A 114,018-nucleotide genomic window follows, 5' to 3' on the forward strand; every position below is an offset into this window, starting at 1 on the left:
GAAAGCTCCGGGTGCGTGATCCGTGAGCTGCTCAGCCCCAGTCTCCTCGGCTTCTGTGGAATAACCCGCTTCTGTGATCGCTTCTTTAATATCAGACATGCTCACTTGAGCAGGATCATATGAGAATTTGGCACTCTCATCCGACAAGGATACCTCGACTTTGTCCATTGTCGGGAACTGCTCCAAAGCCTTAGTCACACGCCGAACACAGTGCTCGCAGGTCATACCGTATACTTTAATCTCAGCCTGTTCCATACCAGGCACCTCCCTGAACTGCTACTCCTACCCCAAACTGTGTCTATCACCTTAACATTTTGAAGATAGTATTTAAGACTTCATCCACAACCTGTTCGTCCCCGGACTGAAGCTGATCTTTAACACATGATTTCATGTGCTTTTCCAACAGCAGCTTGGATACTCCGTAAAGAGCTGATTGAGCTGAAGCTATTTGGTTCAACACATCGTCACAATAAGCGTGCCTCTCGATCATCCCTTTAATTCCGCGGACTTGCCCTTCAATTCGGTTCATCCGGTTAACCAGTTCCCGAATAGTCTTTTCACTATGATGGCTTTGGCGCTCGCCCTCTGCCTCAAGCGTTTCGCAGACCGTGCATGAAATTGTTTTGTCTTCTGCCAACTTTACCACCAACTTTCCTGGTAATAGTATACCCCCCTATGCTATAAATTGCAAACTTTTTATTACTCTTTCCGCTGCAACCGTTCTTATTCCTGGGCTTCAACTATCCTGATTGACGTTCCTTTCTCTCTTTGTTACAATGACAGCGTGAACTGCATAAATACTTCCGAGCCCGGAAACCTAAAGTACGAACTGTGCTATGGTTTCCCGGCCAGTTGCCTGTAGCGGGCAGCTCAGGGTAAGGCTGGAAACGGTTTTGCCTCCACGTTTTTTGGGAAAGGAAGATGCCTGGAATTAAGAATTTTGTAAGGCACCCTTTTAAAGGGTGCCTTTTTCGCTCACACTTATGCGTGTTGAGCTCCCACTTATGCATGTTGAGCCCATTTTATGTAGGCGTTTACCTCTAATTCGTGTTTTAAGCGAAAGGAAAATTACAATGAAAATTTTAAACCGCCGCAAAATAATGTCATTCTTCCTTGTCCCCATCTTATTGCTGCTAAGCTCCGGCTGCACTCCTACAGATGTCAAAGCTACCCGTTTAACTGTGGCCGCCGCTATTAGCCTCTCTGACGCTTTAGCCGAGCTCAAACAAGAGTTTATTAAAACTAACCCTGAGCTAGATGTTCAGTTCAACTACGGCGCATCCGGAGTCCTTGAGCAGCAGATCGAACACGGATCCCCGGTTGATCTCTTTATCTCGGCCGGAGAACAGCAGATGACGCAAAGTTTAGTCTTCGAAGATTCAGTTAAACCTTTAGTCGGCAATAGCGTAGTTCTGATAACCCCGGCTAACGCCGCCACGACCGTGCACGGGTTTGAAGATTTGCTCCCAAAAGCCAAAAAAATTGCCCTTGGCAATCCTAAGACAGTTCCCGCAGGACAATATGGCAAACAAGTACTTGAATATTATCATATTTATGATAAACTCCAGGGCAAGCTGGTACTTGCTGAAGATGTACGCCAAGCCCTGACCATGGTCGCCACCGGCAATGCCGAAGCAGGTCTTGTGTATCAGACTGACGCCCTCAGCAATAAAGGGGTTAAAATAATCGCTGTCGCCCCGCCTGCGAGCCACGCCCCGGTAGTTTATCCGATAGCAGTCGTTAAGAGAAGCGCTCATGCGGACGCTGCCCGTAAATTTGAGGACTTTGCTCTCTCCACGCTGGGGCAGAAGATTTTAGCTAACTACGGTTTTACTACACCTTAAGTACTTCCGCCAGCACCTTACTCAATTCACCTGCTTTGAAAGGCTTGGCAATAACCCCCTTAAAGCCGTAAGCCTGATAATTAACCATCACCGGATCATTGGAATAGCCGCTGGAAGCTATAGCTTTAGCATTTGAGTCATATTGCACAAGCCGTCGTAAAGCCTCTTTGCCCCCAACCCCGCCGGGAATTGTTAAATCCAGGATCAACGCCGCAAAAGGCGTTCCTTCCCTCCTGGCCTTGAGATAGAGCTCTATCATCTCTTCCCCGTCTTTGACAAAATCCGCTTCATACCCAAATTGCCTGAGCATGGTTCCGATAACCTTGCAAATTCCGGCATCATCATCCATAACGAGAATCCTGCCCTGTCCGGTTATCGGCACTTCTTCCACCTGCTGAGCTTCGCGATATTTGTGCGTAGATACCGGCAAGTAAATAGTAAACTTCGTACCGATTCCTACTTTAGAATCAACCTTAATCCAGCCTTTATGTTTTTTTACAATCGAATAAGCGGTTGCAAGCCCGAGACCGCTTCCTTCAGCTTTGGTCGTAAAATAGGGATCGAAAATTTTCTCTAAGTTCTTGGCCGGGATTCCATACCCTTGATCGCCAATGGCAATCTCTATATATTTAACCGGCCGTAAAGGAAGAGCGGGCTCACCGCGGCTCTCAACACACCTCGTTTCCAGGCTGATTTTACCGCCGTCCGGCATTGCCTGCACAGCGTTAATCATGATATTATTCAAGACTTGGCTGATTTGCCCTTCATCAATTTCCACCGGGGGCAAATCTTCCGCTATCTTTAATTCGCAGATGATATTCGAGCCCCGCAGGGCAAAACCCACTGAGTCTTCAATAAGTCCTGCGATGGACGCAGCTTTAAGAATAGGTGCTCCTCCTTTGGCAAAAGTGAGAAGCTGCCTGGTCAGATCTTTAGCCTGGAGGGATGCCTTTTCTGCTTCCACAAGCTTATCATACAACTTATCCTCTGGCTTAAGATGCGTTTTGGCTAAGGAGATATTGCCTAAGATAACAGTGAGAATGTTATTAAAATCGTGAGCAATTCCACCCGCCAATACCCCGAGCGAATCAAGCTTGCGCCTGTTTAAGAGCTCTTCTTCCATCTTTTTGCGTTCAGTAATATTTTCTACTATCCCTGCACAAAAATGATTATCCGAGTTGGAACCGGCCACAAAGGAAGCGGTAAGCTTTACCCACACCATACTTTGATCTTTACGCACGTATCTCTTCTCGATCTGATAGTACTTTCGTTTCTCCGTAATAAGTTCATGAAACAGCGGCAGTTCTTCAATGAGGTCATCTTCATGCGTTAATCTTTGGAAGGTAAAACCTCTTAGTTCTTCCCCGGAATAACCCAGCATTTCCTGCAACGCAATATTGCTGTCCATGACCTTGCCTTGCAAATCAACGCGCACCATTCCCACAGCTACTGACTCAAAAATGGTGCGGAACCTTTTTTCACTCTCTCTGAGTTCCTCTTCCATTTGTTTACGCCGGGAGATATTTTTGATCATCTCAATCATATACTGAGGCTCGCCTTCCTGGTTCCTGCCAAGCGAAACTGTCAGGCGCGCCCATAGAAGGCTCCCGTCCTTGTGGTAATAACGCTTCTCCATCTGAAAATGTTCTATTTTACCCGCAGCCAGCGCTTGGAGCGGAGCTAATTCAATTTCTGCATCTTCCGGGTGCGTGACGTCGAGAATACTCTTTCCCCGAAGTTCTTCTTCCGAATACCCGAGCATCTCCTGTAATGCCCGGTTGGTCTCCAAATACCTTCCTTCTAAATCTACAAGCACAATCCCAATCGCGGCCGATTCGAAAATCGTGCGCAAGTGATGCTCACTGTGGTACTTTCCGACGTCAGTACTGCCTTCAATGATGTGCACGTTGCTTCACCCCTTGCCGGTTAACTGGCACTTCGCGGTGATTTTAGTTTCTTAATAGCTGGTAGTTAATGCAGAAGATTCTAACATAGATTTTTTTCGACTTTTATCTCAATAATTCCTGCTTTGGGCTAGAAAATAATTGCTAATTGCTAAAAAATAGGCTGACTCAAATACTACGCCAAACCACCTAATTATCTGCAAGATGACGCATTAAAGCCTGACCTTCCTTAAGCTGTTGGGCAAGAACTGCCTGAGCTAACTTAAAAATTTCTAGAACCTCGGGGTGTTTAATACGGTAAAGCACTTTAAGTCCAACTTTATTTGAAGTAATTATATTTTGCTTGCGCAGAATGGCTAAATGTTGAGAAACATTTGATTGTTCAAGACCTAAGTCAGTAATTATATCGCACACACAGACCTCCTCACCTTGTGCGAGCAGTTCTAGTATCCGCACTCTGGTTGGATGGGCCAAGGCCTTAAAAAAATCACTCTTCATGACTAGAATTTGGTTCTGCATTTTTCAGTCCCCTCGATCCCTTTTAGATTTTGAGACATTCTCTGACACCGCTAAGACGCACTGAATCTAGATAAATCTGATCTATTTACTATTATAAGTGCTTAGAGGGGTTTTAGACAATGTCACAAAAGCTATTATGTCACGAATATTATCTCTTGAACAATACCACTCCGGGGTATATACTATGGGCGAGGGGCATATTACGTTTAGATAATATGATAATACAGTAATATTTAGAGGGGGTAAAATCATGGCACAGGGTAACCTTATAAAGCACTTTTCCCCGGCCTGGTTCGCGGCTATCATGGGAACAGGGGGCTTCGCCAACGTCTTGTACATGTTAGGAAACCATTGGTCTTTTGGACACATTCTGGGCATCGCTGTTGCTTGGCTTAACGCACTTATGTTTTTCCTCTTTTTAGTTCCATGGGTGGCCCGCTGGTTCCTGCACTTCGAAATCCTAAAGCAGGATCTGCAGCACCCGGTGATGAGCAACTTTTTTGTCACCATGCCGGTAGGTGCGATGATTGTTGGCACCAACGCCTCCCTCATGGGAACTAAATTTCTGGGGCAATCCCTTGTCTATTCCGTTTCTCTTGTATCCTGGCTGATTGGTATTACCGGAGCCCTTATTCTCGGCGTGTATGCAGGGTATAACATGATGCGCACAGAACAGACTCCCCCGCAAATGATGAATTTCGCCTGGCTGATTTCACCCGTAGCCAGCATCGCCGTTCCCTTGATCGGAAATCCCTTAGTTCAAATGCTGAAAGCAAACAATATCGCTGCAGCTAAAACGGTTCTGCTCATTAGTTTAAGTTTCTTCGGGGTTGGCTTCTTTCTCTTCCTCTTTATCGGCGGGATTATCTTCAACCGTTTAGCCGTTCACCCCCTGCCCCCAGCGGCGATGACCCCTACCTTTTGGATCACTTTGGGTCCTGTCGGAGTCGGCGCAATCACCCTGATGGGTTTGGCCGATTCCGCCAAAGCCGTGGGACTCATGTCTTCCATTGATACAGCCTATCTCCTGGCAGCAATTCTCTGGGGCATGGGCATCTGGACGCTGGGAATAGCCCTGGTGATTACCTGGAACAACCTTAAACATGGGGAAATCCCTTTTTCCCTCTCATGGTGGGCTTTTATCTTCCCCCTGTCCGCTTACACCATGGCCAGCCTTAAGCTTTCCGCTTATTTCGGTTCTGGCATAGCTTACGGTTACTCTATCTTTCTTGCTTTTCTGCTGGCTTTCCTTTGGATCATCACCTTTGCCCGTACCGCAGCCGGTGCCTTCAGCGGTAAAATCTTTGCCCCCAATCCGCAGCCTGGCAAGCCCGGTCCCCAGCCCGTAAAGTGAAGCAAACAAAAGGTCTATAGTACTTTCACTCTTGTATTCACGCACAAAATAGGATAAAATTTCTCCAATACTTAAATACTACTAAAAAGGGAACTCATAGTAGTGCCAAAGGAGGATTTCCGTGACTACAGGAGAAACACCGAACCAAGAGGCTAGCGCCAATAAAAATCCGTTCGTGACCATTGAGATGGAAAACGGGGATATGATCAAAGTTGAACTTTATCCGCAGATTGCTCCGAATACGGTCAATAACTTTATTTCTTTGGTCAAAAAAGGTTTTTATGATGGGGTTATTTTCCACCGGGTTATTCCGGGTTTTATGATTCAGGGAGGAGACCCGCAGGGCAGCGGTATGGGCGGCCCTGGGTACTCTATCAAAGGGGAATTTCGAAGCAACGGCTTCCCTAATGATTTAAAACATGACCGTGGGGTTCTTTCCATGGCCCGCACCCGCGACCCTAACTCTGCCGGTTCTCAATTCTTTCTTATGACAGCCACGTCTCCTCATCTGGACAGGGAATATGCTGCTTTTGGCAAAGTGATCGAGGGCATCGAAGGTGTGGACAAGATTGTCAGCGCCAAGCGCAACCATATGGATAAGCCGCTCGAAGACCAGAAGATGAAAAAAGTTACGGTCGAAACATTTGGCGTTGAGTATCCTGAGCCTGAAAAACATTAAAGCAGCCTTTTTCATCCCCCGCCTGTAGAATACGTAAAATCTGAAGGACTGAGGAATATATGTTTCTCAGTCCTATTCTTTATTTTCTTTCAAACTTTGATCCCTCCCCTTTACATATCTCAATTGCTAATACCTATATCCAAAACTCGATGTCATGACTTTGGCCGGCAACGGGGCCAGCATGAGCCTGCTCTCTGAACCCGGAATCAGGAACGCCGATTTACTGGTAGCTGCCACTGATAGTGACGAAGTTAACATGATCGCCTGCATGGCTGCCAAGCAAGCCGGAATTCGCCGCACCATTGCGCGCGTACGCAATCAGGATTATGCCGGGGAAGCCCAGTCCCAGCTCAATACTTCCTTACGGATTGACCTCATGATTAATCCGGAAATGGTTACAGCCATTGAAATCAGCCGCATTCTCCTGACACCGGCTGCTCTTGATGTGGAAGATTTTGCTGAAGGCAAAGTGCGTATGTTAGAAGTGAAAATTCATGCGGAATCCTCGCTCATCAATATTCCTCTGGTTCACCTGCAGCTTCCGCCGCAAATTCTGATTGCAGGCATTCTCCGGCAGGGTACACGCATCGGTCGTCATTTAGCGGTTCTCCTGGAAAACGCCGGGATCGCGGTCAAAGTCATTGATAAAGACCATCATCGTTGCCAAGGGGAAAATATCGTCTCTGCTCTACGGGCAGCTCTATTTCAGGTGTCTTCGATCACGACCATAACCGGATTTGCCTCGGCTGATTTTGACAAATGGCCTTCCTTATCGAAGCTGATTTTATTCCTGCTCATGTTCATCGGGGGCAGTGCCGGTTCCACGGCAGGAGGCATGAAAGTTTCGCGCATCATCATTCTCTTTCAAGTGGGCTGGGCTGAACTAAAAAAGGCGATTCATCCCAAGCTTGTTGTCAATATTAAGTATAGCCACAAAGCAATCGAACCGACTGTCCTGCACTCTGTGCTCATTTTCTTCTTCCTGTTCATCCTGATTTTTGCCGTGGCCACACTAATTCTGGCAGCCACAGGCTTAGAACCCTTCGAAGCCATGAGTGCAGTCGCTGCGACCCTGGGCAATGTCGGTCCGGGCTTAGAAATCACTCTTCATCCCTAGAATTTGATTGTGCACATTAAATCCCCTCCATAATTAATATAATCTCTTTTGCGGATCAAATACAGCCACTGCAACCTAACTATAACAATCGTTGCACACGGGATTCTTATCAAACCGGCCTATCCAGCTAAAACGGGATTCCCATTCGCTTGCTCGAACAAGAACCCCACCACAACTTCTAGTTAGACCCTCATGCCTCCTGCGGCAGCATCAATGAATAAAAATCATAATCAGGTTAAAGATGTTTTTTCTTCTTCCAGGAATGCCCGCAGCAAGCGGGCCAGGCCACGATAGAAGGGCGTCTCCGCCTTCCTCTCCAGATTATTCAAGAGCTCAAATACCGCACTACCTTAATCGAGGTGGTAAAAGATTCAAACCTAGGCTTTTTCCACTTTCACTTTGGAATCATAGAAAGAGCAACTGCCGCCGATTTTATCTTCCAAGCAGACATTGCCAATGGAGTCATCGACCCGCATGGCATAGTTAATATTAACCCCTTTGCCACGCGTTTTATCCCCAGGTATTGCTTTCCCGTCAATGACGGTGTCAGCTGAGCCGTAATGCCAGTGCCCATAGCCGACGCTGGCGGTGACCACACCGGGTCTGATCCCAGGGCGCAGGCGTAGACGCCCGGTCACGCCATTTTTATTTGTTGCACCAGTCAGCTTGACCATATCGCCGTCCTTAAGGCCGAGTTTAACTCCGTCCTCATTATTCATCTCCACGAAATTCTCGGGTTGAATTTCTGTAAGCCAAGGACACCCGATCGTGCGGCTGTGAGTCTGGAAGGCCTGCTTATAAGTCGTAGCGACAAACGGATAGGCATCATCTTTAATGACTTCGTCTTTGGCATTCATGACTGGTTTATACAAGGGAATCCCATCAAAATTCTTACCGGTCATGGCATCTTTGGTCGTCGCAACTTTTTCGGCATAGATCGTGCACAGATTCCCCACTTTGTTCTTCATCAAATTGCCATCATAGGCACCGGAGGCTGAGAAAACTCCACCGCGATCCAAAATATATTTGACTTGTTCCTGTTCTGTTGTTCCCGGAATCTTACCGTATTGGCTAGCGTAATTGGCGACCAGTTTCAAATACCAATCTTCTTCCTTATTTAATGGCATCCCGGCACCAAAACCATTGTCACCAAACCCTGGCAAATCCATCTTCTTGGCCAGATCAATGAACATGTTTTCGACAGACTTGGCCTGGGGTAAGACATGGGTCATCGGCTGACGCACATCCGCAATCAAACCCAGAATGGTGGGAGGTGCACCTAAGGCATTCCATTGCTCCATATAGGTAACATCCGGGAGAATATAATCGGCATACATGGACGTATCCCCAATGACAATATCGGTCGAGATAAAGAGCGGAACCTTCTTCGTATCCTTCAGGCCTTCGATGACTTTATCTTTCACTCCGGGGATGGCGTAAGCGGGAGTCCCCATGTGCAGCCACAGGATTTTCGCCGGATAGGGATAGCCATCCAAGACGCCGGCCACCACTTCCTGATAGACATCGCCGGTAAGCGGGAACCACGGGCGTTTAGCCGGATAACCGTTTTTCTTAAATTCTGTGCTGTCTTCATATTTGGCCTTTTCGCGGGAGATACGAACCCCCTTGGGATCGACTTTGCCGGGAAACAGCTTGGCAACCTGGTATTTGCCATTTTTGTCACCCATATAGCTTAAAGAACTGTTGCCACTTTGATAACCGCCCATATGATCGACATTTCCCACCAGGAGGTTGAGGATGCAAATGGCCCTCCCCGCTTGGAAGCCATTAGTATGCTGGACCGGACCACGATAGAAATCCGCCACCGCCCGCTTACCATATGAACTAAACTGATCAGCGACCCGAATGATTTGCTCTTTTGGGATAGCACAGATCTTGGCATACTCATCCAAGGTTTTTTCCTTGGCGCGCTCGGCATAAAGCTGCAACACGGTCTTACAGGCTGTGCCATTAACCGTGGCTTCTCCGAAAAGATCGGCGGCATCCGCTTTGGCGGCGAGTGTCGCTGCCCCCCCGACCAAGACCACAAAGTCATCCTTCGTTCCACCTAAACCGGCTTCATCCCCGCGCAGATATTTAAGAGCGGCATCCGTACCAGGCAAGATCGGCACCCATTCGTCAGACATGGAAGCACTGACAGAAAAGCGTGGATCCACCGTGGCCATACGTCCGCCTGCCACCCTAAAGTTACCCAGTTTACGGCTTAAACCGTTCATCGGGAAATTGGCTTCCCCATAGTTGGCCCCAAAGTTCAAAATATATTTGGTGTTGGCAAAATCAGGCTTCATATGCCCTTTGCCGGCAAAGGTCTGAGCGGTCGCAATATGGTGGCTTTGTTCACACACTGTCGTATGCTCAAACCAGTTGATGGAGCCAAAGGAATTATTGACAAAACGCTTCACCAGTTCGGAACGGCTGTTTTCAATCCGGCCGGCCAGGAAGACAAACTGGTTAGCTTTGGGTCCTAATTCAGGCGCTTCGGGATCGATCGGAGTACTGATATCCCGTACCGCTTTTAACCCTTCCACCTTACCTTCTCCAAATAAATTGCCGCCTTCGATGATTTCTTTATAAGCCTGCTCCCAGCTAATCGCCTGCCATTTGTTCTCTCCGCGCTTACCCGCACGCTTCAAGGGCTGTTGAACCCGCAGCGGATCATAAAGTATCTGCAGCCCTGCCTGTCCGCGCGGACACAGCTTGCCGGCGAATTTCCGGGCTTCTTTCGGATCCGTTTCGTACGGAATCGGCTTATCCAAAGTCATCGGGCTATAAGGATTGCCATCTAATTTAATCACAACCCCATCCTTAACCTTGCCGCGCAAACTGCAGTCACTACGGCAACCCAGGCAAGTCGAGTAGACAAAGCTGACACTCGGATCTATATCTAAAGTATCTTCCGCAGGAGAACCCTGCTTCCAACTGGGAATACCGGTCGACGTTTTCTCAGCAAAAGCAAGAGGCGCTACGGCCACGGTCGCTCCCAAAGCCGCTGCCCCGATAAGAAACTTTCTGCGTGTTGTTTTCATATTATTGCGCAACCCCCTTTGACACTGGAATAGATTCTTGCTCGGAAACACCCGGACGATTCATCGGCAATACCGAATAGAGGAAAGCAAGAACAACAACGGCAGCTGCTGCGATACCTAAAATGATGGTGATATCACGCCCGGAAGCCGTATACTCAATAATTTTGCTCCCAGTTAACGGAAGCTTCTGCCCGCCAACGACGAGGTTAATCCGCATGGCTAAAACCCCAATAATCGTCAGGATGGAAGCAAAAACGACTGCAGGAATACTTTGCCTAGCCTTCTTGGATAAGAGACATGCCGGTTCCTCGCCAGAGCGCGAATTTTTTCAAGCCGACCTAGCCTCCCTCTGTCGTCCATTCCCCTGCGCCGCCACAAACCAATTAGAGAGGACGGACCCCACCATCCCGCCGCACTCGCCAGAAATGCCCTATCTGCAGGAACAACGCAAAACCCGCCAGCAGAAAAACATGCCAAACATAAAGCGCCAGGCTACTTCCCTGCCATAACTCCGTGCCCAAGAACATCCGCGCAAGTACATCCCCTCCCGGGAAATTCTCCAGCAACCCCCGGGCCACCGTTGCCGCCGCCGTACTCTCCTGGCTGCCTCGCAACAGATAGCCTGAAAAGTCCAAGATCAGGGTCAAACAGAAAAGTGCCACCCCGATAACCCAGTTTTTTTCCCGCGGTGGGCGATAAGCTTGATGCCAAACCACCCTTGCCATATGCAGCAACACGGTGATGACCATGATCTGGGCAGCCCAAAAGTGCAAACCACGAATTAAGTTGCCATAAGGTGTGAGATTAGCGATAACACCCAACGAGGCAAAAGCCTTCTCCCCTGGCTCATAATAAAATAGCAGCAGGGTGCCGGTCACCGCCTCCATCATAAAAGCAAAGAAGGAAAGCCCACTAAACACAAGGTTGAGCTAAAAAGTGTTGCACCGCCTCAAACACAAAAAGACCGGAGAGCATCTTCTGCGCACAAGTCCCCTCCGATCTTAGAACAAATTTAATAAAGTTACAATCCGGGAAAACCCTGACAAGAGAAAAGCATATTTTTGAGAGCATGGTAAAAATTAACCATACTCCTTGTTTTTACTCACATTGACGTACCGAAAAGCGTACGATATACTAGAACCAAAGGAGGCAAGGCATATGAAAACAATTTCGGTAAGCAACGTCAGGAAAAATCTTTATAAGTTGCTTGATGAAACACTTGATACTAATGAACCACTGCAAATAACAACCAGGCGAGGAGACCTTGTCTTAATTTCATCAGATGACTGGGAGGCCCTCCAGGAGACATTATATTTAGTTTCTGTACCAGGAATGAAGGAAAAACTGATCGGGGGCAGAAATACCCCGATTGAAGAATGTAAAACTCCGGAGGAACTCGGATGGGATTTAGATTAGTTTTCACTAAACAAGCAGTGAAAGACAAACAAAAGTTAGAGCAAGCTGGACTTTGGAATAAAACAAAAGCGCTACTGAAAACGATAAGAGAAAATCCCAGAGAAAAGCCAGTCAACAAATTAGTGGGTGACTATCAAGGGCTTTTTTCCAAACGACTTAACATCAAGCACAGAATAGTCTATGAGATTCATAAAGAAGAGAACATTATAAAAGTCGTAAGTATGTGGAACCATTATGATGATAATTAAAAAACGCCTTATATTGTACTATTTTGCCATGGATTCATTTGCTCGTAGGGATCGGCTCGTTCCCGCTTGTTCACTCGGTATTGCATGCCTCCTTACCCGTGTGGCATTAAGAATTGCAAGCAAGGCCACCCCAACATCCGCAAATACAGCCTCCCACATATTCGCCACGCCAAACATTCCTAAGATGATAAAGCCCAATTTAATCACTAACGCGAAAGTAATATTTTGCCAGATAATCTTCTTCGTATAACGGGCAATGTCGATTGCACCGAGAAGCTTGCCTGGTTGATCTTCCATGAGCACAACATCTGCCGCTTCAATCGCGGCATCTGAACCGAGTCCCCCCATGGCCACGCCGATGTCGGCCCGGGTCAAAACCGGGGCATCATTAATCCCATCCCCGACAAAGACAACCTTGCCTTGCCTCTGGGACTTTTCCATATATTTTTCGAGCCAGGTCACTTTATCTGCGGGCAATAAATCTGCATGGTACTGTTTAAAACTGAGCTGTTCTGATACAGCTTTGGCAACAGTATCATGATCACCGGTCAACATAACAGTGGTAATACCGGCTTCATTTAAGCGAGTTACAGTTTCTTTGGCTCCCGCTTTCATCCGGTCAGAAATCAGAAGGTATCCGGCATATTGTCCGGCTACTGCAACATAAACTCGAGTGCCAATTTCCGTATTCGTTTCAAGTTCAAGAACCTCAACCGCGTTTTCAGTCAACAAATCTTTTTTCCCGGCTAAAACAGTTTGACCGTTAAGGAGCGCCCGAATTCCACGGCCACTTATTTCCTCATAGTTTTCAATCGTTGCCCTATCTATTGCTTGATCCCACTTTTCCCGGATGGACTTGGCTATCGGATGACTGGAATGGGCTTCCGCACCGGCGGCAATCCGGAGCAAGTCTTCATCAGAGTATCCTGCTGCCGTTTCAATTTTAACTACTTCAAAGACGCCTTGGGTGAGTGTCCCTGTTTTGTCGAAAATCACCGTCCGGACATCTGTTAAAGCTTCCAGGAAATTGGCCCCTTTCACAAGAATTCCGTGACGGGATGCTCCGCCGATTCCCCCAAAATAGCCCAACGGAACGGAGATAACCAAAGCGCACGGGCACGAAATAACTAAGATCGTCATGGCCCGGTAAAGCCAGTCTCGAAAATCCCCGGCCAAAAACAGAGGAGGAATGAGTGCAATTCCCAGGGCGGCCACAACCACTGCCGGAGTGTAATAGCGGGCGAAGGTTGTGATAAATTTTTCCGTTTTAGCTTTACGGGTACTGGCGTTTTCGACTAAGTCCAGAATCTTTTGCACAGAAGAATCGGCAAACTCCCGGGTCACTCTTACCGTTAGAACTCCGGAGCTATTAATCATGCCGGCGAGCACCGTATCCCCCACTGCCACCTTGCGCGGCACAGACTCACCGGTTAAAGCCGATGTATCCACAAAGGATTTGCCACTCACAACTTCCCCGTCCAGCGGGATCTTCTCGCCGGGGCGGACTAAAATCTGCTGCCCGACCTGAACTTCTTCCGGATCAACCTTGATTACGTCTAATTGCTGGACGAGATTGGCATAATCCGGCCTAATATTGAGCAACGCCTGAATTGAACGGCGCGAACTGTTGACTGCGCGGTCTTCAAAATACTCTCCGACCGAGTAGAAAAGCATAACTCCCACGGCTTCCGGCAATTCATGGATTGCAATCGCCCCAATCGTTGCCAACGCCATGAGGAAGTTCTCATCAAAGACCGCTCCACGGATAATGTTGCGCACGGCCTTTTCCAGAACCTCACGTCCGACCAAAGCATAGGCCATAAGGTACACAAGGTACTCCAAAGCTTCTAACGACGTGTTATGCCAACGCGCGTCAAATACTAAGCCAATGGCAAATAGCACGCCTGCCAGGAAAATGATGATCAACCTTTGGCGAGTCTCTTTCCTTTGGGCTTCCTGATTGTCCCCAGCCTCTTGTGCTTTTCTACTTTCTATAGAAACAAGTTTTACTCCCGGCTCAATGTTCTCGATAATCTCCTGAGCCTGATTGAGCATCGAAGGGGGTAGAAACACGGTTTTAGTCGCATAATTAATCGCTGTTTCTCCTATTCCTGCCGTGGCACTAAGAGCCCGTTCCATCTTAGCAGAACAATTAGCACAGAATTCTCCTTTGATGATGTATTTCACACGTTCTTCTGCTTGCACACTGCCTCTCTCTGTCATCTTTTTCTCCTCTCAGGGCTTTTCCAGTCTCTATTTTTCGTTAATGTGTTCTAACCCTTGGCTGTACAAGCCTAAGACATGATCATCATCCAAAGAGTAATACACCATTTTGCCCTCGCGCCGGTATTTCACAAGCTTACTGTTGCGCAGAACCCGGAGTTGATGGGAAGTTGCTGACTGAGTTAACCCCAATATCTCTGCTAAATCACACACGCAAAACTCTGACTTAGACAGGGCATCCATGATCCGAATGCGCGTGGGATCACCCAGAGTTTTAAAAAGTTCAGCAAGATCATTCGCCTTGCCCTTACGAATTAATTTATCCGCATACGCCTCGATGAGATCATGATGAACACACAGAATCTCACACACTGAATTATCGCTCTCATGGCCCTGCTGTAACTGATTTGCGGGCTTAATTTCTAATGACATTTAATCACCTCTCTCAGAAACATATGAAAGGAACGTATGAATATATGTTCATACGTATTGTATCATGCTATACTCTTTGGTACAACAATTAAAATTAGTTTTGGTGCATCAAAAAAAGAAGGCTGGAAGCCCTCTTCTTTTGATGCCTTTATTAGCAATGCTAGTGTACTACTTGTCAACTTTTAACTTTTAACTTTTAACTTTTAACTTTTAACTTTTAACTTTTAACTTTTAGCTTTTAGCTTTTAGCTTTTAGCTGATCTTCTAACGCTTTAATCCTGTTTTGCAGATCCTTGACTGTGCTATTTTGCGCTCTGAAGTTAGCATAGTGCTCGTTTTCAACCGGCTTATCCAACTGAGCACCCCAGACAATGAACCCGTCCTCATAAACCCGCACATCTTTATAACCTAGACTGCGTAAGGCCAGGAAACTGAACCCTGTGCGGCAGCCGCGATGACAATAGAGGATGACCGTTTTGTCCTTCGGTAAATCTTTATAAAGTTCTGTTAGTTTTTCCGGGCTCAGGAAATACCCGTCAGCATCCTGGTTCACTTCAGGCGGGAAATTAATCGCTCCCGGAATGCGCCCGCCGCGGACCCCATCGACAACCTCACCAGTGTATTCCCCCGTACTGCGGTTGTCGAGGAGGACAACTTTAGGATCTTTGGCTTTAACAATGGCAGCCAATTGTTCTGTGGAAACATAGAGGCTCTGGTTCTTAATATTAGGAGTAAAGGTAGCGGGTGTAGGCTTCACCGGTGCTGTCTCCACTTTCTTTCCGGCCTTAACCCAAGCTTCATACCCTCCGCTGAGATAGTCCCATTCCGGTAGGCCTAAGTAGATCGGATACATTTCTACAGTGACATGGTAATCTTTCTGCGTGCCGTAAATTATAACCTTCTTATCGTTTGAAATTCCGACACTTCCCAAAAGCTTGGCAGCCTGTTCCGGCGGAACAACCCTGCCGTCAATGGGATGTTTAAGCGTGGTCACGATCGTTTTGCCAAAGTTCACTGCTCCCGGGATATGGCCTTTTTCGTACGCGGCCTTGTCCCGTCCATCAATAATTACCCAATTCGGATCTCCTATTTTCGATTCCACAAAATTAGCGTCAACGATATTCGTAACTCCTAGTTCATCTAAATTGAAAGATGCCGCAATCGCTTCAGTACCGGTAGCAATAGTACTGGCACTTGGCGGATGCAAGACTGTACCTGCATCAGAAGCCGAAATCAGGACATACACAACTTTACGCCAGTTTGCACTGCCACACGCTTTTTTCCAGCGTTCGGGATCAAAGACTGACTTGGGCAGATGCTTTCTGGCTGTCAGGAAGATTTTCTCTTCCTCATCACTGGCATCAGGTACCGGCTTGCCATCGGTTGCGACATTGGCAACCTGTTTCAAATAGAGGTGATCCGGGTGAGTCAACGGAACCCCTAGTTCGAACCCGTCCGGTCCAAAACCGGGCAGCTTCATTTTCTCCGCCAACCCTAGAATGAAGGCCTCGAAGCTGAGCGGTACTTCCTCGCCAAAGACCTTGACGTTTTCCGTCAGGGGCGGGGCTGCCGGCTGGCGGATCGGCTGGGTTTTGTACGGAATGTTGGGATGGCCGCCTTGAAACTCCCATCTTTCCAAATAAGTGAGGTCAGGAATAATATAGTCCGCAAACACCGATGTCTCCCCAATTGTAATGTCAAAGGTAACAAAGAGCGGAATTTTCTTGACATCCGTCAGAATGTCAATCAGGGGACCGCCTGCGGGTAGTGTATACACCGGAGACCCCATATAGAGAAACAAGGCTTTGCCTGGGTAAGGATAGGCATCTCCAAGTGAAGGCATAACCTCCTGGTAAACATCACTGGCAAGGGGGAACCACGGGCGTTTAGCCGGATAGCCGCTAAATATGGTGGAGTCTTCATACTTGACATTATGCCGGATGCAGGACACGCCAAACTCCGTCAGCTTACCGGACTGATTTCCGACTTTATATACTTGTCCCTCTTTGGTGTCGGCAGGGCTGTAATCCGACTTTTTAATGAATCCACCTTTATAGTCCAAGTTTCCGTTTAAGACGTTAAGGGTAAACCAGGCATAGTTATATTTGGCATCATATTTTTGGTTCTCAATGATCCAGCGGATCATTCCCATCGCGATCGCCGCATCTTCTCCTGCTTTGGTCGGCAACCATTTCCATGCTTTCGATGCCAACTTGGAAAAGCGAGGATCAATGCAGGCATATTTCAACCTGCCGGAGGACAAACCATCCGTGATGCGGGAAGTTCCGGATTAGCTAAGGGATAGTCCTCATCTGCCGCATACACACGTCCCGCCATATCCAGGAACAAAGGGCTGCCCCCGACAAAGGCGGCTCCGGCAGCGGCGGCTGCTGTTCCGGCAATAAAGCCCCGGCGGCTAATTTTCCCGTTCAGCCAACCCTGGTTCTCAGTCTTATTGTTTTCGTTCATGCTCAAACCTCCTTTGCTTTAGGCCTTCACTGCAGAATCTTTGTTTGAAGTTGTGATTTGCTCAGAAGTGAGCTTGGGAATAACCAGCGTAATTACAAGGAAAATCAGGGACAGCAAGCCCACCACCGCCGCCAGCCACTCAACCGCCGAAGGGACATAACTTAAACTTAAGCGGGTATGCTGAAAGGAATCAGGCAATCCTTTCATGGCCGGCTCCATAAAAGCGGCAGAAACAAGACTGTATTTGTAGTACACAATCCCTACCAGAACCAGGACACTGCCCCAAACAGCCTGGGTCGGCTTCCTCAGCAGATATAAAGAAACTAAACTGCCGATTACTACGAAAATCAGCCAGAATTTCCAGTCGCTCAGCTGGGCTTTAGCTTCAGGCGCTTGCAACTCGAGCATTTGCATGGTTACTAAAATATCCTCTTGAGCCATGATCGTCCTCCTCTCCTTTACCTATTAGTCCTTGTGCTCTTTTTCATTATCCCATTTTTGTTTGTCCTTTAAAATCAGCAAAAACCCGGAATTTTAAATCAGGGTTTTTGCGCACTGGGTTCCGCTTAACTTTTTCCGACAGCTAATTGTCACTAAGACTTCCACCTCTTAAGTGAGAGATAACCCGTTAAATATACCCTTCTTCCTTGGCATAACGAACCAAAGCCGAGCGGCGTTCACATCCGGTCTTTTCCATGATCCTGGCCTTGTGAGTCTCAACCGTTTTAATGCTTACACCGAGTTCTTCACCAATTTCTTTATTCGTCAGCCCCAAAGCCACCAGCTTGAGGACTTCCTTTTCCCGTTCAGTTAAATTACCGATTCCCTTACGGCAGGTGTCTGTGTTCTCCTCTTGCTGCATCGCTTTAATCAGAGCTTGCGTCATATTCGGATGCAGAAATACTCCATTCGTAGCCACCGCCCTAATCGCTTCCAGCAATTCAGCATCCGCAGCCTTTTTCAAAACATAGCCATTGGCCCCTTCCCGCAGGGCTTGTTGTAAATACTCTTCCCCTTCATGCATCGTCAGCATGATAACCCGCACCTGCGGATCAATTTTCTTAATCTCAGCCACGGCTTCGATCCCGCCCATGCCGGGCATAGAAATGTCCAACAGAATAATATCCGGCTGCAAAGATTTAACCTTCCATTAATATTGAAAGCAAAAAGCCCTGAACGAAAATCTCCGCCCTGGGCTTAGTTTGTAACCATACTTTGGGATCCAATTAAGCTTTGCTAAAATAACCTGTCTTGCCTTGGAGCCCATAGCCGCACCAATCAATTATTGCCCTACTTCAGCCTGAAGAATCTCGATTACTTTGGCCCTGTTAGGCACCTTGCCGACCAGTTTAACCTGTTCGTTAACCACCAAGGCCGGCGTGCTCATTACGCCGTAAGCCATGATCCCAGGGATATCCTGTACTTTCTCAATCTCAGCCACAATACCCAGTTCGGCCACAGCATCCCTGGTTACTTGCTCCAGTTTGGCACAGTTGGAGCACCCTGAGCCCAAAATTTTAATGTTCATACCATCCATCTCCTTCTAAGTTGATAAATGCTTGCGCAAAGCTTCGCTTTCCTGAAACTGGCGGGTAAGAATATCCTCAATCTTCTTCAAAACCTCGAGCACTTCGGGATGCTTAATACTGTAAAGAACTTGCAGACCAACCTTGCGTGCCGTAATAATGTTCTGCTTGCGCAGCACAGCCAAATGCTGAGAGACATTGGATTGTTCCAAGCCCAAATCAGGCACCAGGTCGCATACACAGACTTCCGCCCCGGCCAAACGTTCAAGGATGCGAATCCGTGTCGGATGGGCCAAAGCCTTAAAGAACTCACTTTTCATGAATGAAATTTGCTCTTGCACTTTAATCCCTCTATCCAATTAAAATTCTTTCTCATTCCCCTCTCTGTTTACTATATTATAATATTATTACCAAGTTGTGCAACCCTAGCCAGTCATTCTAATTCGCTGATTCAGGCCATGATCGCATTACAGATACCACGATGATGATTATACCCCTATAAATAAAATAATCCCTGGCGAAAAATAATAAAAAGATTGCTAAATAAACTCTTGACTCCGTACCTAACTACAGGTTTCAGCGAATTAGGTTCATAAAACGCTCTCAGGATTTGGGGTTCACACTTGCGGAAATAAACAAACTAGTCACTTTGACCGCTAACGAAGATTTAAGTTGTGGGGAAGTTCGGCAATTCGCCTCCCAAAAGCTGAAGGAGATCGAGTTAAAAATACGTGACCTGCAAAACATCAAAAGTGTTCTTGAAGATTTATTGAGCAAATGCAACGAAGGGCAAATTAATATTTGTCCAATCATAGAAAGGTTATCGGAATAAATCATTTTTATGTAATGAAAGGAAGCATTTACCTAATATGAATGAACTGTCGTCCACATCGAAAGCAATTCCGGTTTGCCCTGTTTGTAACCGAGTGGGACAAAAAGTACGTAAAGTAACGGTCGAACATCAAGTACAACCCGGTGTTGAAATTGAAGGAGAACAATTTTTCTTGTGTAGAACTCCCACTTGTGAAGTTGCTTATTACACCCTAGACAGTAAGCTAACTATTTATCAAGCGCAGTTGGTTAACAAGATTTGGTTTAAGAACGTCCTTCCCCCTATTCCCATTTGTTATTGTGCCAATGTTACGGAGGAGGAAATTCTTCATCATGTTGCTGTGGCACAATGTTGCTCTACCCTTGAAGATATTAAGGAACATACGGGGGCTAACACTGGGTGTAAATGTCTGACAAAAAATCCTGCCGGTGGCTGATGTTCATCTGTAGTGCAATCGGTGATTGCCAAAGGTCTTGCTATTAGAAAAACAAACGCATAGTTTCCGACCATCTTTTTGGTCATGTTTGAAGCTGTATTAAAATAACCTATCTTGCCTTGGAGCCCATAGCATAACTGAAACACCTACAATGCAGATAATAACGCCTATCCAATCATATACATCCGGTGTTTTTTTATCGATTCCCCAGCCCCATAGAACTGCTAAGATAATAAAAACACCCCCGTAGGCAGCATAGACCCTTCCAAAACTCGGAAACTTCTGCAGGGTGGGAATGATTCCATATAACACGAGAACAATTCCTCCAACCACTCCGTACCATACTGGTTTAGCCTCACGCAACCATAGCCACACCAAGTAGCCTCCACCAATTTCTGCTAGTCCAGCAAGAATAAATAGTATGATCGCTTGTAGCATTGCTTCAACTCCTCAGCAGTAGTTGAGTTACCTTTCAATCTCCGCCGCAATACCCAGTTCTGCCACAGCATCCCAGGTACTTGCTCTAGTTTGGCACAGTAGGAACACCCTGAGCCCAGAATTTTAATGTTCATACCATCCATCTCCCTTAAGTTAAACAAAGCTCGTTCCCGCAGTTAGCCATCGGATAAAGGCAGCTTACTTCAGGTGTAGTTTTAACTCTTATCTAAAGTTTGTTGATCAAGAACATCAGGCCATGATCGCATTAAACAGATAACCTACGATGATGATTGTGACAGCCATAATCCCCACAAAAATCGCAATGAGCTTGGGTTTTAACACCTTGCGCAAGATAATCATTTCCGGCAGGCTCAAAGCTGTGACCGCCATCATAAAGGCCAAAACTGTGCCCAAAGCCATGCCTTTTTCCATCAGAGCATTGACGATGGGAATCGTGCCCGCCGCGTTTGAATAAAGCGGAACTCCGATTAAGACCGCCAATGGCACTGCCAGCAAGTTGTCCCGTCCCGCATATCTGACCAAGAAGTCTTCCGGAGCATAGCCATGAATAAAACCGCCAATGGCAATCCCGATTACGACGTAGAACCAGACCTTTTTCAAAATATCTATGACATAACTCCAAGCGTACTCAACGCGGTCGCGCCAGCTTAACTCGGCCAGTTCCGCGTCCGTCATTTTGATGTTGTAGACATATTCCTCCACTAAATGCTCCAATTTAAGCTTGCCAATCACGATCCCGGCCACAATAGCTACACTCACTCCGGTGGCAATGTAAATGGCAGCAATCTTCCACCCGAACAGCCCCCACAGCATGACTAGGGCTACCTCGTTAACCATCGGGGAAGAAATGAGGAAGGAAAAGGTTACACCCAGGGGCACCCCTGATTCCACAAACCCGATAAAGACCGGCACTGCCGAGCACGAACAGAAAGGCGTGACAATGCCAAGCAAAGCAGCTGAGATATTGCCCACAAATTCGCGCTTGCGGCTAAGGATTTTTTTCGTTTTCTCCGGCGGAAAAAAGCTTCTGATTAACGATACCGCAAAGATAATTAGCGCCAGCATCAAAAAAATCTTGATTGTATCATAGATAAAGAAATCGACCGCTCCGCCCAGCCGGCTTTGCGGAGTTAGGTTAAAAACATCGTAAGCGACAAAATCCGCAAATCTTTGTAACATACCCTATTCCCCCAAACATTGTTAAACTTTTTCCTCATCGTCCTGCCGAACGATAGCATAATACACAAACTTCCCCACCCGCCTGGAACTGATTAACCCCGCATTCTCAAGGATCTTCAAATGGTGGGAAACCGTAGACTGTCCTACGCGAAATATATCCATGAGTTCACAGACACATCGTTCCCCCTGCTCCAATACCCGCACCATTTTCAGGCGCGTCTCATCCCCCAGCGCTTTATACCGCTTCACTTCCCTGCGAATTTCATTGTTATCGAAGGCAGGCCCATGGCGGGCCATTCTGACCTCTTCAGTCATCCTCGTCCCCTCCCATCTCCAGAGCATTAAAAGTGTTTCCAAGCACTTTGATTTTATACCTACATATCTACATATGTCAATATGTCTTTATGATAATGTTATAATATATCTTACACGTTGGCTATTGCAAATCAGCAAAAATAGACCCTCTCATCCAGTCAAGATGAAAGGGTCTATTTATTCGTAGCTTACTAAGGCCTTGCCCCGTTCAGGATGTTATAGTCTGTGCGTACAAAATGCCCAGCCAACTTAGCCAGTATGCGATAAAAATCCGTGCCTGCATCTGACTCCAGCTGCCGGTTTAATGCTCCAAACCATTGGGCCAGATGGTTTTCAAGGAACTGTCTCTGCCATTGCGTGTAACAGTGAACAAGGGACATATGCCCGCTCTGTCTAGCCTGTATTTCCTTCGATACCAATCCTTTCATGAAAGCCAGCTCCACACCGGCATGATCTGCCTTCTCCGGATACATACTCTTCATGTCCAGTCCCGCATGGCGGTAGAAAAACTGCACCTCTTGCTCAGCTCGCTGTTCTGCCAGTTTCTTGGAACGAAACCTGTACTGTGCGTGGTAATGTGATTCGTAAGGGCGCAGGTAAACTGGGCCATCCGGCTGAAAGAGACGGAGATAGTCGCTAATCACTAAGCCGTACAACTTAGCATTTTGGAGCGACTTCTCCAGCTCCTCTAAAAAGCGTCCTGTTGGTATGTCAAGCGATCGAATGCCCTCACTCAGTTTACCCTGACGGTTTAAAAGGCCTGTGGTCTTGAACTGAGGTCTCGGTTTTCCCAAGAAACAGTCTGCTAAGAGTCCATATAAGGCCACCCGGATCTCCAACCAGTCAATCAGCGCTTGGGGATCTTCAGTCCTAACCATCGGATCCCTCCATCCCTTCTTATCGTTGCAACCATTTTAAGATAAATGAGGCGTCACTGCTATCGGGTAAAACCCTAGATATATCTAAGATTTTCCTGATACGGCTGTCGCGTTTAACCTGGCAGCCTTTAATTCATGCCAAATTTTTAAGTTCGGCATACACCTAGGTTGCCCAGTTGCATCTAACCTTTTCTCACTCTTCCCGGTAATTGAATGACACGACATCCTTCCATAGGTTTCGCACGACGCTCAATTCCGCCGTCCCAGGGTACGCCAACAGGGTTTTCTCCAGATAAACCTGCACACCCGTTTCTTCAAGCAGCGCATAGTTGTCCAGAGGTCTAAGGCTGGTAAAATTTATGTCCAATGGGATTAAAAAGAGCAGGGAAAATGCCCAATATCATTATGACATCGGGAATGATTTTTACCGTTTATGGCTTGATGAAACCATGACCTATTCCTGCGTTTACTTCAAATCCCCGGAAGATACTTTGGTTCAGGCGCAAAAGAATTGGGGGTGGAACACTGACCTCCGCCTATTTACACTCTCATCGTCTTCTCAGCTTGAGTACGAAGCCAGGTCTTGACTTCATTTGTAACGAGATTTACATCCAACCTCCACTGCCAATTTCCTGCGCTCGTTCCTGGAACATTCATTCTCGTTTCCTCACCTAAACCCAAAATATCTTGCATGGGCAGGATGACCCACACCGCCGGGCTCAAATATAGTTCTTCGAGCAAACCACGACAGGCCTGTTTACTCATCTCAGTGGGATTCATGCTGCTGACCGGGTTTCCCTCTTCGCCCCCTTCATGCTTCATATACCAGCCTAACAAAGTGTTATTATCGTGCGTTCCCGAATAATAAACAACATTTGTTTCGGAATTCGTTGGCATCATTTTTATGGGTGTAAACTGAACTACTTTCATTCCCGGAAAACCAAAAATCTGTTTCAAAACATTGACTTCCGGAGTTATGACTCCTAAATCCTCAACAATAAAAGGACAAGCCCCAAACATTGCAACCATGCTTTCAAAGAATCTTTTCCCTGGCCCTTTGATCCATCTCCCCTTTTCTGCCGTCGCTTCTCCAGCATCAACCTCCCAATACGCTTCAAAACCCCGGAAATGGTCCAACCGAATGAAATCAAACTGGTTTATGCTAAACTTGATTCGTTTTTTCCACCAATCATACTGCGTGACAGCCAAAGCTTCCCAATTATAGACGGGATTCCCCCATAACTGGCCTGTCCTGCTAAAATAGTCAGGAGGCACGCCGGCAATTTTAGACGGTCTTCCCCGCTCATCCAGGACAAACAAGCTACGGTTGACCCAAACATCACAGCTGTCAGCCGCTACAAAATGGGGCAAATCCCCCACCAGTTGAACCCCTTTAGCGTTCGCATACATTTTAAGGTCATGCCATTCATAGAAAAAGGTATATTGTAAGAATTGAATAAAGCCTATCTCCTCCCGGAGTAGGAAAGCATATTCTGATAATGTTTCCGTCTCACGTGCAGCAAGCCCAGGTTCCCAGTCACACCACGGAATATCCCCGAAATGTACCTTTAAAGCCCGGAAGAGTGCATAATCATCCAGCCATATTTTATTATCGTCTTGAAATTTTGAAAAGTTTGCACTGAAAAGATAGGGTGATTTCCCTGAAGGAAACGAACCCAAAGGGGAATATTCCAACTGCGTCAGAAATTCTTGATAGGCTTCGTAGAGCAAATCACGTTTCAACACTTTCAACGATTGAGACATAACGCTTGGTTCAAGACCCAAACGCCATATTTGTTTGTATTTTTCCTGCGTCTTCTCTAAACTCAGAAGTCCCTCACGGATTAAATGATCAAGACTGATAAACAGCGGGTCGCCGGCAAAAACTGATTCACTGAGATAGGGAGAATCCCCCAACCCAGCGGGATTCAAGGGTAATACCTGCCACAAAGATTGTCCGGAGTCCGCCAAAAAATCGGCAAAATCATACGCTCCCTTTCCGAAATCCCCCAGGCCCCAAGAAGAAGGCAAAGAGCTGATATGTAATAATACTCCGCTGGAACGGCGAAGGGGCACAAGCTGAGGCAGTGTTTTTTTCCTGAGCAGGACTCTGGGGCTCAAAGCATTTATGGGCATGGCACTTAATCTTTCCGGATCAAGCCGTTCTCCGGTTATTAAGTCAACCACCCAGGGGAAGAGCTCTAACTTTGTATAAAGATTCACTGTTTTAGCTTCTCCCACATGGCGGTTGATCAGGATGAGTATTTCCTCCTCGGTTCCGGACCGCATGAACCCATAAACGTCCGGTGCGAAGAAAAACGACCGGAAATCCCCTTCCTGTAAGACCTCGTATTCAGTATGCAGACTCAGGAGCCGTTGGTACCACTGCTTGATTTCCAGGTCTTCCTTACCCCAGGGATAGGTTCCCCTGTTATAAGGGTCAGAGTACCCTTCCACCCCTGCTTCATCCCCATAATAGATACAGGGCACTCCGGGAAACGTCATTTGAACCAAACTTAATAGTTTCAGCCTTTGCACCGCCAACTGCCGGGCAAGCGGGAGAAGCTCATAGTTCCTGCGCTCCGTCTCTGTCAATTCCTGTTCTGGCGGAGCTTCTCCCAAAAGGGTTAAAATCCGGGCTGTATCATGACTCCCGATCAAATTCATGGCCGCATAAAAATTTTCCCGTGGATAATTTTCATACAAACTCATCACCGCTCGATGAACGAAGCGGGAATCGCTTTGTCCCAGTAAAAATCCCAGAAAAATCGTGCGGAAAGGATAGTTCATCGTTGCATCCAGTTCATTCCCTAAAAAATATTCACGTTGTTTACCATAGCTTATTTTGTTTGAAGCGTCTTCCCATACTTCCCCGATGAGCACGGCATCCGGGCGAAGGTGCTTCATGGCATGACGCAATTCCTGAATAAATTCATCCGGCAGCTCGTCGGCTACATCCAGACGCCACCCTGCAACTCCCATACTCAACCACTTATGAAGCACACTCTCTTCAGTCCCATAGATAAACCGGCGATAGGAAGGGTCCATCTCATTCACTTCCGGAAGGGAATCACCCCCCCACCAGCACTTGTACTCCTCACGGTTGCCCTTAAACTGATACCAGGCATAATAGGGAGAGTCAACCGACTGGTAAGCACCCACCCCCGGATAATTGCCGTATTTGTTGAAATAAATGCTGTCACTTCCGGTATGGCTGAAGACCCCGTCCAGGATAATGGAAATCCCGTATTCCCTGGCTTGAGCGATCAGTTGCTGAAAAACCGCCTCATCTCCATACATCGGATCGATCTTGTGATAATCGGCCGTATCATATTTATGATTGCTGGGAGCATCAAAAATCGGATTAAAATAAAGGATGCTTATGCCTAATTCTTTGAAATAGGGTAATTTTTCGATAACCCCTTGCAAATTTCCGCCAAAAAAGTCCCAATCCGTCACTCTGCCCGAGACATCTTTGATGTAGACCGGTCGATCTGACCAATGAGCATGTACCAAGGCGTTTTTACGCGGATAGAAGGTCACTCCGCTGTCAAAAGCCTGATAAAAACGATCGACAAAAACTTGATACATGACCCCACGCTTATACCACTCAGGAACATGCATCTGCTGATATACCGTGATTTGATAGGAGGGAGGTTCCCCCTCGGCAAGCCTGCCCTCCCCACCCAGTTTTTCTTCGTTATTTCCATAATAATAAGTTTGAGTTCCTACCCGCATCATGAAATAATACCAGATGAGCCCCGGACTGCCAGGTACTTCATATTCTCCCTCGAATAGGGTTTCATCGGCAACCAGGTTGTCACGAGGCTCAAGCTTTTGGTGCATAGAAATCATTATTTCCCGCCCGGTTTCCCAAAGGCGCAGCACACATCTTTCAACCGGAATATCCGAAAATGTGCGTAAACGCAAGGTGATTCTCTGGCTGCATAGGACTGCGCCAAACGGTTCACGGTAGAACAAATCCTGTGAATTGTGATAGGCCTTAAACACCATATCCTTCACCTGTGCCCTTTATTGTTAATGTTACTGGAGCAAGGATTCATAAATTCCGATGTATTCCTGTGCGGATCTTTCCCAACTAAAATCAGACGTTAAGGCATTCTGACGTATGTGCTCCCAAGCCTGCTTGTCTTCCTGGAATATTTTCAGCGCACGCTGCACCGCATACAGTAATTCATGGGCATTGTAATTGGCAAAACTAAATCCATTACCTGTACCGGTCGTTTCATTATAGGGCATAATCGTATCCTTTAAGCCGCCTGTTTCGCGTACGACCGGAATCGTCCCGTAGCGCATGGCTATCATCTGCGCTATCCCGCAGGGTTCAAACCGCGAAGGCATTAAGAACATGTCTGCCCCGGCATATATCATGTGCGCCAGTTTATCTGAAAAAGATAAATTAATCGCTAGTTTGACGGGATACTTAGAAGCGTAATAACGGAACATAGCTTCATATCGTTCTTCTCCGGTGCCGTGGATAACCATCTGAACATCGAGTTTAAGTATATCTTCTATAACGTGGGCCACGAGATCCATGCCTTTTTGGTCTACCAGCCGTGAAACCATTCCCAGTACAGCTTTATCTCCCTGAACTGGAAGTCCCATACTGCTTTGCAGGTGCTTTTTATTTTGCTTTTTGGCAAGAGTAACGTCCTGAGACGGCAAGACAACATAGGGATCCTTAGTAGGATCATAGATCTTATAATCAATGCCGTTAAGAATACCCGTAAGACTTTCCCTTCTTTTCCTCAAAAGTCCATCCAATTTTTCTCCAAAATACGGATTTTGGATCTCCTGAGCATACGTTGGACTCACCGTTGTCAATTGATCGGCATACAGCAGAGCCGCCTTCATAAAATTGACCCCACCATAAAATTCCAAGGAATCTTCAGCAAAATGCTCCAGTCCGAGTCCCACAATATCGCCAAGAACTTCCTGCGGGAAAATCCCCTGATAGCTCAGGTTATGAATCGTAAATACCGTTTTCAGATGATAATAAAGGGGCTCCCGGCTGTAAAACACTTTAAGCATCAGCGGTATCAAGGCCGTATGCCAATCATGACAATGTAGGATATCCGGCTTAAACCCCGGCAAGTGGATTAAACTTTCAAGTGCTGCACGGGAAAAAAAAGCGAATCTTTCCGCATCATCATATTCCCCGTAAACATGCTGGCGCGAAAAGTAATACTCGTTATCAATAAAATAATAATGAACCCCCTGGTAAATCAGCTCATCCAGGCCGCAATATTGTTTGCGCCAAGCCAGAGGAACCTCAAAATGGGCCAGAGGTTTTAACAAGCTTTGAAAATGTTCGGGAATCAGGCTGTATTTTGGCAGAATCACGCGCACATCAACACCCTGTTTATGCAGGAAGGACGCTAATGAGCCCACGACTTCCCCCAAGCCACCTGTCTTAATAAAAGGATCGGCTTCTGCAGCCACAAACACGATTTTCATATTCTCTCCCTCCCATCAAATCCTGGCTCCTGCTCCGGAAACTAGTCTATTCCGGCAGTGACTCATGATTTCCACATTTTCCCCTACAATTGTCTTGCGAATGATTGAGCCTTTGTGAACTTTGGCATAAGAACATCCTCATCTAGGGTGAGAATGCCAAACCGCGAAGCTTCTCCCATGGAACATGAATTGCTGCTACGGTTATCTCCGAGTTTTTTTCTTTATGGAACTAACATGTTCTGGTGTCGAACATTCCTTTCAAACATCTACTGGAAGTTATGTTATTTACCGTACGATATTTAATTTTCCAGATCCGATCAGCATATTCTCTGATGGTTCGATCACTGGAAAAGATCCCGGACTCCGCAATATTCATTAAGGACATCCGGTTCCAACCCACTGTATCCGTATAAACGGTTTGGAGCTTCTCGTACTCATTAACATAAGAACGAAAATCTTTTAGAACAAAGAATTCATCATTATAAATCATCAGAGAATCATACAACACCCTGAATTCTTCACTCATCTCTGGGAAAAACCCTCCATTCAACTGCTCCACACACGTTCTGATATCCGCGTCAGCGTGGTATTCATCCCAGGGTTTATACCCGCCATCACGGGTATAATTCAATACCTGTTCAGCTGTAAGCCCAAAGATGAAAATATTATCCTCGCCCACCGCTTCTTTAATTTCAACATTTGCTCCATCCAAGGTTCCCAGGGTAATGGCCCCATTCATCATGAATTTCATATTTCCTGTTCCGGAAGCCTCTTTACTTGCTGTCGATATCTGCTCACTGATGTTGGCTGCAGGATAAATCATTTCTCCCTGGGACACATTAAAATTCTCGATAAATACAACCTTTAATTTTTGCTTAACTTTTGGTTCATGCTCTATTTTCCGACTCAGCGCATGAATAAGTTTAATCACGGTTTTGGCATAATGATATCCTGGGGCTGCTTTGCCGCCGAAGATGAAGGTATGTGAACCGGTCAATGAGTCCGGGTCGTTCAGCGCCTTATTGTATAAGTGCATGATCTTCAGCACATTGAGCAATTGCCTTTTATAGGCATGGATTCGTTTCACTTGAACATCAAATATCGACATGGGATCAAGGTCAAGCCCCTGTCTGGCCTTGACACTGGCGGCTAAACGGCATTTGTTTTCGTACTTCACTTGCACGAGCTGTTCCAAGAAACTGGCATCATCTTTAAACCCATGAAGTTTCTGGAGTTGTGCGGCATCTTCTTTCCAGGCAGGACCGATTGCCTCCGTAATCAGGCGCGCCAGCCCAGGATTTGCTGCGAGCAAAAACCTTCTGTGGTTGATACCATTTGTTTTGTTATTGAACTTATAGCCAAATACCTGATAGTACTCTTTAAAGACTTCTTTCTTCAGTATTTCGGTATGCAATTGCGCAACCCCATTCACGGATGAACTTCCAATCACGGCCAGATTCGCCATCCACACATACCCATCTTTGAGTATTTGCGTTCTCCGAATCACTTCCTCCTCGTTCGAAAATTTCTGCGCCAAATCCTCTTTAAACCGGCGATCAATCTCCTCAATGATCATGAAAATTCGAGGCAAGAGGCTTTTAACCAGGTCAATCGGCCATTTTTCCATGGCTTCAGGCATAATAGTATGATTGGTAAATGACATAGTGTTGACCGTGATATTCCACGCCTCATCCCATCCCATTCCTTCTTCATCAATCAAGATGCGCATCAGTTCAGGAATACACAAAACAGGATGCGTGTCATTAATATGTACTGCCACCCGGCGGGAAAAGTCTTGCAATGAGCTTGTTCGGTTCCCCTTTTTATAACTCCGCACAATGGAGCCTAACCCGGCGGCCACAAAAAAGTATTCCTGTTTAAGCCTCAGCTCTCTGCCGGCACGACTGCTGTCATCAGGATAAAGAATATAAGAGATAGCCTCAACCTCTGATTTATAGCTGGTAGCCTGCCTAAATTCCCCCCGATTGAAGCTGGCTAAATCCAGTTCTTCTGACATCGTTTCTGCACTCCATAACCTTAAATTATTAATGTAGTCAGGATGATCATAACTCATTATCGGGACATCATAAGGCACAGCCAGTACGGGTTCATAGTTCTCATGGCAAAACACCATCCGTCCTTCATTGAAATCCGTCCTCACATTTCCTTTGAATTTAACTACAACAGCCTTTTCTTGCTTGCGAGTCTCCCATAGATAACCATTCTTAAGCCAATCGTCCGCGACTTCCACCTGGTTGCCTGCGACAATTTTTTGTTCAAATAACCCATACTGATAGCGAATCCCGTTACCATGTCCCTCTATCCCTAAGAACGCCATGGAGTCGAGGAAACACGCTGCCAATCTGCCTAACCCTCCATTACCCAAGCCAGGATCCGCTTCTTGTTCCAAAAGTTCATCAAGATTGATATTTAACTCGGCTAAACCCTCGCGTACGAGACCTTCAATTTTAAAATTAACCAAATAATTTAAAAGCAATTTGCCAATCAGAAATTCCATCGAAAAATAAAAAACTCGTTTTCCCTGTGACATGGAATTTTTGTTAATAGTCCGAAAATAACTCATCTTTTCTTTTAACAATGCGACCAATGCACTAAATTTATCCCAAGTAGTTGCTTCATCGAGTGTGATCTCTTCCTCCTCAATTAATTTCAGCAAATAGGCCTGTTTAAAGCCTTCTTTATCGGCAAACATCATGTCTGTTCCTCCAATTCTCAACTATTCAACATGGGTAGGTTTTAAAATGATCGTGGCTAACGGAGCCATGTTAATTGTTACAGAATACAATTGATCATGCCATGGAACCGTTTCGGTAAAAAGCAACGATCGATTGACATGATCCTCTCCCCCATAAACCGCTTGGTCTGAATTAAATATCTCCTGATATGTTCCCCTGTGTGGAACTCCCACACGAAAGTCTTCATAGCGATTGACCTGAAAATTAATGATGATGATTAGGAAATTCTCGGCTTTCCTTGCTTTACGACAAAATATCAAAATGCTTTGTTGCGCATTATTGGCATCAATCCAGGCAAACCCCGTCCAATCTTGTTCATTTTCCCAGAGGGCCTTTTCCTGTCGATAAAGTTTATTTAAATCCCTCACAAAGTTCTGATGCTTCCTATGCATCTCGTAGTCCAATAAAAACCAGTCCAGTTCTGTATCCGCTCTCCACTCGATAAACTGAGCAAAATCCCCACCCATAAACAATAGTTTTTTACCAGGATGACACATTAAATATCCATATAAACTTCTAAATCCCGCAAATTTCTGCCTGTAGTCCCCCGGCATTTTTTCCAATAATGACTTTTTACCATGAACAACCTCATCATGAGACAGAGGAAGTATGAAGTTTTCAGAAAAAGCATAGGTCATAGAGAACGTTAATAATTGATGGTTGTCTTTACGCATGGGAAAATCGAGACCTATATACCGCAAAGTATCGTTCATCCAACCCATATTCCATTTGAAGTTATAGCCAAGTCCAGCCACATCCGTTGCATAAGTCACAAGCGGCCAGTCTGTCGATTCTTCTGCAATCATTAAGACTCCCGGAAAATAGTAAAAAACCACTTCATTCAACTTTTGCATAAAAGCAATAGCAGCCAGATTCTCTCTTCCTCCATGCCGGTTGCGTCTCCATGCCTGTTCATTTCCATAATCTAAGTAAAGCATATTGCTGACACCATCTACGCGTAACCCATCGACATGAAACCGGTCCAGCCAAAACAACGCGTTACTAATGAGATAACTCCAGACCTCCGTTTTGGCAAAATCGAAATTGTACGTTCCCCATGGTTCATTTTCATTATCTTCGAACACAGCTGTTCCATTGTATTTTCCCAAACCATGGATATCTTTGCAAAAATGACCTGGTACCCAATCGAGAATAACCCCAATCCCCGCCTGATGACATTGATTCACAAAATACATGAAATCATGGGGCGTGCCATATCTGCTTGTACCTGAGTAATAACCGGTCACTTGATAGCCCCATGAACCATCAAAAGGATGTTCCATGATAGGCATCAATTCAATGTGGGTATAGCCCATTTGAATAACATAGCCTATTAAGTCTACAGCCAGGGTTCGCCAATTATAATAGTTTCCGTCTTCTGTCCTTCTCCACGAACCCACATGAACTTCATAAATCAAAAGGGGCATCTCCTTTACTTTAACCCCTTTTCTTTGCTCCATCCTTGTCTGATCTTGCCAATCAAAGCCATCTAAAGAATAAACGATCGATGCAGTTGCAGGTCTTAACTCTGAAAAAAAAGCATAGGGATCGGATTTTAACAACACCTGTCCGTCTTTTGTATGTATTTCATATTTATAAAGTTGTCCCCGCAGATCCCTAGGTACGAAAATCATCCATACCCCGCTGCTCCCGATTTCAGACATTGCATAATTCGCAGAACACCATTGATTAAACGAACCAACCAGTCCAACATGCAATGCTTCAGGCACCCAAACTGCAAAATACGTTCCATAAACACCATTACACACTATGATATGGGCACCAAATTTGAGGTAGCTGTGGTACAGTTCTCCAAGATTAAACAGGTATACCTCATCTTGATCAAGAAAGCATTCCTTGTCCATCGATCCAATACCTCTTCATTTGGTTTCCATTTTTAATAATCCAATATTGAAAATGATCTTCCCTAATAATCTTCTCTGTTTCGATGGATTCTCCTTCCATCGTTTACAAAAAACATTACAACATTATAATATTTTTAATGTTTTTTTGTTTACCCATTCAGTTACCCGATAACTTCTATCATCAGCTTGTATATCATGAATTTCCTCTTTATTGTTTGCAGTTTAACGGAGCTCCATAGCCCATGGCCAGACGGACAACCGCCAGGATTAAGGCCATCTCAGCCTCTGACACGATACCCTCACAGGCGAGCGCCGTACCAGGGATAGGAATACGCCGCGCGGCACCGCTAAAGACCGGTGCCATTTCCCGGGTTAGCAGGGTCATTTCCGTTAACTCCTCCGCGTTATGCTCCCGACCCACCGGTTCCACACAGGTTCCGATCACCAAACCGGCCTCCCGGGCTGCCCGGATCGTGCGCAAACGAGTTTCCGGCTTAATGAGCGTGAGACCTTTCCTTCCCCTAGGCGCAGGGCATGATAGACCCCCTGAAAGCCGACCCGGCGCAAAGCCTCCGCACCCTCCCTTCCGAAATCCCCGGTATTGGCAACCAAGACCGCTTCCGGTCCCAAAGCGGCCCGCACCGTGCGCCCGATCCGCAGAAACTCGGCAAAATCAAAATTGGCCGTCGTCAAGGGGCCAGCTGTCATGCACACCCAGCCCCTGAAAAAGCAAATAATTCATGACCACGATAATCCCCTGAAAAACCACAGACCAGCCAAAAACCCCGACCAACATCCCCGGTCGGAACCGGTAACTGCCTAAAACTTCGAGAAAAGCGGCCACTCCCTCCGCGATCTTGGGATACCTGGCCAAGAAACGAAGCAAAAACCGCCCCCAACCGGGAAATAACAGGAGCCCTGTCAAACTCAGAACCACTGCCGCCAAGACCGGAATGACCACGGCTACCCGGCCCATGACCTGCTGAAAACTGAAAAACCCGCTGAAGCTTAAAAAGATCAGCCCCAAAGCCGCCCAAAGCCGTTCGGTAATGACCGCAACTGCTCCAGTCTTACGGGCCGAAGGGGAGTTAGCGAAGGGTAGCTTTTACAAGCCGACGCTCTTCTTAGCGGCACCTTGCAAAGGGCTCAGATTGATAACCGTTAAATTAAAGGGTCATCCTCAAATACATCAATGAATTGACAGCATTTCTTTGCAACACGATAGCCCTACAAATTTTTACCCTAATCCAGAAAACTCCTTGCTATAACTCAGTTATTAAGATATAATATTTTTTAATTGTTAATGTGCGGAGAATTTCCACCCTTTGAGAATGCCTATAAACACCGCGGGCGTTTGTGTTTATACGTATCTCAACCATAGTTCTGCCCAAAAACAAAATACGGTCGGAATAGGAAAACGACCTGACTCTAAAAACAAGGAGGTTCAATTATTTGACCAAAGAAAACAAATTACAAATCATCCCTCTCGGCGGGCTCGGAGAAATCGGCAAGAATATGACGGTTATCAGATACAATAACCAAATTCTGCTTATTGATGCCGGTCTTGCTTTCCCGGATGAGGAAATGCCGGGGATTGATCTGGTTATCCCGGATTATACGTATCTTATCGAAAATAAGGAACACGTGCTTGGTATCCTTATCACTCATGGACATGAAGATCATATCGGGGCTCTGCCCTACCTGCTGAAACATTTAAATGTACCCATTTTTGGCACGCGCCTCACTATTGGCCTGATACAGGCAAAATTAAATGAAGCCAAATTAGGACATGTTACAACCCACGAGGTTAAACCCCGTGATACGGTTAAACTCGGTGTCTTCAAGATTGAATTCATCAATGGCAGCCACAGCATTCCCGGGAGCGTTGGCTTGGCCATTCATACCCCGCTGGGAATGATCGTGCATTCAGGCGATTTTAAGCTGGATCATACCCCGGTCAGCGGTGGGATTCTGGATTTGAACAAGTTTTCTGAGCTTGGGGACAAAGGGGTACTTTGTCTGTTTTCTGACAGCACGAATGTGGAGCGCCCTGGATTTACCCTATCGGAACGGCTGGTCGGACAAAATATTGACGAGGCCTTTGCGAACGCTGAGGGAAGGGTTATCTTTGCCAGTTTTGCCTCGAATATCAATCGCCTTCAGCAAGCCATTAGTGCAGCTTTTAAATACAACCGCAAGGTTGCGGTTGTGGGCCGGAGTATGGTTAATGTTGTCGGGATAGCAACCGAACTGGGGTATCTCGATATCCCGGAAGGCACCCTCGTTGAAGTGGACGAAATTATCAACTTACCTGCCCCTAAAGTATGCATCCTGACAACCGGCAGCCAAGGGGAGCCAATGTCTGCTTTAACTCGTATGGCCATGCATGACCACCGTCAAATATCCATCAGTCCGGGGGATACAGTGATCATTTCGGCGTCTCCCATCCCCGGCAATGAGAAGGCTGTCGCCCGCAATATTGATATGCTCTTCAAACTGGGAGCCAAGGTGATCTATGAGTCCATCTCAGGGATGCACGTTTCCGGACATGCCAGTCAAGAAGAACTTAAATTAATGCTGAGCATGGTTAAGCCTAAGTATTTTATTCCTGTTCACGGGGAATATCGCATGTTAATGAAACATGCCGAACTGGCAGAACAACTCGGGATTCCCCGGAAAAATATTTTTGTTGCCGAAATCGGCAGTGTCATTGAGTTTACACGACAGGGAGCAAAAATTGCGACAGATAAAGTGACTTCAGGTCGAATTCTAATCGACGGCTTGGGTGTTGGCGATGTGGGAAATATCGTTTTGCGTGATCGAAAGCAGCTCGCGCAAGACGGAATCCTGATTGTTGTTCTCACCTTAAACGGCACCACGGGAGCGATTTCAGCTGGCCCGGATGTGATTACCCGTGGATTTGTCTATGTCCGGGAGTCTGAATTAATGCTTGATGAGGTCAAAGAGATTACCAGGAAAACCATGGTACGCTGTCAACAAAACGGCACCCGGGAATGGGCAGCCTTGAAAAATCAGATCCGGGATGCCTTGAGCAAACACCTCTATGACAAAACCAGGCGACGTCCCATGATTATCCCGATTCTTCAAGAAGTTAAGCAACCCTGAAAAAGCCTGATATTGGAAAACTCTCCTTGTTAACACAAGAAGACCAAGAACCCCTCATCATCGATTGGCGCTCTCCGATTGCCTCCCTTTATTATGAAGGGCGTTTAGGTGAAGTCTAGTATCAGACCCCGACAGAAAATATCAAAGGAGAACTTGGCCTTAAACGGCAGTTTAGCATTAAAGACGGACAATTGCTGGATATTCTGGACATTGATATCACAACCAACGATGCCTTTCGGCCGTAAAAAAATATACGGTATCTACTGATCGGGTATAAGGCATTCATTCCTACCGTAGTATCAAAAACTGGGATCAAGTCAGACAGGAAGTATTCCCAGATCTTGACTGCCAATATCTGTTCCCCTCATTTTGTAAAAATGCTCGGTTGTTAGCACCCTGTCTGAACCTCTTCCATTTTCTCTTACCTTTATAAGGTACTTGCTACTTAAATAGTCATAGTAAATTTTGGGTGTAATCACGCACTTATATACTACCTTCATCTTAACGTAAAAGGGCAAAATTTCAAGTTATTTCGTTTCTTCACTACTGATATTCTCTTGTTGACTTTTACAAAATCTTCTCTTTTTCTTCACATTGTGCTAGAATATTATAAAGTGAGAAAGGAGTTCTATTATGACTCCAAGCGAAATCAGCAAAAAAGCCGAAATAAATATGCGTTTGAGTGAATTTGAAATGCCTCCCATGCAGGACGTTTTAATCGTTGGTACTAAAGCCCCCATTGGTCCGGAAGCCGCTAAAAGGATGGTTGATGTGCTGGTTCCTGATCAGTATGAGATCATTAAGCTTCAACATCCTTTTATAGAAGCAATTGTCTTGCGCAAGGGTCTGTTAAGTATGCTTCCTCAGGAGAAATTAGTCAGCCTGATTCTGGAGGAAGGAGAAAAGATTGCTAACGAGCAAATGATTATTAAGGCACAGATTAACATTATTCTGCATGTTAGTAAATCTGTGGATCTATGATAGACACTGTAGCATCTATTTATACCCAGGAGTATCTTCAGGTAAGCCCTCTGGATGGTGTGCGCAAGATTCAAACCCTGCTCAGTGAGAGACATATCACATTTTGTATTGTATGGGAAAATAATCACATAAATGGAATTATAACCCCCAGGGAATTGTTTACTGCTCATCCCAATCGAATTGCTGCTGACGTCATGACTTCGGAAATTCCGGTTATCAGTCCGTCTACACCACTTTGGCAAGCCCAGGAGATAATCGATACCCTTGATGCCGAAGTGCTACTGATTCAAGAAGGAAGAGAATTTAAAGGGATCGTAACCAGAACCCGCTTGTATCGTGAACTAGGGAAACACATCGACCTTCTAACCGAACTTTACAAGAGTGGATATCTTTATTACCAAGGAAGCAAACTGTTAGTCGCCGGACAGGAAATATCCGTCATTTTCCTTGATATTAATAATTTCGGAGAAATTGATAAAACTTTCGGACATACCAAGGGTGATCTCATTCTGCAGGAGGTCAGTAAACTCCTGAAAAACGCTGTTCCTGATGATGCTTATCTTTGTCGTTTTGGTGGGGATGAATTTGTTATTCTGCTGGCTGCTTATCTGCAAGAAAGTATAAACTTAGTCCATCAGTTAAAACAGACGCTTGCCTCCCATCCGTTTCCTTTTGGTATCTCCTTGTCTGTCTCGGCCGGGATAGTAGGTGGCCGCCGCAATCTAAGCCGCCCGGATGATCCTTTGACTATCATAAAAAATCTTATTAATGCTGCCAGTCTGGAATCGACTAAAGCGAAAAATGACAAAAATCATCTTTCTGTGCGGGATGCTTTTGACATTAATGACATTGCCTGAAAGCTGAAACGATGAAAATTGACTCTCACCGTTTCAGCTTTTTTTATTATGAGTTACAACCTTTATACCCTGCCGTTGGGCCGTTACCAAAACTCTTGTCTGGGGTTTGGCAGTAGTCATTCTGCTGGATAATCTGCCTATTAAGATCTCACCGCTCCTAACTGGTTTAGGTATTGGTGGGGTCGCTATGGCCTTCGCGGCCCAGTCTGTGTTACAAGATGTTTTCAGTTACGTTACAATTTTTCTCGATCGGCCTTTTGAGATTGGAGATTTTATTGTAATAGGGGAATATTGGGGCACAGTGGAACACATTGGGATAAAAACTACTAGGCTGCGCAGCCTAAGTGGCGAGCAACTGGTATTTTCCAATAAGGATCTGACCAATTCGCGCGTGCGCAATTACAAAAGAATGAGCCAGCGCCGGGTCGTTTTTAACCTCGGGGTCGCCTATGAAACAAGCCTTGAACATTTGCAGGAAATCCCGGGAATTCTGGAAACGATTATCAAGAGTGTTGACGACACAGTGTTTGATAGAGCGCATTTTACTTCTTACGGGGATTTTAGTTCTTATGGTCAAGAGCGACTGGGTTTTAATAATGCCCGTTTCGCTTTCCTATCCGTTCGCCCAAACTGAAATGCTTGCTACCGGCAAACAGACCTGACAAAGTTCGCCTGGGCGAAACCCCGGGTAAACAATGGCATCACTCTTCATTTGCAGATGGGCGTGTATATCATAATCCTTGGCTGCTGCCCATGCCTCACCCCGTAAGAGTTTGATTAAAAGGGTTTGTCCGTCAGGACTGGGAATATTTTGTATTACTTTTCCATAAAATACGTTTTCTTCCTCTTCTTGAGTTGATGCATCGCCGGGCAAGACGGTAATTAGTGATGGCCTGATCCCCACCGAAACGGAATTCTCCGCCATCACATTGGGTATTGTCAAATGACATCCCAATTCTTCCACCCATATTACAGCCTGCTTCCCGTCTCTTTTCCTGACCAAACCGTCAAAGATATTCTCCATTCCGGTAAGACGGGCTACCAAACGAGTCTGGGGATGACGCAGAATTTCCTCCCGGCTACCCAATTGAATGATTTTTCCACTTTCCATAATTGCAATATGAGAACATAAACGGTAAGCCTCTTCAAAACTATGGGTCACTAAAATAATCGTTCCGGCAAAAGCATCCCTGATATTTAGAACTTCTTTTTCCAATCTTTTTTTGACCTGACTATCCAAGGCGGAAAACGGCTCATCGAGTAAAAGAAGTGTGGGATCAGTGACCAATGTTCTGGCTAAAGCCACCCGCTGTTGCTGCCCCCCCGACAGTTGCTGGGGAAAGCGCTTTTCCATCCCTTTAAGCCGCATGCGCTCCATGACTTTATAAACCTTATCTTTTTTTTCCTTAGAAGAGTATTTATTAAGGCCAAAGGCAATGTTTTTTTCCACCGTCAAATGGGGGAAGAGGGCATAATCCTGTAAGAGAAAACCTATTTTACGCTTGCGGGCCGGAATATGTAACCCATCAGCCGTGTTTTCAAGGACCACGTTGCCCATTTTCAAATACCCTTTATCCGGTCGTACCAGCCCGGCCAAAATGCGCAGGGTCATACTTTTCCCACATCCGGAGGGACCAAATAAACCCAAAACTGAACCGAGCGGGAGTTCCAAATGAATATCCAGCAGGAAGGACTCCAATTGCTTTGTAAACTCAACATGAATCATCGGGAGCCTCTCCTCCCCACCTGCCGATTCAATCCATTCAGTACAATCAGAGCTAACAAGGCTGTCCCGGTCATAATCATGACAAGGGCATTGGCCGTAGACCAATTTCCCGCTAACAAAGCATTATAAATAGCAATTGGCATCGTCACAGTTTCGCCAGGTATGCTGCCTGAGATCATTAATGTAGTCCCAAAATCCCCGAGCGCCCGCGTAAACATGAGAATGATCCCCGCCGCAATTCCTTTCCAGGCATTAGGCACGACAACATGCCAGAAAACCCCTAATTCCGTTCTTCCTAAGACACGGGCAGCGTCCAAAAGGTTTGGGGATACGCTTTCAATCGCGGACCTGGACGTTTTAATAAAATAGGGCATGGAAACGACCATGGCTGCAATCACCACTCCCCGGGTAGTGAAAACCAGCGGAAGTCCAAGGCTTTCCAGAAAACGGCCGATAGCACTCTTACGTCCCAGCACAATAAGCAAATAATATCCCAAAACGGTAGGAGGCAATACCATCGGCAAAGTGAGAAGGGAATCCACCACTTCTACCCACTTGCTATGCGATCGTCCAAGCGCCCAGGCAATCAACAAGCCGAGTAAAAAACCCAAAAGGGTCGCTGTTGTCGCTATTTTTAGGGAAAGAAACAATGGGAATAAGTCTGCCGTGGTGATCACCAGCGCTCCACCCTTTTCCTAGATATTTCCTACATAATTATATCTTTCCATCTTGATACTCTTTGCTCTATGATACTTTAGGTTTAATTTCATCCGGAAGGAGAAAGCCATATTTTTTCATGATCGGGCGGCCCTGCTCACCGTTGACAAAGGCAATAAAACGGCGTGCGTTATCCTCCTGCTTTGTCTCTTTGAGCGCGGTAATCGCTTGATTAAGGGGCTCGTGCCACGAACCATCAATCAATTGGAAGTTCACCTCATCCGGTTTGTAGAGAGATAAGGAAAGAATCACGGCATCCACGTTTTTTGACTTCAGCATATTTAAAGCCTCTTGGATATTGGCACCATACACCATTTTCCCCTGGACTCCCGTCCAGAGCCCGGCATGCTCAAAGGCCTGCTTGGCAGCCCTTCCATAGGGAGCATGGGAAGGATCAGCAATAGCAATTTTTTTGACAGCGGGATTATCTGCCAACTCTTGGAGCGAATGCAGCACGAGTGGGCTGTCTTTTAAGGTGGCGATCCCGATCCGCCCTTGCGCATAGAGTTGTTGTGTATCCGGCAGTGTCAGTCCTTTTGTCTTCAGCCCGTCAATAAACGAAACATCAGCAGCGGCAAAAACATCATAGGGCGCACCGTTTTCGATCTGCATGGCGGCTGTCCCTGTCGATCCGTAAGTTATCTCTACCGGAATCCCGGTTTCTGCCTGAAAGGCATCCCCCATCTCCTTGAAGGCCAGGGCTAAATCCGCTGCTGCCGCAACTCGGAGTTTGGGTTGGTTCTGCGTGGTCGCAGCCTGATTTTTTCCGTCCGGAGAATTTTGCGTTGATGGAGCCTGTGTCCCACAGGCAGTTAAAACAAATAGGCTCAATAGAGCGAATCCGATCAGCCCTAAATACTTCTTGCTCAATTTCATGCTTTTGGTCCTTCCTTCTTTTCTGCATTATATCTTGGCCTCATTCGTTCAAACCGAAAAAAAACTCCACTTTAAAAAAGTGGAGGCGCGCGCAGACAACCCATACGACCGTCTCCTTTTCAATACGTGAAGGTATACCCGTTTCCAGGTATGCCCTGAGGGCATACAGCCCTGGCCGTTCAACCATAGAGTCCTCGTTAGGCTAAGCGGCTCGGAGAAATATTTAGTTCAGTCTAATTATATAGAGTCAGCCTAAATTATGCAAGATTAGTTGATTCATGATATCCATGGCGATGTTCATGTCCGTGATGATCATGTCCGTGACACCCTTCTCCTGTTGCTATTAATGTTCCGTTGGCATATGCTTGAGCGATCTCATTCGTATTATTGTTTGTGATCAGACACATCTTCAGGTGGATCGGAGTCCTGACGTTGATGTCGGCAAACTCCTCCGGTCCTTTTATACATGCCTTTTTTCCCATAAAACTGATGGTGCCCGCCTTCAATCCGCAGTCCCTTTCCTTGGGTCAATGCCTGAGCGATTTTTTTACGGGCACTTTGCACAAGGCGCACAAAGGTCGGACGAGAGATCTGCATCAGTCGAGCACATTCTTCCTGTTCTAAACCTTCGGCATCTTTTAAGCGCACCGCCTCTAAACTCTTCAATCGTTAAGATAATCTCTTCCAGTTCACACCACGGAATTCCCTGCGGTTTGAAAATGCGTGGCGCATGGGTATAACCACATTTAGGTATAAAACACTATTGCATTACTTGCAACAACGAGTTAAATAATCCCAAACTCAGTTAGCCAGTCATCTGCCCTACGGGAGGTTATTACAGATATAGATCAAAGGTCTACCGTAATTGCCAGTATTGTCTTAAAAAATGAACGAAATCGCAAAGCAGACAAATTTGCTCGCCTTAAATGCCGCGATTGAGGCTGTATTGGGAGATGGTTTAGATTCTAAGGTTGATGTGGGTCCGATTATCAACATATACCAAGAATGTCAACCATGTGTACACAGCCATGCGCGACATTACGACCGAGATTCTCTATGTCAATGCCGGTACGATCGGTGCGGAAGTTCACCTGCCGTTTGGCGGCACCCGGGGAACATCTCTTTACAATCCGCTGGCAGCCCAACTGCATCTTCCTCCGGTCGTGGGAAAGGGCGTAGTCGACTGGATTGCCGCGATAATACTTGTACCTTCTATGGCTATGTGTTACCATATTGATAGGGAATTACTGGAAGAAGAAGGTCTTCCAGTGGTGTAGTTGAAGCGCTTGTTTATGGGCAAAAAGGAAGCCCCCGCGCCCATAGACAATCAGCACAAGAGGGCTCGTTGCCCATACAATCCATGTCGGCATGGGTCACTATGTCACAACCGTTAACAAAATCACAGTCCGGACATGATGGATAAATTCCGTTCCTTACCTTATAGCGGAATTCCATGAACACAGGATCCATCCAGATTCCGTCAAGGCGCTTGTCCTTCAGAGATCCGAAGCTGTATGCCCGGATCTCCTTTTTTCTTCCCAGCACATATTCGGGATAGGCATGCAGAAAGCGGTAACATGGTGCCACTTCTCCGTCCCAGCGTACAACCACGCTCTGGCTTTCTACAAATTTACAATGCCTCTCTGTCTTGAGGCCAGTCTGGGGCAACACGACAGCAAGCTGTTTTCCCAGTCCGTAATTGAAAGCCTGGCGGAAGATCCTCTCTGTTTCCGCGCTTACAGGGTAGAGGATTTCATCCAGCATATCCTCTGCCATCGGCTGCAGATGCGAGATGTAAATCTTATCTACCCCGATTTGGGCTGCCGTCCTCACTGTCTCCATTAAAAAAGGCAAGGTCCGTTTCATAGCCACGAATTCCCAGGCAATTTCCGGCTTGTCCCCAGGTTGTACTCTGCTGGCTATAAGCTTGTGTGTACTTTCCAGAACCGGATGGACATTCTGATGTCGAATCCCGGCAAAGGTTGCACTGTCTACCGAGTCCACCGAAAAGACAATTCGGCTGATTTTATGAGCACCGAAAAATGCAACGGTTTCTGAATTCAAATTAGTACCGTTCGTTGTCACAGTCACCTCATACCGGCCAGCAAATAGTTCTACTGCCCGGCGGAAAGCCGGGGCAATCGTTGGCTCCCCAATCCCGCCTAAAATGACTTCCCGAAGTTCAGGAAATCGCTGTACGTCTAAACTTATTTTCTCCAAGAGTTCTTCCGACATATCCCCTTCCACTTCCCGCCAAGTCCGGCGGTAGCACATTTCACACGATAAATTGCAGCGGTTGGTCAATTCCAGATATAGCCTTTCCAAAGAAGGCGTGGGGCGGAATGTAATCTCCACGCTGTCTTTCATGACCCTCTCTCCCTCTTTGTCCAATTAAAAATGGAACTCTCTACCCACAGACCTACACCTGCGGCAGAGAGTCCCCAATTATTAATACCCTTATTGAATGCCTAGTTTGGCCAGGTGTTCCGGAGTAGGGATACCATCCGCATTCCAACCCCTCACTTGATAGTACTCAGGCAGGAGTTGATCAAGTCTATGAATTTCTCCCTTGGAAGGTCCTTCCGGCATAGGTTCAGTAAGAAAACGCTTGGGTAATGTATCATCTGCTTTGCTGAACCCTTCCCTCAAGTTATAGAGCCGTTCAATATTCCAAATTCTTTCTCCAGTGGTTAAGACTTCTTCACTGGAATAACCGGAACCGGTAATCGCATTGTAAATTGCGCGGTAGTCGTCCAGTCCCAGGGCAAAGGAGGTAAATAGACACAGTCCCAGAGAATCAATGACCGCGGTCAGATCCTGGAATGTCTTAACCCAAGTTGCTTTCCCTTCCAAAGAGAACCGATCCAGTTTCTCCGGTACTCCCAAAATTTCGGGAGAAATCAGATAACCACGAACATGACAGCCCCCACGGTTGGAGGTGGCATACTGGAGCCCATGTCCCTGGATACCGCGCGGATCATAGGCCGGCAGTTCCTGTTTCTTCACACTCATGGAAAGCTCCGGTACACCGTAGCTTTCCGCCAGGCGGTAAGAACCCAGAGCCATTTTGGCTCCCAGCCCTTCGCCCAGGCCGATCTTGCGCACCCACTCCAGCATAGCTTCTCCATTGCCAAATTCCAGCGGTGTTCCACCCAGTTCTTCCGCCTTAATATAACCGCGCTGGAACAATTCCATGCCGGCGGCGATAGTCGTGCCTACTGAGATGGTGTCGAGTCCGAATTCATTGCACAGATTGTTAGCTTTGATCACATATTTCAAGTCGCTGACGCCGCAATCAGATCCGAAAGCCCAGACGGTCTCGTACTCCGGCCCGCCCCCTTCTTCCCCGTCAACCCGGCAATAACGGCCACAGGCGATGGGGCAGCGGTAACAGGGGTCTTTTTTCACCAGATACTTCTCTGCCAGGGTCTCTCCGCTGATCTGCTCAGCCTGAACAAAATACCCTTCTTGAAAATTGTTTACAGGTAGTATTCCCGCTTCGTTGATAATATTGACCAGAACCGCCGTCCCATAGGCCGGGAGCCCTTGTCCGGTTACCCCGTGTTCCCGAATTTTCTTTAAAAGTTCACTCAGTACTTCTTTTGTTTCCTCCGGTCGAGCCGCCTCTACCTTGCCGCTACCTAGAACGACAATCCCTTTAACTTTCTTCGAACCAAGAACAGCCCCAACGCCGGAGCGTCCGGCTGCCCGGTAGTGGTCGTTCATCACTGAGGCAAGAAGAGACAGTCTTTCCCCCGCTGGCCCGATGGTAAGCACTTTGGCCTTGTCATTATTAAATTCTTGTTGCAGAAGATCAGTAGTTTCCCCAACTTTTTTACCCCAAAGACCGGAGGCATCTTTAATTTCCACCTGATCATCTTTAATCGCAATATACACAGGTGCAGCAGCCTGTCCTTCCAGAACAATCATATCATAGCCAGCTGCTTTAAGCTCAGCACCCCAATAACCGCCAGAATTAGAACTGGCAATCGTGTTTGTCAGGGGAGACTTAGTCACAACCATGTAACGTCCGGAGGTCGGGGCATTGGAACCGGTTAAAGGGCCGGTTGCAATAAAGACTTTATTCTCCGAGGCAAACGGGTGTACTCCAACCGCAACTTCATCCATAAACATTTTAGAGGCTAAACCCCGGCCTCCTATGTATTTACGGGCCAGTTCCTGGTTTAGGGATTCTGTGCTTACCTTCCCTGCTGTAAGGTTAATACGCAAAATTTTTCCACAGTATCCGCCCACGTTAAATCCTCCCTTTCAAATATCTATGCTTTACCCAACTAGGTTTAGCCACCTGCAGATAAAAATTTTAACCGAAAACCTTGGAGCAACCGTTGGTAGCAATCGTCATCATCTGTCCGAAAAATTATGTTTACCTTCGGCAAAATAATCCGCCCAAAGTGTACCTTATCTTCGGGCCCGACCTCAACCTCCCAGCCATCAGCGCCAAACCTGCCATCTTCCAAAAGATTACCGACTTCAGCAAAATACTCGATGAACCGTATCCGGGGTATTCCCCTCATTTCGTGGCAATGCTCGGTTGTTAGCACCCCCTTCATATTTCTCACATCTTAAGAGGTATCCTGATACCCAAGAACGAATCCTATAACAAATCTTGGATATAATCACGCACTTATGTATTAAGCTTATCTTAACGTACGCAGGGCAAAAATTCAAGATGTATTTTACTTTCCTACCATATTCGCAAGACCTTCGGCCACTTGAGTTAGCTGTTGAGCGACTCCATCAACCGATTCAACCACAACCGTTTGTCCCAGGACTTTCGCGTTCATTTCTTCAGCCGTCGCTTTGTTGCTTAAAACTTAAAGTGAGTTAAATTAAGCGTTAAGCTGCAGACCAATGGCCATCGCTTCCGGCAAGGAAACTCCCAGCCAGAAGAAAGCCGGAACAACAATGAAGGCCGTGCCTAGGCCAGCCATGCTTAAAACGACCGTGAACGCAAATACAAGTATTCCCGCTGATATTAAAACCCACAAAGACGTGACAAACTAGACCTCCTCTTCGACGTAAGGAGTAAGAGCGGGGGGTCACTCTAGAAATCCCTTAAGAATTGTTTCTTCCGCCTCTTTCTCCGACAGTCCCAGCGACATCAGTTTTACCAGTTGTTCAGATTCGATCCTGCCAATCGCTGCTTCATGGATAAGTTGTGCTTCTGAATGATAGGCTGAAATTTTAGGGGTGGAGTGCACTTGGGCCTTATGCATGATGATGGCATCGCATTGGATATGGCCCCGGGATTTATTGCGCCCAACCAGATCAAAATAGAATTCCTGCCTGGAATTGTCCTGAGCCACTGAGCGCGAAATTATCTGGGCTGAAGAATCGGCACCTTCCAATTCGACCGTGATATTTGATTCCGCTTCTTGATCCAAATAAGTTAAGAGCCGCTCCGTAACGATCAACTTAGCATTATCCTTCAGCCGGATTTCCGTATCCCTTTTAGTGCTGTCGATCCCCTTTATTTGAACCAGTTCCAACTCAACGATAGCTTCTTCTTCGGCTTCAATGATCGTCTTGGGATTTAATACCCTCTCTCCCTTCCCCTCACCCTGGCCATAGTGCTTTTCCACATATCTCAGTCTGGCCCCTTGGCGGACAAAGAAGGTGTGGATGCCATCATGCTGTGATTTGCGGCTTCCCGAATTATGGATGCCACAGCCGGCCACGACCAACACGTCGGAGTAAGCACCGATTTCGAAAGTGTTATAGACAAGGTCGTTGATATTTTCTTCCGTCACAATGACGGGAATGTGGACGCTTTCCCCTTTCGTATACGGCTTGACAATTACATCAATGCCCGGCTGATCTTTTTTGGTGATGATATCGATATTGGCCGTGGTATTTCGCTGTACCCCTTCCCCATTTTTGCGGATATTGTAAGCCCCTTGCGGAATTTCATGAAGATCGGCCACTTTCTCCAGCATCAGCTTATCCAACGAATTCAGCATCCTGAACAACCCCTTTCTCACACTGGTTGCTGCATAAGCAATCTTCGTTCTTCAAAATTAGATTAAGGATTTTCGCCTTATTGGATTGTTCACTGATCTTGCCGTTGGACATCAGGATGATCTCGTCTGCCAGTTCCATAATCCGCTCCTGATGTGAAATAATAAGGATTGTTGTATCGTATTTCAGGTGAATATATTTAAAAGTTTCAGCAAGCTTCTGGAAACTCCATAAGTCAATCCCGGCTTCCGGTTCGTCAAAAACCGCAACCTTGAGCTTGCGCGCCAGCACGGTCGCGATTTCGATCCGCTTCATTTCTCCCCCGGAGAGGCTGGCATCCACATCCCGGTCGAGATAATCCTGGGCACACAACCCGACATCATGCAACAGATCGCTGATATTGACCTTTTCCGGGTTAGTCGCCGCTGCTATCTTGAGCAGATCCTTGACTTTAATGCCTTTAAAGCGAGGTGGATTCTGGAAAGCATAGCCGATACCCAGACGGGCCCTTTCGGAGATCGTCATTTTTGTTATGTCCTGCCCATCCAGTAAGATTTTACCGGAGGTCGGTGTATAGACACCCATAATAACTTTCGCCAGGGAAGATTTACCCCCACCGTTCGGTCCTGTGACCACATATATTTTTTTCTCAGATAATTTTAAATTAATGCCGTTAAGAATCTCGACACTCCTTGTTCCTTCTATTTCCAGTGATACCTCTTGTGTTTCAAGCATGACCTCGCCCCCTCATCTGTATCCATAATTATTCTCAGCGGTTGCTATTTTACTTCCCGGGTTGCCTAATCCCTATTATATCGTTTTCTGGGCTTTGCGCCACTTATATTGCAATCAAGATGTCGACCTTGAACATTCTAAAGCCTCTGGGACTTCCATCTCAGAGGCTTCTCTTTATACTTTACTACTTCTTACCCTTGGTCAAACTCAGACCCCCGCCTCTTGTCGAGATTAAAATTCTCATCCAGCCTGCTAAGCATTTCTTCCGCTGCAGCCTCCAAAGCCATGGTGCCCATCTGGAATGAAGGCACTACCCGGCGGGCTGCCACGCGGGAGAGCCCGCCACCCCGGTCAGATTCCCAATCTAAGAGTTCCACTTCTGCAATCCAGCCCTTTTCATAAGGGTTCTCATTGACCCATTCGGACGATGATTCCAAGTCTTCATTGACAGCCACAACCTTGCACGCAGCAGGAGCAATGATTTCGAACACGGCCTTGTATGACTCTAACGTACCCAAAGCCCCAAACTGTTCCACTTCAAGCCCTGCTTCCGGGGCATCAAAGAAAATGATATCTGAGAGGCTCTGCTGTACGTAGTCACTCACCCCAACCCTGGCCCGCTTGCCCTCTATCCAGACCCAACAATCGTTTTCATTAAAATAGAAGTTCCCTTGCGGTATCCTAAAACGGAACTTGTCCTGCCAGAATTCCGTGTACTCAAGTGGCCCTGAAAAACCTTCGGCCACATTTATTGCCTGCTTCTCCTGGGTTTTACTAAGTTTTTGGATCGTTTGTGCATTTGGAACTTTGGGCCGTAAAGTTCTATGCCTAAATTATAATATGATCCCCAACCCGAACCATGCCCCCTTTGACGACCCGTCCGAAACGCCCTTCCCGGCTGACGATATAAGGCCGGCCCTGTTCTTTCCACTCTTCCTTGCCGACATAATAAATTTCCATTTCTGCTTCCCCAAGCCTTAACACCATTCCTGGCACGAGTTCGCTCAGGGGAAGATCCGTAACCGTAATATTTTCTGTGTAACCGTCGGCGAGAACCTCTTCCTGCTTTTCCGCTGGAACCTTGACCAAAGCCTCCACCGGAAAAACACTGACTTGGCGATCCCAGTCCCCACCATGGGCGTCCCCTTGGAGACCCCAGCCCTCCACGAGTTCTACTTCAGACACATCATTTTTCACGGTTCCCCGCTGTGAACTGATGTGCAACGACAATACTTTTCCCATGATTCCCTCCCAATATTATGCAATATTATTGATGACGACACCGCTGCCCATATTATAATATCATCATTTGTACTGCCTGTTAAGGTGAATGGCTGTCTTAGTCAGTCTTAGTTGCCATGAAATTGTTATACCCGATTAGCTGTATCGGATATTTTTTCATACCTCTCTTGCAATACTAAAAGTTTAGAGATACAATTGCATGGTTAAATCATTATATTCTAATATATATATGGGTATCCTGCGGCTCTTTGCTGTCAGAAAGGATCCATCCACTAAAAAGGAGGGCTTTATCATTGCTCTGGCTACTTCCGTGAACAACGGCTCAGACATGTGTATCGCCTCACACACCAAACAACTGAAGAGCATGGGCGTCACGGATGAAGAACTTTTGGAGATGATTGCCGTGATCGATGCCTCAACCGGCATGAACCGGGTTAACACCGGCCTGCGCATTTTCCCGCAAGAGTAGTATCTATTGTCCTCAACAGCGAAGGCAACTCCTCCGAGTTGCCTTCGGCTGCCCTTTGGCAAAGGAGGTTGTCTAAACGGCCTGGCCATTGCGACGGAAAATTACCCCCCTGAGCAGCGAGGCAAAAACATCGGCACCCTGGCTTCCGTTTCTGCCATCGGCAGCCTGGCCGGACCCGCCCTCGGCGGCATTGTCGTCGGGTTATGGGGTTGGCGCTGGATTTTCATCCTGAACTTTATTGTCGCCACGTTGGGCTTCACGGCTTCCCACTTTATCATTCCCTCCGACCGGGGCAAAGGGAAATCGAAAAAATTTGACTCCTGGGGTGCCATTTACGTCATTATCGGGATGGTTAGCTTTATCTATGCCCTCTCCAATGTGAATGATTTTGGTTGGAGTTCCCCGGCCATTCTCATTTCCCTCGCTCTCTTCCTCCTCAGTGTCATCGGCGTTGCGATTCAGGAACGCCGGAGAGCGAACCCCGTCCTGGATTTTGAACTGTTCAAAGTGCGCATCTTTTGGACCTCAATTATTGCTGCCCTCATTTCGTTCATCACCATGTACTCGAGCACGATTCTCATTCCCTTCTATTATCAAAAGGTGCTGGGTTACTCGCCCCAGGCTCGGCTTCTATTTTCAGGAGCTTCGAAGAAAGAAGGTGAATCGCATGAGTCGTCCCGGCCACCACCATCTTTGTCACACTGATTGCCATACCCCGGAGCGATTAGCTGAATTACGCCTAGCGGTGAGCAAGACGGAGGGAGTGACCCCCATCTTTAAGGCTTTAGCTGACGAAACGCGTGTAAAGATCATATACGCCTTGCTCCAGGAACCTGATCTTTGCGTGTGTGATCTAGCCGACATTGCCTCCCTCACGGTGGCAGCTGCCTCTCACCATTTGAGGCTACTCAAAAACATGGGACTCGCCCGTTCGCGTAAAGACGGTAAGCTGGTGCGCTATTCCCTAAGTGATGAGCATGTGAAATCAATCCTGGAAGAAGCCTTGCCTTGCAACACAGTGCTCACCTCCGCACCATCCCCGTCAACACGGGATAGTCCGTTTTTTTCGCCCTTACATTCAAACACTTATTTTATTGTTAGAGTATGGAGGGGATCTGATGGAAAAACGGCGAATTGGGATACCAGGCAAAAAACTGAAATGGGCCTTTTGGGCCACCCTGATTATTCTGGCTGTAGAGGTGATTGGCGGCAGCTTAGCCAATAGTCTGGCACTCCTCAGCGATGCCGGACACGTCCTCACCGATGTCGCGGCCTTAGGCCTGGCCTGGTTCGCCGCGGTTCAGGCGCAAAAGTCGCCGACCCTCAAACACACCTTCGGTTACCATCGGACAGGTATCCTAGCCGCTTTGGCTAATGCCGTGACCTTGATCGTCATCGCCTTCATCATTCTGTTTGAAGCGTTCCATCGCTTGCAGAATCCTGAGCCTGTGCAAAGCACGATCATGTATATCAGTGCTAGCGTCGGAATACTCGTCAACCTGGGCATCGCCCTGGGTTTCCGCAGTGGGGAAGACAACCTGAATGTGCGCTCTGCTCTCCTCCATGTCTTGGGAGATGCAGCCGCATCAGCAGGAGTAATCATTGGCGGAGTGATCATGCAGTATACTCAATGGTATATTATCGACCCCATCATTTCTGTGCTCATCGCCTTCATGGTCGGCTGGGGAGCCTGGAGAATCGTCAAGGAGACCCTGCACATCCTCATGGAGGGAACACCCATTGATTTTGAGGCAGAAACGCTCTTGGATTATGCGAAAACCCTGCCCGGTGTCTGTGACCTGCATGACCTTCATGTCTGGAGCGTCACGCCCGAGCGAACAGCGCTGAGCTGCCATCTAGTCATTGAACCCAATAGTTCCCTCTCCTCAGGCCTACAGCTGATCGCACAGACCAAATCCTATCTCGAACAATCATTCAATATTTCCCATGCCACAATCGAGTTGGAAACAGCGCACTGCCCCTGTACTTCCCTGCTCTGCCAGGATGCGCTGTGGCAAAAGCCGCTCGCTCATCACGAGAGCATTGCCACCTAAAGCGGAAAGCATTTGTTTGCAAAGATAATCAATCGCTCGCTTAACATAGAGGGAGAGCCTCCACATTACAATATGAAGGCTCTCCCTCTTCTTTGAAGATGACGGTCTATTGGCACAGGTCATAATTTCTTGTACCTAGATCAAAATTTCCGGCCTTGATCAGGTTCCCTGGGCCAATTTTTTGATTCTTTGTTCAATTTCATCGCATACTTCTCTGAACACCTGTGTGATTTCTTCTTCGCTCCCGCTGGCCTTGGCCGGGTCCCTCAGTTCCCAATGCTCCTTTCGCACATGAGGCGGGGTGGCAGGGCAGGTATCGTAAGCATCGCCGCACAGGGTAATAACGTAATCAGCTTTGTTCAGTAGTTCCAGATCGATCACTTCCGACTTCTGTCCGGAAATATCTATCCTTTTTTCCGCCATTACCTCCACTGACCTAGGGTTTAGGCCATGGGCCTCGATGCCGCCGCTGTAGACCTTATACTTGTGGCTCAGGTATTTCTTGCCGAATCCTTCCGCCATTTGACTGCGGCAGGAATTGCCGGTGCAGATAAAGTAGATGATTTTTTTGTCCACTGGGATTCTCCTTTGTACTGTTGAGTTATTTTTCTGGCTTATAAAAGCTCTGCTATATCTCTGAGTTCTTACCCGCGCAGCGCTTCCCCGTTCTTGCCGAAGTACTTGCCTCCCATTTTCAGGGCCACGTTAACCAAACCAATCATCACAGGCACCTCAATCAACGGCCCGATCACTGCGGCAAAGGCTTGGCCGGAGTTTATCCCAAATACCGCCACCGCTACCGCGATCGCCAGTTCGAAGTTATTGCTGGCTGCGGTAAAGGCCAGGGTGACTGTCTGGCTATAAGGAATCCCCAGTCGCCAACCCATGAAAAAAGAGACAAAAAACATGATTAAGAAATAAGCAACTAAAGGAATCGCTATCCGCACCACGTCCATAGGTAAAGACACGATATATTGCCCTTTAAGGGAAAACATAATCACGATTGTAAAAAGAAGGGCTATTAAGGCCAAAGGGCTGATTTTCGGTACAAACTTCTGCTCATACCACTCCCTGCCCAGCCGCGGCAGAAGAATAAGGCGCGTAAGCAAACCAGCGAAGAATGGAATACCCAAGTACACCAAAACGCTCTTTGCAATTTCCCAAATGCTCAGATCAAGCTTCACTGTACCCGCGGTGAGTCCCAGCCAGAACGGCAGCACGGAAATAAAGATATAAGCATAGATCGAGTAGAAGATGACCTGGAAAATGGAGTTTAACGCCACCATTGCTGCTGCATACTCTGAATCCCCTTTGGCCAGGCTGTTCCACACGATGACCATGGCAATACAGCGCGCGAGTCCGATCATAATTAAACCGGCCATGTACTCGGGATAATTATGAAGAAAGATAATAGCCAAGACAAACATGATAATCGGACCAATTATCCAGTTCTGGACCAGAGACAGTGTCATGACCCGGGTGTTTTTTACAACCAACCCCATTTCTTCGTATTTAACTTTGGCTAAGGGCGGATACATCATGACAATAAGACCGATAGCAATCGGTATGTTGGTGGTGCCGCTTTGGAAAGTGTTAAGCCAGGTGGCTACTCCAGGGAACACATACCCAATCCCGATTCCTACAGCCATCGCCAAAAAGATCCACAAAGTCAAATAGCGGTCCAGCCAGGACAGCTTGCGGCTAACAGGCGTTTCAACACTCATACGCTAAACCTCCTTACATTGTTATCACACTAACTTTTCCACAAAACTTATCAAGGAAAATCCAACTTACGCCCTACACCCCTTTGCTGCCGCCAAGCGCTCCAGGTCTGCGGAAACTGTTGGCAAGTGCGGCAGGAACAAGAAAAGAAGCGGATGCTGGTTGTTTAAGGAATAGTAGACCCATTGGCCGCCCTTGCGCTCCTTGACAAACTCCGCCTGCTTGAGCCTCCGCAAGTGTTGAGAAACTCCCGGCTGGCTGATTTCCAAAATCTCAGTCAAATCACACACGCATAACTCGCGCTCACGCAATAGCCCGAGAATACGGAGACGGGTTTTGTCAGCCAAAACCTTAAACTGCTCCGCTGTTTGTTCCAAAGACTCAATATTCATTCGTACACCTCCTTATGGTTAAGTATATAAATATATTATTATATATTTTATCTCATGGCAAGAGTCGTTTGCTTAAGATTAGTATTTTCTTTAGGTTCACCAATATTTCATAAGTTGCTCATGGAAACTTCAGACAGCAAGAGCACCTTTAGTTAAAGATGCCCTTGCTGTCTATATAAATGCCCCGGCCTCAGATTTTCACAGCCGCCTCGCGCACAACGGCAAGCGCTTCATCAATTTCTTCCTCAGAAACAATAGAAGCTTTCTTCTCCGCTTCCAAACCGCCATACACTGTTACCCCAGGAATCCGCAAGAGCCCATCAATCAGGCGTTGGCAGAGAATTTGTTCTCTCTCTCCTACCCTTTCGACACCGTGTTCCAGCAAATACCGAGCCCCGGCCCCCAATCCGGCAATTCCTACCCCGTTCAGAGTGCCGCTTTCCAAGCGGTCCGGCAGAAAATCCGGTTGTTCATCTTTTTCCGAGAGGCTTCCCGTTCCCCCGTAGATCAGAGGCTTAAGCTCGATATTGGGACCTATGATAAGGCCGCCTGTCCCCTGCGGCCCCAGCAACCCCTTGTGGCCGGGAAACGCCAGCATGTCAATCGGCATTTTCCGTAAATCTAGCTCAAACACACCGTTCGGAAGGCTGTTTGAGCGCTAACTCCGCTCCGATGAGATCGGAAACAACCACAGACTTAACCTTTTTCCTTGTCAGCATTTGGCGAACCCGCATGGTGCAGCGTTTAGGGCAGCCGTCTACAGTGATAACCGAATATGCCTCCAGAAAAGCACGGGCCTCCTCTTCCCAGGAAAAGAATAATGGTGAACACAAGGTAACGGTTATTCCCGGCCTAATACTCTCCAACACCCGGCGGGTAGCCAGACGCGAAGCAGACATCCGTTCTTCAGGCTCACCGTCTGTCGCCGTCTTAAATTCCTTGATTCCCCGACCCATAGCCTTGCCCAGTTCCGGGAGCTTTCCCGGTCCAAAAATAATCAGAGCAATAACTAATACTATCACCATTGTTGTCGGGCTTAAAAAACCAAATGTAATCATTGTTATGGAGCAACACTTGGGAATTATAGCCGAGGAGATTATAGAGAGCCGAAACTTGATTCGCACTCTGACCATCCTCGCTTACAATTACCAGTATCTTATTGCCCAGGATTTGCTTTAAGTTTTCTAACTTCATGGTTTCACTATAAGGAATAATTGATTGCAGTTGGGATATGGCCTTTGGCATAGACGATGTCCTCAACAGCTGTTTTGCCTGTGGCAAGTTGAGGAAGTTCATGCACCCCCGTCAACTTGTTGTCCGTGGTCTCCACCGACAAAGCGGCCTTGGCTTTCGGCAGAGCCTGGGTTGCCAGTACTTCCGGTTTGCTCGTCCAGTCAGCCATGCCGTAAGTCATAGATACCGCATCATATCCCATAAAATTGAACATTGTTGCCACATAGGCCGCACCCGTTCCGGTATAGCAGTATGAGACAATCTTCTAACCTATTATTCCTGATCCTTTTTTACAATCTCTTCATAGCGTTCTAAGAAGTCTTCAATTGATGCTTTGCGCTGCTTCATATCAAAAGCCCAGGCATGAAGCATGGTTATTCCCTCTTGAGTAATGGCATAGATTCTCTTAGCCGGTCCGGCTGCGCCCGTTTCCCAGTGAGATTCCACAAAACCCTCATTTTCTAAACGGCGCAAATGCCGGTAGACTGCCCCCGCATCTGGTGCTCCTGCATAGAACCGGAAACGGCTTAGCCGTTCCATTAATTCATATCCATGGGAAGGCTGTTCGACCAAGCTTAAAAGCAAAGTCGGCTGGATGAATCGTTGATGTTTACCTCCGGGTTGGCAATTGGATTCATGATTCTCGTCATGACAAGAGTGGTTTTTACGCATAATTTCTGATTCCCCTCGCTTAGAAATCGTGTTAGGCCTACGTTTGTCAGTGTTGTTCGTGCCTAGAAGGAGTTTCCGAGGCAATTTTATTTTTACGATTGACACTTGCCCATCCAAGGTCTAAAATTCTACTAACATCTATATGTTATAATCATCTATATGATATGTCAAACAATATATGGGGGGGTGGTCTGACAAAACATGATCGTGATTTTCACGAACGACCTATGACTAAGTTTACCTATAAAAAAACGCATAGAGTATGGAGTGTGACTAATGTTTAACATTGCCCTATTTTCCTTATCCTTCGTTTTCTTAGGGCTATCTTACTTAAAAAGCCCGCTTAAAACTAAGAAAGCCTTGAAAATTGCCTGGAATTCTTTTGTGCGCATCATGCCGATGATGTTGGGTGTTATCGGACTAATTGGGATTATGCTCACGCTGATGTCCCCTGAAACGATCGGCCTTGTTTTTAACAATAAAAGCTGGTGGTCAACAAGCTTGGCTGCGCTGATTGGCTCCATCACCTTGATCCCTGCCTTTATTGCTTTTCCGCTGGCAGCGTCTCTCTTGCGGGAAGGGGCTGGGGTCATGCCGATTGCAGCTTTTGTCACTACTTTGACCATGGTAGGAATAATAACTGCCCCCATGGAAATAAGCATTTTCGGTCATCGCTATACGCTTTTACGCAATGCCTTAAGTTTTGCAACCGCCATAGTCATAGCTTATATTATGGCCTTAATCCTGGTACAGTAAGGAGAGTATGAAAATGATGCCTAATCCGAGCAAACAAAAAAAGACCCTATGGCAAAGTCTAAGACCCTACATGTTAGTGATGGCCGTGATTCTTGCGGATTTAACGATGATGCTAAGCAATCGTCAGCTAGGATACTCTTCTCTCAGCATCTCCGCTGACTACTTGTTCGAGATGCTGACATTCATTCCCCCCATTTTCATCTTGATGGGACTCTTGGACGTTTGGGTTCCGCGAGAACTGGTCGAGAAAAATGTGGGACCAAACTCAGGTTGGCGCGGCATAATCATCTCAATCTTGGTCGGAACGGCAGCGGCCGGACCATTGTATGCAGCCTTTCCCTTAGCAGCCACATTGTGGCGCAAAGGAGCAAAAGTAGCAAACATCATGATATTCTTAAATACGTGGGCAGCGATTAAAATCCCCATGATTACGGTTGAGCTTAAATATCTGGGTTGGCGCTTTGCACTTTTGAGGCTGATTCTTACCCTGCCTGCTATTATCATCATAGGCTATTTAGTGGAGAAGTGGGGCAAAAATAGGCAATTGCCGAGTACTCAGTCTGAGATTGCTTAAATAATAGCTATTTAGGACTTACCTTTGTAGTGACTTATCAGCTAGGCAAGAAGAATGGTTATTGACATAATCTAAATAGTAGGCTTATTTTGTTGTAGGTATTACTGTATTTGCTCGTTTATCAGATGAGACAAATTTTCTAATGCTCGCGCAACATGCTCTACCTCGTTGACCATAGCTGAAATTTCTGTCATAAATTCATTGTGTGAAGTCAATTAGGTCTTTCAGTTCGAATTCGCGGTTCATCTGCACTCCCTCCACATCACTAAGTAAGGCTGCCGACAGTTAAGTCAACAGCCTCTTTGCATCTTAACAGGGATTCATTAAGCAGCCTTCTTTTCCTGGGTATTTTTTGCGAGGTTAGGTAACACCGCTGAAACGTAACCCAGAAGGATGCCCAGAACAAACGGAATGGTGGCAGCCACAATATCTCCATTTGCTCCAAAATACACGGCACATCCCGCAAAAGCAGCCGGAGCAAATGCAAAGACCCGTGTTGACATGACCATGACCATAATAAATGCGATAACAGCGACTCCTACCGCAAGGAACAAGGAACCCCCATTAAATAGAGGCATAGCTTTTAGCACCAAAAATCCCAGAACGATCCCTAATAATCCCGGTGCTAAACTCTTGCCAATGGCTTTGGAATCCCCGCCGCCGGCAAAAAAGAGTGCCCAGCCGACAAAAGCCGGCCATGTGAGAAAACTAGCGATTCCGGAAACGAAAGTCCAAATTCCTGCTAGACCCCCAATACTGAGTGCAAGTGGAAACATATTTATTACCTCCCTTGATAATTTTGTCACCCGCCAAGTCTTAATGGGGGTGGTTATCTAGCCAGAAACTGTGTGCCGAGTGCATCCGCAGCTAAAATAGCATTGTACACGTTCTGTGGATTAACCGGAACATGCATATTGTAGATCGTTTCCCCTTCGGCACACGCCAGTTCGGCGACTTTACGGATCTTAGCTTCCGTAATTTCTTGAACCCCGATTTGTTGCAGGTTAACCGGAAGACCTACCGCGACACAAAATTCTAAGACTTCGTTCAGTTCGGTGGTTGTCCGGCTTTCCATCACCATTTGCACGAGAGCACCAAAAGCAACTTTTTCCCCGTGATAATAGGGGTGAGTCTCTTCGAGCGCTGTCAGACCGTTATGAATCGCGTGGGCAGCGGCCAAACCCGCACTCTCGAAGCCAAGCCCGCTGAGCAAAGTATTGGCTTCGACGATTTTTTCCACATCGGATGAAGGGACATTTTTTTCTACAGCCAACTTTGCCCTTAGGCCATGTTCGATGAGCAGGGTATAGCAGAGCTTGGCCAAGGCCTGGGCTGCTTCACTGGAGTTGCCTCCCGGCATGTTAATGGCATTGGATTTGTAGCATGCTTCTGCTTCAAACCAGGTGGCCAAGGCATCACCCATTCCCGAAACCAGCAGCCGTGCCGGGGCATTCGCCACAATTTCCGTGTCCACAAGGACTAAATCCGGATTTTTGGGCAGCACCAAATAACTTTCGAAGACCCCTTCTGGCGTGTAAACAACCGAAAGAGCACTACAAGGGGCGTCCGTCGCAGCGATTGTGGGCACAATCACAATAGGAAGCCGCATATAGTGAGCTACCGCTTTGGCGGTATCAGCAGGTTTGCCGCCGCCAACGCCCATGATAAAGTTAACACCGAAGTTCTCGCCAAGGCCTTTGAGACGGTTGACCTCTTGCATGCAGCACTCCCCGTTAAACCTCTCGAAGGTGGCACTCATGCCTTGTTCGCGAAGGCTTTCTTCGATATCCGTCTTGGCAACGGCCATAGCGCTCTTGCTACAGACGACCAAGGCTTTGTCCCCTAAAGCCAAATTCTTGACTTGTTCACCGATTTGACGAATGGCTCCGGGACCTTGCACATAACGACTGGGCGAGATCATGATCTTTGACATAACTACAACCTCCTAAAATATTTTGCTTTATTTGTACCCCATTAACAGAACTGGAAACGTCCTTTCGAGAGATGTTTAGCCGTTTCCCGATTCAGTTAATTGCGGTTAACAAATCTTTGTGAGGTGATGCGATAAATTCTGCTCCGGCATAAACTCCGTCTTCTTTAATGCGGGCCACAGCGGACTCAACGCTGGCTTGAACTGCACTGACCTCCCCGGTAAGCAAGACAAGACTTTTACCGCCCATCCCGTGAGCCAAACGCACTTCGAGCAAGTCCACGTTGGCTGCCTTGACCGCAACATCCGCTGCCACGATTCCTGAAGCCACGGTAAAGGTTTCAATGATCCCAAGTGAACGAATCTTATCAATATGCGTCGTACCCGAGAGGGCGGGCAAAACAGCCTTATGAACATTGGGCAAAACAAACTCGTCGATGAGTTGTTCCGCTGCCATTGCTTTCCCTGCGCCTAGAGCACTTTTGACCGCTCCAACATCACCGCTGATCAAGGCAATGTATTTTCCAGGGCAAATTGGCATGGATTGTAGAAGTTCAACATTTGCAGCCTTTAGCATTTCATCAGCGACCAAAATTCCGCGGGCTATGCTTTTTATCTCTAACATTCCTATAGCTGCCTTCATCCGGCCCACCCCCTTAATTCTCGATCACAATCATATTCTGGGTGATTTGAACCACCCTCCCATCGATAGAAGCATGAAGAGGAACTCCTAAAGCATCTTCCTTGATCTGGGCAATCAAATCACCACTTTGAACCTGATCGCCTTCTTTAACAAGAGGTTGGGCAGAAGAGCCTATGTGCTGCTTGAGTAACAGTTCCACCCGCCGTGGCGAAAAACGATCTGTGGCAAGCGATGCCGGCACGTTGTAGTTTTCCAGACCCAGCCTGCTCACCAGGCGTTTAATCGGGACTTTTGTAAAATCCCTGTTTTCATGAGTCTGAGGTGTTTTATTTACCAGCGGATTTTTAACCCCGGCTGCCATCAGTTGCTTCTTTAACTCCCCGTTCACCCGATTAGGAGACAATCCCATATCACAACCAACGGTTTCGCACGCACCGCATTGGCAGCACAAGAAGGCCCGTACGACATCCCCGGCTAACGCTTCTACGCCTTGACCATAGGCACGCATGACTTTATGAGGTTCCATACGGTGTCCTAGCTGATACCTGGGACAAACATTGGTACATTTGTTGCATTGGCAGCACACGGCACGCGACCGCAACAAGGCAGTGGATAATGAAGCTTGTTTGTTGATCACTAAGCTGTGGTCCGACGGTAAAACGATCAATCCTTTGGTCGTTTTCGTAATCGGTTTTGCGGGATCAACCAAAGAACCCATCATCGGTCCGCCTTCAATCACGCTGTAGTCACCAGGCAAAGGCCCGGCCACATTGATAAGTTCCTGAATCGGTGTTCCCAAGGCTGCCTTAAGGGTTACCGGGCTTTCAACGGCCCCAGTGATCGTAACATACTTATCAATGACAGGTTTTCCTTCCAAGGCCAGTCCGATGTTGAGTAAGGTTTCGACATTCGTAACAACTGCACCGACTTGTACAGGAATTCCGCCTTCCGGAACAACTCTGCCGATCGTTTCGTATAATAGAACCTGCTCGTCCCCTGCCGGATAAAAATCATCAATTAGCTTAATCTCTAAGAGCGGAAATTCTCCCACCTCTTGCAGGAGGGCAACGACAGCGCCTTTATATTTTGCTTTCAGGGCGAAAACTCCACGCCGGGCGCCGGACATTTCCACAAGTTTCTGTAAGGTTCGGCAAAGATCAAGCGCGTAGCGCTCCATCAGTTGTTGATCCACTCTTAACAAAGGTTCACATTCAGCACCATTCACCACGATAAATTCCACCTGGGTATCCAGCTTTTTATAAGTTGGGAAGCCGGCACCGCCGGCACCCACCACCCCAGCGGAACGTATCGCTTGAATTTCTTCTTTGGCCACGGTTTTCACCTTCCGCTCTTAAACAATTGAGAAACCGTCAACTAGGACACAGCGGCGGCTGCGGGTAAAGCTCCTCGCGGAAGTTAGGCCTTCCCCGGTAGGGCCCGCAATGGTAAAGGTTGTGTATCCTTCCCCGCCGATGCCGATGCCCGCATAGGATGGGCCATTCTTAACAAAGATCGTTGTCTCCACAGCCCTGGCGAAGGCCGTAAGATTGTCAATGTTTTGCGAGTGCATGATGGCCGTGTGCCGGTTTCCATGCTCAACTTTACACCCCAAAGCAATCGCTTTCTCGACATTAGGAACCCGGACGATGGGTAAAATGGGCATCATCAATTCTTCTAACACGAAGGGGTGGTCCTCCGGGACTTCACAGATAATCAGCTTCGTTGACGCAGGAATTTCGCGGCCAATATCTTTCATCAAACGCGCTGCGTCTTTACCGACAAATTTCTTATTGACGCCGTAAACACGCTGCGGTTTGACCGTACAGCCCTCGGCCATCACTTTATCTTCGCTCGTCAACACAAGTTTTACTAAAGCATCCACCTCATTTGAGGTAGCCAAATAAGCACCGTTTTGGCGCATATAAGCAATAAGCTGATTGGCCACGTAGTCGACAACGATGGCTTCTTTTTCGGCGATGCAAGGTAAATTATTATCAAAAGAAGCTCCGGCGACAATGCTTTTAGCCGCTTTTTCCAAGTCAGCCGTTTCATCAACAACCACCGGCGGGTTCCCTGCACCTGCTCCGATAGCTTTTTTGCCGGAAGAAAGCACGGTTTTAACAATGCCTGGGCCACCGGTTGCGGCTAATAAGTTGACGCCGGGGTGCTCCATCAGCTTTTGCGTATTTTCCAAAGTAGGGTTGGCAACGGCTGTGAGCAGGTTCTTAGGGCCGCCTGCCTGAACGATGGCTTCACTAAGAATTTCAACGGTGCGCAAAGAGGCTGATTTCGCCCCCGGATGTACGCTAAAGACCACAGCGTTTCCGGCCGCCACCATGCTAATGCTATTATTGATCACCGTAGCAATCGGATTGGTCGAGGGAGTAATGGAACCAATCACGCCAAAGGGTGCCATTTCGACCAGAGTCAAGCCCCGATCTCCCGTCATTGCTGCCGGTTTCAAGTCTTCCGTACCGGGAGTCTTGGTCGCTGCGATTTTGTTCTTGAGGGTTTTATCTTCGACTCTTCCCATCCCGGTTTCAGAAACCGCTAAGCGTGCAAGTTCCTCCGCATGAAGTACGGCGGCTTCCCGCATGGCGGTTAAAAATTTTTCCCGTTTCTCCAGCCTGTGGCCAATGAGCTCTTTTTGAGCCGTCTTTGCGGCTTTCACCGCTGCTTCGACACTGGAAAACAAGACTTGTTCTTCTTTTTGTTGCTCCGTTTGGCCACGGTTAACGACTTTTTGCAGTACTTCCTGAACGATTTGTTCTAAGAATTGCGCTTCTACAGCCATCTCAATCCCCCCTAGTCTTTAGCCAGCGCACTCACGGCGGCCTGTGCCACCGTCATGTCCTCGGCCACGCTTCCCCCGCTCACTCCGACCGCACCACATAAGACACCCTCTTTGTAAATCGGATACCCGCCTCCGAATATGACAATTCGTCCGCCGTTGGTTGCTGAGATGCCAAACAACTCCTGCTGAGGTTCGGCTTGCGGTTTTAATTCGTGCGTAGGCATCTGCAGCGCTAAGGCCGTATAGGCCTTATTAATGGCGATGTCGATGCTCGCCAGCAAGGAACCGTCCATGCGCTGAAAGGATTTCAGATTTCCACCTGAATCGACAAAAGCGATGACCATCGGCACTCCAATAGCAACGGCAGCCTTGACGGATTCGTTCGTCGCTTTTAGTACTTCCGCTAAAGATAAATCCACATGCATTTCCTCCTTTCCAAATTGGCAATGAAAATTGATCCTTCCCAGTTCGTGCAGTTGACGGATGACAACATCCTTGAGATATTGTTTGATTTCTCTTCTGGCCACGACCCGCGCCAAAATAAATAACAGATCAGACAATCGGTTTACAAAGGCTATGATTTCAGGTCTAATCGCTTCGTATTCTGCGAGGAGTGTTAAAAGTCTCTCCATTCTCCTCACAACGGTCCGGCAGACATCAAGCCGGGCAGCTCCCACACATTCCCCAGGGGTTATAAATCCATGCAGTTGCCCAACTTCGGGAGTAAAATGATCGATATATCCCTCTATCCGTTCAACATCGGCCTGGCCAATACGCTTGGCTAACGTCTTAGTGTGACCGGCGGTGGCTAACTCGGCGGCCAGCACAAATAGATCCTGCTGAATTGAGAAAATGGTTTCGACGATGTCGGAGTCAGAAATCTCACTCTTGGCTAAACCCAGAAATGAATTCACTTCATCAATGGTTCCATAAGTGTCAACCCTGATATCTGATTTCTTAACCCGTTCCCCGCTAAACAGAGAAGTCTCCCCCCGATCCCCTTTTCTCGTATAAACTTTCATCATCACACCTCACCACTGATGATGCGCAAGTTTTCAGTTTGGAGAAGTTGCTCATCAACCTCTAGATCATCAATAATGCCAACGATCGCGCAGTCAACCGGGGAATCTTTGGCTGCACTCCGGCTGGCCGTGCTGCCCTTCACATAGAGAACGGTCTCACCAACGCCGGCACCGACTGAATCCACAGCGACCAGTGGGTAATCGGCTCGCCCTGAATGGAAACTTAAGGGCACGATCAGGAGCAGCTTCGACCCAATTAAACGAACATCTTTGCTGGTAGAAACAACCGTTCCGACTACTTTTCCGATGTACACCGGCCCACACCCCTATTCCAACCGTCTTGTGTGCTAAGAAGAGATGCGAATATTGTGTTCGGAAGCCGTTTCTTTCGCCAGAGGAGTCACAACCCCTTTGGCCACAATCTCGCGATAACATAATCCGACTGCCCTCAGCACTTTCTCCCGAGTCAGTGCACCTTCGACGACTAAGGGCTTCAGCGGGTCACTCGCTGACATCGCATTTGCAACCGTTGGATTAATCGGATCCCGTCCAACTGCCTGCAAGACCGCCGGCAGAAGATAATCTGCATCCACAAGCTGTATCCCATAGGAGGATAGTTTCTCAAGGTGCGACAAGCAAACCTCGCTCTGGGATTTTGATTTGAAAGCAAACCCTAATTTCGACAACTCTGCTGAATTCGGATTCGCTGCATTCGACACGGCCACTACGGGTTTGTTCTGGAGCAAAGCCCAAGCTGTAAGCTGAGTGATGAGGGTATCCTGAATCCCTAAGGCAAGCTTGGCCACCGTATTCATCGTCAACGTCGGCAAGATTATCGCTGCCGAACGTTTAATCATTTCCAGGGGATTCGGCCTTTCACTGACGTCTTTCTCCTCATACAGCGAGCTCGCACTGCGTCCGCCAAACACGCTTCGGAGTTCCTGGGAATCAAACATATTCTTAGCCGCCTCTGAAAGAACAGGGTTTAAGCGTAAGCCGCGATTGCGCATTTCACGCAACTTATAGCTAACCTTTGGCCAGATAGAATGTCCGGCAGTAATCAGAACCAGAACTTCCTCCCCGGAATGGGTGTCATTATCTGTCAAGCGTTCATCTTTTAATTGAGCAATCACCTCAGCAGTGATTAAACGCACTAAATCTTTAAGTTCCATTGAATCCGCCTCCAGTTAGCGACAGTGTCTAGCGATTCCTAAAGGAGTGACAAGGAGGGGATTGTAAGGTTTGAAAACCGGTATCCCCAAAAACTTACTGACTACCTTTTCAAACCCTTCCAAACAAACGGTGCCGCCGACAAGGTACACACTTTCGACCTTTTGGCCGGCAAGATGGTGTTGGATGATGCTGGCTACCTTTTCAATGACCGGCACGATGACCGGAAAAACATCCTTATACTGGGCAGGGTCGCGCTTTTTCAGTTCCGCTTCCTCGAAGTCGATTTTATAGGCACCGGCCAACACTAAGCTAAAATGCGTCCCCCCGGTGGGTTCATCCGCCACATAGACGACTTTGCCTTGGTCAAGTACAGAAATCCCGGTGGTTCCACCGCCAACGTCAACCACTGCACCACTTTGAATCCCAAGCACCGTGGCTGCGGCCGTTGGTTCATCGACAACCTGGTTGACCTCGAGCCCAACAGCCTGAACCACATTAATGATGGCCTTCACGTCCCCTGCCAGAGTTCCAGGAGGAATCGCCACCGCCGCGGTTTCCAAAGAACGTCCTAAACGCTCTTCGAGTTGAGTGATCAGACTGCGCACGATCTGAATGGCTCCCAGGAAATCCACCACCAGGCCGTCTTTGACCACGCGCCCTTCTTGCATAGCTCCTGCTAAAGGCCGTTTGTTTTCATCGAGTACGGTCACAACGATATTTGCGGTTCCCAGGTCGACCCCAACGTACAATTTGCCTGAGTAATCTTCCGGCACAGGCTGCCGGATTTTACGCTCCATTTCTGCGATGGTTGCATTGGCTTGTTCCAAACTAAACATAGTTTTCCGTTCCCCTGCTCATCCCGATGACTCGAACCGAGTCCCGGTTGTTTAGATCGGCTGCATTCCCTTCTTCAAGATCAATATGCATCTCAAGCTCAAAGTCCTTATGCACTCTGACCAGAACGTTGCGGAATACCACCCCGCGAAGACCCTGAACCTCCACATCAACTTTGTCGCCATCAGATACTCCAAACATTTCAGCATCGCGCGGACTCATGTGAATATGACGTCGGGCGACGATGACCCCGTTTTCAAGGGTCACCGCCCCCTGAGGGCCTACGAGAACTAACCCCGGTGTCCCCTCATGATCCCCTGAATCTCTCACAGGTGGTTGGATCCCCAAAGCATAACCATCCGCCCTAGAGATCTCAACCTGGGTCTTGCGGCGCACTGGTCCCAAAATCCGGACTTTTTCGATGGTGCCTTTCGGCCCGGCAAGGATCACCGTCTCTTTAGCAGCAAATTGTCCTGGCTGAAGTTCTTTCATTCTAGTCATTTCGTATCCGGCTCCAAACAAAAGATCAACGTCCTGGCGGGATAGGTGCACATGGCGGTTGGAGACCCCGATCGGTACTTCCGGATGATGTGCGCACCCGTAGGATACCCCAGCCAGTTGTTCTAAAATAGCTTCCGTAACTTGATGAACCAGTTGCTCTGAATCAAACATGTTCTACCCTCACCTTTAGACAATAATCAAGATCCCGGACACAGTAAGCTAGCCGAGAGGAATTAAACGAGTTTCGGCAGGATTTTTTCCACATCCGTATGCGGCCTAGGGATGATATGAACGGATACCAGTTCTCCGACTTTCTCAGCTGCTGCCGCACCGGCGTCTGTGGCTGCCTTGGTCGCACCCACATCTCCCCGGACCATCACCGTCACTAATCCGGAACCAATTTTCTCATAGCCTACAAGAGTCACATTTGCGGCTTTTACCATGGCATCTGCGGCTTCAATCGCCCCAACCAATCCCTTTGTTTCAACCATGCCCAAAGCTTCACCTTTCATTGCGCGTTGCCTCCTTTTAATTCAGGTATTCAAAATTCAGTAGTCAGTAGGGATTTCTTGCATCCTTTTGAGGTTTAAAACCCTTGATTGAACCCTAAAATTATTCTGTCTCCTGTCTCCTGATTCCTGACTACTTACTTTTTGCTACTTCCCGTTCTCCGGCTCCACTGACTTCGGTTTTCTTTTCGTGCTCCGTGTTTCATATTTCTTCGGTGGTGGTTGTACCTGTTCTGTCTGTTGTGCTTGCACTTGTTCAGTCTGCTGTACTTGTTCCGGTTCTTTCTCTGGTGGTTTCTCCTCTTCGCTTACCGCAGGGCTGACCTGAGCTTCAGCTAAAACCATGGATGTGATTCCCGATGCCGGGCGCGGGATGATATGAACAGCCCATAACCCGTGAACCCTTTTGGCTTCAGCTCCCCCGGCTTCAATAGCAGCCTTGACTGCCGCTACATCTCCAATGAGCTTGACAGTGACCAAGCCACCCCCTTTGGTCAATTCATACCCCAATAGCCGGACATTCGCCGCTTTTGCAGCTGTGTCTGCTGCGGCTATGGCCGCCGGTAGCCCTATTGCTTCGATTAGCCCAAGGGCTTCTCCTGTCATGGTCATCCTCCTTCAGCACTGTCCATCAAACGTTCATCGGCGTTTCGTCTTTAAACGGCACTCCTTTGACCAGTCGGGCCGCATTAGCTCCAAGTCTTCGCGCATTCACGGCCGTTGCCTGAGTACCTTCACAGTAGAAGAGTGGTTCGGTGTGTCCCAAACGATGAAAATGAATAGATATCGAGCCTTGAACATCTATTCCTACCCCGACACCCAATTGTGACCACTCTGCTCCCTCGCGGGATAGTCTGCTTGAGCTTTCGTTTTCAACCTCCAGCTCCTTCCACGGAACCCCCTCTTCTTCCATGCCGGCTTTCAAAGCCTTGAGACAACTATCCTGCTGACTCAACTGCCGGGCACGGCAAAGAGCGATAACCGGTTTACGTTCCAGGTCTTCAGCTTGGCTCAATTCAACCACCTTCACCTTCGATGGACAGTACAAGCCCTGTGGCCACAGCATTGCGTGGGCCTTGCGAGCCCCTGATGTTGCCACGCCCTGCGACAACGGCATAGTCTGCCAGTCGATCGGCGACCATCCCAGGGATCTCAAAATCTACAGCCGACCCCCCGACCATGACGACGAACTCGATACCCCGAATATTTCCCAAAGGTGCGACCCGTTGTAAGGCACGGAGAGCATTTGTGACAAATACCCGTTCTTTGGCTTCTCTGCGTACCATGCGAATTTTTTCCAGGGAATGTTTGGTCGGAATAGGCTCCATGGAGCCATCGTCTTTGAGCGTGACCACCCTGGCAAAGATCCGGGGATCCAACGGCCGGTCAAAGAAACGGACGCTTCCGTCTTCCGTGCGCAAGTGATAGAGGGATTCCACTTTAGCGAGTGGGTATTTCTTAATCTCTTCGGCAAGATTTAAGTCATCAAGACCGAGTTCAGAGCTAATCAGCATCGTTACCATGTCCCCCGCCCCTGCCAAATGAACTGAAAATATCTTTCCTTCACGATTGATAATTGCCGCATCGGTGGAGCCTCCACCCATGTCCAAAATCGCCAAGGGTTTGTCGGTTCCCGGAGTGGTCAAAGCACCTTGAATCGCCATTTCTGCTTCCACACCGGCAATTTTGACCGATATACCCAACTCGTTTTCCAATTTGGCTGCAATGGCCTTCATTTGAAGCTGGTTGGTTTTGACCATGGCGGCCAGACCCACGGCATTTTCCAAAGCAAACTCCCCGGCCAGACCTCCTTGAACTTTCTGCGGAATGTAGGTATCAACGGCCAAGACATCCTGTATTTTCATGCTGTGGACGGGCTGGTTTGTCAGATCACTCATCACATGACGAATTTTTTCCATCATGCCGCCGACATTCGTGCCGGGTTCCCCCCGGACATCGTCGAGGTTGCCGGCCGCTTCAATCACAGCCCGCACCTTTTCCGCCCCGAGTTGGATGTCAACTTCAAGCTTCTGCCGGTCTCCGAATACAGCCAATTTACCTGCAGGAATCCGTCTGGCTTTGACATCACCTTGGGGGGTTTTGATGACGACAGCGGAACGATTGCCAACAAGCGCCCTGGCCACAGGGACAACAAGTTTGGTTTGTTCAGGGGTGAGAGAGAACACGGACGCTATTCCATAGGGATCGGATAGAACCCGGATGCTGCTCCCCGGTTCGGCAACTTCGACCGCGGTCAGCATTCCGAGAGGAATTTTATCAATATAATCCACTTCGTCAAGGATAGGAAGCTTTCGGTTCAGCCGGTTGCTGACGAGCACTCCGTCATCCCGTTTTAGAATCACGCCTTGAATATCCAGACCACGCCCAAGCTCTCGGTTCAACTGCTGTGCGACTTCTTCGAAGTCTAGATTGTCAGCGACCAAAACGATGATGGGAGTCCCTTTGGAACAAGTACGCAATTCTTCAATCCGAACGGTAAGTCCCGTTCCCAGACCAACCCCTCCCGGTGTCGAAGGATTATGCCCAATCATGGTGGATTCTGTAATAATGGTTTCCGTGATCGTTTCCATAGCCACGTCACCGATAACCGGAGTCGCTTCATTTAACCGGATTTGGCCGATCTCTTTCAGATCAATGTCCAAAGCCGATGCGGTGTCTCGCAGAGCTTTGATAATTCCCACCACATTATCAACAGTCCCTTTGATACCCGTCGTTTTAGTCCAGCCGCTGCCCAGGAACTTCACTTCATGTTCGTAGTCTGCGATCGCCACTTCCGTCGTTGAATTCCCTACATCCACTCCGGCGATTTTCATTGTTCTGTTCCTCGTTCCAACGAACTATTTACGGAGGCGGTTCCGTTTTTCGTAAACATCTGCTGCTTGACGGACAAAGGCTGCATTGATTTGAGCATTGTACGTGTGTTCCAATTCATCGGCAATGGCCATAAGCTCAGGCTTTGTTGAACGATACGGCCGTATGGCATTGTAAATTTCCAAAACCCGCTGATCGGGAATAGCGGTCAACTCCGCAGCCCGGCGAAGATTGTGGGCAAACTGAGTACGATTCACTTGCTCCGCGATTTGGGCCTGCATATTCAAGGTCTCAGACGTAATCCGCACATCTTCAGCCTGAATCTTGTCACTGATCGCATCTTGCAGCGTAATTTCGTTCAAGCCTTTGCCCGTTGGCGTTTGCACAAGATCCGGGCGTTTTTTTCCTAAGGGATAGTCCGCAACCGTCACCGTCTTGGCCTGAGATGAAGCCCTTCTCTTATTACCGGAAACGGGTTGGGTCGTTTCTTTCAACAAATCTTGCAGGATTTCCCGCACCATGTTCTCTACATCCGCAGGATTCAAGTTCACCATATGATTCACTCCTTCCGTTAAAACGCTTTTAACTCTTCCGCTGCCCCGTCAGGAACGATGAATTCCGTCTCTTTGATATGCAATACCGCTGCCTTGGCTTGGTACTTCGGACGAGCCATTTGATCATTGAGCGTTGGAACGGGATCAGGAGACTCCCCTTTCACATAAAGGGCCGCGTTTTTCCCGATCTGACGATAGGTTTCCAGCGTAAGAAGCGGAGATTGTGGAAAAAGTTCTAAGTTATTCAAAGGAAGCAAGTCTTTCTGATGAATCACCGTTGTTCCCCGTGATTGAATCCCAATACCGATTCCCGACCCGCTTAATTTGGCCGCGTCCAGTCCGATGTAAGAGAGGTCGGACGTCCGTTTAATCCGAATCACCCGCGCCGATATTCCTTCTTCCTCGATCCCGGCAATCAGTTCACGCAGAACTTGGGTGTGAGGGATATTGACGATCGTCTTATTCTGGCCGAGCCCGAAGGCAGGGGCAACCCCGATCACGACTTCATCGGCTTTCACGCCGGCGCGGGCAGGACCCAACACCTCGAAGGATTTGACAGCCAGAGGCGAAGAGTATACCCCCATTGGTGCCTTACAAGCTGAATCGCTGGCACAGCCACTATCTGAAGCACTCTGCGAACTTTCGCCCATTTCATTAATGACCTGGGCAATAATACTCTTTAACATATCCTCATCGATTTGCACGCAAAACACCTCCTCACATCTAAATGTCAAGTTTATCTGCACTGATAGCCCGTGCAATGTTCTTGATTTCATTCCAACGTTCGGCACTCATGCGATATCCCGTTCCAGGGCCTTGGTAATCATTGGGGTCATTGACCGCACTTAAGACATTAAAAGATTTATCAAAAATGGCCGAGGTGTGCAGATAGTCCCCGGATACCCGTTGTTTTAAGAGTTGGAGCAAATTCTCAGCGACATCGTTAAAACCGTTCTTCGCCAAGGCCTTTACGACATCTATGCCTGTGACTTTGCTTTTCATAATATCCTCAGCTGCTTTCAGATCATCGACAACTTTCCGTTTAATTACGTCTTTGCTGCCATGGGCATAGGTTACCGCTTCGACTTCTTCGTCTGTGATCTGAGGCAATCCAAGTTCTCTAAATACTGCTTGCAGGGCCTTGGCCGCCTTATGGCGCAGGGCGACGATATCCTCTTCTTTGACCGGACGCAGCCCGCCGTCAACCATTAAGTCCCTTTGCAGCAAAAGGTAGTCATCTAAGTCCTCACAATCGAAGTTAGACCCGGCAAACATGTTGTCGTAGTTGGGCACAGCACTGTAGCCGGAGAAAATAAAGTCCGTTCCCGGAAGCATTTGCATGAGCATGCGAGCCGTTCGCCGAATATCGGAATGCGAAAATGTTTGATCGTTTCCTGAAGCGACCTCTAAGTCCAACATCGTTGTGATCAGATTTTCTGCGAGTACGGCCCGAATTCCGGAAGGAACCGCCCCAGGGATCCCGATACAACTGATAGAACCGTTCTGCAATCCCTGAACACCTGCACCTTTGGTAATCATGATGCAGCGGGTCTCCAAATACAGCATCGATTTTCCTTCTGCATAACCCATCTGCACCTCTGAGCCCGTGCCGGAAGTATAGCGCATTTTCAAACCCCGGGAAGCATAGGCTGAGGCCAGGAAACCTTTAGACCAAGGGGTGTCATCCCCATCAACAAAAACCTGCTCGGTACCGTAAACGGAAACCGTTTCGGCATAACTCGTGAGTCCTTTCATACCGAGCATCAGTTCTGTTGCTTCCTCGACGGCACACTGGGTGATGACTCCTCCACGCCCCGTTTGGGAACCCACCAAAATCGAGAGGGCATTTAACGGAGCATAGCGGACGACAGCCACCGTTGTTTCCATTTCGTCAAATCCGCGGGCTGCGGCTTCAGCGGCATCTGCCGCTAACAGCACCGGATTATCCTGTAAATTCGTAACATGGCATTGATTGGACGGAGTTTTACGGGCCCGCATTTTCTGAAGGGCCATCATCATTTCAACAACATTAAGATGCTGAACCACGTCAACGATTTTGGCCGGTGTCATGGCGCGAGCCAAGCGAACGATCTCTTGGCGCGCACAGTTCGGATCAACCAATCGCCGTGCAAGTTCTAAGGAATCGATGGCCATCACTTCTTCGGCACAGGTCACATCGATTGCATAATTGGCAATGAACTCGTCAATCATGTCGAATTCTTCCCGGCGTTTGCCATCGAGTTCTACAATAATCCTGTCTTTCACCACGATACTAGGAACCGGGTCATTGGGGGAATTCATGGCAATCAAGCCAACTTCAGGCCATTCCTGAACCAAGCCATCCTGGTTGACGGGTCTCTTTTCCAGTATTTCAAAGCGTTTTGACCGCATTCGGTTTTACCTCCTTACCGCAGGTCTTAAATGTAGGGCTCAGTAGTCGACGGAGCAGGTCCACCCATTGCTTCCAAGAGTTTGATCCCCACTTCGCGCGCTGCAATGATCGCTTGACGGACCGCACCCGAATCCCCACAAAACGTCAGAATGGATTCGTTGGTGTGACTGGTTGTGGACGGGCTGGAATAGGAGATGACCTTAATTTCTGCCGCTTTAACCGCAGCATCGCAGAGGAGAACCCCGATCGCCGCCGGAGCACCGACTAACAGACCAAAAGCTTGGCCGACCGGTGCCCCAAAAGCCTTCTCCAGGGCAAAGCTGGCTCTCGCCGTATATTGAAACTCAATATGTCCAACCTCATTCGCATAGACATCCCCAAACGTGCGGTTGAGTTCTTTCAGAGCAACCTCCACAGCGCGGCGGGCGTCGGACACTTCTTCTGCGCCAAAGATGATGAGAGAACCGTGGCCTGCTCCTCCCTTAGTGTCACGCGGAAGTTCGATGGAGACAATTTCCGTATTCGTGGCCTTCACTGCTTCATCTGCGGCCATGATTTGGGGTCCCGCCCCCGTACGGCCACCGATAATTCCGATGGAGCGATATTTCTTATCAAAGCCCATTTTCTCATGAAGTTCGCCGTCGACATTAGCAATCACTAAACCAATGGTGTCTCCGATGGCCGTACCCACAAATTCGGTCATCCTGCAAACTTGCTTTGGGCTCTCGACTTTCTTCACAGGTGCCGGGGCCATGTCCTGAGACATCTTCTTCATCACTTCGCCGAGGACTTTTTCTACTAATTGCTCATTCATGAGCAGTTGCACCTCCTATTAAACATCGATTTTGGGCAGAAGCTTTTCGACATCCGTATGGGGCCGGGGAATGACATGAACCGACACAACTTGCCCGACCTTTTGGGCACTGGCTGCTCCGGCATCCGTCGCTGCCTTAACCGCACCCACATCCCCTCTAACCATTACGGTCACTAGACCAGAACCGATCTTCTCATACCCAATCAGCGTTACGTTGGCAGCCTTGGACATTGCATCTGCTGCTTCAATCGCGCCCACTAATCCCTTGGTTTCTACCATTCCTAAAGCTTCGTATGACATATAAGTCACCTCCCTTTTTTCAAGCCAATGTTACTGCCTTCTACCCTATTAATTCGCTCTTAAATAAAAACATCTTCTGGAAAATTCACAGTATCATCTGGACTGAACGGACCAGCGAATCTTGTGCTATCTGGACAAATATGACCTATTCTACGGCTTTCTCATGCTCTGATCTAAATTTCAAGGTTACTCGCGTGCCCTGATGAGGTTCACTCCAAATGGCATAGGAGAACCTAGACCCATAACAATTTTGCATACGGGCCATAACGTTCGACAAACCTAGCCCCGAGCTATTCCTCAATCCGTTTTTTGCACCAAGATTCTGTTGAATCTCCTGAAGCCGTTCAGGAGAAATTCCTACTCCATCGTCCTCGACAATGATCCACGTCTCGTCATTGATTTGAGAAACGATAATTGTGACAACGCCGCCATCAATTTGAGGTTCCAATCCATGAACTAACGCGTTCTCAACCAGCGGTTGTAACGTCATAATCGGGAGTTGAAAACCCTTGGCCCGTTGCGAAATTCTCAAATGACTCTTCAATCGATGATCGAAACGGAACTTTTGAATTTTAAGATATTCCTCAACATGTGCTATTTCATCTTCCAAGGAAACCTCTTGGCCCGTATTACTCATGAGATAGCGCAACAGGCGAGACAATGCATAAGTCACTTGTTCCGCTTGCTTGGCACCTTCCATCATCGCTAATCTGACAATCGTATTTAGAGTATTGAAGAGAAAGTGTGGATCGACCTGTGACTGCAAAGCCTTAAGTTCCATTGCTTTGAGATCGTGTTCAAGCTGAATACGGGCAGCTTCTTGGCGCATAAGATTGAGGTTCTGTTCATGGAGAAGTCTTAGATTCAAAGAAGTTAAGCCAATACTGACGATATACTGGGCCATAATTTGGAGCAGCCCGGCCTCAGAGCGGAGCCTCTCGGGAGAAATAACAACGATGTCTTCAAAAATGTCATCACCCTTGAGTGAGTCCAGGCCCAGTGTTCTCAGGTGCTGACTAAGGGTCTGTTTCCATGCGGGAGTTGCTTCCTGCAGCAAGACTTGACCACAGAGAACCGAGCCCAAATATTCACCGTCGACAACAATGGGGGCCGCTTGGTCATATAGTTCGGCATGGCATTGAGCCATAACGGCTTCCCCAGTCTTATTAGCAGCGATACCAAGGGCCGCATCACATCTTTGACAATGCGCCATCCCTTGCGGAGTAGATCGCATCAGCTTACACAGGGCCGTAAAACGGCTGGGTCGTGTCAGAGCGTTTCCTTCTTTGTCCGCAATCACCACTGCCAAACCTGTGGCATCCGCAAATTTGTCCTGAACTTCCTGTAAAACACCGATGTCAATAATGTGCGTCAACTGTTTGCCTAAGTGGGGTGTCATAGTATTTAGCGCTCCAAGTTTGTGAGTGTTTGCTGCGTGAGGGCAAAAGTGTCCATCGCAATCATTAATTCTTCATTGGTGGGAACCACCAGAACTCGACAACGGCTATCCTCCGTCGAAATGTCTGCCTCTTGTCCACGGACAAGATTCTTTTCCAAGTCGAGTTCTAGGCCCAAGTAGCTTAGTTGGTTACAAATGGCTTGACGCATCGTCGGGGAATTTTCGCCGAGGCCTGCTGTAAAAATCAAAGCATCTGCGCCATCTAAAACAGCGGCTGAGGAGCCAATGTATTTCTGTACCGAATGGACGAAAACATCGAGAGCGATGCGCGCCCGGTAGTTCCCGCGTTCAGCTTCGGTCTCAATGTCTCTGAAATCGCTGCTCACACCGGATAACCCCAGAACACCGCACTTTTTATTCAAGTATTCATTGACTTCGCCCGTGCTCAAACCGTATTTTTGCATAAGATAGGGAACGATGGCCGGATCCAAGGTTCCGCAGCGGGTGCCCATGACCAAGCCATCCAAGGGCGTGAAACCCATGGATGTCTCCCGCGATTTCCCCCCCTCAATGGCCGTGACAGAAGCTCCATTGCCCAAATGACAGGTGATGAGTTTAAGGCTTTCCACCGGCCTCCCCATGATAGCCGCAGCCCGTATGCTCACATATTTATGAGACGTACCATGGAAACCATATTTTCGCAGCTTGTCCTGTTCATAGAGTTCATATGGAAGACCATAGAGATAGGCGCTCGCCGGCAGCGATTGATGGAAGGCTGTGTCAAACACGGCCACCTGCGGCACCCCCGGCATCCATCTTAGACAAGCATAAATTCCCGCTAGGTTGGCTGGGTTGTGCAAAGGGGCTAGCCCGGAGCATTTTTCCAAGGCGGCAAGATTCTCTTCGCTCAGTACCACCGAGTGGGTGAACATCTCTCCCCCATGTGCCACCCGGTGCCCGACGGCCTTTATCTGATCTAGCCCCTGGATCAGACCGATCGTCGGATCGATCAGGGTCTTTAAAACTAAACCAACCGCATCGGAATGGTTCGGGATCGAAACCGATGTCACGACAGGTTGGTGGCCGGTTGGAGCATGGGTAAGCACAGCGTCCTTTAAGCCGATGCGCTCGATTAGACCTTTTCCCAATAAAGTTTGCGAGGACATGTCCAACAATTGATACTTGACGGAAGAACTGCCACAGTTAAGAACTAAAACCAACATGAATTTTCCTCCCCATGATCTCATCTTTCAAACCCTTATTTATTTCGCTTTTCCCGCCCGGAGTCTTCTGGAATATTTGAGTATAAACCTGGATTCATTTGACTGCTAAACAAATGAAATAGAGCTTAGTTCGTCAAAGACAAACTAAGCTCTATTTGAGATTTCAGGAACCTGCCATTGATTTTATGCATGTTCGGAACTTTTGGCATAGTCACTCGGGGACATTCCGACTTCCTTGCTAAAGACCCGACTAAAATAATTAGGATCTTTGTAGCCTACGCTATAGGCAACGGTGGATACGGGAAATTGCTGTTCCAGAAGCCTTTTAGCATGTTCCAGGCGTCTGGTGGTCACATACTCCACAAAGGTTACTCCCGTTTCCTTCTTAAAAAGGCGGCTAAAGTATTGGGCATTAAGATAGACCAGCTTCGTCACGCCTTCTAAGGTAATATTCTTATCCAAATTCTTTTCAATAAACTCTTGAGCAATTTTGACCACATTCCCCGCCTTATCAAGTTCTTTCATGTTTTTCCAAGTATCCAGCGGGTATTCCTGGGCTCGGGAAGTGTTTGATCGGGAGGAACGCCTGTCAATAAACCTGCGGCAGACGTTCATGATGACCTCAGGGCTAACAGGTTTTAAGAGATAATCAAAAGCCCCGATTTTAAGTCCTTTTTGAGCATATTCAAATTGATCATAAGCAGTGAGAAAGACAACTTCACAGCCTGAATCATGCGAAAGAATCGCTTCAGCCGCTTCTAATCCATCCATACCCGGCATTTTGATATCGAGAAAGACAAGATCGGGATGTTGTTCTTGGGCTTTGTCCACTGCTTCTGCTCCATGTCCCGCCTCTCCGATACATTGAAACGGCATCCCCAAGCTCGTAATAATTAGCTGAATAGCCTGACGTTCAAGATGCTCATCATCAACCACTAAATACTTATACATATTTGTAACCTTCTTTAAAGATAAAAATTTAAAATAACCTTCGTACCCTGGCCTAAGCGACTAGTAATTTCATAAGAAAAATTCCCGTCAAAAAACTGTTTGAGACGTGCAACCACGTTGCCTAAACCGATTCCGGTGGTATGGCTGTTTCCGGTTCTCTTCGCAGGAAGTTCACTGATTTCTTGCAGTCGCTCGGGGGACATCCCTACACCGTCATCTTCTATTATAATTTGATATCCCCGGCCAATTTCCTGTGCTGTAATTTGGAGCGTTCCGCCTTCCACCTTCGATTCCAAGCCATGAATCAGGGCATTTTCAACAATGGGTTGAAGTGTCATTAAGGGCAAGCGAAATTGGCTGGCACCTTCAGATATATTGATAGAGCTTTTAAGGCGCTCCCCATAGCGAAATTCCTGAATAACAAGATACTCTTTGATATGGGCCACTTCATCTTCTAAAGTAACGGACTGATCAATCCGTCTCAGAATGTAACGGAGAAGGTGGGACAGCGCGTAAGAGACTTTCATGGTCTGCTCAGCACCCTCCAGCATCGCCAACCTTACAATCGTATTGAGTGTGTTAAATAAAAAGTGAGGATTGACCTGTGACTGTAAAGCTTTCAACTCCATGCTCTTGAGGTCGCGTTCTAATTGCATCCGGGCGGCTTCTTCTCGCATTAAACTCAGATGCTTTTCGTGTAAAAGTTTTTGATCCAGACTGGCAACTCCGATGCTCACAATATATTGAGCCATAATGTGCAATAGGTCCGCTGAGGCCCGAAAACGTTCAGGGGTAGTCACGGTGATTTGTTGAACTAGATTCGTCAGCACATCATCGTCCACATCGACATTCAAATCGTGTAAATATGCGGCCAAATTTCTTTTCCATGAATCATCCGGCTCCTTCATCAGAACCTGGCCGCAAAGAACCGATCCCAAGTAAACTTCATTCACTACGATCGGTGCGGCCAAATCGTAGAGGCCGGCGTGGCACGGTGCCATCATCGGCTCATCGATTTCATGACCTTTCGCACCTAAAACAGCATCGCTGAATTGGCATTGCAAATGCCCTTTTGAAGCAGAGCGAATCAGTTGACAAAGATTTGAAAAGCAGCTGGGTTTAGTCAACGAGTTCCCTTCCTTATCAGCTATGACCACGCCCAAACCCGTTGCTGTGGCAAATTTGTCTTGAACTTCTTGAAGAACCCTGACGTCGATAATTTCGGTTAAACTGTTCAAATCAATATCAAACAAATTAACCACTTCCTATTAGTTCAAAATAGTACAACCCAAATACATTTTAGCACATGTTATCTAGGCAGCACAATTTATTAGAATTTTTTCTTTGGGTTCACGAATACTTTACTGTTGCTTATGAAAACTTCAGAAAGCAGGAGCACCCTTAATTAAGGAGTGCTCTTGCTTTCTATTTTATGCCCGGCCCTCAGGTTAACTGTGGGAAAAAAGCTTCACCGGCTACCTTAGTGGGTACTTTTAACTTGACCACCCGCCTGGCGCTGAAGTTCCACCGACCCTACCGCCATAGAAATATGCATATCAACCTTGCTCTTGGCATTTTCATACCCCGGGCTGATCCAGTCATTGTCCCCGTCTTTCACCAAGCCTGCTTCGGCAAAGTTCGATTTGTTAATCACACTGGAAGCCTGGAGGCGCACGCCAACTTCCTGTGGAATAACCAAAGTGATCTGTGAAGCTGCGCCGTTGATCTCGCCTTTCGTTGCGCCACCTGTATCCCCGAACTGAAGGGTCAGGTCGCTGGCACCTGTATCGAGGTTAAAGTCCTTAACCCTTAACTTGCTCAAGTCTAAATCCCCGTTTATAGCCCCAACTTTGATGTCAAAAGAATACTCCACTTTGTCCGTTAAACTTAGGTTCAGTTCGCTTTTTCCCGGACCGTTGCGTTTCTCGGCAGATAACATGACTTTTGCCTTTTCTCCTGTGTGCTCTGTTTTGAATTCCGGGTTACTCGTGACAAAACCGCCCCCCCAGTCATAATCCCCCAAAGCAAGATTATTGTCATCGCTCACGCCCTGAATTTGCATCTTTGCTCCCCCGAGCCTTAATTCCACATCTGCCTTGTTGACTCCGGCTGGCAAGGGGGTATCTAAAACGACTGAACCGGAAGAACTTCTGGCTTCATTACTGTTATTCCAGTAGAAGTTGCTGCGGAAAGGGTCGAAGTTATTCGTGCCAAAAACCATAGAATAGCCCACCAGAAATATTAAGAATATCACGAGGACGCTGCTCATCGGAATCCTTTTGCCAAAGAAAAGGGCAATTCCGCCCAGGATCAGCAAGAGCGGCCATAGTTCGGCCACATTCATCCAAAAGCCCCACGACAACACGCCGAAATTAATTAGGAAAAAGATTACCCCTAAGACAATCAGCAAGAGCCCGCGGCTGATCGACTCAACAACTCTTCTCATCGGCGCTCTCCCCTCCACATGACGGCAACGCCTAACAGCACTAACGCCAACGGCCACATTTTGCCCCAGTTAAGCCAGTGTGGAAACCAGCGGTCGAGTAAAAACAAGACCCCTAGAAAAATTAGAACCCCGCCGGCAAGTTTGCTCCTATCCTTGCGTTCAAGTGGACGGCGCTCCTGGAAATTACGCGCTGCCTCCTCGACATTAGTCACCACATCATTTACAATTTCTTCCGCTTTCTCAGCATACCGATGCATACCTTCTTGCTGGGAAGCGTAGTTTCCCTGGTGCATTGGCCGGGCATAGCCCTGATGGTCAGGATTTAGCGGAACAATAATCCAGGCCACGAGATAGGCAGGGATGCCCACTCCCATGAATACGGTCACTACGGCAATCAGGCGTACTAACGTAACATCCACATTAAAATATTCTGCAAGCCCGCCGCACACACCCCCGATCATTTTTTCTCGCCCGGAACGATAAAGTCTTTCTGTCATTTCTTTCCCTCCAAAATTTTTCCCGATTTTCTCCAATTGTCGCCTGACTTTTTCCGGTTCTACCTAGATACACGTCCGTTTCCAATGATGAAGCGCATCGAATTCTTCTACATTTAATACGCTTAAAGATTAGAAAAAGTTTCAGACTCACTTAAATCTTTGAGCACGAACACATTCCCATGCCTAATCTGAGGGACCAGACTCCACTCCCCCACTCCGGATTCCCCAAATATATTCGAGCAAAATCCACCATCCGTTTCAATAAATCAAGGTTGAAATCCTGAACCAGATATACTTTTAACCCTTCGACACCGGCAAGATTATGAACCACGGTTTCCGGCAAATGATTAACTTCTTCCAGCACCCGAATTACCCCCCAGCCAGGAATTCCCGATTTTATGCAGTTGATCTCAGCTTTTTTCATTGAGTGCTCCACAGCTAAGTATCCCTCGCTTGCAGCAAACAAATTCTTTCGAGTGTCAGAAGAACCGTTCCCTTGATGCACCCTGGAAAAACACCCGTGACCCAAGCAGGATAGTTTAACCCCGTTTTCCTTGATGCCCGCCCGTGCCCACCAGCCAGACCGCAAGGGCCGTTACGGCTACAAGGGCGACAATATACGGCAGTCTTATGTATTCCCGCGGCAGAGAAGTGTAGAGTCCAACCAATCCGAAAAGGATGAAGATCATGGCCGAAATCCACTTCACTGCTTTTTCCGGAATTCTTTTTCCGGCTACCACTCCGATATAGATCCCAAGGCCATCGGCAATCAGCATCCCAACCGTTGTGCCCATCAATGTCGCCAGGGGAGACGAATATTTAGCAGCCAGGGCCACTGTGGCCAGCTGAGTTTTATCCCCCATTTCCGCAATGAAAAAAGCGACCGCTACCGTCATTATCGGTCCAAAAATTATTTTTCTTTTATCTTCCCCTGCAAGGGTATCTCCCCTAATCGTCCACAAGCCAAAAATGATAAAAGAAGCGGCTGCCAGTGTCTGCACTAACTGAAGGTTTATTGAAGATCCCAGGTAGGAACCAACCACCACCGCCAAGGCGTGATTAAGAACGGTTGCGATGAATACTCCCCATAAAACGGCCCCGGCCCGAAAACGCGTGGCGAAAGCCATCGCCAGCAGTTGCGTTTTATCCCCCATTTCCGCTAAGACCACCATTCCGGCGGCTCCCAAGAATACAAACATACAAATCCTCCCCTTATCCCCTTTCTCATTTTAGTTACCTAAATCCTTTTGGGAAAGCTGATTAAATGGTATAATATAGCAAAGACCTCTAATATATACTTTCTTAGGCAAAGGCGGTGAACCGATGTCGGTATTAATTCGCAAGCAAATGATTGATTTAGTGAAACGTCGGGCAAAACCGGGCACTGGTTCACTGCACGTTGAATGGAGAGAAAAGCAGATGTCCAGAAGTCTTTTACAAGATTGGGCTGTATTAGCCAAGGAACTGGGTTCCCTTTACCTTATCTCATCCTGATGAAGCTCGAAGCTTCACGCATGCAAGATGTTGCAGATATCAGCAGGATGGTCAAATATGCAGACGAACAAGCCCGAATTCAAATCCGTGAGGTTGTCAAGCGGTATCGGCCTCAGGATTTGGAGGATCTTGAACAGATTATTCTAATCGAGGATGCCCTTTAGGGAACTTTTAGGAAATCCGGTTGGGAAACCCCTTCCTTACTCCGGCAACTTGCCTAAGGCTTCCGTTTTACTTACGATCACTAAAATGTCCTGTTCCTCAATCTTAGCCTCCGCTCCGGGGGCTATTACTATTTCACCCGCTTTTTTGATTGCAATAATGCTAATCCCGTACTTAGCCCTTAACTCCAGTTCCCCTAACGTTCTCTCCCAGAACTTAGCCGGAGCCTTAATCTCCACAATACTATAATCAGGAGATAGTTCGATCAAATCCATAATATTGGCTGTAACTAAATTGTACGCTAGACGCATGCCCATGTCCTTCTCCGGATAGATGATCTTGTCTGCTCCTATCCTTGACAACACTTTCCCATGTAAAGCAGTCTGAGCTTTGGCCACAACATATTTAACTCCCATTTCCTTGAGCATGAGTGTGATCAGGATATTCGTTTCTATATTATCCCCAATCGCGACCACTGCCGCGTCAAAGTTACGCACCCCTAAGGCTTTAAGGGCTTCTTCGTCACGCGCATCAGCCTGAACCGCCTGAGTCACCACATTCATCACTGCGTGGACACAGCTTTCACAGTTATCTACAGCCAAAACATCATGCCCTAAAGAACTCAGAGTCTCAGCCACACTTGTACCAAACCTGCCCAGACCAATCACCACAAACTGTTTTTTCATGCTATGCCTCTCCTTTATCAAAAGTACAACCCTTCACATTTTTATCAAAGTACCATATGGTTGTTAAATTACCCCCAAAAAACCTAAAGCGTTTTCAGGCGACACCCGTTACCTTGCAGATATGGCTATCAGCCGATGATAATCTTTTCTTCCGGATACTTGATTGCGGCTTGCGCTCCTTGCCCCTTTTGCGAAAGAGCGAACGCCAGGGTCAATGGACCAACCCGTCCGCTGAACATCGTAAGCATAATCGCGATTTTCCCGATAACTGACAAATGCGGGGTCAGCCCGAGAGAAAGGCCCACCGTACCAAAAGCTGAAGTTACTTCAAACAATAACGTCAAGAAATCGGCATTCTCGGTTATGGTTAACAAGGAAACTACGGCAAAAATCAACAGAGTTGCCATGGTTATAATAGCCACGGCTTTTTTAACCATTTCTCTTGGCAAAGTTCTCCCCTTAACTGAGATATGGTCTTCTCCTTTGAAAGTGCTGATCACGGACAGCACCACTGAGATAAAAGTCGTGGTCTTGACACCGCCTCCGGTTGATCCGGGAGAAGCTCCGATGAACATTAAGGCAATCATAAAGAGCACGGTCGTATCCCGTAAATCCGGCAAATTTAACGTATTAAAACCGGCGGTACGGGTGGTCACGGACTGAAAGAAAGACGCCATCACTTTAACCGGCAGGGGCAGCGTCCCCAAAGTATTGGGGTTGGAGAATTCCACCGCCATGATCAGGGCTGCTCCCAGCACGATTAAGATTCCACTGGCCCCTAGCACCAGCTTGGTATGTAAGGAGAATTTCTTACCCTCGCGCTTGTGGGAATATAGATCAGCTAAGACTGTAAAGCCCAAACCTCCGGCTATAATCAAAAGCATAATTGTTACGTTTGTGACAAAATCCCCGCTATAGCCGGTGAGACTGGCAAAATTGCCAAACAAGTCAAAGCCGGCGTTGTTAAAAGCAGAGACAGCATGGAAGATGCCGAAGTACAAGGCTTGTCCCCAGCCCAGGTCAAATGACCAGCGCACGCTTAGGATTAAAGCTCCGAGAGCTTCGATTACGAAAGTAATTTGGAGAACGTAGCGTGCGAGTCGTACCACTCCGGCCGGAGACACCTGGTTCAAAGCCTCCTGCAGCACCAGGCGCTCTTTGAAGGTAACTCTTTTACCCAGCATAATCGCGATCAGAGTCGCAAAAGTCATAAAGCCGAGACCGCCGATTTGAATCAGGGACAATATCACCAGTTGCCCCAGAAGGGTAAAGGTTGTCCCCGTATCGACCACAACTAAGCCTGTGACACAAACAGCAGACGTAGCAGTAAACAGAGCGTTTAAGAAAGCAAGCCCTTGTCCGTCCCTGGTAGCTTCCGGCAAAGTTAGGAGCAAAGCTCCTACCAATATAAGCAGACTAAACCCTAGCACCAACACCCGTGCCGGAGTAAAAAGCCTTAGCATCTTCATCGACTGTATCCCTCTCTACTATGTATAGGAAGTAAATCTCATTATTATCCTGATCTGACAACTTTCCCTTACTTAATCTCTGCGATCACTCTTATATTCATGCTATAACATCTTGCTAGATTAGTATACACCTTACCGCACCAGAAGCAAAAAACGAATCCCAAAACCTTAGGTTCCCTCCACCTTTTTGAAGTGGGAGCTTGCTCCTAAGTACATATAGTGTCCATATCTATTATTGTCACATATATCCATATGAGGAATACTCTGTATTATCCGATAAGTAACCTAAGGGGGAATTCGCCCATGCAAATGACACTTAGACAACAGGGACTTACCCCATCGCCACAAGTTGTTCACTCTCATTCCAACGTTCTCCCCTGGCCTTACTCTCGAAAAAACCCACAAACACCCAATTCCCAGAATCCTTCTTCTTATCGAAATCCTATGACGCAGAATCCTTCTGTTCAGAATCCCGCTCTTCAGAATCCCACGACTAAGAATCCAACCACTCAGATAAACAACGCGCCAACTCCCGGTTCCCAGATCCCCAAGACCCCGCAAGGAAAAGAGCCCTTTCCTACAATTAAAAACCCTTCGTCGGCCAATCCCGAAGCGCCCACTAAAGGCAAAAGCAAAAAGGTTAAGAAAGCCAAATCTGACAAAGTGCAGCCCCAAAAAGAACTGTCTCCTATGCAAAAGCAAGCTTTGTCCTTACTGCAACAATTCGGTTCTCCCCTGATTCGTCAGGTAGGGCCGCCGCTCGCCCGCCGCTTTGGCCCCCCGCTGGTGCGGCGCTTAGGGCCGCCGCTCGCCAAGCATGTGGGCGTTCCACTCCTGCAACGCGTAGGAGTTCCACTGGCCCGCAAACTGGGAGTATTTCTTATCCGCAAGCTGTTTTAGTCTTTTATAGACAGCTTTCCTCAAATTTTCAATGTGGATACAGACTTTTGAGATAAGGTAATATGAGACTGCTTAGGGGCCGCCGATCAGGTGATTTTGCACACTTCTGATTTGCTCCTGAATGCCAAAGAAATACGCCAGGTTATTCTCAACCTGGCGAAAAACGGTTTGGAAGCTATGGGTGCGGGGGGAACGCTAATAATGAAGATTTAATCATTTTGAACTACTCTAAGTCTTGGCGGCGGCGTTGGTATTCTTCCGCATCAATCTCCCCGCGGGCATATCGTTCGCGCAGGATATCGAGCGCATTAGACCGTCCAAAGGTCCCAGTCCCGGTCGGAATCCGGTTGGCATACCGCCGGTAAAAATAGACCCCGATTCCAATCAAAGCCAGCCAGAAAATGAGCTGGAAAGCCATGCCCAAGAGACCCATCCACCAGTAACCACCGCTATACCCGTAACCGTTAACACCCGGCCCATAACCCCAGCCGTTCATCATATTTCCCCAGAAGCCCATTGCAAAATGCCCCCTTCGAGTTTTTCCTTAGTATGTCCACTGCTTAGCAAATGATTCAGACCTTAAGACTGTACATAGCTTAGATCATTACGTCTTAACATCATACATAGTTCTTTTGAAATTTAGTTTCTTTCCCCACTAGCTAAGATCCTGTTTGCGCCGCAGGTATTCTTCGGTGTCAATCTCTCCGCGCGCAAAGCGCTCTCGTAAGAGCGAGAAAGCGTTATCCGCAGCGATCGTCCTCGTGCCCGCAGTGGAGGAAAAGCGGCGGAATAAGTACACCGCAACCCCAATAAGCACAACCCAGAACAGAAGATGCGCACCCATGGCTATAAGCCACACCCACCAAGGGCCGCCATTAACCACATTGCTCCCGTAAAAACCAGGATTAAAGCCCCAGCCTCCAAACATGTGTCCACCAAATCCCATCATTTTTCTTTGCCTCCCTTTTACTGAGTAAGCTCATTCATGCCGTGTTGCTTCGCCATTCTTAATACTTCTCGAGTTCCTGCCTGCGTAGAGAAAACTCGTCTGCCTCAATCTCTCCGCGGGCATAGCGCTCGCGCAGGATCTCCAAGGCATCTCGCCTTCCTGGCTGTCCGTTCGGCAGTACATTTTGTGGTTTAAATACGTAGACCAAGAAAACCACCAGTAATATCCCAAAAATAATCATCATTAAAAAGACCTCCTTTTTTGTTGGCAATGCCTGTTCTTGTGGCATAACAATCTGTTTACAAACTAAGTATACACTTAGTATGTGCAATCACTGTGAAGAAATTGTGAATTTATCGTGAATATAAAAGCAAAGAGAAGGTGTTTTCACACCCTCCCTAGCTTTGGGCAATGAGGCCCGGATGGCTTATCTATGTCGGGAAGAAGGACGTTTAGCAGAACGTTCTTCTTTTTTTCATCTCGGTTTTTATTTTTTCACTAATAACGTCGGGCCATCAGCGTCTTAATCAAGGCCACAGCGGCTTCCTCTCTGGTAGTCAATTTAGCGGGCTCTAAGTTAGGTTGTGCCACCTGCAAAATTCCTAAGCCTTTAGCCAGGGCCACATACCCTAGTGAACTTGGTGTCAGAGATGCCGCATCCTGATAAAGAACCTGGTATACCCCTTGAATGTCAGCGATCCGATCCAAATTGAGGAACCGAATCATAATTTTCGCCAACAATTCCCTGCTAACAGCTGAGTTCGCTGTCATATTCTCCTTAAGCCAGCCCAGATCTTTGGCGTTTTTGATGACATCCTCATCTGAGAGGCTTGTATTGTACCAAACCCCGTTTTGGGCGCTAAGCATAGCGCGGATCAATGATACTAAGTTTACATATTCCTTTGGCTTAAACTCAGTACCGAATTCCCCGAAAACCCCGGCTTGCCCGAGCAGGGATATCTCTTGGGCAAAAGGATTGTCTGAGATATCGGTGAACTTGTACGCTTTAGGGCCTTGGCCAAGGGGCAGGCCCTGCCAATCAAGAAGCTTGCCGGTCTTAGCTTCCACCATGTTTGAATCCGGAGCGAAGTTCTTAATCTGAGGCTGATACACTAAACGCAAACTACCGGGCTGGCCGTTCTCAATTATCTGCACATAGCTTAAAGTTAGGTGGCGGTAGTCGAGAAAAACCTGAGCTGCCTTGCTTTGGCTGATAATATTATTAAGGTCAGGGAATTGAAGGTTAGACCAGTTCAAGTTATAACTCACAATTCGTTTGGTAGCCATGTCAACTGCTACATTCAGGCCATTATCCGGAAACGCCAGTCCGTTAACCAGGCGCTGGTAGTTAAAGCTTTGCATCTGCGGGAATTTCTCGGCAAAAATGTCCTGCGGCAATTCTGTACGTTTAACTTGCGTGAATTTGTCTGGCTGAATCTTCTTAAGGAATTCTTCCGCTATCTTTTGCGCGGCATCATAGTCAAGCCCTTCCTGTTTATCCCGTGACATAAAGGGATAGTTGATATTAAAGCCGAGGAGTTCCCCTGTTACCGCATCTACACGCGCATACATATACTGGGGCCCATTGTTCTCTTTGTCCGGAGTTTGGGCATTCCAGTCGAGGCTCCACACCCGGTTCTGTCCAGGCATGTTTCTGCCTAAATTAAGTCCCCTTAAGACCAGATTTTCCGGAATATCTACCCACTTCGCAACTGCTTCTACCGCCTGTTCTTTGGTCAGGAGCTTGGAATTATCCTCCACCTCTTTTTGTTCCGCCGGAGTTAATGGAGCTCTTTTAGAATAAGCCATTCCTGTTGAACCCATACCGCCCATGTCGGCCCCTGCGAGCCACTGGTTTGGCACAACCTTAATCGGTTCTCCTGTCAGAGCATCAATCGCACCATTGAGGAATTTCCCGGACAGACGATAAACCAATTGCAGCTTTTGTTGTTCCCCTGCACCCAATGGCCTTACTATGGGAGACTGAAAATACTGCAATTCGAGCATGGGAGTATTTTCAAATACCGTCTGCGCCTTCTCCAAGGGAATTATTCCTTTAGCAGCGGGCAACTCAGCGTTCGTCCAGTTCAAGTTGTATGAGCGCACTTTGCCGTTGTCACTGTTGATCTGCACATTCACCCCATTGCTCACGAACGGGATATCATTAACATAGCGCTGCCAGGAGTAAGTATAAATAATCGGACCGTAATAACTTAAGGGAACAACATCATCTCCGTCAGGGAGCGCACGCAAATCGGAGAATTTCGCGCCGAGCAATTTCGCAACCAAGTCCGTGGCGATTTTCCGGCCTTCTTCGCGCGTGATTTTGGGCATATGCAAACCGGATTCTGCGGGATTCACGTTCTCCCACCGGTTCACATTGATAATTTCGCCGGTATCCGATGCGACCTGGGCCGCAAAGCTGCCCCCCGGAGCTTGCGGAGAATTCCAGTTCAAAGACCAAGTTTCCCGGTTGTTGTAATTGTTGTAGCCTGAATAAAACTCGGTGAATTCGGCGGGGATTTCAAACTTCTCTTTGACAATCCGGATCGCCTCATCCAACGTAACGGACGGCGCGGCGACAGGCGGATTCCCTGCGGCGACAGGCGGTTTAATTACTGTTTGCTCTGCTACGGCATAGGCAGGAAACAATGCCATCTGCAAGACCAGAGCAAGTGCCAGGGCAAACACCAGGGGCTTATGCCGATTTCTAAACACCTTTCTATCATCCTCTCTGAAAAAATTTCCTCTCTATATTATAGACGCATTGATGACGTAAAAAAGTTACGCCTGTCCAAATTTTTTTCCAAAAAGTTTCGTCATAATCCAATAATTTCTAATATCTTTCTTATTATTCACCTTTTAGTCAATCCATTCCATCCTTATGCGCTACAAATTTTATTTCTAATCTGGCCCTGATCCTAAAGAAACAGATGCAGACCGCCTGCTTAAATTCTAGAGTAGAAAAAGAGCCGGGGCTGCCCATCAGCGGTAGGACAGCCCCGGTATTATTAAAAGATTACCCCTAAGGCAATCAAGATCAAAATTGCAATTGCGATAATTCCTGTTCCTACGCCACGGCCACCGCCATAGCCCCCCAAAGCTCCGTACATTTTCAGCCACCCCCCTGCATCAATATTCTTACTGGTAGATTTACTCAAATCCCTGTTAGATACTGTTCCAAATTACATTTTAGAAAATTACGCCCAATGCTATCAGGATTAATATAGCTATTGCGATCATCCCTACACCTACGCCGTAACCGCCTTCTACTCCGCAACAAACCCAGGGACGCAGGGTTCCCGGGCCCCCGGGTCCAGGCACTTGCCCAAGTCCGACACGGGTGCAGGCAACTGCTCCATATCCACCCCAGCCATAGCCGTACATATTATTCCTCCCTGTTTAAGCGCGAGTCCTTGAAAAAGCACGATGCCGCAAATAGACTAGAACACTATACCCATAGCGATAAGCAATAGGATGATCACAACAACGATTGCGATTCCAGCTCCCCAACCAACGCCACCGCCGGCACCATAAGCCATAACTCTTTCCTCCCTTCATTCCGGAAAATCGCGGGTATAGTACAGGGTATGCTTATACTACTTAATCCGCCACAGCTTGCACGGAAAAACTTACCTTCAGAATATTCGCAGTTTAAGTTCAACGATAATAGCACATATACCCTGTTTCACAGATATCCTTTATCTCCCCTCGCAGCTTGCGGGCTACACTCCGGACTACATCCACTCCAGCCCCTAGTTGAACATAATGCAAAACGGCGCGCATAATTCTGCTGCACCTTCTGCGACCAGAGTCTCCGCCTCTGTTACCGAGTTAACTGGAGCCAGAATTTTTATCTTGTACGGATTTCTATTCTTTCAACATTAATCCCGGCTAAATACTTCTTAAGCTCCGCTCGGGCTGCGATACATGTCTGGAAAATATTATCTCTTGCAGCCGCGTCCTTGCCCCGCGCATAGGAAAAAATGCGCGGGTCGCGCAGCATTTTGTTTAAGATTAGGGTCTGACACGTTCTTCTCTTTTTATCACCTCAAGCTCAATATATCGCTCATTATGGTCAAGACCCTGTTACGGGCATCCTGAAAGCTTTCATACCTAAGGTCAGACAATCTTTCACTGCCGTACACTTTCCACCCCCGCGTTTTTACCAGCTTCAAGGCGGGATGACCCATAAATCCGAGTACGTCTTTGAGGGGATAACCCAGAAAGAGCCCTATTTCGTGGGGGAAATTCTCCCCTTGCAATTTTGCCATGAGCAAGTCTAGATACTCTTCGCGTTTATAGTGCAAAGGATAACCCTGGCCCTTAAGAAAATTCAAGTGGGGCTGATGGGTTAAAGCTTCATCCAAAGCGTCTCCGTGGTAAAAAAACACTTGCTCAGTCCCGTTGGGTTTGCGTATTTCTCTTAAACCTAACAGGCTTGGTGCCAAAAAGGAAGCCCTGCTTCGTTCCCAGTCCGCACTCCTGATTTGCCCCTTGTTTAAGGGGAAAGTCAGGATCTCCGCAGGCTTGGCCCCTGCCAAAGTCGCCCCTATTCTCTCGGTCACGTAGACAAGGCAAGGATCTGGTTTGCCCAAAATTTGCTGCACCAGCAGATAGAGTTCTTGTGCATATCCTTGTTTCTCCACAAGTGCATTTGGCATTAAATTCTCTCCTTTCATGGCGAAAAGGGAAAATACCAGCCGCACCTTTTTCCCTCAGCTTAACCAGCTTCTGTCATTTCAAATTATGGTTAAATACTGAGGTTAATATGTATATATGTAAGAATGCCTGGCTTGCGCCCTCAGATTTATGCTTCTTCCTGAAAAGCCAAAAAGACAGCCTCAGCGGTTTGAAGCGCTGAGGCTGCCCTCTTTACTGTCTAATACTATTTTCTACCGTACTCTTACGGATGCACAAACTCTGGGTACACCCTGTGGTGAAAACCCTTACTCCACTTTTGGAAGTTTATTCATAGCCTCATCCAGCACATCCTGAGGCAAGCTATAATCAACTAACATACCGGAAAGGTAATTATCATACGCAGCTAAGTCAAAATGACCATGCCCGCTGAGTCCGAACAAAATCGTTTTTTCTTCCCCGCTTTCCTTGCAGGCCAAGGCCTCATCAATCGCTCCCCTGATCGCGTGAGCAGATTCTGGCGCGGGAACTATTCCTTCCGCCCTGGCAAAGGTGATCGCGGCTTCGAAAATCGAACGCTGGCTCACGGCTTTGGCTTCAATCAGTCCGTCATGGAGCAATTGAGAAACCAAAGGGGATTCCCCGTGGTAGCGCAGCCCTCCGGCGTGAATTCCGGCCGGCATAAAGTCTTTGCCGAGAGTGTACATGGAGAGAAGCGGGGTCATGCCGGCAACATCCCCGTAATCATAAGCAAATTTGCCGCGGGTAAGTGTCGGGCAAGCCTCCGGTTCCACCGCCACAATCCGTGCTTTTTTACCTTTGGTCAGGTTGTCATAGACGAACGGGAAAGATATCCCGGCAAAGTTGCTCCCCCCGCCACAGCATCCAATGACCACATCGGGATAGACATCAGCCTTTTCCATTTGCGCCCTGGCTTCTTGCCCAATGATGGTCTGGTGCAGCATGACATGATTGAGGACGCTGCCGAGGGCATAGTTAGTGTCAGCCCGGGAAGCTGCATCCTCCACCGCCTCACTGATAGCAATACCCAGGCTTCCGAGAGAATCCGGGTCATTCGCCAGGATCTGGCGTCCGGCTGCGGTCTTATCGCTGGGGCTGGCAAAAACTTCCCCTCCAAAAACTTGCATCAGGGAACGGCGATAAGGCTTCTGCTGGTAACTGACTTTAACCATATACACCGTACATTCCAGTTCAAAAAAGCTGCACGCCATCGACAGGGCACTGCCCCATTGCCCGGCTCCTGTTTCTGTTGACAGACGTTTAATTCCGGCCTGCTTATTGTAATAAGCCTGGGGAATGGCGGTGTTAAGCTTATGGCTTCCTGCCGGGGATGCCCCTTCATATTTATAAAAGATCTTAGCCGGAGTGCCCAGAGCCTTCTCCAGCCTCAAGGCGCGCACCAGAGGGGAAGGACGCCACATCTTATACAATTCCCGTACTTCCTCCGGAATCTCAATCCAGCGTTCCTGGGAGACTTCCTGCTTAATGAGTTCCATCGGGAAAATAGGAGTCAAATCTTCCGGTCCTGCCGGTTTGAAGGTCTGGGGATTGAGAGGAGGCTTGGGCACATTTGGCATGTCGGCCATGATGTTGTACCAATGGGTCGGAATCTCGCGCTCACTCAATAAAATTTTGGTTTCGCTCATCTCTGCTAACACTCTCCTAACTCATTTTCGGCGTTAAAAGCCTAGTCTAATGATTCGCTGAGAATCAGAATTTTCCTGCTTATCGCCCAGGCACTTCCTCGAATAATTCTGCAAGTTCCATTGCATCCTAAGCGCTAATCCGCAAACCGCATCGTGATATCCACAATCTCGGGCTTATTCCCGACTCTAATCGGCGGTCCCCAGGTGCCGAAACCAGAGGAAACGATGATTTGGTAGTTTCCTTTGCGCAGCAGACCCCAGTCATCTTCAAAAATCTTGCTCGTTATGAATTGATTCGGAAAAAGCTGCCCCCGATGCGTATGCCCTGAGAGCTGCAAGTCAATCCCCTGAGCCTGGGCTTCCTGCAATTGGCTTGGCACGTGATCGAGCAGGATAAGAGGTAGAGAATTATCCACCCCCTTAAGCAAATCCTGTAAGTCAAGGCGCTTTTCCCCTGTAAAGCGCGCTTTCGAACTCTCATCCCGTCCGATGACATAAAAGCTGCCCGCCACCTTGAGCCAGCGGTCTCTGAGCACATTAACCCCAGCCCCCTCCAGGTACTTAACCGCTTCCTCAGCATGGCCGCCGATATATTCGTGGTTGCCCAGCACTGCATACACGCCATAGCGGGCTTTAAGCCTTTTAAAGCTCCCTTCCATTTCCTGCTCGATCACGCGCTCCACATTTTCGTCAATAATATCCCCGGAAAATAGAATCACATCCGGTTTCAGCTCATTAACCATCTCCACCATTTTGTTAAGCTGGGTCTCATGCATAATCGTGCCCAAATGAATATCTGACACCATGACGGCATGCAGGCTTTTTAGGTCACCCGCTTTTTTGGCAATGCTCACCTCATAATGCCTTACCTCAGGATGGCGGGCATTCCAGGCACCATAGACCACAATCCCGGCAATGAGCACAAACAAGAAGGCCCCTGTTATCGGTGATGAGAGCAAGCCCTTGGGCAGAAAGTGCAACCAACTGCTCAATCCACGCACAGCATCAAAAGTAAGGAGCACGAGCAAGGCGTAAAACATAAAAGCCAGCCAGTAGGCTCCAACTATTTCAAGCTTAGTGCCGATCCTTGCTGCCAACACCCTTTCTCCAATCCGTCCTGCCAGATAAGACAAAGACCAACTCCAAAAAACTAGCCAGTAGAGAACAACCGGAATAAAGGAAAAATAGCTGAACAAAAGCTGCCATAAGCGATTGCCAATGTAATAATTTATAAGACCGTAGATTAGGAACAAGAGCGCAATGACTATGTAGAATGTGGCTTTCACCGCGTCACCTCAACTTTTCGTCCTACATTCTCTCGAAAAAGCCCACCGTGATTGTGCGGTGGACTTTGATTTGACTTTGTGATTTGATCTCTTTCCTTGATTTTACTCCGGCTGTACTTCCTTGACAAGGAAATTCGCTTTTTCCAGCATTTCAGCCAAATACTCCTTCGGGGAGGTCGCCACTTCCCGGTACATTTTGCGGGTGTAGAGATGCCTTACGTGTGGGAATTCCCGGTTTATAAGCTTGCGCATTTTGTTGCCCGCGTCATCAGCATCAGTCAGCACATATACTTCCCTGTCCTGCAGTTCAGCTAAGAGTCGCTCAAGTTCTTCATACCCAAGCGTCCCGTAAGTGCAAATTATGTCTACAGGTTCATCCAGAATTTCGAGCAGCCGTTCTTTATCTGTTTTACCTTCCACAATAATTACCTTAAGTTCAAAGTTGTCTTCCATATTTTCCCTATCCTGTTACGATTGCCCTTAACGTGCGGCCATACCGGTGTCACGCTCTCCGTCCGAGAGTATGCTTCGCTGGTGGCGCGAACGCTCCAAGAGATCGACAAAAGCCTCTAAGCGGGTTTGAACCCCGGCGTGGCCGGTATGCTCGTCAACGATCAGGGTCATAATCGGGATCTTGTAGTCCTGCTGAATTCTGGGCAGGATGCTGCTTGCCACTATTTCCGGCATGCAGGTAAGCGGGAATAAATGAATAATTCCATCAAAGCCTGAGCGGGCATATTTTACCGCAGCCCCTACAGTTTCCTGTCCATGTCCGCCTACGAAATGCTTAAGGTAAGGCTTAGCTAACTTGTGATAAGGTTTAAGTGATTTATACCCATTGGTAACCCCGAGAAAAACATGTTTTGCAACCCAGGCTGATAAATAAATACTGCGGTCCACATGCGCTCCAAGCTGCCCCAACTGTTCCTCGACATCGACCGAGGAATAAGGATCGAGAATCGTGTATATTTCCCCCACAATTCCGACCTTAAGCGGTTCCCCTTGTTCTAGCCCTGATTGTTGTTCTATACGAGCCAACTGCCGCTCCTTCACTTCTGTCCTCAGGCCGCGCACAACTTGCTCCAGGCCAGCATAGCTTGTGGCCTGAACCAGTTTATCTTTGACACTGCGGTAAAGAGCCTCTGCCTCCACACCCAGCCGGGGTCTGGCACCATGGATAATGTCTTCGATTCTGTCCATGGTCACACTCTTGGTGTACGCAAAACGGATTGCTCCCAAGATTCGGACCCAGGAATGTTCGTCCCCCACTAAGTATCTAATGCGCTTGAGCAAGCCGGGAATACTTCCGTCCGGCGGTTCTAAAATTACCGCATCAAAGTCATACCCCGCCTCTTTCAGGATTTCCCGCTCTAATTCACCGTAGAGCCCGAAGCGGCAGGGTCCTATCCCCCCGGTCATAATAATCGTGTCCGCTCCTGTTTCCTTAGCCTCAATAAAATTGCCGAGATTGAGCTTTAAGGGTAAGCAAGCGGACTCCGGGGCAAGCTTAGTCCCAATATTAAGGGTTTTTTTGCTATTTGGCGGGGGTACCACAACTTCAATGTCCAGGGCTTCAAACAGAGCTTTAACAACAATCCAGAGATCGCCCATATGGGGAAACGTTATTTTCACCGTGCATCCTCCTCGAATTTGGCCAAAAAAGCATTTTCCCCCTTATTATGCACAGCTTCTTCTAAAACATGCGCATCCTCTGGTGAATACACATCCGCAAAAATTAAGCCCTGCATACGCTAACCCATTACGGAAAAAGACGTCTTTGCTTGGTTTGAAGGTGTGCATACATACCAGGCGGAATGCGGTCCCACCCGGATGGTCTCAACTTGAGCAAACTCCTCCCTCATTTCCTGTTCCCCGTAGCGGATAAAGTTAAAATAGTCCCCGCCTTCAGCCCATTCCACGATATCAGTAAGAAGCTCCCTCTGGGGGTAATAGTCATGAAAGAGCACAAGCCCGTGGGAGATTCGGGAAGCTTCCGCGTAAATTCTGCGGCGCAGGTCTTCTTTGACTCCATGAGCTACATAAGAAGAATAAACGAGATCAAAGAACTTGTCGGCAAACGGAAGTCCCTGGGTCGCGTCTCCGAGGGCGAACTCAATTTCAAAGCGAGAGGTGGACTTTTGTGCCTGCCTGATCATCGAGGGCGCGATATCCACCCCGGTTGTGTCAAAGCCCAGCTCGGCAAAACAATAAAGAAAAGCACCAGTTCCGCAGCCCAGGTCAAGGACTCTTCCCCCGCGCGGGAGGTGCAGGTACGGCAAAAACTTTTTCAGGGTCTCACGGTAATGTTTTACCTGATACTGAAAAAACCAGTTGTAAATAGGCGCTATCCGGTTAAATAAGCGCGCATGTTTGTCTAAGTCACTCATCGCAATCGCTCCCCAAAGTTTATTAGGCACACGTATGGGTCTTATGTTTTGCTGATGAAGGTTAGTTTAGAATTGTGCGAGATTTCCTGTATAGAAAAAAGAGTATAACAAACTGAAGCGGAAGGCAAACTCTAATAAAGAAAACTTACCGTTCAAGAGAAAGAAGTCATGGTGGCAGTTTGCCAAAACAGAACGGTGGCCTTGACCAAACGAAGGAGGATCGCACCATGTCTGAACGTAATATCCTGGCGTACTTCAAGACTCCGGACCAGGCCCAGCAAGCAGCCTCACAGCTCAAGTCACTGGGAATAAGTGATGTGCAGGTTGACCGGTTCAGCAGGTATCCCGGCGGGAGCGGAGACCGTCTGATGAACCCTTTGACCGGGCAAGTATCAAGTTTGTCAGATTTAACTCTGGGAGATATCAGCGCCAGAGATATTGGGGTTTTGACTGCAGCCGACGTCAGTGCCAGCGGGATGAGCAATGGGGGCGAAACCAGTGTGAGTGGGCGTGATGTCCTGGTGGCAGCGATTGTGGATGATTCGCTCTATGACCAGGCCGTGCAAATTGTCCGCACCGGCGGCGGGCTGGTTTAGCCTGGGCTGTGACCAAAAATAAAAGACCCCGGAATGGATTATTCCCACTCCGGGACCTGAACTTTTAACTTTTAGCTAATAAGCTTCAGGAGCGCCCAATCTCGGCATACGTTTCCGCGATAGCTTCCCCGAGTTTGCCAACTAATTCGTCAATATCCGCTTCCGTGATAATAAGCGCCGGAGAGAGCTGGAGCGCATCATCAATCAGCGGTCTGAGCGCGAGACCTTTTTCCCAGGCTTTGTTGGATACTTTCTTGCCAAAAGCCAGGCCCGCATCGAATTTTTCCCGTGTCTCCGGATCTTTGACAAGTTGGACCGCGTTTATAAGCCCAATGCCGCGAACTTCCCCAATGATGGGCAAGTTTAGAGCGCGCACGCGCTCGCGCAGCACTTCGCCCATGGTCCGGGACTTCTCCACCAGGTTCTCCCGTTCAATAATTTCGATGTTCTTCAGCGCCACTGCACAACCGACCGGGTGAGCGGAATACGTGTAACCATGCATAAAGACTCCGTGCTTTTTGATCGGTGCGTATATTTCTGCGGAAAGAGCCACCCCGCCGACCGGGAAATACCCGCTGGTTATTCCTTTGGCCATCATCATAATGTCCGGCTGTACACCCCAGTTTTCAATCCCGAACATCTTGCCTGTCCTGCCAAAACCACAGATAACCTCATCCGCGATAAACAGAACCTCATGTTTAGTGCAAATCTCCCTAATCCGCTGATAATACCCTTCAGGCGGAACAATCGCGCCTCCGGTTCCGATGACCGGCTCAGCGGTAAAGGCTGCCACATTATCCGCTCCTACTTCGAGAATCTTTTGTTCTAAGGCCTCAGCACATTCTAAGCCGCATGAGCCTTTCTCTTTGCCCCACGGACAGAAATAGCAATGGGGGTGCGGAATATGATGGAAGTTGGGCACAAGCGGTCCAAACCCGTCCCAGAAGCCGGGAAGACTGGTCGCGCTCAGGGCTCCGTAAGAAACCCCGTGATAAGCTCTAGTACGACCGATGATATTATTCTTGATTTGCTTGCCTTTAAGATACCAATAAACCCGCGCCAATTTATAAGCGGTATCGTTCGATTCCGAGCCGCCGCTGGTAAAGAAGATCCTGGCATCGTCGATCGGAACCATGCTTGACACTTTTTTAGCCAAGTCAATGACATTAGGATGTGAGAACCCGTTGAAAGATTGGAAATAACAAAGCTTCTCCATTTGCTCTTTAGCAACTTCAGCCAGCTCGGTGCGGCCCATGCCGACATTATTTAGCCAAAGCCCGGCTCCACAGTCGATATAGGTCTTCCCTTCCGCACTCTTAATCCGGATGCCTGATCCTTCCTCGATGATGCGCGGCCCGCCCCAAGCTTCCATGTCTGTGATCACAGTTGTAGGGTGAAGGTGGTACTGCATGTCGTCTTGTTGCATTTGTTCAATTTGAGCTTGTGTGTAGTTCCCCATCTGAGCCACTCCCTCTTTAATGTGTAGATTTGCCTCGCTTAAAGAAGAAATTATCTTCTTGTCAAGAGTTTTTTGAACTTTGCTTCCCCGTTGCTTACTCCAGTTACTTGATTCCTTTCCTTAATTACTATTTCTCTTTTATTTATATATTTCCTGTCAATTTCTTTTGAATTTTGCGACCTTTCTCCTAGGAATTTTTACCTAAGAGCTTTTCCCCAATGCGCGATCCCCCAACCTAAAACTTTAGATCAAACAAACTTTGCCTCCAGTCCCTTAAACTTTGCCGTCTTACACGAGTTGCTCCAGCGGCGTGTAGTTAAGATTCAGGTCTTCGGCCACAGCCTTGTATGTCAGTTTGCCGCAGCAGACATTCACACCCAGAGCCAGCGCTTTGTTCGAGCGTACCGCTGCTTCATATCCCTTATTGGCAAGTTCAAGTGCATAAGGAAGAGTGACATTTGTCAGGGCATAAGTGGAAGTCCTGGCTACCGCTCCCGGAATATTAGCTACCGCATAGTGAATGACCCCGTATTTCTCATACACCGGGTTCTGATGGGTGGTAACCCTGTCAATCGTTGCAATAGAACCGCCCTGGTCAATGGCTACGTCTACAATAACTGACCCCGACTGCATGGTACGCACCATTTCTTCGCTTACCAGATGAGGCGCTCTCGCACCGGGAACAAGCACCGCACCGATTAAGAGATCCGCGTTGCTCACTGCTTGGGCAATATTATAGCTGTTCGACATCACTGTCACGAGTCTGCCGCCAAAGATATCATCCAGGTAACGCAACCTGTCTGCACTCCTGTCAATAACCGTAACCCGCGCTCCCAGTCCCAGAGCCATTTTCGCCGAATTAGTGCCAACGATCCCGCCACCGATAATCACGACCTGCGCCGGGGGCACTCCCGGAACTCCGCCAAGTAAAACTCCTTTACCGCCCTCATGCTTTTCCAGGAACTGTGCACCTAACTGCACGGCCATCCTCCCGGCCACTTCGCTCATAGGAGTCAAAAGCGGCAAAGACCCGTTATCCAACTGAATGGTTTCATACGCAATTCCTACGACCTTCTTGTCCAAAAGCGCCTGCGTCAATTCCGGCTCGGGAGCAAGATGCAAGTAAGTAAAAAGAATTTGCCCTTCCTTAAAGAACGAGTATTCCTGGGGCTGGGGTTCTTTAACTTTCATAATCATATCGGCGGCAGCAAATACTTCCGCAGCTGTCGCTAAGATTTGCGCCCCTGCATTAAGATAGTCTTCATTACTGATCCCGCTGCCTAACCCAGCCTTATCCTCAATCACGACCTGATGGCCCGCTTTAGTCAGAGCCTCAACCCCGGCAGCGGTTATAGCGACCCGGTTTTCGCTGTTTTTGATCTCTTTTGGTACCCCAATTATCACGTGATTACCCTCCCTATTTCGTTTTTGATTCCACCGGAATGTTTACTTCATTTACACACGCTTTTGCTACCGTTTTTTTGTTCTTGTTAGCATTTCTTATGCAAAAAGCATGCCGTATTTTCAGCAAACCCGCCCAGTAAGCAAAGCCGCTGCTAATCGTAACAGAAACCCGCTCCAGGTAAAGGTTTGAGCAGCTTCTGCTAAGCGTACCAGCCGGATTAAAGCCACTCATGCTGCGTTTCAATCATGCAGGTAACCATTAAAATAATGCATCTAACCATTGGAACAATCTTTTATTATCACATATTTTGTGATATAATATCACTAACGATGTGATATGAAAGGAAGAAATATAATGTCAAATACTCTATTTCCCCTGGGTGGTCCCGTCTCAGAAAATGACATCGTAGATCGTGAAGACTTCTTAAAATCAATACAAACCCGGTTATCAGATGGACAAAGCATCATGCTTACAGGTCCGCGCCGGATCGGAAAAACCTCACTGGCCCTAGAAACGTTAAGGCAACTCAAGAAAAAGGGATTTTATGTGGCCTCGGTTGATTTTTTTAGGATTTCTACTAAACGAGAACTTGCCACGGCTATTATTGATGCTTGCCTCGAAAATAGAACTGGGATTCATAAAACGATGGATGCGCTAAAAGGAGGAGTTAAAACAGTTACGAATGCTACCAAGCTTGCTATGAAATTAAAAGGGTTGGAATTTTCACTAACTCTTCCTGGTAAGGAAACGTCCGACGATTTGTTATTATCTTATGCCTTGGATTTACCGGAAAAACTTGCCGTTGCGGATAAAAAACAAGTAGTTGTTGTCTTTGATGAATTTCAAGATGCTGCTCGTATCATCGGAGACGAGGTTTTTAAAATAATGCGTTCCCATTTCCAAATTCATACGAAGGCCAATTATCTGTTTTTAGGCTCTAAAGAAGGGATCATGAACAATATCTTTGCTGGTCCAGATCAAGCATTTTATCGTTTTGCTACAATATTGCCGTTACCCCCTATTTCCTCATCTGCATGGGTAGAATACATTAAAAAGAAGTTTGAGGACCAGGGAATCCGGTGTCATGATCAAATAATAAAAGAAATTATTAAAATTAGTGGAGGGCATCCACAGGATACCATGCTTGTTTGTTCAGAGACATACTATTTGTTATTAGAAACAGGCGAGGAAAGACTAACCATTGATTCAGTACAATTAGGAACAAGACGAGCCTTGGCTTCACTTACCCCTGTTTTCGACGGAATACTCGATGAATTAGGAACGGCTAAGAGAATTCTTACACGGTTGATTCAAAAGTTATCTATCTATGAAAAAGGAACACATCCTACTGAAATTAAACGGATGGTCGATATGCTAATTAATAAGGGTATCATTGAAAAGACTGACCGTGGAACTTACGTTTTTGTGGAACCCTTGCTGAAGGAATACTTGGTGAAAAACATGTAGGTCAGCAGCTCCACAGGCCGCTAGGCCCGAGGGCTGGTCTTAACTAAAGAGAACTTATAGTTTGTCGCAACTATTTTGACCTGGAGGTGTACCCTGACATGATCCGCATTGGTGTAATTGGTCAATCCGGCGATATTTCGCCGCTCACACAAAAGCTGGCCGAAGAAACCGGCCGCGAAATCGCCCGCAGGAGAGCAGTCTTACTCACCGGGGGCACGAACGGTGTTATGGAGTGTGTCTCCCGTGGCGCTAAAGCAGAAAATGGCCTGGTAGTGGGAATACTACCAGGCGACACTCTGGACATGGCCAACGATTATATTGATATTCCAATTACGACAGGTTTAAGCTTTGATTACCGCAGCTTGATCTTGATACATTCTTCAGACTGCCTAATCATGATTGGCGGTGGGAATGGAACCTTGGGGGAAGTGTCAGCCGCTTACCTCAACCACAAACCGGTGGTTATTTTAGAGCCCTCCGGCGGCTGGGCAGGAAGGATCAGGACCAGCGCCTACGAAGGCTCTTACCTTGACGAAAGAAGAACTGTGGCCCTCGACTACGCCCAAACTGCCCAGGAAGCTGTTGACATTGCATTCGAGCGAGCGCACACAAACAACCCTGCACTCGATTCAGCCTTGTCTAAAGCCACAGAGGAAGAAAGATAAAACCTTTTTTTAATCTCGTTCACTCAGCCCTTTTAATATCACGTCCACTAAAGCCTCATGATCAAACTGCAAAGGAAAGTTGGCCTTCAATCCCCGATGTTTGGAAAACTGGTCAATCGTACCATGAATCAGAAATGTGGCGAGTTCTTCATCCAAGTCTGCCCGAAGCTCACCCTCGGCTTTGGCCAGAGCGACCATCTCCCGGTATCGTTGAAAAATCACCTGATGTTGCTCGATCAAGAACGTACGAATCTCTTTGGAAAGTACTTTAACCTGCATTGTCATGTGCATCATATCAAGATGCTTCCTGAGAAATTCAATGTTATAACGGCAACAATAATTCAATTTTTCCTTAATGTCTTTTCCTTGCTCGATACATGCTTCCAAACCCACCCGGTAAATTTCGACACCGTATCTGATCGTTTCTTCAAAGAGAGCTTCTTTACTGTTAAAATACTCATAAATGGTTCCTTTCCCGATCCCTGCTTCTTTAGCAATGAACTCCATCTTGGCTCCATCGAAGCCGTATTCGGAAAAAACCCTGATGGCTGCTTTAATCATATCCATTCGTTTTTGTTCCCGTGCTACCGCCATGAGTCGTCATCTCCTTCTCAGCCCTACGCCCGTTCCGTAAACATAGGCTTGTTTAGAGAATTTCCTTTTTTCCGCCGGAAAAACCGCTTGTTGCGGATATCTTCAAAGATCGTATAGATAACCGGTACGAGCAGGAGTGTCGAAACGGTAGAAAGAGCCATACCAAAAATGACAACGACTGCCATGGGTGCCATGGATTCCGATCCTTCCCCAATACCTAAGGCCATGGGAATCAAGCCCAGCACCGTGGCCAGCGAGGTCATCACGATTGGTCGCAACCGAATCGGTCCGGCGTTTTCGATGGCAACCTCCCGCTCTTCTCCTCTTTCCCGACGCTTGTTAATATAATCCACCAACACAATCGCATTACTGACAACGATCCCGATCAGAAGAATCAACCCGATGAAAGCGGGTACACTAAGCGTCTTATGCGTAATAAACAACCCGAGCATTCCACCGGAGAATCCCATAGGCAGGGACAGGATAATCGTAAAAGGATGGAGTAAGGATTCAAACTGGGAAGCCAGAATCATATACACAAGGATGATCGCCAGAACCATGGCCAGACCCAGGTCTTTAAATGAATCCGTGAGTTGCTTGTTCTGGCCGTTTAATTCATACATATAGCCATCCGGCATCGGGTACGTTTTGAGCTTGCTCTCAATGTCCTTGCTCACACTGTTGACATCCCTGTTCATAATCTGGCTGGTCACATCCACGACCCGGGTTTGACCCGACCGACTAATACTTGCAGGACCGCGATCCATTGTTACTTGTGCGACCTCACTCAAAGGTACGCTGATTCCGGCTGGTGTGGGAATCGGTGTCTGTTCCAGATTGGAAATGCTGGATTTCAGGGTCTCATCTCCGCTGATGACTACATTAATTTCTTTGCCTTCATAGCGATAACGGGTTGCTGTCGTACCGGAAATTGTCCCTTTGACAGCCTGGGAGATCTGCCCCGCGGTTAACCCGAACTGAGCCGCGTTTTTGCGGTCAACATGGACCTGAACCTCCGGTACCCCTTCGTTCATACTCGTTTTTACTTCGCGGGTTCCATCGACCGCTGCGACAATCTCCTTAAGGTCATTCCCGATTTTCTTAAGCTGATCGAGGTCGTCCCCTTTGACCGCGATATCAACCGGAGCACCGCTGCTCCCCATGGACATGTTATCGGTTACCGCAACTTGGATTTCAGCCCCAGCAATATCTTTGGTTAAACCCCGAATCTCATCCGCAATCTGCCCCACACTGCGAGAACGGGAGTTGAGATCTATAAGTTGGACGTTAACTGAACCGACATTGGAGGTGTTGCCACCGATTGAAAACCCGCCACTGGTTCCGATCTGTACAAAAGCGGTTTTAACCTCTTTGATTCCTTCCAGCTTTTGTTCAATTTGTGTGATCACACTATCCGTATCATTCAGTTTCGCACCATCCGGCAGTTTAACAGAAACTGTTAACTGTCCTGAGTCTGTAACAGGCATGAACTCCGCACCTAAACTTAAGGCGGACAAGCCGGAGAGCACGAAGACAATAATAGAAATCGCGACGACGCTCTTACGATGGTTTAGTGCAAAATGTAGAAACTTCCGATAGCCTGCTTCGACTTTGCCAAAAAGACGATCAAACCAGCGACTAAAGCGATCCATCACCCCGAAAAGACCCCGCCTGCCTTCAGGAATGCCCTCAGCCTGCATGATCTTTGAAGATAGCGTTGGCACCAGGGTCAGCGAGACTAAGAGCGAAGCTGCGAGTGAAATACTGACGGTCAAGGCCAGTTCTCGGAAAAGGGTCGCGGTAAGCCCCTGCACAAAAACAATCGGTAGAAAGACACTGACCGTTGTCAAGGTCGAAGCCGTGATGGCCATACCGACTTCCGATACACCTTTCATGGCGGCTTCACTCTTACTGTGACCGGCCTGTCGGAAACGGTAGATATTTTCCAGGGCTACAATATTATCATCGACAAGACGCCCCATCGCCAACGACAACCCCCCAAGTGTCATCATATTGATTGTAACCCCGGAGAAGTAGAGGACGGCAAATGTGGCCATCATGGCAATCGGAATTGCCGTAGCCGTGATGAAGGTTGTGCGTAGGTTATGGAAGAACAGAAACAGTACAATAATGGCCAGGAGTCCACCCAGTAAAGCTTCCCTCACGACCGTATTGATAGACTGCTTGATATAGACCGACTGATCCATCACCGTATCAAAGTTCAGGTTCGGATAATCCGTTTTCAACTCCTTGAGTGCCGAAGCTACCTCATTAGCAACCTGAACGGTATTGGTTCCGGACTGTTTCTGAATCGCAATACTGATACTCTGCTTGCCATTGGTACGGGAGATCGCGGTCAAATCAGAATGACCAAGACTCACCTCCGCAATATCCTTCAAGCGCACTTGTCCGCCCGTCGGCAGGGGAATGAGTAAATTCTTGATTTCTTCAATTGATTGGAACTCGCCCATGGTGCGGATGGTCAAATCCTGATTTCCCTTCTGCACCTGTCCGCCAGGGGCGTTCATATTTTCGGCCGCGAGAATTCCCGCCAGGGTTGAGATACTGAGACCGTACCCTTTCATTTTTTCTTCATTTGTTTTAAGGCTGACCTGTTTTTCGTAACCTCCGGTCACAGTAACAGAGGCAGCCCCTTTGACCCGCTCCAGTCTCGGTTTGATCTTGTCTTCTGCCAGCGTTTGCAGAGAAGCCAGATCCCCATCTTTTTTCGAGACGGTCAGTTGGACAATTGGCATCATGGTGGGGTCGATTTTCATAATCATAGGTACCTGTACTTCAGTCGGAAACAGGCGCTTGATCAGATCCACCTTCTCGCGCATTTGCAAGGTGGCAAAATTCATATCCGTTCCATACTTAAACATCGCCACCACGATGGAGTTTCCCTCGGTCGTGGTCGAGGTGACGGTGTCAATATTCTCAACCGTTGAGATTGCGCCTTCGATCGGGTTCGTAATGAGTTTCTCAATTTCCTGAGGACCCACACCGGTATAGGTGGTCACCACTACAGCCACCGGAATTTCCATATTGGGGAGCAGGTCAATCGGCAGACGGCTTAGGGATACTGAGCCGAGCAAGATAATAACCAGCATCAGCATGATGATCGTGACTGGGCGTTTAACCGATACCTCAGCTAACTTCAAGCTGCGTTCCCCCCCACGATCTTGACTTTGCTCCCCTGCTCCACAAAGGTTTGCCCTTTAATAACCACTTGATCCCCCTGATTCAACCCTTTGGTGATTTCCACCAAAGCCCCTGTATCCAGACCGGTGGTCACTTCTTTTTCCACAGCGGCACCGTTTTCGACAACATAAACCACGGGCTTTCCGTTTTTGGTCACAATCGCTTCACTTTTAACCGCCAGTACCGCAGTCCGTGTCTGTGTCGGCATCTCAACCTTGGCAAACATTCCCGGTTTTATCGTACCGTTTATGTTTTCTACCACCACTTTAACCGCGTAGAGCATCGTACGGGCATCAGCCGCAGGAGCCAGGCTCGAAATTTTGCCGTTCATCGTTTCTGAGCCTGCTGAAGTGACCGCCACCTTGGCATCCTGCCCGGGTTTCAAGGAATTAACGATATTTTCCGGGATATTCAGCGCGACATAAAGCGAATTCAATTGGGTCAAGGTGACGGCCGGTTGAACATTGGATGCCATCTCACCGTATTTCACACTGACTGTGACAACCGTTCCGTCTACCGGAGCAGTCACCACGGCATTGTTCAACCCTTCCTGCGCCTGTTGCAGATTCAGCTTAGCCTGATCCCACTGGATCTGCGCCAATTGTAAAGGTGTATCCGACGCCTGACTTTCATACCCCTCCAACTGAGCTTTGGAGATCGCGCCGGCCTCAAAGAGCTGTTTCTGACGGTCCAGATTCGTTTGCGCCAGCTCAATCTGCTCTTTCGTCCTCTGATAGTTTGTCTCAGCCGTACGTACCCCAATCGCGGCCATATCCACGGCCTTTTGCAAATCCGATGTATCCAGGGTGAACAGTACGGTCCCCGCCTTCACCGTATCTCCGACTTGAACATTGACGGAACTCACTTTACCCGGCATTTTGGGAACAATGGACAAATCCTGATTCGAATTGATCTTACCGCTGAAAGCCGTGGTCTCGACAAGGGTCTGGACAGCGGCGGGCATAACTTCCACGGGTGTGTATTTTTCTTCGGCCACAGCGGCCGTTGTCTGGGTGCCGCAGCCGCTTGCAAATAAGGCCAGGCATACGATGCCCAGACTAGCTGTTAATATGCGCATACGATTCTGTTTTTTCAAGCCTATTGCCTCCCCCAAAAGAATCATTCTCTTAAAGACTGACTGTTCGGTCACCTTTTTAGTTTATCGCCAGTTGATTGTCATTCATTACACTTTACTGTATGCCTGTCACCCATGTTATATATTACCTGAAATGAATGCCCGACATGCCAAATCCTTTACTCAGGTAAGAAGATCCGTGCCCTTGAGGAGCCATTGATACTGCTGATAAGCCTTGACTACCTCCGTCTGCGCATTTGAAACCTTCAGTTTCTGGTTTTCATAGGGAATTTTAGCACCCTCCAGCGCTATACCGGCAAGCAGCCCCAGGTTGTACGAAAGTTGTGCCTGATCTAATTTCTCCTGTTCAAGTGCGAGCTTAGCCTGCTCATTTTTCAGAGCCTGGAGTTTGTCATGTAATCCCTGATACGCTTTGTCGAAATCCAGCTTCGTTTTAAGTTTCAGGTTTTGAATATCCTCCACTACCGAATCCGGAATGGTATCGGACGCAGACTTGACTTTCAGAAGGATCTCTTTATTCCAGGCAATGGCTTTATCGAGGTCGGTCTCATAATCCATAGCCTTGACCTCAGACTCGGCAACCGTTGGATTAGATGCAAGGGTTAAAGCGGTATCAAAATCCTGACCCAGCATCGTATTGAGATTGCCTTTAATCCAGTTCCGGTTTTCGTTCAGAGTGTGGAGTCCATACGCCAAATCACTGATTTTCGATTCCGTCGTCTTAACTTCTGTGGCGGTTGCCATTCCAAGCTGAATTTGAAGTTTAGTGATGGTCAATTGATCTTGAAGCAGCTTCAGTTGGTGCGAGAGGTTATCCGCCTGGGCTGAAAGATCATTATAGGTAAGGTAGAGCTGCTGGGCACCCCAGACAATTTGATCACTAACGATGGATTGCTGGACCTCAGCCACCCCGTTATCATCAGCCTGAGAATTCAGGGATTGGATTTGAGATTCAATGGACATCAGCTGGGATTGATATAGGTTCAGCAAATTGAAATTCAGATAGTCAAGCATGGAGATCATCTGCTCATTGATCTTAGACGTATCAACATAATTAGGGGTCAGATCCGTTTGCACATTCAAACTGGAACCTAAAGCGGATGGATACGCACTTGGAAATTGAACAGCCGGGTTCGGATTTGGCATCCATAGGAATTTGCCGTTGGCGTCTTTGGCAATGGTGAATGCATACTTCGTCGTCCCATCATGAGAAACCAGCATATAGCCAGGATCCGGTAGTTTGCTTTGATCGATGGAGGTACCGGTAAGTGCCGCCGCTAAGTCGCTTTTACTTGCAGTTATCGCCTTTACCCCCGTTGATTTAGGAGTGGTAAAGTAGTTCAGAATTTTGTCAGAGTTAGCATCCAAGGGTGCTTCTAATTGCTTTAAGCCGCTAATTCCGGTGTTGATCTTATTCTGTCCTTCGTCAATTTTATCCGCAGTTGATTTAATGGTTAAGTTCCGATCCAGGACTTCCTGCTTTAGCTGATCAAAACTGATAGAACTCAGAACCCCGGTATCCTGGCTATCTGTGGCCAAGGCCGCAACCGGCTGCATGAGCAATGCACCGGCCATGATCAAACTCATGATCCTTTTCATGAATGAGTCCTCCTTGCCTATGTAGTAGTCTTAGGGGAAGTCAGCCACCGCCGAGCGCTCGGTTGGTTTCTGCGGAAGGAAAAACCGACCGGCGGGTCAATTAATTTCAGCTTAACTCTAAACTATAGAGGTAGTCCCTGTCAATACTGAACTGTGGTGAAAAACAAGCCCCAGCATAATGCTGGGGGAAAAAATCTCACTCTAAAGTTGACGGGTTTTAAGATCGTAAAATTCTATTAGATCTCAGAACTTTGACAGGAATCTTATTCACCTTTATGCTAGAAATGCCCCGCTACTTCTTAAAACTAATTATAGGAAAGGAGCTCTTTTCTCATGAAAGTAAAGCTCTTCAGTTCACCCGATAAGCGAGTCTTAGAAGAACAAGTTAACGAGTGGTTAGCCGCCAACAGTTGGATTAAAGTTCTTAACATTACCCAAAGCAGCGGTAGTTCAACAGTCATCTCAATCTGGTATAATGAGCCCGACGTGCCAATTTTAGGGTAAGGCATACTTTGCGGGAAAACATTAAGATTATCCGATTTCTTTAAGCCTCCTATATAACGTCGCAAGGCTAATCCCGAGATACTTAGCAGCCTGTTCTTTGGCGGTGGTTGAATTTCCGAATTTATTTAGGGCTTCTCTAATAATTTCAAGTTCAACACTTTTAAGTTTTGCAGCCGGAGTTAGCTGCTCCTCATCCAGCGATTTACTTTTCGATATCAATTCACTAGCCTTAGGATCGTGATAGTTATAAACACCTGCTGCCATAAGAATCCTTTGGGGCAAATGTTCCGGCAGAATCGGCTGTGCTATTTCGCTCATGCTTATTGCATATTCAATCGCATTCTGGAGTTCACGTACATTTCCAGGCCACCGATAGTGAATCAAGGTATGAAGCGTATCCGGATCAAGCCTTTGAACACCCCTGTTCATGATTTTGCTGTATTTATCAAGGAAGTACTCAATTAGCAGCAGGATATCCTGCTTGCGTTCCCGAAGCGGAGGTATAAAAACAGGGATTACACTGAGACGGTAATACAGATCTCCCCGAAACTCGCGTCTTTCGACCATCTCCTCTAAATTACGATTTGTGGCTGCAATGATCCGGACATCTGTGGCAATCGGTTCAATTCCTCCGACTCGTTCAATCGAATGCGTTTCAAGTACGCGCAATAACTTACTTTGCAAATGCAAAGGCATATCCCCGATTTCATCCAAGAAAAGGGTCCCTCCGGCTGCCAACTCAAATTTCCCTGGCTTTCCACCTCGCTTGGCCCCTGTAAAAGCCCCTTCTTCATAGCCAAAGAATTCGCTTTCCATTAACGATTCAGGAATTGCACTACAGTTGATCGCAATAAAAGGGCCTTTTTTGCGATAACTGGCACTGTGTACCGCATGTGCAAACAGTTCCTTGCCGGTGCCGCTTTCCCCACGGATTAAAATAGTGGAATCCGTTACAGCGGCCTTCTCCAGCTTGTTTTTCACATATACTATCTCTTTACTGTCACCTATTATATCCCTGAAGTTGTATTTACTGTAAGTTCCAACGAGTTTCGCGGCATAAGACTGCACCTCTTTAAGGTTCCTCATGGAAACGGTGGCTCCCTTAATCACAGCCCCGCCATCTCCGATAATCGGGATAACCGTTGCTAAAAAGAACTTCTTCCTGCGCTGGGAGCTTTCTTGATAACCGACCTCAAGTTCAATCTTTTTACGCTCTAACAATTCCGGCATTGAAAGTCTGAAGTCGGGAAATATGTTAGTAATGTGCTTTTGCAGGATGGCACCGGCTTCAATCCCCAACATTTCAATGGCGGAATTATTCAGGTGAATGATCATTCCGCTCTCATCTGTGGCAATAATTCCTTCGTGCACAGAATTTACAACATTATCATAGCGCCTAATGAGCAGGTTAAGCTGTTCTCTGATTGCGCGTTCATTAATAGCACTCCCGATCAACAAAGCGGCTTTCTCCAAAAATCTTATGAGCACATCTTCATCCGCCAGTATTCTTGCTTTTTGAAATTCATTCGTTGCCACCAGACAAAAACTTCCCAAAATCTCATTATCAACCTTAATAGGATAGGCTACCACCGTCAAGTAGGGACAGGTTCCATAACGGAAACACTCTTGGCACTCGGATGAGTGGCCTGGCTCCCGCGCGATTAAAGGATGTCCGTTTGTTAAAATGGTACCTGTGAGGCTGCTCTCGTTATAGCGTGCTCCAATTTCAATCTTAGTTACCCCTGTACCAGCTACAATGTTTCTTGCCGGATCAAAAACCATGACCTCAATCCCAAGTACGGTTGCGATCGCCTCAACGATCTGCTGAACAAATTCCTTAATTGTGAATAGCTCCAAGGTCATTAAATCACCCCAGCAATCTTTTCCCTAATTTTAACATAGTACGTATAATAGTTAAATAACTTTAGAATTTTGGAAATTATTCGAATAGTCTAAGGCGTACAAGAGAAATTAAGACTTCAGGGCATTGAAATCGTGGGGTTCTGTAATATATGAAACCAGAACACCTCCGACCAGCGACCAAAATGGAGCGCTTACAAAAAATATATTTATCCCGGACATCGCGATTAACAAGGAAAATATAGCTCCGGTACGAAAGCGTTTGCTGCTGAAGGATAGCTCAAAAGCCCCTATCAGTACACCGATCATCGACAAGCCTGCGATAACATTTATAAACTCAAGCGGCAGGACTTTAATAAAAGCAACCGCAGGACTATTTAAAATTCCAAATGAGATAAACAGTATTCCAGCTATGATGGAGCCTGAATACCGACCTTTACGGTCGCCATTCCCGGGGGCAGCACAAATAGCTGTTGAAACCCCAGCCATATTGACGGAATGGGCCCCCAAAAATGCTCCGGCAACGCTTGCCAATCCACTTAAAATAGTAATCATGTTAACTGGCGGATGGTATCCATGAGCCTCACTAACTCCGATAGCCTGGGCATTCTCCGAACCTAAAACGAGTACAACTAATGGTAAGGATACTGATAAAATTGTTTTGGGTACAAAATCCGGGAAGAAAATGCTTGGTCCAATGATATGCAGATTTAGCTCAAAATTATAATTACCCTTAAACAATAGAACAGCCAGCCCCCCGATCAAAGCTCCAAGAATTGGCGGCACCCGCTTGAGAAGTCGCTGCGTTAAGAAATAGCTTATGAGCGTTGCGCTACCTAAGAGTGGAGCAGAGTATGCGCTTTTAATAATTCCCGTTCCGAAATGAATCAGTGTGCCCGCTATTGTTCCCATGACTATTGGCTGTGGTAAAAACCGCATAGTTCTCTCCATTACTCCGGAAAGTCCCAGGACAAGCAGGATTAATCCGCTTATAATATAAGCCCCAATTGCCTGAGAAAAAGTAATTTGAGTGAGGCTTGTACCTACAAGCACTGTTCCCGGTATACTAAATGCACCCACTAAGGGTTGACGATAATTCAAAGAAAGAAAAAGGCTTAAGATACCGCCAAAAAAATACACTGCAAATATCCAAGAAGTTAGTTCCTTAGTTGAAAGGTTCCCTGCTGCAGCGGAATTCATAATGATAAGCGGAGGGCCTGTACAGCTGAATAATGCAGCCACCGTGCCTGCGGCAATTGTTTTGGTGGTAATCGACCCTGGAAGTGCGCGCAAGGTTTCTCGTAAATCTTCGCCCGTTTCTAAAATCTTTCTTCTTCCTGTCCCTGTTTTGTTTTGGAGCTTTACTGACATCTTCTTGCTCCCCCTCCCACGTTTCAACTAAAACTTCAGATGGAGTTAAAACTCCACCTAAAGCAAGTTTCCTTTATGAAAAAAGAGCCGTTAGCAGCTCCTTTTACACCAAGTTACAAAAACCCTTTGTTTACTTATCCGCTCTATCTATAGAATTATAGCCGGTCAGTAATGCCTCACTATTTACTCGCAATAGTTTTGGCGGCAGTTCTTGTTCCATTACTTTTATTAGCTCTTCTTTAGAAACCACCGGGCACAATTTTAAGACTGCGCCCAGGGCCAGAGAATTTATTACTTTCTCATTCCCTAAATCAATCGCTTTGGCCTGGAAGGGATACCCCAAGTCTTGGGCGCGCCCTTTGCTGGTGACGGCATCACTGTCATAGAGGACGATGCAGTCTGCGGAAATCTTGTTTTTGTAGCGGTCATAGGCTGCCTGGCTTAAAGCCAGGACCAAGTCCGGGTTATCGCACTTCGGGAAATACACGGTCCCTTCGCTGATAACCACTTCAGCCTGAGAATAGCCGCCGCGCGTCTGAATCCCGTAGGTCTGGGTCTGAACCGCGTTCTTCCCTTCCGCTACTGCAGCTTTAGCTAAGCTTACCCCGCCGAGGATGAGTCCTTGGCCGCCCGTGCCGCCCAAGACGATTTGCCACTGTTTAGCGCCCATTCGTATCACCCTCCTCTGCACCTTTCTTGCTGCCATTGATGCGTCTGTAGGTTGTGTAGAAATCTGGACGGTCTTTCTTGACAAGCTTGCCGACAGCGAAGTGTTCGTGTTGTTCTTCGAGGGGCAGCTCCCGGTATTTCCGGACGGGTATGGCTTTCTCTTTAAGCCAGTTCATCATGTTGACCGGGCTCGGGTGGACATTGAAGCGCCCGAAATAGGTTGGACAGGGACTGATGACTTCGACCAGGCTAAAGCCGGGATGGAGTATAGCCTCTTTAATGAGGTTTTTAAGAGCTACGGCATGGTAAACTGTGGTCCGGGCGACGAAATTGGCTCCAGCCGCTTCGGCTAAGAAGCAGACATCAAACCCTGGTTCAGCGACTCCATTGGGGGAAGTGGTGGTTTTGCTTTCCAGCGGGGTGGTGGCGGAGTACTGGCCGCCGGTCATGCCGTAGTTGTAGTTGTTGGTGACGATGGCGGTGAGGTTGATATTGCGGCGGGCGGCATGGATGAAGTGGTTGCCCCCGATGGTGACGGCATCTCCGTCTCCCATGAGGGTTACGACGGTTAAGTCCGGGTTGGCGGTTTTGATCCCGGTGGCAAAGGCTAACGCCCGTCCGTGGGTGCCGTGGAAAGCTTGGGTGGAGAGGTAGTCGTCCGCTTTGCCCCAGCAACCGATGCCGGTGACGGTGACGACATTTTTGGGTGCCAGGTCTAATTCAGCCAAGGCTTCCGTGTAGGCTCTGAGGATGATGCCGTCCCCGCAGCCCGGGCACCACATGTGGGGCAGTTGGCTCTGTTCCAGGTAGTCTTTGTAGCTTAAGGCCATTATTTGAGCACCTCCCCGATTTTCTCCATGATCTGGGCCGGGATCAGTATTTCCCCGTCGATTCTGGAGAGGGAATGAACAGGAGTGCCAACGGTGTTAAGACGCTCGACTTCACGGACGACCTGCCCTAAGTTGAGTTCAGGCACTAAGACTGCTTTGGCTTTCCCTAAAGCTTGTTTAACTGCTTCATCGGCAAAGGGCCAGAGGGTGATGAGCCTTAATAGGTTGACTGAGAGCCCTTGAGCCTGGGCGCTTACTACGGCCTGCTTGGCTACGCGGGAAATTGCGCCATAGGCGATGATGGTGAGGTCGGCTTGCTCCGGGCCGAACCATTCCACTTGGATGATGTCCTCTTTGTTCTTTTCGAGCTTGCGGTGCAGCCTCTGTACGAGTTTGTCTGCGGTCTGAGGGGCACTGTGGGAATAGCCGCTCTCGTCATGGCAGGAACTGCTGATGTGGACGATGTAGTCGGTGCCGTAAGGCGGAATGGCCGGAATGTCATCTTCATCGGTTTGGTAGGGTTTGTACCCTTGGGCTGGGACCGTGGGCAGCTTGCGGTTGATGATTTCCAGTTTGTCTGCTTCCGGAATGGTTAAGCTTTCCCGCATGTGCCCGATGACTTCATCCCCTAAAAGGATGACCGGGATCCGATATTTTTCTGAGAGGTTAAACGCTCTCACAGTCAGGTCATAACATTCCTGAACCGAGCCCGGGCTTAAGGCGATGATGGGATGGTCCCCGTGCGTGCCCCAGCGGGCCTGCATGACATCCCCCTGGGCCGGACGGGTGGCCAGTCCGGTGCTGGGGCCGTTGCGCATGACGTTGATTAAGACGAGCGGGACTTCGGCATACACAGCCATACCAAGGTTCTCCTGCATGAGGGAAAATCCGGGACCGCTGGTGGCGGTATAGGATTTCTGGCCGGCAGCGGAAGCACCGATGATGGCGGCGATGCTGCCGATTTCGTCTTCCATCTGGAGGTAAACTCCGTCCACCTGCGGCAGGAACTTGGCTGACAGTTCCGCGATCTCGGATGATGGGGTGATGGGATAGCCGCCGTAAAACTTGGCCCCGGCATCAAGCGCTGCGTAAACACAGGCTTCGTTGCCCTGCATGAATTGTACTCCGACCGGTCTGTTCACGCTAACACCTCCAGTGTG

122 protein-coding genes, 3 pseudogenes and 2 riboswitches (2 of these 127 only partly in view) are annotated in these 114,018 nt (G+C 47.6%); of the genes and pseudogenes, 29 read left to right on the forward strand and 96 right to left on the reverse strand.

Translation table 11 applies throughout. From position 1 onward, the window contains the following. Positions 1-255: the 5' end (the start) of a heavy metal translocating P-type ATPase gene (locus tag ACYQ2N_RS06155; protein ID WP_459998204.1), read on the reverse strand. 2,208 nt of this gene lie to the left of the window's left edge; 255 of the gene's 2,463 nt are visible here — the first part of the coding sequence; the start codon lies at positions 253-255; its stop codon lies beyond the left edge, outside the window. Between the two features lie 46 nt (positions 256-301). Further along, the gene (locus ACYQ2N_RS06160) at positions 302-637 is read right to left on the reverse strand and encodes a metal-sensitive transcriptional regulator (RefSeq protein WP_459998206.1); all 336 of its coding nucleotides are present in this window, start codon (positions 635-637) and stop codon (positions 302-304) included. A gap of 152 nt (positions 638-789) precedes the next feature. After that, positions 790-936: riboswitch (molybdenum cofactor riboswitch) on the forward strand. 137 nt (positions 937-1,073) lie between these two features. Between ACYQ2N_RS06160 and modA (ACYQ2N_RS06165) the strand changes: the two genes are divergently transcribed. Further along, positions 1,074-1,844 (forward strand): molybdate ABC transporter substrate-binding protein, encoded by a 771-nt coding sequence (modA, locus tag ACYQ2N_RS06165; protein ID WP_459998207.1) that lies wholly within the window; start codon positions 1,074-1,076, stop codon positions 1,842-1,844. Here modA (ACYQ2N_RS06165) and ACYQ2N_RS06170 read toward each other — a convergent pair. Together ACYQ2N_RS06170 and ACYQ2N_RS06175 are read right to left on the reverse strand one after the other, a co-directional pair. Then, on the reverse strand, positions 1,834-3,750 hold the full coding sequence (locus ACYQ2N_RS06170; RefSeq protein WP_459998208.1) for a hybrid sensor histidine kinase/response regulator: 1,917 nt from the start codon (positions 3,748-3,750) through the stop codon (positions 1,834-1,836). The two genes, modA (ACYQ2N_RS06165) and ACYQ2N_RS06170, sit on opposite strands and share 11 nt — an antisense overlap. Positions 3,751-3,937: 187 nt before the next feature. Further along, on the reverse strand, positions 3,938-4,267 hold the full coding sequence (locus tag ACYQ2N_RS06175) for an ArsR/SmtB family transcription factor (RefSeq protein ID WP_459998210.1): 330 nt from the start codon (positions 4,265-4,267) through the stop codon (positions 3,938-3,940). Positions 4,268-4,517: 250 nt separating this feature from the next. Here ACYQ2N_RS06175 and ACYQ2N_RS06180 point away from each other — a divergent pair, with 250 nt between their 5' ends. The 3 genes and pseudogenes from ACYQ2N_RS06180 to ACYQ2N_RS06190 form a co-directional block, all read left to right on the forward strand. Continuing rightward, a complete protein-coding gene (locus ACYQ2N_RS06180) occupies positions 4,518-5,621 on the forward strand; it encodes a TDT family transporter (protein WP_459998212.1) in 1,104 nt (367 codons plus the stop codon). 121 nt (positions 5,622-5,742) lie between these two features. Then, complete coding sequence (locus ACYQ2N_RS06185) at positions 5,743-6,300, forward strand: peptidylprolyl isomerase (protein ID WP_459998214.1); 558 nt, start codon at positions 5,743-5,745, stop codon at positions 6,298-6,300. 145 nt (positions 6,301-6,445) lie between these two features. After that, positions 6,446-7,393: pseudogene (locus ACYQ2N_RS06190) on the forward strand (potassium transporter TrkG); the annotation flags it as partial. 401 nt (positions 7,394-7,794) lie between these two features. On the opposite strand, the gene ACYQ2N_RS06195 reads toward ACYQ2N_RS06190, so the two are convergent. From ACYQ2N_RS06195 to ACYQ2N_RS06205, 3 genes are all read right to left on the reverse strand, one after another. Continuing rightward, positions 7,795-10,464: a molybdopterin-dependent oxidoreductase gene (locus tag ACYQ2N_RS06195; RefSeq protein ID WP_459998215.1), complete on the reverse strand. Its 2,670-nt coding sequence runs from the start codon at positions 10,462-10,464 to the stop codon at positions 7,795-7,797. 1 nt (position 10,465) lies between these two features. Continuing rightward, on the reverse strand, positions 10,466-10,681 hold the full coding sequence (locus tag ACYQ2N_RS06200) for a hypothetical protein (protein ID WP_459998217.1): 216 nt from the start codon (positions 10,679-10,681) through the stop codon (positions 10,466-10,468). Positions 10,682-10,847: 166 nt separating this feature from the next. Beyond that, entirely contained in the window at positions 10,848-11,342 is a 495-nt protein-coding gene (locus ACYQ2N_RS06205; protein ID WP_459998219.1) for a cytochrome b N-terminal domain-containing protein, read from the reverse strand. Between the two features lie 280 nt (positions 11,343-11,622). Between ACYQ2N_RS06205 and ACYQ2N_RS06210 the strand changes: the two genes are divergently transcribed. Both ACYQ2N_RS06210 and ACYQ2N_RS06215 read left to right on the forward strand, forming a co-directional pair. After that, positions 11,623-11,880, forward strand: coding sequence for a type II toxin-antitoxin system Phd/YefM family antitoxin (locus ACYQ2N_RS06210; protein ID WP_459998220.1), 258 nt, complete (start codon positions 11,623-11,625; stop codon positions 11,878-11,880). Continuing rightward, entirely contained in the window at positions 11,865-12,128 is a 264-nt protein-coding gene (locus ACYQ2N_RS06215; RefSeq protein WP_459998221.1) for a Txe/YoeB family addiction module toxin, read from the forward strand. The genes ACYQ2N_RS06210 and ACYQ2N_RS06215 overlap by 16 nt, the downstream gene beginning before the upstream one ends. 18 nt (positions 12,129-12,146) lie before the next feature. On the opposite strand, the gene ACYQ2N_RS06220 is transcribed toward ACYQ2N_RS06215, so the two are convergent. The 8 genes from ACYQ2N_RS06220 to ACYQ2N_RS06255 form a co-directional block, all read right to left on the reverse strand. Beyond that, positions 12,147-14,351, reverse strand: a complete 2,205-nt coding sequence (locus ACYQ2N_RS06220; RefSeq protein WP_459998223.1) for a heavy metal translocating P-type ATPase — start codon at positions 14,349-14,351, stop codon at positions 12,147-12,149. Between the two features lie 30 nt (positions 14,352-14,381). Further along, a complete protein-coding gene (locus tag ACYQ2N_RS06225) occupies positions 14,382-14,783 on the reverse strand; it encodes an ArsR/SmtB family transcription factor (RefSeq protein ID WP_459998225.1) in 402 nt (133 codons plus the stop codon). Positions 14,784-15,021: 238 nt separating this feature from the next. Next, positions 15,022-17,046 carry a rhodanese-like domain-containing protein gene (locus ACYQ2N_RS06230; RefSeq protein ID WP_459998226.1) on the reverse strand — a complete coding sequence of 675 codons (2,025 nt, stop codon included), beginning with the start codon at positions 17,044-17,046 and terminating at the stop codon, positions 15,022-15,024. After that, positions 17,028-17,252 (reverse strand): twin-arginine translocation signal domain-containing protein, encoded by a 225-nt coding sequence (locus ACYQ2N_RS06235; RefSeq protein WP_459998227.1) that lies wholly within the window; start codon positions 17,250-17,252, stop codon positions 17,028-17,030. The genes ACYQ2N_RS06230 and ACYQ2N_RS06235 overlap by 19 nt, the downstream gene beginning before the upstream one ends. A gap of 18 nt (positions 17,253-17,270) precedes the next feature. Continuing rightward, positions 17,271-17,693, reverse strand: coding sequence for a hypothetical protein (locus ACYQ2N_RS06240; protein ID WP_459998228.1), 423 nt, complete (start codon positions 17,691-17,693; stop codon positions 17,271-17,273). Between the two features lie 187 nt (positions 17,694-17,880). Then, on the reverse strand, positions 17,881-18,387 hold the full coding sequence (locus tag ACYQ2N_RS06245) for a response regulator (protein ID WP_459998229.1): 507 nt from the start codon (positions 18,385-18,387) through the stop codon (positions 17,881-17,883). A gap of 147 nt (positions 18,388-18,534) precedes the next feature. After that, positions 18,535-18,780, reverse strand: a complete 246-nt coding sequence (locus ACYQ2N_RS06250) for a thioredoxin family protein (protein WP_459998230.1) — start codon at positions 18,778-18,780, stop codon at positions 18,535-18,537. 15 nt (positions 18,781-18,795) lie between these two features. Further along, on the reverse strand, positions 18,796-19,119 hold the full coding sequence (locus tag ACYQ2N_RS06255; protein ID WP_459998231.1) for an ArsR/SmtB family transcription factor: 324 nt from the start codon (positions 19,117-19,119) through the stop codon (positions 18,796-18,798). 242 nt (positions 19,120-19,361) lie between these two features. Here ACYQ2N_RS06255 and ACYQ2N_RS06260 point away from each other — a divergent pair, with 242 nt between their 5' ends. Beyond that, positions 19,362-19,610, forward strand: a complete 249-nt coding sequence (locus tag ACYQ2N_RS06260) for a MerR family DNA-binding protein (RefSeq protein WP_460000481.1) — start codon at positions 19,362-19,364, stop codon at positions 19,608-19,610. Positions 19,611-19,647: 37 nt separating this feature from the next. Then, entirely contained in the window at positions 19,648-20,046 is a 399-nt protein-coding gene (locus ACYQ2N_RS06265) for a (2Fe-2S)-binding protein (RefSeq protein ID WP_459998233.1), read from the forward strand. A 99-nt stretch (positions 20,047-20,145) separates the two neighbouring features. Here ACYQ2N_RS06265 and ACYQ2N_RS06270 read toward each other — a convergent pair whose 3' ends face one another. The 4 genes from ACYQ2N_RS06270 to ACYQ2N_RS06285 form a co-directional block, all read right to left on the reverse strand. Further along, positions 20,146-20,484 (reverse strand): YnfA family protein, encoded by a 339-nt coding sequence (locus ACYQ2N_RS06270; protein ID WP_459998235.1) that lies wholly within the window; start codon positions 20,482-20,484, stop codon positions 20,146-20,148. Between the two features lie 249 nt (positions 20,485-20,733). After that, positions 20,734-21,684, reverse strand: coding sequence for a permease (locus tag ACYQ2N_RS06275; protein WP_459998237.1), 951 nt, complete (start codon positions 21,682-21,684; stop codon positions 20,734-20,736). A gap of 21 nt (positions 21,685-21,705) precedes the next feature. After that, complete coding sequence (locus tag ACYQ2N_RS06280) at positions 21,706-21,999, reverse strand: ArsR/SmtB family transcription factor (protein ID WP_459998238.1); 294 nt, start codon at positions 21,997-21,999, stop codon at positions 21,706-21,708. Positions 22,000-22,190: 191 nt separating this feature from the next. Further along, entirely contained in the window at positions 22,191-22,877 is a 687-nt protein-coding gene (locus ACYQ2N_RS06285) for a TorD/DmsD family molecular chaperone (protein WP_459998240.1), read from the reverse strand. A 368-nt stretch (positions 22,878-23,245) separates the two neighbouring features. Between ACYQ2N_RS06285 and ACYQ2N_RS06290 the strand changes: the two are divergent. Beyond that, a pseudogene (locus ACYQ2N_RS06290) lies at positions 23,246-23,389 on the forward strand (class I SAM-dependent methyltransferase); the annotation flags it as partial. 28 nt (positions 23,390-23,417) lie between these two features. Here the strand turns inward: ACYQ2N_RS06290 and ACYQ2N_RS06295 are convergent. The 7 genes from ACYQ2N_RS06295 to ACYQ2N_RS06325 form a co-directional block, all read right to left on the reverse strand. Beyond that, positions 23,418-26,891, reverse strand: coding sequence for a bifunctional glycogen debranching protein GlgX/4-alpha-glucanotransferase (locus ACYQ2N_RS06295; RefSeq protein WP_459998241.1), 3,474 nt, complete (start codon positions 26,889-26,891; stop codon positions 23,418-23,420). 30 nt (positions 26,892-26,921) lie between these two features. Then, a complete protein-coding gene (gene glgA / locus ACYQ2N_RS06300) occupies positions 26,922-28,355 on the reverse strand; it encodes a glycogen synthase GlgA (protein WP_459998242.1) in 1,434 nt (477 codons plus the stop codon). Between the two features lie 229 nt (positions 28,356-28,584). Then, the gene (locus tag ACYQ2N_RS06305) at positions 28,585-31,068 is read right to left on the reverse strand and encodes a glycogen/starch/alpha-glucan phosphorylase (RefSeq protein WP_460000482.1); all 2,484 of its coding nucleotides are present in this window, start codon (positions 31,066-31,068) and stop codon (positions 28,585-28,587) included. A gap of 24 nt (positions 31,069-31,092) precedes the next feature. Continuing rightward, complete coding sequence (glgB, locus tag ACYQ2N_RS06310) at positions 31,093-32,976, reverse strand: 1,4-alpha-glucan branching protein GlgB (RefSeq protein WP_459998243.1); 1,884 nt, start codon at positions 32,974-32,976, stop codon at positions 31,093-31,095. 208 nt (positions 32,977-33,184) lie between these two features. Continuing rightward, positions 33,185-33,421 carry a hypothetical protein gene (locus tag ACYQ2N_RS06315; protein ID WP_459998245.1) on the reverse strand — a complete coding sequence of 79 codons (237 nt, stop codon included), beginning with the start codon at positions 33,419-33,421 and terminating at the stop codon, positions 33,185-33,187. Continuing rightward, positions 33,418-33,684 (reverse strand): hypothetical protein, encoded by a 267-nt coding sequence (locus ACYQ2N_RS06320; RefSeq protein WP_459998246.1) that lies wholly within the window; start codon positions 33,682-33,684, stop codon positions 33,418-33,420. Before ACYQ2N_RS06320 ends, ACYQ2N_RS06315 begins: the two co-directional genes overlap by 4 nt. After that, a complete protein-coding gene (locus tag ACYQ2N_RS06325) occupies positions 33,650-34,003 on the reverse strand; it encodes a hypothetical protein (RefSeq protein ID WP_459998247.1) in 354 nt (117 codons plus the stop codon). Before ACYQ2N_RS06325 ends, ACYQ2N_RS06320 begins: the two co-directional genes overlap by 35 nt. Positions 34,004-34,428: 425 nt before the next feature. Here ACYQ2N_RS06325 and ACYQ2N_RS06330 point away from each other — a divergent pair, with 425 nt between their 5' ends. The 5 genes from ACYQ2N_RS06330 (at position 34,429) to ACYQ2N_RS06345 (ending at position 38,574) form a co-directional block, all read left to right on the forward strand. Beyond that, positions 34,429-36,102: a ribonuclease J gene (locus tag ACYQ2N_RS06330; RefSeq protein WP_459998248.1), complete on the forward strand. Its 1,674-nt coding sequence runs from the start codon at positions 34,429-34,431 to the stop codon at positions 36,100-36,102. 11 nt (positions 36,103-36,113) lie between these two features. After that, positions 36,114-36,221, forward strand: coding sequence for a hypothetical protein (locus ACYQ2N_RS23115; protein WP_488199460.1), 108 nt, complete (start codon positions 36,114-36,116; stop codon positions 36,219-36,221). A 514-nt stretch (positions 36,222-36,735) separates the two neighbouring features. Continuing rightward, positions 36,736-37,083: a hypothetical protein gene (locus ACYQ2N_RS06335; protein ID WP_459998249.1), complete on the forward strand. Its 348-nt coding sequence runs from the start codon at positions 36,736-36,738 to the stop codon at positions 37,081-37,083. After that, a complete protein-coding gene (locus ACYQ2N_RS06340; protein ID WP_459998250.1) occupies positions 37,080-37,940 on the forward strand; it encodes a GGDEF domain-containing protein in 861 nt (286 codons plus the stop codon). Before ACYQ2N_RS06335 ends, ACYQ2N_RS06340 begins: the two co-directional genes overlap by 4 nt. 64 nt (positions 37,941-38,004) lie before the next feature. Beyond that, complete coding sequence (locus ACYQ2N_RS06345; protein WP_460000483.1) at positions 38,005-38,574, forward strand: mechanosensitive ion channel family protein; 570 nt, start codon at positions 38,005-38,007, stop codon at positions 38,572-38,574. Here the strand turns inward: ACYQ2N_RS06345 and ACYQ2N_RS06350 are convergent. From ACYQ2N_RS06350 to ACYQ2N_RS06365, 4 genes are all read right to left on the reverse strand, one after another. After that, on the reverse strand, positions 38,554-39,666 hold the full coding sequence (locus tag ACYQ2N_RS06350) for a sulfate/molybdate ABC transporter ATP-binding protein (protein ID WP_459998251.1): 1,113 nt from the start codon (positions 39,664-39,666) through the stop codon (positions 38,554-38,556). The genes ACYQ2N_RS06345 and ACYQ2N_RS06350 overlap by 21 nt on opposite strands. Continuing rightward, entirely contained in the window at positions 39,663-40,343 is a 681-nt protein-coding gene (gene modB, locus ACYQ2N_RS06355) for a molybdate ABC transporter permease subunit (protein WP_459998252.1), read from the reverse strand. The genes ACYQ2N_RS06350 and modB overlap by 4 nt, the downstream gene beginning before the upstream one ends. Before the next feature lie 67 nt (positions 40,344-40,410). Further along, complete coding sequence (gene modA / locus ACYQ2N_RS06360) at positions 40,411-41,259, reverse strand: molybdate ABC transporter substrate-binding protein (protein ID WP_459998254.1); 849 nt, start codon at positions 41,257-41,259, stop codon at positions 40,411-40,413. A gap of 95 nt (positions 41,260-41,354) precedes the next feature. After that, a riboswitch (molybdenum cofactor riboswitch) is annotated at positions 41,355-41,488 on the reverse strand. 155 nt (positions 41,489-41,643) lie between these two features. Then, entirely contained in the window at positions 41,644-41,925 is a 282-nt protein-coding gene (locus ACYQ2N_RS06365; RefSeq protein WP_459998255.1) for a DUF134 domain-containing protein, read from the reverse strand. 350 nt (positions 41,926-42,275) lie between these two features. Here ACYQ2N_RS06365 and ACYQ2N_RS06370 point away from each other — a divergent pair, with 350 nt between their 5' ends. Further along, positions 42,276-42,536: a hypothetical protein gene (locus ACYQ2N_RS06370; protein ID WP_459998256.1), complete on the forward strand. Its 261-nt coding sequence runs from the start codon at positions 42,276-42,278 to the stop codon at positions 42,534-42,536. 13 nt (positions 42,537-42,549) lie between these two features. On the opposite strand, the gene ACYQ2N_RS06375 is transcribed toward ACYQ2N_RS06370, so the two are convergent. From ACYQ2N_RS06375 to ACYQ2N_RS06405, 7 genes are all read right to left on the reverse strand, one after another. Then, entirely contained in the window at positions 42,550-43,626 is a 1,077-nt protein-coding gene (locus ACYQ2N_RS06375; RefSeq protein WP_459998257.1) for a radical SAM protein, read from the reverse strand. Positions 43,627-43,716: 90 nt separating this feature from the next. Continuing rightward, positions 43,717-45,513: an aldehyde ferredoxin oxidoreductase family protein gene (locus ACYQ2N_RS06380; RefSeq protein WP_459998259.1), complete on the reverse strand. Its 1,797-nt coding sequence runs from the start codon at positions 45,511-45,513 to the stop codon at positions 43,717-43,719. 44 nt (positions 45,514-45,557) lie between these two features. Then, a complete protein-coding gene (locus ACYQ2N_RS06385; RefSeq protein ID WP_459998260.1) occupies positions 45,558-45,830 on the reverse strand; it encodes a MoaD-like domain-containing protein in 273 nt (90 codons plus the stop codon). A 489-nt stretch (positions 45,831-46,319) separates the two neighbouring features. After that, a complete protein-coding gene (locus ACYQ2N_RS06390) occupies positions 46,320-47,240 on the reverse strand; it encodes a SufB/SufD family protein (RefSeq protein WP_459998262.1) in 921 nt (306 codons plus the stop codon). Beyond that, positions 47,221-47,973: an ABC transporter ATP-binding protein gene (locus ACYQ2N_RS06395; RefSeq protein WP_459998263.1), complete on the reverse strand. Its 753-nt coding sequence runs from the start codon at positions 47,971-47,973 to the stop codon at positions 47,221-47,223. The genes ACYQ2N_RS06390 and ACYQ2N_RS06395 overlap by 20 nt, the downstream gene beginning before the upstream one ends. 191 nt (positions 47,974-48,164) lie before the next feature. After that, positions 48,165-48,719: a glycine cleavage system protein H gene (locus tag ACYQ2N_RS06400; RefSeq protein WP_459998265.1), complete on the reverse strand. Its 555-nt coding sequence runs from the start codon at positions 48,717-48,719 to the stop codon at positions 48,165-48,167. Between the two features lie 82 nt (positions 48,720-48,801). Then, positions 48,802-49,215 carry an MOSC domain-containing protein gene (locus tag ACYQ2N_RS06405; RefSeq protein WP_459998267.1) on the reverse strand — a complete coding sequence of 138 codons (414 nt, stop codon included), beginning with the start codon at positions 49,213-49,215 and terminating at the stop codon, positions 48,802-48,804. A gap of 199 nt (positions 49,216-49,414) precedes the next feature. Between ACYQ2N_RS06405 and ACYQ2N_RS06410 the strand changes: the two genes are divergently transcribed. Genes ACYQ2N_RS06410 through ACYQ2N_RS06425 form a run of 4 tightly spaced genes read left to right on the forward strand, consistent with a single transcriptional unit; the run spans position 49,415 to position 51,738 of the window. Next, positions 49,415-49,684 (forward strand): carboxymuconolactone decarboxylase family protein, encoded by a 270-nt coding sequence (locus ACYQ2N_RS06410; RefSeq protein WP_459998268.1) that lies wholly within the window; start codon positions 49,415-49,417, stop codon positions 49,682-49,684. A gap of 6 nt (positions 49,685-49,690) precedes the next feature. Then, entirely contained in the window at positions 49,691-50,389 is a 699-nt protein-coding gene (locus ACYQ2N_RS06415) for an MFS transporter (RefSeq protein WP_459998270.1), read from the forward strand. After that, positions 50,352-50,909: an ArsR/SmtB family transcription factor gene (locus ACYQ2N_RS06420; RefSeq protein ID WP_459998272.1), complete on the forward strand. Its 558-nt coding sequence runs from the start codon at positions 50,352-50,354 to the stop codon at positions 50,907-50,909. The genes ACYQ2N_RS06415 and ACYQ2N_RS06420 overlap by 38 nt, the downstream gene beginning before the upstream one ends. Beyond that, positions 50,803-51,738, forward strand: a complete 936-nt coding sequence (locus tag ACYQ2N_RS06425) for a cation diffusion facilitator family transporter (protein ID WP_459998273.1) — start codon at positions 50,803-50,805, stop codon at positions 51,736-51,738. Before ACYQ2N_RS06420 ends, ACYQ2N_RS06425 begins: the two co-directional genes overlap by 107 nt. Before the next feature lie 159 nt (positions 51,739-51,897). Here ACYQ2N_RS06425 and arsC read toward each other — a convergent pair whose 3' ends face one another. The 7 genes and pseudogenes from arsC to ACYQ2N_RS06460 all read right to left on the reverse strand — a co-directional run bounded on the left by arsC (position 51,898) and on the right by ACYQ2N_RS06460 (position 55,757). After that, positions 51,898-52,314, reverse strand: a complete 417-nt coding sequence (gene arsC, locus ACYQ2N_RS06430; protein WP_459998275.1) for an arsenate reductase (thioredoxin) — start codon at positions 52,312-52,314, stop codon at positions 51,898-51,900. Between the two features lie 68 nt (positions 52,315-52,382). Further along, complete coding sequence (gene arsB, locus ACYQ2N_RS06435; RefSeq protein ID WP_459998276.1) at positions 52,383-53,462, reverse strand: ACR3 family arsenite efflux transporter; 1,080 nt, start codon at positions 53,460-53,462, stop codon at positions 52,383-52,385. Between the two features lie 66 nt (positions 53,463-53,528). Beyond that, positions 53,529-53,852, reverse strand: a complete 324-nt coding sequence (locus ACYQ2N_RS06440; protein ID WP_459998277.1) for an ArsR/SmtB family transcription factor — start codon at positions 53,850-53,852, stop codon at positions 53,529-53,531. Positions 53,853-54,042: 190 nt separating this feature from the next. After that, positions 54,043-54,486 carry an aminotransferase class V-fold PLP-dependent enzyme gene (locus ACYQ2N_RS06445; protein ID WP_459998278.1) on the reverse strand — a complete coding sequence of 148 codons (444 nt, stop codon included), beginning with the start codon at positions 54,484-54,486 and terminating at the stop codon, positions 54,043-54,045. Between the two features lie 268 nt (positions 54,487-54,754). Then, positions 54,755-54,910: pseudogene (locus tag ACYQ2N_RS23120) on the reverse strand (twin-arginine translocase TatA/TatE family subunit); the annotation flags it as partial. A 143-nt stretch (positions 54,911-55,053) separates the two neighbouring features. Then, positions 55,054-55,308: a hypothetical protein gene (locus ACYQ2N_RS06455; protein ID WP_459998280.1), complete on the reverse strand. Its 255-nt coding sequence runs from the start codon at positions 55,306-55,308 to the stop codon at positions 55,054-55,056. Positions 55,309-55,358: 50 nt separating this feature from the next. Further along, a complete protein-coding gene (locus tag ACYQ2N_RS06460; RefSeq protein ID WP_459998282.1) occupies positions 55,359-55,757 on the reverse strand; it encodes a helix-turn-helix transcriptional regulator in 399 nt (132 codons plus the stop codon). A 276-nt stretch (positions 55,758-56,033) separates the two neighbouring features. On the opposite strand from ACYQ2N_RS06460, the gene ACYQ2N_RS06465 reads away from it, so the two are divergent. Continuing rightward, positions 56,034-56,513, forward strand: a complete 480-nt coding sequence (locus tag ACYQ2N_RS06465; RefSeq protein WP_459998284.1) for a permease — start codon at positions 56,034-56,036, stop codon at positions 56,511-56,513. Positions 56,514-56,526: 13 nt separating this feature from the next. Next, positions 56,527-57,087 carry a permease gene (locus tag ACYQ2N_RS06470; protein WP_459998285.1) on the forward strand — a complete coding sequence of 187 codons (561 nt, stop codon included), beginning with the start codon at positions 56,527-56,529 and terminating at the stop codon, positions 57,085-57,087. Positions 57,088-57,410: 323 nt separating this feature from the next. Here ACYQ2N_RS06470 and ACYQ2N_RS06475 read toward each other — a convergent pair whose 3' ends face one another. The 27 genes from ACYQ2N_RS06475 to ACYQ2N_RS06605 form a co-directional block, all read right to left on the reverse strand. Further along, on the reverse strand, positions 57,411-57,863 hold the full coding sequence (locus ACYQ2N_RS06475; protein WP_459998287.1) for a DUF1097 domain-containing protein: 453 nt from the start codon (positions 57,861-57,863) through the stop codon (positions 57,411-57,413). 53 nt (positions 57,864-57,916) lie between these two features. Further along, a complete protein-coding gene (locus tag ACYQ2N_RS06480; protein WP_459998289.1) occupies positions 57,917-59,020 on the reverse strand; it encodes a glycerol dehydrogenase in 1,104 nt (367 codons plus the stop codon). Between the two features lie 91 nt (positions 59,021-59,111). After that, positions 59,112-59,660, reverse strand: coding sequence for a BMC domain-containing protein (locus tag ACYQ2N_RS06485; protein ID WP_459998291.1), 549 nt, complete (start codon positions 59,658-59,660; stop codon positions 59,112-59,114). A 13-nt stretch (positions 59,661-59,673) separates the two neighbouring features. Then, positions 59,674-60,993, reverse strand: a complete 1,320-nt coding sequence (locus ACYQ2N_RS06490) for a 4Fe-4S dicluster domain-containing protein (protein ID WP_459998292.1) — start codon at positions 60,991-60,993, stop codon at positions 59,674-59,676. Positions 60,994-61,011: 18 nt separating this feature from the next. Next, positions 61,012-62,454 carry an aldehyde dehydrogenase family protein gene (locus ACYQ2N_RS06495; RefSeq protein WP_459998294.1) on the reverse strand — a complete coding sequence of 481 codons (1,443 nt, stop codon included), beginning with the start codon at positions 62,452-62,454 and terminating at the stop codon, positions 61,012-61,014. A gap of 11 nt (positions 62,455-62,465) precedes the next feature. Beyond that, positions 62,466-63,476, reverse strand: coding sequence for a cob(I)yrinic acid a,c-diamide adenosyltransferase (locus tag ACYQ2N_RS06500; protein WP_459998295.1), 1,011 nt, complete (start codon positions 63,474-63,476; stop codon positions 62,466-62,468). 2 nt (positions 63,477-63,478) lie between these two features. Continuing rightward, complete coding sequence (locus ACYQ2N_RS06505; RefSeq protein ID WP_459998296.1) at positions 63,479-63,790, reverse strand: EutN/CcmL family microcompartment protein; 312 nt, start codon at positions 63,788-63,790, stop codon at positions 63,479-63,481. 33 nt (positions 63,791-63,823) lie between these two features. Beyond that, entirely contained in the window at positions 63,824-64,648 is an 825-nt protein-coding gene (locus tag ACYQ2N_RS06510) for a flavoprotein (RefSeq protein ID WP_459998297.1), read from the reverse strand. A gap of 15 nt (positions 64,649-64,663) precedes the next feature. Further along, positions 64,664-65,485, reverse strand: a complete 822-nt coding sequence (eutJ, locus tag ACYQ2N_RS06515; protein WP_459998299.1) for an ethanolamine utilization protein EutJ — start codon at positions 65,483-65,485, stop codon at positions 64,664-64,666. After that, a complete protein-coding gene (locus ACYQ2N_RS06520; protein WP_459998300.1) occupies positions 65,478-66,155 on the reverse strand; it encodes a phosphate propanoyltransferase in 678 nt (225 codons plus the stop codon). Before ACYQ2N_RS06520 ends, eutJ begins: the two co-directional genes overlap by 8 nt. A gap of 62 nt (positions 66,156-66,217) precedes the next feature. Next, positions 66,218-66,496 carry an ethanolamine utilization microcompartment protein EutM gene (eutM, locus tag ACYQ2N_RS06525; RefSeq protein WP_459998302.1) on the reverse strand — a complete coding sequence of 93 codons (279 nt, stop codon included), beginning with the start codon at positions 66,494-66,496 and terminating at the stop codon, positions 66,218-66,220. Positions 66,497-66,640: 144 nt separating this feature from the next. Then, positions 66,641-67,099 (reverse strand): BMC domain-containing protein, encoded by a 459-nt coding sequence (locus ACYQ2N_RS06530; RefSeq protein WP_459998304.1) that lies wholly within the window; start codon positions 67,097-67,099, stop codon positions 66,641-66,643. A 25-nt stretch (positions 67,100-67,124) separates the two neighbouring features. Then, positions 67,125-67,508, reverse strand: coding sequence for a glycerol dehydratase reactivase beta/small subunit family protein (locus ACYQ2N_RS06535; RefSeq protein WP_459998306.1), 384 nt, complete (start codon positions 67,506-67,508; stop codon positions 67,125-67,127). A gap of 1 nt (position 67,509) precedes the next feature. Further along, positions 67,510-69,327 carry a diol dehydratase reactivase subunit alpha gene (locus ACYQ2N_RS06540; RefSeq protein ID WP_459998307.1) on the reverse strand — a complete coding sequence of 606 codons (1,818 nt, stop codon included), beginning with the start codon at positions 69,325-69,327 and terminating at the stop codon, positions 67,510-67,512. A 24-nt stretch (positions 69,328-69,351) separates the two neighbouring features. Further along, on the reverse strand, positions 69,352-69,879 hold the full coding sequence (locus ACYQ2N_RS06545; RefSeq protein WP_459998308.1) for a diol dehydratase small subunit: 528 nt from the start codon (positions 69,877-69,879) through the stop codon (positions 69,352-69,354). A gap of 17 nt (positions 69,880-69,896) precedes the next feature. Next, on the reverse strand, positions 69,897-70,583 hold the full coding sequence (locus ACYQ2N_RS06550) for a propanediol/glycerol family dehydratase medium subunit (RefSeq protein WP_459998309.1): 687 nt from the start codon (positions 70,581-70,583) through the stop codon (positions 69,897-69,899). 19 nt (positions 70,584-70,602) lie between these two features. Continuing rightward, positions 70,603-72,270, reverse strand: coding sequence for a propanediol/glycerol family dehydratase large subunit (locus tag ACYQ2N_RS06555; RefSeq protein WP_459998311.1), 1,668 nt, complete (start codon positions 72,268-72,270; stop codon positions 70,603-70,605). A gap of 26 nt (positions 72,271-72,296) precedes the next feature. Further along, on the reverse strand, positions 72,297-73,085 hold the full coding sequence (gene pduB, locus ACYQ2N_RS06560) for a propanediol utilization microcompartment protein PduB (RefSeq protein ID WP_459998312.1): 789 nt from the start codon (positions 73,083-73,085) through the stop codon (positions 72,297-72,299). Positions 73,086-73,103: 18 nt separating this feature from the next. Further along, positions 73,104-73,385 (reverse strand): propanediol utilization microcompartment protein PduA, encoded by a 282-nt coding sequence (gene pduA / locus ACYQ2N_RS06565; RefSeq protein ID WP_459998313.1) that lies wholly within the window; start codon positions 73,383-73,385, stop codon positions 73,104-73,106. Positions 73,386-73,530: 145 nt separating this feature from the next. After that, positions 73,531-74,784 (reverse strand): sensor histidine kinase, encoded by a 1,254-nt coding sequence (locus tag ACYQ2N_RS06570; RefSeq protein ID WP_459998315.1) that lies wholly within the window; start codon positions 74,782-74,784, stop codon positions 73,531-73,533. Positions 74,785-74,789: 5 nt separating this feature from the next. Beyond that, positions 74,790-76,007, reverse strand: coding sequence for an acetate/propionate family kinase (locus ACYQ2N_RS06575; RefSeq protein WP_459998316.1), 1,218 nt, complete (start codon positions 76,005-76,007; stop codon positions 74,790-74,792). Between the two features lie 183 nt (positions 76,008-76,190). After that, the gene (locus ACYQ2N_RS06580; protein ID WP_459998317.1) at positions 76,191-76,958 is read right to left on the reverse strand and encodes a response regulator transcription factor; all 768 of its coding nucleotides are present in this window, start codon (positions 76,956-76,958) and stop codon (positions 76,191-76,193) included. A 14-nt stretch (positions 76,959-76,972) separates the two neighbouring features. Continuing rightward, positions 76,973-78,211 carry a sensor histidine kinase gene (locus tag ACYQ2N_RS06585; RefSeq protein ID WP_459998319.1) on the reverse strand — a complete coding sequence of 413 codons (1,239 nt, stop codon included), beginning with the start codon at positions 78,209-78,211 and terminating at the stop codon, positions 76,973-76,975. 227 nt (positions 78,212-78,438) lie between these two features. Beyond that, positions 78,439-79,404: a toast rack family protein gene (locus ACYQ2N_RS06590; RefSeq protein WP_459998321.1), complete on the reverse strand. Its 966-nt coding sequence runs from the start codon at positions 79,402-79,404 to the stop codon at positions 78,439-78,441. Next, complete coding sequence (locus ACYQ2N_RS06595; protein ID WP_459998322.1) at positions 79,401-79,901, reverse strand: PspC domain-containing protein; 501 nt, start codon at positions 79,899-79,901, stop codon at positions 79,401-79,403. The genes ACYQ2N_RS06590 and ACYQ2N_RS06595 overlap by 4 nt, the downstream gene beginning before the upstream one ends. A 151-nt stretch (positions 79,902-80,052) precedes the next feature. Continuing rightward, entirely contained in the window at positions 80,053-80,325 is a 273-nt protein-coding gene (locus tag ACYQ2N_RS06600; protein ID WP_459998324.1) for a hypothetical protein, read from the reverse strand. A gap of 115 nt (positions 80,326-80,440) precedes the next feature. Further along, on the reverse strand, positions 80,441-81,100 hold the full coding sequence (locus tag ACYQ2N_RS06605; RefSeq protein WP_459998325.1) for a TMEM165/GDT1 family protein: 660 nt from the start codon (positions 81,098-81,100) through the stop codon (positions 80,441-80,443). A 124-nt stretch (positions 81,101-81,224) separates the two neighbouring features. On the opposite strand from ACYQ2N_RS06605, the gene ACYQ2N_RS06610 reads away from it, so the two are divergent. Together ACYQ2N_RS06610 and ACYQ2N_RS06615 are read left to right on the forward strand one after the other, a co-directional pair. Then, positions 81,225-81,395, forward strand: coding sequence for a hypothetical protein (locus ACYQ2N_RS06610; RefSeq protein ID WP_459998327.1), 171 nt, complete (start codon positions 81,225-81,227; stop codon positions 81,393-81,395). A 20-nt stretch (positions 81,396-81,415) separates the two neighbouring features. Continuing rightward, positions 81,416-81,559, forward strand: coding sequence for a hypothetical protein (locus tag ACYQ2N_RS06615; RefSeq protein ID WP_459998328.1), 144 nt, complete (start codon positions 81,416-81,418; stop codon positions 81,557-81,559). Between the two features lie 36 nt (positions 81,560-81,595). Here ACYQ2N_RS06615 and ACYQ2N_RS06620 read toward each other — a convergent pair whose 3' ends face one another. Both ACYQ2N_RS06620 and ACYQ2N_RS06625 read right to left on the reverse strand, forming a co-directional pair. Then, a complete protein-coding gene (locus ACYQ2N_RS06620; protein ID WP_459998329.1) occupies positions 81,596-82,243 on the reverse strand; it encodes a potassium channel family protein in 648 nt (215 codons plus the stop codon). Between the two features lie 128 nt (positions 82,244-82,371). Continuing rightward, positions 82,372-83,712, reverse strand: coding sequence for a TrkH family potassium uptake protein (locus ACYQ2N_RS06625; RefSeq protein WP_459998331.1), 1,341 nt, complete (start codon positions 83,710-83,712; stop codon positions 82,372-82,374). Between the two features lie 303 nt (positions 83,713-84,015). Here ACYQ2N_RS06625 and ACYQ2N_RS06630 point away from each other — a divergent pair, with 303 nt between their 5' ends. Together ACYQ2N_RS06630 and ACYQ2N_RS06635 are read left to right on the forward strand one after the other, a co-directional pair. Continuing rightward, positions 84,016-84,612: a hypothetical protein gene (locus ACYQ2N_RS06630; protein WP_459998333.1), complete on the forward strand. Its 597-nt coding sequence runs from the start codon at positions 84,016-84,018 to the stop codon at positions 84,610-84,612. A 90-nt stretch (positions 84,613-84,702) separates the two neighbouring features. After that, positions 84,703-84,825 (forward strand): hypothetical protein, encoded by a 123-nt coding sequence (locus ACYQ2N_RS06635; RefSeq protein ID WP_460000571.1) that lies wholly within the window; start codon positions 84,703-84,705, stop codon positions 84,823-84,825. Positions 84,826-84,835: 10 nt separating this feature from the next. Here the strand turns inward: ACYQ2N_RS06635 and ACYQ2N_RS06640 are convergent, their stop codons facing one another. From ACYQ2N_RS06640 to ACYQ2N_RS06690, 11 genes are all read right to left on the reverse strand, one after another. Further along, positions 84,836-85,129 (reverse strand): SHOCT domain-containing protein, encoded by a 294-nt coding sequence (locus tag ACYQ2N_RS06640; RefSeq protein WP_459998334.1) that lies wholly within the window; start codon positions 85,127-85,129, stop codon positions 84,836-84,838. A 138-nt stretch (positions 85,130-85,267) separates the two neighbouring features. Continuing rightward, positions 85,268-85,561: an SHOCT domain-containing protein gene (locus tag ACYQ2N_RS06645; RefSeq protein ID WP_459998335.1), complete on the reverse strand. Its 294-nt coding sequence runs from the start codon at positions 85,559-85,561 to the stop codon at positions 85,268-85,270. A 58-nt stretch (positions 85,562-85,619) separates the two neighbouring features. After that, a complete protein-coding gene (locus tag ACYQ2N_RS06650) occupies positions 85,620-85,805 on the reverse strand; it encodes an SHOCT domain-containing protein (RefSeq protein ID WP_459998337.1) in 186 nt (61 codons plus the stop codon). A gap of 254 nt (positions 85,806-86,059) precedes the next feature. Beyond that, complete coding sequence (locus ACYQ2N_RS06655) at positions 86,060-88,279, reverse strand: YcdB/YcdC domain-containing protein (protein WP_459998338.1); 2,220 nt, start codon at positions 88,277-88,279, stop codon at positions 86,060-86,062. A 474-nt stretch (positions 88,280-88,753) separates the two neighbouring features. Continuing rightward, on the reverse strand, positions 88,754-88,948 hold the full coding sequence (locus tag ACYQ2N_RS06660) for a hypothetical protein (protein WP_459998340.1): 195 nt from the start codon (positions 88,946-88,948) through the stop codon (positions 88,754-88,756). A 659-nt stretch (positions 88,949-89,607) separates the two neighbouring features. Beyond that, the gene (locus ACYQ2N_RS06665; protein WP_459998342.1) at positions 89,608-90,225 is read right to left on the reverse strand and encodes a DUF3793 family protein; all 618 of its coding nucleotides are present in this window, start codon (positions 90,223-90,225) and stop codon (positions 89,608-89,610) included. Positions 90,226-90,510: 285 nt separating this feature from the next. Next, the gene (locus ACYQ2N_RS06670) at positions 90,511-91,869 is read right to left on the reverse strand and encodes a TrpB-like pyridoxal phosphate-dependent enzyme (RefSeq protein ID WP_459998343.1); all 1,359 of its coding nucleotides are present in this window, start codon (positions 91,867-91,869) and stop codon (positions 90,511-90,513) included. Positions 91,870-92,003: 134 nt separating this feature from the next. Continuing rightward, positions 92,004-93,155, reverse strand: coding sequence for a metallophosphoesterase (locus ACYQ2N_RS06675; protein ID WP_459998344.1), 1,152 nt, complete (start codon positions 93,153-93,155; stop codon positions 92,004-92,006). A 102-nt stretch (positions 93,156-93,257) separates the two neighbouring features. Beyond that, positions 93,258-93,608 carry a toprim domain-containing protein gene (locus ACYQ2N_RS06680; protein WP_459998346.1) on the reverse strand — a complete coding sequence of 117 codons (351 nt, stop codon included), beginning with the start codon at positions 93,606-93,608 and terminating at the stop codon, positions 93,258-93,260. 27 nt (positions 93,609-93,635) lie between these two features. After that, complete coding sequence (locus tag ACYQ2N_RS06685) at positions 93,636-94,787, reverse strand: acyl-CoA dehydratase activase-related protein (RefSeq protein ID WP_459998347.1); 1,152 nt, start codon at positions 94,785-94,787, stop codon at positions 93,636-93,638. A 119-nt stretch (positions 94,788-94,906) separates the two neighbouring features. Next, the gene (locus ACYQ2N_RS06690; protein WP_459998348.1) at positions 94,907-95,542 is read right to left on the reverse strand and encodes a class I SAM-dependent methyltransferase; all 636 of its coding nucleotides are present in this window, start codon (positions 95,540-95,542) and stop codon (positions 94,907-94,909) included. A gap of 227 nt (positions 95,543-95,769) precedes the next feature. Here ACYQ2N_RS06690 and ACYQ2N_RS06695 point away from each other — a divergent pair, with 227 nt between their 5' ends. Next, entirely contained in the window at positions 95,770-96,138 is a 369-nt protein-coding gene (locus tag ACYQ2N_RS06695) for a hypothetical protein (protein ID WP_459998349.1), read from the forward strand. Between the two features lie 85 nt (positions 96,139-96,223). On the opposite strand, the gene ACYQ2N_RS06700 is transcribed toward ACYQ2N_RS06695, so the two are convergent. Both ACYQ2N_RS06700 and ald read right to left on the reverse strand, forming a co-directional pair. After that, positions 96,224-97,597 (reverse strand): aminotransferase family protein, encoded by a 1,374-nt coding sequence (locus tag ACYQ2N_RS06700; RefSeq protein WP_459998351.1) that lies wholly within the window; start codon positions 97,595-97,597, stop codon positions 96,224-96,226. A gap of 288 nt (positions 97,598-97,885) precedes the next feature. Beyond that, entirely contained in the window at positions 97,886-99,001 is a 1,116-nt protein-coding gene (ald, locus tag ACYQ2N_RS06705; protein ID WP_459998352.1) for an alanine dehydrogenase, read from the reverse strand. A 355-nt stretch (positions 99,002-99,356) separates the two neighbouring features. On the opposite strand from ald, the gene ACYQ2N_RS06710 reads away from it, so the two are divergent. Together ACYQ2N_RS06710 and ACYQ2N_RS06715 are read left to right on the forward strand one after the other, a co-directional pair. Continuing rightward, a complete protein-coding gene (locus ACYQ2N_RS06710) occupies positions 99,357-100,469 on the forward strand; it encodes an AAA family ATPase (RefSeq protein WP_459998354.1) in 1,113 nt (370 codons plus the stop codon). A 98-nt stretch (positions 100,470-100,567) separates the two neighbouring features. Further along, entirely contained in the window at positions 100,568-101,134 is a 567-nt protein-coding gene (locus tag ACYQ2N_RS06715; protein WP_459998355.1) for a TIGR00725 family protein, read from the forward strand. 9 nt (positions 101,135-101,143) lie between these two features. Here ACYQ2N_RS06715 and ACYQ2N_RS06720 read toward each other — a convergent pair whose 3' ends face one another. The 4 genes from ACYQ2N_RS06720 to ACYQ2N_RS06735 form a co-directional block, all read right to left on the reverse strand. Next, a complete protein-coding gene (locus ACYQ2N_RS06720; RefSeq protein WP_459998356.1) occupies positions 101,144-101,728 on the reverse strand; it encodes a TetR/AcrR family transcriptional regulator in 585 nt (194 codons plus the stop codon). Between the two features lie 23 nt (positions 101,729-101,751). Next, complete coding sequence (locus tag ACYQ2N_RS06725; RefSeq protein ID WP_459998357.1) at positions 101,752-104,889, reverse strand: efflux RND transporter permease subunit; 3,138 nt, start codon at positions 104,887-104,889, stop codon at positions 101,752-101,754. Further along, positions 104,886-106,025 (reverse strand): efflux RND transporter periplasmic adaptor subunit, encoded by a 1,140-nt coding sequence (locus tag ACYQ2N_RS06730; RefSeq protein ID WP_459998359.1) that lies wholly within the window; start codon positions 106,023-106,025, stop codon positions 104,886-104,888. Before ACYQ2N_RS06730 ends, ACYQ2N_RS06725 begins: the two co-directional genes overlap by 4 nt. Positions 106,026-106,187: 162 nt before the next feature. Further along, the gene (locus ACYQ2N_RS06735) at positions 106,188-107,624 is read right to left on the reverse strand and encodes a TolC family protein (protein WP_459998361.1); all 1,437 of its coding nucleotides are present in this window, start codon (positions 107,622-107,624) and stop codon (positions 106,188-106,190) included. A gap of 333 nt (positions 107,625-107,957) precedes the next feature. Here ACYQ2N_RS06735 and ACYQ2N_RS06740 point away from each other — a divergent pair, with 333 nt between their 5' ends. Beyond that, positions 107,958-108,128, forward strand: coding sequence for a hypothetical protein (locus ACYQ2N_RS06740; protein WP_459998362.1), 171 nt, complete (start codon positions 107,958-107,960; stop codon positions 108,126-108,128). Positions 108,129-108,155: 27 nt separating this feature from the next. On the opposite strand, the gene ACYQ2N_RS06745 is transcribed toward ACYQ2N_RS06740, so the two are convergent. The 6 genes from ACYQ2N_RS06745 to ACYQ2N_RS06770 form a co-directional block, all read right to left on the reverse strand. Continuing rightward, a complete protein-coding gene (locus tag ACYQ2N_RS06745) occupies positions 108,156-109,991 on the reverse strand; it encodes a sigma 54-interacting transcriptional regulator (RefSeq protein ID WP_459998363.1) in 1,836 nt (611 codons plus the stop codon). Between the two features lie 108 nt (positions 109,992-110,099). Next, positions 110,100-111,359, reverse strand: coding sequence for a benzoate/H(+) symporter BenE family transporter (locus ACYQ2N_RS06750; protein ID WP_459998364.1), 1,260 nt, complete (start codon positions 111,357-111,359; stop codon positions 110,100-110,102). 130 nt (positions 111,360-111,489) lie between these two features. Then, on the reverse strand, positions 111,490-112,029 hold the full coding sequence (locus tag ACYQ2N_RS06755; protein ID WP_459998365.1) for a 2-oxoacid:acceptor oxidoreductase family protein: 540 nt from the start codon (positions 112,027-112,029) through the stop codon (positions 111,490-111,492). Next, entirely contained in the window at positions 112,019-112,858 is an 840-nt protein-coding gene (locus ACYQ2N_RS06760; protein ID WP_459998366.1) for a 2-oxoacid:ferredoxin oxidoreductase subunit beta, read from the reverse strand. Before ACYQ2N_RS06760 ends, ACYQ2N_RS06755 begins: the two co-directional genes overlap by 11 nt. Then, the gene (locus tag ACYQ2N_RS06765) at positions 112,858-114,000 is read right to left on the reverse strand and encodes a 2-oxoacid:acceptor oxidoreductase subunit alpha (protein ID WP_459998368.1); all 1,143 of its coding nucleotides are present in this window, start codon (positions 113,998-114,000) and stop codon (positions 112,858-112,860) included. The genes ACYQ2N_RS06760 and ACYQ2N_RS06765 overlap by 1 nt, the downstream gene beginning before the upstream one ends. Beyond that, on the reverse strand, positions 113,997-114,018 hold the 3' portion of the coding sequence (locus tag ACYQ2N_RS06770; protein ID WP_459998369.1) for a 4Fe-4S dicluster domain-containing protein. It continues 185 nt past the right edge of the window; 22 of the gene's 207 nt are visible here — the last part of the coding sequence; the start codon falls outside the window, past its right edge; its stop codon occupies positions 113,997-113,999. The genes ACYQ2N_RS06765 and ACYQ2N_RS06770 overlap by 4 nt, the downstream gene beginning before the upstream one ends.

It is taken from the genome of Paradesulfitobacterium aromaticivorans (assembly GCF_054657415.1).

What these genes read in the sequence shown, in the direction of transcription:
- modA (WP_459998207.1), top strand. Translation starts at nt 1,074, where the DNA reads ATGAAAATTTTAAACCGCCGCAAAATAATGTCATTCTTCCTTGTCCCC.
- ACYQ2N_RS06175 (WP_459998210.1), bottom strand. Translation starts at nt 4,267, where the DNA reads ATGCAGAACCAAATTCTAGTCATGAAGAGTGATTTTTTTAAGGCCTTG.
- ACYQ2N_RS06180 (WP_459998212.1), top strand. Translation starts at nt 4,518, where the DNA reads ATGGCACAGGGTAACCTTATAAAGCACTTTTCCCCGGCCTGGTTCGCG.
- ACYQ2N_RS06195 (WP_459998215.1), bottom strand. Translation starts at nt 10,464, where the DNA reads ATGAAAACAACACGCAGAAAGTTTCTTATCGGGGCAGCGGCTTTGGGA.
- ACYQ2N_RS06200 (WP_459998217.1), bottom strand. Translation starts at nt 10,681, where the DNA reads ATGCGGATTAACCTCGTCGTTGGCGGGCAGAAGCTTCCGTTAACTGGG.
- ACYQ2N_RS06210 (WP_459998220.1), top strand. Translation starts at nt 11,623, where the DNA reads ATGAAAACAATTTCGGTAAGCAACGTCAGGAAAAATCTTTATAAGTTG.
- ACYQ2N_RS06215 (WP_459998221.1), top strand. Translation starts at nt 11,865, where the DNA reads ATGGGATTTAGATTAGTTTTCACTAAACAAGCAGTGAAAGACAAACAA.
- ACYQ2N_RS06220 (WP_459998223.1), bottom strand. Translation starts at nt 14,351, where the DNA reads ATGACAGAGAGAGGCAGTGTGCAAGCAGAAGAACGTGTGAAATACATC.
- ACYQ2N_RS06225 (WP_459998225.1), bottom strand. Translation starts at nt 14,783, where the DNA reads ATGTCATTAGAAATTAAGCCCGCAAATCAGTTACAGCAGGGCCATGAG.
- ACYQ2N_RS06235 (WP_459998227.1), bottom strand. Translation starts at nt 17,252, where the DNA reads ATGAACGAAAACAATAAGACTGAGAACCAGGGTTGGCTGAACGGGAAA.
- ACYQ2N_RS06240 (WP_459998228.1), bottom strand. Translation starts at nt 17,693, where the DNA reads ATGGCTCAAGAGGATATTTTAGTAACCATGCAAATGCTCGAGTTGCAA.
- ACYQ2N_RS06250 (WP_459998230.1), bottom strand. Translation starts at nt 18,780, where the DNA reads ATGAACATTAAAATTTTGGGCTCAGGGTGCTCCAACTGTGCCAAACTG.
- ACYQ2N_RS06265 (WP_459998233.1), top strand. Translation starts at nt 19,648, where the DNA reads ATGAATGAACTGTCGTCCACATCGAAAGCAATTCCGGTTTGCCCTGTT.
- ACYQ2N_RS06270 (WP_459998235.1), bottom strand. Translation starts at nt 20,484, where the DNA reads ATGCTACAAGCGATCATACTATTTATTCTTGCTGGACTAGCAGAAATT.
- ACYQ2N_RS06275 (WP_459998237.1), bottom strand. Translation starts at nt 21,684, where the DNA reads ATGTTACAAAGATTTGCGGATTTTGTCGCTTACGATGTTTTTAACCTA.
- ACYQ2N_RS06280 (WP_459998238.1), bottom strand. Translation starts at nt 21,999, where the DNA reads ATGACTGAAGAGGTCAGAATGGCCCGCCATGGGCCTGCCTTCGATAAC.
- ACYQ2N_RS06285 (WP_459998240.1), bottom strand. Translation starts at nt 22,877, where the DNA reads ATGGTTAGGACTGAAGATCCCCAAGCGCTGATTGACTGGTTGGAGATC.
- ACYQ2N_RS06295 (WP_459998241.1), bottom strand. Translation starts at nt 26,891, where the DNA reads ATGGTGTTTAAGGCCTATCACAATTCACAGGATTTGTTCTACCGTGAA.
- glgA (WP_459998242.1), bottom strand. Translation starts at nt 28,355, where the DNA reads ATGAAAATCGTGTTTGTGGCTGCAGAAGCCGATCCTTTTATTAAGACA.
- ACYQ2N_RS06305 (WP_460000482.1), bottom strand. Translation starts at nt 31,068, where the DNA reads ATGTTTGCCGATAAAGAAGGCTTTAAACAGGCCTATTTGCTGAAATTA.
- glgB (WP_459998243.1), bottom strand. Translation starts at nt 32,976, where the DNA reads ATGGACAAGGAATGCTTTCTTGATCAAGATGAGGTATACCTGTTTAAT.
- ACYQ2N_RS06320 (WP_459998246.1), bottom strand. Translation starts at nt 33,684, where the DNA reads ATGACAGCTGGCCCCTTGACGACGGCCAATTTTGATTTTGCCGAGTTT.
- ACYQ2N_RS06335 (WP_459998249.1), top strand. Translation starts at nt 36,736, where the DNA reads ATGACTCCAAGCGAAATCAGCAAAAAAGCCGAAATAAATATGCGTTTG.
- ACYQ2N_RS06340 (WP_459998250.1), top strand. Translation starts at nt 37,080, where the DNA reads ATGATAGACACTGTAGCATCTATTTATACCCAGGAGTATCTTCAGGTA.
- ACYQ2N_RS06350 (WP_459998251.1), bottom strand. Translation starts at nt 39,666, where the DNA reads ATGATTCATGTTGAGTTTACAAAGCAATTGGAGTCCTTCCTGCTGGAT.
- modA (WP_459998254.1), bottom strand. Translation starts at nt 41,259, where the DNA reads ATGAAATTGAGCAAGAAGTATTTAGGGCTGATCGGATTCGCTCTATTG.
- ACYQ2N_RS06375 (WP_459998257.1), bottom strand. Translation starts at nt 43,626, where the DNA reads ATGAAAGACAGCGTGGAGATTACATTCCGCCCCACGCCTTCTTTGGAA.
- ACYQ2N_RS06385 (WP_459998260.1), bottom strand. Translation starts at nt 45,830, where the DNA reads ATGAAGGGGGTGCTAACAACCGAGCATTGCCACGAAATGAGGGGAATA.
- ACYQ2N_RS06390 (WP_459998262.1), bottom strand. Translation starts at nt 47,240, where the DNA reads ATGCTGAATTCGTTGGATAAGCTGATGCTGGAGAAAGTGGCCGATCTT.
- ACYQ2N_RS06395 (WP_459998263.1), bottom strand. Translation starts at nt 47,973, where the DNA reads ATGCTTGAAACACAAGAGGTATCACTGGAAATAGAAGGAACAAGGAGT.
- ACYQ2N_RS06405 (WP_459998267.1), bottom strand. Translation starts at nt 49,215, where the DNA reads ATGGGAAAAGTATTGTCGTTGCACATCAGTTCACAGCGGGGAACCGTG.
- ACYQ2N_RS06410 (WP_459998268.1), top strand. Translation starts at nt 49,415, where the DNA reads ATGGTTAAATCATTATATTCTAATATATATATGGGTATCCTGCGGCTC.
- ACYQ2N_RS06420 (WP_459998272.1), top strand. Translation starts at nt 50,352, where the DNA reads ATGAGTCGTCCCGGCCACCACCATCTTTGTCACACTGATTGCCATACC.
- ACYQ2N_RS06425 (WP_459998273.1), top strand. Translation starts at nt 50,803, where the DNA reads ATGGAAAAACGGCGAATTGGGATACCAGGCAAAAAACTGAAATGGGCC.
- arsB (WP_459998276.1), bottom strand. Translation starts at nt 53,462, where the DNA reads ATGAGTGTTGAAACGCCTGTTAGCCGCAAGCTGTCCTGGCTGGACCGC.
- ACYQ2N_RS06440 (WP_459998277.1), bottom strand. Translation starts at nt 53,852, where the DNA reads ATGAATATTGAGTCTTTGGAACAAACAGCGGAGCAGTTTAAGGTTTTG.
- ACYQ2N_RS06460 (WP_459998282.1), bottom strand. Translation starts at nt 55,757, where the DNA reads ATGCGTAAAAACCACTCTTGTCATGACGAGAATCATGAATCCAATTGC.
- ACYQ2N_RS06465 (WP_459998284.1), top strand. Translation starts at nt 56,034, where the DNA reads ATGTTTAACATTGCCCTATTTTCCTTATCCTTCGTTTTCTTAGGGCTA.
- ACYQ2N_RS06470 (WP_459998285.1), top strand. Translation starts at nt 56,527, where the DNA reads ATGATGCCTAATCCGAGCAAACAAAAAAAGACCCTATGGCAAAGTCTA.
- ACYQ2N_RS06475 (WP_459998287.1), bottom strand. Translation starts at nt 57,863, where the DNA reads ATGTTTCCACTTGCACTCAGTATTGGGGGTCTAGCAGGAATTTGGACT.
- ACYQ2N_RS06480 (WP_459998289.1), bottom strand. Translation starts at nt 59,020, where the DNA reads ATGTCAAAGATCATGATCTCGCCCAGTCGTTATGTGCAAGGTCCCGGA.
- ACYQ2N_RS06485 (WP_459998291.1), bottom strand. Translation starts at nt 59,660, where the DNA reads ATGAAGGCAGCTATAGGAATGTTAGAGATAAAAAGCATAGCCCGCGGA.
- ACYQ2N_RS06495 (WP_459998294.1), bottom strand. Translation starts at nt 62,454, where the DNA reads ATGGCTGTAGAAGCGCAATTCTTAGAACAAATCGTTCAGGAAGTACTG.
- ACYQ2N_RS06500 (WP_459998295.1), bottom strand. Translation starts at nt 63,476, where the DNA reads ATGAAAGTTTATACGAGAAAAGGGGATCGGGGGGAGACTTCTCTGTTT.
- ACYQ2N_RS06510 (WP_459998297.1), bottom strand. Translation starts at nt 64,648, where the DNA reads ATGGAACTTAAAGATTTAGTGCGTTTAATCACTGCTGAGGTGATTGCT.
- eutJ (WP_459998299.1), bottom strand. Translation starts at nt 65,485, where the DNA reads ATGTTTAGTTTGGAACAAGCCAATGCAACCATCGCAGAAATGGAGCGT.
- ACYQ2N_RS06520 (WP_459998300.1), bottom strand. Translation starts at nt 66,155, where the DNA reads ATGTTTGATTCAGAGCAACTGGTTCATCAAGTTACGGAAGCTATTTTA.
- eutM (WP_459998302.1), bottom strand. Translation starts at nt 66,496, where the DNA reads ATGAAAGGTGAAGCTTTGGGCATGGTTGAAACAAAGGGATTGGTTGGG.
- ACYQ2N_RS06530 (WP_459998304.1), bottom strand. Translation starts at nt 67,099, where the DNA reads ATGACAGGAGAAGCCCTTGGGCTAATCGAAGCAATAGGGCTACCGGCG.
- ACYQ2N_RS06540 (WP_459998307.1), bottom strand. Translation starts at nt 69,327, where the DNA reads ATGAAAATCGCCGGAGTGGATGTAGGGAATTCAACGACGGAAGTGGCG.
- ACYQ2N_RS06545 (WP_459998308.1), bottom strand. Translation starts at nt 69,879, where the DNA reads ATGGTGAACTTGAATCCTGCGGATGTAGAGAACATGGTGCGGGAAATC.
- ACYQ2N_RS06555 (WP_459998311.1), bottom strand. Translation starts at nt 72,270, where the DNA reads ATGCGGTCAAAACGCTTTGAAATACTGGAAAAGAGACCCGTCAACCAG.
- pduB (WP_459998312.1), bottom strand. Translation starts at nt 73,085, where the DNA reads ATGAATGAGCAATTAGTAGAAAAAGTCCTCGGCGAAGTGATGAAGAAG.
- pduA (WP_459998313.1), bottom strand. Translation starts at nt 73,385, where the DNA reads ATGTCATACGAAGCTTTAGGAATGGTAGAAACCAAGGGATTAGTGGGC.
- ACYQ2N_RS06570 (WP_459998315.1), bottom strand. Translation starts at nt 74,784, where the DNA reads ATGACACCCCACTTAGGCAAACAGTTGACGCACATTATTGACATCGGT.
- ACYQ2N_RS06575 (WP_459998316.1), bottom strand. Translation starts at nt 76,007, where the DNA reads ATGTTGGTTTTAGTTCTTAACTGTGGCAGTTCTTCCGTCAAGTATCAA.
- ACYQ2N_RS06580 (WP_459998317.1), bottom strand. Translation starts at nt 76,958, where the DNA reads ATGTATAAGTATTTAGTGGTTGATGATGAGCATCTTGAACGTCAGGCT.
- ACYQ2N_RS06590 (WP_459998321.1), bottom strand. Translation starts at nt 79,404, where the DNA reads ATGAGAAGAGTTGTTGAGTCGATCAGCCGCGGGCTCTTGCTGATTGTC.
- ACYQ2N_RS06595 (WP_459998322.1), bottom strand. Translation starts at nt 79,901, where the DNA reads ATGACAGAAAGACTTTATCGTTCCGGGCGAGAAAAAATGATCGGGGGT.
- ACYQ2N_RS06600 (WP_459998324.1), bottom strand. Translation starts at nt 80,325, where the DNA reads ATGAAAAAAGCTGAGATCAACTGCATAAAATCGGGAATTCCTGGCTGG.
- ACYQ2N_RS06605 (WP_459998325.1), bottom strand. Translation starts at nt 81,100, where the DNA reads ATGTTTGTATTCTTGGGAGCCGCCGGAATGGTGGTCTTAGCGGAAATG.
- ACYQ2N_RS06610 (WP_459998327.1), top strand. Translation starts at nt 81,225, where the DNA reads ATGTCGGTATTAATTCGCAAGCAAATGATTGATTTAGTGAAACGTCGG.
- ACYQ2N_RS06615 (WP_459998328.1), top strand. Translation starts at nt 81,416, where the DNA reads ATGCAAGATGTTGCAGATATCAGCAGGATGGTCAAATATGCAGACGAA.
- ACYQ2N_RS06620 (WP_459998329.1), bottom strand. Translation starts at nt 82,243, where the DNA reads ATGAAAAAACAGTTTGTGGTGATTGGTCTGGGCAGGTTTGGTACAAGT.
- ACYQ2N_RS06625 (WP_459998331.1), bottom strand. Translation starts at nt 83,712, where the DNA reads ATGAAGATGCTAAGGCTTTTTACTCCGGCACGGGTGTTGGTGCTAGGG.
- ACYQ2N_RS06630 (WP_459998333.1), top strand. Translation starts at nt 84,016, where the DNA reads ATGCAAATGACACTTAGACAACAGGGACTTACCCCATCGCCACAAGTT.
- ACYQ2N_RS06640 (WP_459998334.1), bottom strand. Translation starts at nt 85,129, where the DNA reads ATGGGCTTCTGGGGAAATATGATGAACGGCTGGGGTTATGGGCCGGGT.
- ACYQ2N_RS06645 (WP_459998335.1), bottom strand. Translation starts at nt 85,561, where the DNA reads ATGATGGGATTTGGTGGACACATGTTTGGAGGCTGGGGCTTTAATCCT.
- ACYQ2N_RS06650 (WP_459998337.1), bottom strand. Translation starts at nt 85,805, where the DNA reads ATGATGATTATTTTTGGGATATTACTGGTGGTTTTCTTGGTCTACGTA.
- ACYQ2N_RS06660 (WP_459998340.1), bottom strand. Translation starts at nt 88,948, where the DNA reads ATGTACGGCTATGGCTGGGGTGGATATGGAGCAGTTGCCTGCACCCGT.
- ACYQ2N_RS06665 (WP_459998342.1), bottom strand. Translation starts at nt 90,225, where the DNA reads ATGCCAAATGCACTTGTGGAGAAACAAGGATATGCACAAGAACTCTAT.
- ACYQ2N_RS06670 (WP_459998343.1), bottom strand. Translation starts at nt 91,869, where the DNA reads ATGAGCGAAACCAAAATTTTATTGAGTGAGCGCGAGATTCCGACCCAT.
- ACYQ2N_RS06680 (WP_459998346.1), bottom strand. Translation starts at nt 93,608, where the DNA reads ATGGAAGACAACTTTGAACTTAAGGTAATTATTGTGGAAGGTAAAACA.
- ACYQ2N_RS06690 (WP_459998348.1), bottom strand. Translation starts at nt 95,542, where the DNA reads ATGAGTGACTTAGACAAACATGCGCGCTTATTTAACCGGATAGCGCCT.
- ACYQ2N_RS06695 (WP_459998349.1), top strand. Translation starts at nt 95,770, where the DNA reads ATGTCTGAACGTAATATCCTGGCGTACTTCAAGACTCCGGACCAGGCC.
- ACYQ2N_RS06700 (WP_459998351.1), bottom strand. Translation starts at nt 97,597, where the DNA reads ATGGGGAACTACACACAAGCTCAAATTGAACAAATGCAACAAGACGAC.
- ACYQ2N_RS06710 (WP_459998354.1), top strand. Translation starts at nt 99,357, where the DNA reads ATGTCAAATACTCTATTTCCCCTGGGTGGTCCCGTCTCAGAAAATGAC.
- ACYQ2N_RS06715 (WP_459998355.1), top strand. Translation starts at nt 100,568, where the DNA reads ATGATCCGCATTGGTGTAATTGGTCAATCCGGCGATATTTCGCCGCTC.
- ACYQ2N_RS06720 (WP_459998356.1), bottom strand. Translation starts at nt 101,728, where the DNA reads ATGGCGGTAGCACGGGAACAAAAACGAATGGATATGATTAAAGCAGCC.
- ACYQ2N_RS06735 (WP_459998361.1), bottom strand. Translation starts at nt 107,624, where the DNA reads ATGAAAAGGATCATGAGTTTGATCATGGCCGGTGCATTGCTCATGCAG.
- ACYQ2N_RS06740 (WP_459998362.1), top strand. Translation starts at nt 107,958, where the DNA reads ATGAAAGTAAAGCTCTTCAGTTCACCCGATAAGCGAGTCTTAGAAGAA.
- ACYQ2N_RS06745 (WP_459998363.1), bottom strand. Translation starts at nt 109,991, where the DNA reads ATGACCTTGGAGCTATTCACAATTAAGGAATTTGTTCAGCAGATCGTT.
- ACYQ2N_RS06750 (WP_459998364.1), bottom strand. Translation starts at nt 111,359, where the DNA reads ATGTCAGTAAAGCTCCAAAACAAAACAGGGACAGGAAGAAGAAAGATT.
- ACYQ2N_RS06755 (WP_459998365.1), bottom strand. Translation starts at nt 112,029, where the DNA reads ATGGGCGCTAAACAGTGGCAAATCGTCTTGGGCGGCACGGGCGGCCAA.
- ACYQ2N_RS06760 (WP_459998366.1), bottom strand. Translation starts at nt 112,858, where the DNA reads ATGGCCTTAAGCTACAAAGACTACCTGGAACAGAGCCAACTGCCCCAC.